This is a genomic window from Massilia agrisoli, assembly GCF_020831365.1.
Classification (GTDB): domain Bacteria; phylum Pseudomonadota; class Gammaproteobacteria; order Burkholderiales; family Burkholderiaceae_D; genus Telluria_A; species Telluria_A agrisoli.
Map to the genome: position 1 here is coordinate 172,517 of NZ_JAJHPV010000020.1, position 113,974 is coordinate 286,490.

A 113,974-nucleotide genomic window follows, 5' to 3' on the forward strand; every position below is an offset into this window, starting at 1 on the left:
CGTCGAATGCGATCATGTTGAACAGCGCGGCCGGCGAGTACCTCGCCAAAATGGGCCTGCCGGAAGAGGACTTCAATTCATATGCGACGCACCGCGGCGACCACCTGACGGCGCAGCGCGCAACCTTTGCCAATCCGACCCTGATTAACGAGATGGCGGTTGTGGACGGCAAGGTGAAAGCTGGTTCGCTGGCGCGCGTTGAGCCGGAAGGCAAGGTCACGCGCATGTGGGAAGCGATTGAAACCTACATGGAGCGCAAGCAGCCTTTGATCATCGTCGCTGGCGCCGACTACGGGCAGGGCTCGTCGCGCGACTGGGCGGCCAAGGGCGTACGCCTGGCTGGCGTCGAGGCGATTGTCGCTGAAGGGTTTGAGCGTATCCACCGCACCAACCTGGTGGGGATGGGCGTGCTGCCGCTGGAGTTCAAGGCTGGTGTCAATCGTTTGACGCTGGGGCTCGATGGCACCGAGACGTATGACGTGGTCGGTGACCGTACGCCGCGCGCGACGCTGACCCTGGTCGTCAACCGCAAGAATGGCGAACGCCTGGAAGTGCCGGTGACCTGCAGGCTCGATACCGCCGAAGAGGTGTCGATCTACGAAGCCGGTGGGGTGCTGCAGCGCTTCGCGCAGGACTTCCTCGCGTCTTCGGTGAAGGCTGCGTAACGCAAGCAAAAACGGCGGATGCGGGCCTTGCCCTTATCCGCCCTACGTGAAAGGTTTGCGTAGGGCGGATAAGGGCGAAGCCCGCATCCGCCGAACCCAGGAACCAAAATGACCCACGCACCACAAATCAAAATCCCCGCCACCTACATGCGTGGCGGTACCAGCAAGGGCGTATTCTTCCGCCTGCAAGACCTGCCGCAGATCGCCCAGCTGCCCGGCCCTGCGCGCGACGCGCTGCTGCTGCGCGTGATCGGCAGCCCCGACCCTTACGGCAAGCAGATCGACGGCATGGGCGGCGCAACGTCAAGCACCAGCAAGGCAGTGATCCTGTCGCGCAGCAGCAAGGAAGGCCACGACGTCGATTACCTGTTCGGCCAGGTCGCCATCGACAAGGCCTTCGTTGACTGGAGCGGCAACTGCGGCAACCTGTCTGCTGCCGTCGGTTCGTTCGCCATCAGCGGCGGCATGGTCGACCCGGCGCGCATCCCGGAGAACGGCATCGCCACCGTGCGCATTTGGCAGGCCAACATTGGCAAGACCATCATCGCCCACGTCCCGATCACCAACGGCGAAGTGCAGGAGACCGGTGAATTCGCCCTCGACGGCGTTACCTTCCCGGCAGCCGAAGTGCAGCTTGAATTCATGGACCCCGCGGCCGAAGAAGATGGCGAGGGCGGTTCCATGTTCCCGACCGGGAACCTGGTCGACGACCTCGAGGTGCCCGAGGTGGGCACCTTCAAGGCCACGATGATCAATGCCGGCATTCCGACCATCTTCCTGAATGCGGCGGACATCGGCTACACCGGCACCGAACTGCAGGATGCGATCAACAGCGACCCCGTAGCCCTTGCGAGGTTCGAGACGATCCGCGCGCACGGCGCGGTGCGCATGGGCCTCATCAAGCATGTGGCCGAAGCGGCCAAGCTGCAGCACACGCCGAAGGTCGCCTTCGTCGCACCGCCTGCCGCCTATGTGTCGTCGAGCGGTAAGGAGGTGTCGGCAATCGATGTCGACTTGCTGGTGCGCGCCATGTCGATGGGGAAGCTGCACCACGCGATGATGGGCACCGCAGCCGTTGCCATCGGTACCGCAGCGGCCATACCGGGTACCCTGGTGAACCTCGCCGCAGGCGGCGGCTCGCCAAGCGCGGTGCGCTTCGGCCATCCATCCGGCACCCTGCGCGTCGGTGCCCAGGCCACGTTCAGCAATGGCGAGTGGTCAGTTAGTAAAGCCATCATGAGCCGCAGCGCGCGGGTGCTGATGGAGGGCTGGGTGCGCGTACCGGGGGACGCTTTCTAAGCCCGGATGAGGGCCCGCAGCCTGGTCATTTTGGCCGGCTGCGCGGCTCTTTAGTGTTCAACCCTGACGTAATTCTTCCAATTTAGCGATTTTGCCGCCAAATGTGGTTTATGATCCCGACTGAAGCTGCCCGGTATAGAGGCAGTACTTATTACAGTGTGGGACATGGATCGAGTACTGGCAAATCCTGACTTTGTCGCGGAATCTCTACAGCTATTTGGACTGCCCGCTTGCGCCTGCAACGCGGCAGGCCAGGTGTTTGCGCTCAACGCCGAACTGGCAAGGCTGATCGGGCGCGACGCGCATGGCCTTGAGCTTCCCGAGCTGTTCACGGCGCGCACCGCGCCCGCAGCGGCTGCGCGCCTGCATAGCGCCACCGCAGTTGAGCAGGAGTGGGCCAGTGGGCTGGTGGCGTCCAACGGCAGCGAGATCGCCGTCCAGGTCCACGCCAAGCCCCTTTCCGCAAAGGCCAACGCGCCCGGCGCCATCTTCGTATTCACCGATCTTCGTCCGTTTGAGCGCGACCAGTCGGCCCTGCGCCAATCGCTGCTTGAGCAAAAGGCGATCCTCGATAACGCGTCTGTCGGCATCTTGTTCAGCAAGGCAGGCATCATGTCGTCATGTAATCCCCGTTTTGCCGAGATGTTCGGCTATACGCAGGAGGATATGATTGGGCGGCGCGCGATCGAGGTATTCCCGTCGCCCGACGTGTACGTCAAATTCGGCAAGGACGCGGGCCCTTTGCTAAGCCAGGGCCTGCCGTTTGAAGCACAGGAGGCGCAGTTCAAGCGCCGCGACGGCAGCCTGTTCTGGTGCCGCGTGCGCGCCAAGGCGGTGGATATCGACCGCAACGAAGAGGGCACGATCTGGATCCTTGAGGATGTCACCGATACCCGCCTGGCGATGACCGAAGGCCAGGCGATCATGACCAATGCCTCCTTCACGATCCTGTTCACTCGCAACCGCGTCGTCACGCGCTACAACCGCAGCTTCGGCGAGATGTTCGGCTACGAGGGCGACGAGGCGCTCGGCATTCCTGGCCGCGCGCTGTATCCGAGCGACGAAGTCTACGACCAGCTGGGCAGGGAAGCCACGCCGCTGCTGTCAGTCGGCCGCCCGTTCCAGACCGAAGTGGAGATGGTGCGCAAGGACGGCACCGAGATGTGGGTCCAGGTAATCGCATTCGTTGTCAACCCTGAAGACCCATCGCGCGGCACCATCTGGATCATCGAGGACAGAACCAGGCAAAAGCGCGCCGAGGAATCCCTGCGCAACGCGCTGCTGGAAAACCAGGCGATCCTCGATAGCGCGGTGCTGGGCATCGCCGTCGTCGAAAACGGTTACAACCTGCGTTGCAATACCAAGATGGAAGAGCTGTTCGGCTACGGTCCTGGCGAAATTGAAGGACTGTCCGTGCAGTCGCTTTACCCCGACAAGGCGGGCTGGGATGCGGCCCGCACCGAGACCTCGCGCAACTTCCATTCCGGCCGCATCAGCATGGGCGAATACCAGCTGGTGCGCAAGGACGGCAGCACTTTCTGGGCGCGTTTGTCGGGCCGCCCGTTCGACCTGTCGAAGGCCACCGGCCGCTCGGTATGGGTAGTCGACGACGTGACGGCGCGCCGCGAAGCGGCCGAGGCGATCCGCCGCGCGCGCGACGAACTGGAAGTGCGCGTGCTTGAACGCACGGCCGAACTGGCCGGCGCCAACACCTTGCTGCAGGCGGAGATTGTCGAGCGGCGGCAAGCGGAGGCGCGCGTCCACCACATGGCTTACCACGACAGCCTCACCGGGCTGCCCAACCGCGCGCTGCTCGCCGACCGCCTCGACCGCGCGATGCTGACGGCGCAGCGGACCGACCGCAAGCTGGCGGTGATGTTCCTAGACCTCGACCGCTTCAAGACCATCAACGACTCGCTCGGCCACCTGACGGGCGACTACCTGCTGAAGGAAGTCGCCAACCGGCTTTGCCGCGCCGTGCGCGCCAGCGATACCGTGGCGCGCCTTGGCGGCGATGAATTCGTGGTGCTGGTGCCCGGCATCCGCGAAGCGTCGGAGTGCAACCACGTGGCCGAAAAGATCATCGACGCGCTGGCCTCGCCAATTCCATTCGAAGGCCGGATGCTGCACATCACCCCGTCGATCGGCATCTGCATGTATCCGAGCGACGGCGGCGACGTCGAAACGCTGATGCGCCATGCCGACGCGGCCATGTACCACGCCAAGGCCAGCGGGCGTAACAACTACCAGTTCTTCACGCAGACGATGAACCAGGCCGCGTCGCAGCACTTCGAGCTCGAAAGCAGCTTGCGCGGCGCGATGGCGCGCAAGGAGTTCGAGCTGTTCTACCAGCCGATCATCGACACCGGCACGCGCCGCATCCACACGCTGGAAGTGCTGTTGCGCTGGCGCCGTGGCGGTACAGAGCTGGTGCAGCCGGACCAGTTCATTCCGATCATGGAAGAAAACGGGCTGATCGTACCGGTTGGTGAATGGGTGATGCGGCGCGCCTGCGAGCAAAGTGTCGAGTGGCTGCGCCAGGGCTTCGATCCGGTGCCGCTGGCGGTCAACCTGTCGCCGCGCCAGTTCATGAACCGCGGGCTGATCCAGTCGATCCGCAGCATCCTGGACGAGACGGGCATCGATCCTGCGCTGATCGAGTTCGAGATTACCGAGACCGCGCTGATGCAGCACGGCGAGCAGACGCTGGAAATTCTCGGGCAGATCAACCGCATGGGCATCCGTTTGTCGATCGACGATTTCGGAACGGGCTATTCAAGCCTGGCTTACCTGAAGCGCTTCCCGGTCAAGAAGGTGAAGATCGACCGCGCGTTCATCAAGGACCTCGAAAACAGTGCCGAAGACCGCGCCATCGTGGGGGCGATTATCGCGCTGTCGAACAGCCTGCAGCTGTCGGTGGTGGCGGAGGGCGTCGAGAGTGAAGGGCAGTACAAGCTGCTGCGCGAGAATGGGTGCCAGTATGCGCAGGGGTTCCTGTTCTCGCAGCCGGTCGAAGCGCATGAGGTGATGGCGCTGGTGAGGTAACCGGCGGATGCGCGCTTCGCGCTTATCCGCCCTACATGTAGTACGCGCCTGCACATCCTCTTCATGTAGGGCGGATAAGCGCTCGCGCGCATCCGCCGAATTCAGCCACTGTTATCCGAGCGTGGCAATCACCGGCGCATGGTCCGACGGCTGCGTCCATTTGCGCGGCACGCGGTCGATCGCACAGGCCACGCAGCGCTTCGCGAGCGACTCCGACAGCAAAATATGGTCGATGCGCAGGCCCTTGTTCTTCTGGTATCCCAGTTGCCGGTAATCCCACCAGCTGAACGACTTCTCCGGCTGCTCGAACAGGCGGAACGAATCCGTCAGCCCCAGCCCGATCAGGTGCGCCAGCGCCTCGCGCTCCTTCGGTGAGCACAGCACCTCGCCGCCCCATCCAACCGGGTCGTACACGTCGCGGTCTTCCGGAGCGATGTTGTAGTCGCCAAGGATGGCCAGCCCCTGGCCGCCGTGCGTGCGCAGTTCTTCGGCCAGCCACTCGCGCAGCGACGCCAGCCACGCCAGCTTGTACACGTATTTATCCGAATCGACCGACTGCCCGTTCGGTACATACGCGCTGATGAAGCGCATGCCCTCAATGGTGGCGGCCAGGATGCGCTGCTGCGGATCCTCGAAACGGGGATTGTTCCGCACCACGTCGGTAATCGGGTGCTTCGACAGGATCGCCACCCCGTTGTAGGTCTTCTGGCCGCTGAACGCCACCTGGTAGCCAGCCGCATTAATTTCGGCAAGCGGAAACTTGTCGTCTTCCAGTTTGGTCTCTTGGAGGCAGAGCACATCGACCGGATTGGTTTCCAGCCACTGCAGCAGGTGAGGCAGGCGAACTTTGAGGGAATTGACGTTCCAGGTTGCTATTTTCATTGGTGAGGTCAGGGAAGGGCAGCGAAGACGGAAGTATCAACGCTCATGGCGGGAAGCGCAAGGTTGAGCTATCGCAAATGTCCATGCTATTTGCATTGCCAAGAGGATATATTTTGCCTACAAATGTAGCAAAGTGTAACAACATTTACACACGAGCCCGTGAATAGCCTATTGTTACTCATGAGGAATTAAAAATTGCATTTTTATAACGGCTGGCGTACTATACTATATGCAGGTCGTGAGATTTTGCAGCTACGCCACAGTTCGGTAGGTGGCCTTGTAAAACAATGAAATTTTCGCAGTGTCGCCCCAATAGGTGGTACTATTTTGCAAAGTTGCATTTTCAACATTTGTCGAAATGCGGTAACAGCATTTGTAAAGGAAGATAATGCGTAGTGCATTTGAAGCGTGGGCGCAACGGGACGGTCACATTGTCCGCCGCCGTGAAGACAAGCCAGATGAATATCTGGTATTCGAAACGCAACGCCGCTGGGTAATCTGGCAAGCGGCCCTTGCACATGGGAAGTCCGCTGCCGCGACTGCCAAGTTCGCCGCAGCAAAGGCTCCAGCGCGAGAGCAGGGCGAGCCGGCTGAGAAAGCCGCGCCGATGGCGCCGGATGAGGCCACGGTACGCAACAAGGTGCTCAACGAAGTCCTCGACGCGTTCAGCGACCTGGATGAATCGGACGGCATCGAAGGCGTTCTGAAGGTGATCCAGGGCCTGAAGAAAAAGCAGAAAGTCCTCGCGGAAGATAAAGCGGGTTGATGCAGAAATTCCGGCATTACAAGGGCGGTCTGTACGAGCTGGTGTGCGTTGCCACGCTCGAATCGGACCTGTCCGAAATGATCGTATACCGGGCCGCGAACGGATCCATCTGGACGCGTCCCAAAGATGTTTTCTTCGAACTGGTTGACGTCGACGGCCAGCAAGTGCCGCGCTTCGCCCCAATCGACTAGTCCCGCCGCACAGGCACACTCCCAGGAATGAACATGTTGACCAAAGCTGCTATCGGCCTGGCTTTGTCAGGCGTTCTCGCATCCGCCACGGCCGAAACCGTGGGCTCGGTCGATACCGTATTCAAGCTGCTCGGGCCTGACCACAAGGTGGTGGTGGAAGTGTTCGACGATCCGCGCGTGCGCGGTGTCAGCTGCTATCTGTCGCGCGCAAAAACCGGCGGCATCAAAGGCGCGATCGGCATCGCCGAAGACAAGTCGAATGCCTCGGTGGCGTGCCGCCACGTCGGGCCGCTGGCCTTCAACGGCAAGCTGCCCCGGCAGGAGGAAGTATTCTCCGAACGCGCCTCGATCCTGTTCAAGCATGTGCGCGTGGTGCGCATGGTCGACCCCAAGCGCAACGCGCTGGTCTACCTGGTGTATTCCGACCGCCTGATCGAAGGCAGCCCGCAAAACAGCGTTACCGCGGTGCCGGTGCCGGCCAATTTGCCTATCCCCCTCAAATAAGTCTTCAGGAATCCCCGCAGCCTGCCGTAAACAGGCATATGACAACGGCGGTGGATAACATGGCAATCATCAAACGACTAGTCGCAGTCCTCACGCTCGCCGCGCTGGGCGGCTGCGCCACGATCAGCGAGCCTGACCAGCAGGTGGTGCTGGTGCAGACGATTCAGGACAACCGCGAAGTGGCCGGCATCGGCTGTGTGCTGACCAATGACGCAGGGCGGTGGTTTGTGACCACGCCTGGGCGCGTTTCGGTGCGCAAGAGCGCCGGGAAGCTGTGGGTTGACTGCAAGCGCAGCGGCCACGGGGTAGGGCAGGATGTGGTCGATTCGCGCGCCAATGCGGGCGCGCTGATGGGCAATGTGGTGTTGACCGCGGGGTTGGGATATCTGGTCGATAAGCGGACCGGGGTGGGGTTTGAGTATCCGGATACCTTGACGGTGCTGATGCGGCGGCCGGATGTGTATCACGAGGCGGTGGTAGATGAGGTGGCGTCGAATACGATTTACTAGATCTGCCAGGTACGTAGGGCGGACAAGCGTAAGCGCCTCCGCCGAGTTAAGCGCCACGTTGACGCTTAACTCGGCGGAGGCGCTTCGCTTGTCCGCCCTACGCTTTACCGTGTCGCTTAGGTGCGGTTGATCAGGAACGTCGACAGCAGCGGCACCGGACGGCCGGTGGCGCCTTTTGCAGCGCCGGTCTTCCACGCCGTACCCGCGATATCCAGGTGCGCCCAGGTGTACTTGCGGGTGAAGTTCTCAAGGAAGCAGGCCGCGGTCACGCTGGCGCCGCCCGGCGTGCCAATGTTGGCCAGGTCCGCGAAGTTCGACTTCAGCTGCTCGTTGTAGATCTCTTCGATCGGCAGGCGCCATGCGGTGTCGCTGGCTTGCTTGCCCGCTGCCAGCAGTTCCGCCGCCAGCGCTTCGTGCTTGTCGTCGCTGCGCGTGAACAGGCCGGTGTTGTGGTGCCCCAGCGCGACGATGCATGCACCCGTCAGGGTGGCGATGTCGACCACCACCGCAGGATTGAAACGCTCCGCATAGGTCAGCGCGTCGCACAGGATCAGGCGGCCTTCGGCGTCGGTGTTCAGCACTTCAATGGTCAGGCCGTTCATCGAGGTGACGATGTCGCCCGGCTTGGTCGCGCGGCCCGATGGCATGTTCTCGCATGCGGCCACGATGCCGATGACATTCAGCTTCAGGCCCATCTCGCCAATGGCGCGGAAGGTGCCGAGCACGGAGCCCGCGCCGCACATGTCGTACTTCATCTCGTCCATGCCAGGGCCGGCCTTGATCGAGATGCCGCCGGTGTCGAAGGTGATGCCTTTGCCCACCAGGACCACTGGCGCGTCCTTGGCCTTGCCGCCCATGTGCTTGAGGACGATGAACTTCGGCGGCTGCTCGCTGCCGTTGGTCACGGACAGGAAGCTGCCCATCTTCAGCGCTTCAAGCTGCTTGCGCTCGAGGACTTCGACGCCGAAGTTGAATTCCGCCGCCAGTTCCTTGGCGGTGTTGGCCAGGTAGGTCGGGGTGCAGACGTTTGGCGACAGGTTGCCCAGTTCCTTGGTCAGGTTCATGCCGTTGGCAATCGCGATCGCCTGCGCCAGCGAGGTCTTGACCTGCGCGCTGGCGTCGGTTGCCAGGGTGATCTTGCGCACCCCGGTTGGGGCAGGGTCCTTCTTGCTCTTTTGCGCGTCGGTGCGGAACTCGATCTCGTTGGCGGCGATAACCACGCAGCGCACAGCCCAGCTGGCGTCGCGGTCTTTCACATCAGTCATCGGTAATGCGATAATGGCGTCCGTGGCGCCAATCGATGCGAACGTCTTGAGGGTTGCGGTGACCGCAGACGTGAAGCTCTTTTCGCTGATAGTCTCATCATTGCCCATACCTACGAGCAGCACGCGCGCGGCAGCCGCACCCGATACGCCGCGCAGCATCAGGGTCGAACCTGGCTTGCCGGTGATGTCGCCGGACTTGAGCGCAGCAGTGATTTCACCACCCTGATCGAGGGCCTTAGCCGCCTGCGACATTTTTTTGTTTTCGAATACCGCAACCGCGACACAGCCTGTTTTTGCCGACGTGATGGTGTTCTTTGTATCGAATGCTTTTATGCTAAAGTCCATTTGAATCTCCATATCATGTTTGTGACGCGCACTGCTTAACCTGCGATTATAACTTTCTAATGATCTTTCAACGCGCCCTGCGACGTGAATTGGCGAGTGCCGCCGGCGCCACCTTTACGATCCTCTTTTCGGTCCTGGCTACCTGGACGCTGATCTCCATCCTCGGCAAGGCCGCGGGCGGCAAGGTCGACTCGGGCGACGTCATCGCTTTGATCGGTTTTGCAATCCTGAATTATCTGCCAACTATCCTGATTCTCACCAGTTTTATTTCAGTTTTGGTGGCAGTCACGCGCAGCTATCGCGACTCCGAGATGGTGGTGTGGTTCGCCTCAGGCATGTCGCTGCTGCGCTGGATCCCGCCCGTATTGACCTTCGGCTTGCCGCTGGTTGTATTGACGGGCGCCCTGAGCATGGTGGCCACGCCGTGGGCCAAGCTGAAAAGCGAGGAGTTCGTCCAGCGCTTCGAAAAGCGTGAAGACCTGAAAAAGGTCTCGCCCGGCCAGTTCAAGGAGTCCACCTCCAGCAACCGCGTGTTCTTCGTCGAAGGGGTGACTGGCGAGTCGACGGTGGTGCAGAACGTGTTCGTCAATACCGTCGAAAAGGACGGCAATACGGTGGTGGTGGCAAAGGAGGGCGTCATCGAGCGCCAGCCCGACGGCAGCCAGTTCCTGGTGCTGAAGAACGGGCGCCGCTACCACGGCGTGCCGGGGCAGGCCGATTTCCAGTCGATGGAGTTCGACCGCTACAGCATGCGCGTGGCGACCAAGGTACCCGCGCTTGGCGCCGACCTGCCGGTCGATACCTTGTCCACGCCGGCGCTGCTGGTCGCGCCCAACCGCTACACGATGGCCGAGCTGCTGAAGCGCGTGGCGGCCCCGGTCAGCTGCCTGGTCCTGATGCTGCTGGCGATACCGCTCGGCTTCGTCAACCCGCGCGCCGGCAGCGCGGCCAACCTGATCCTGGCGCTGCTGATTTTCTTCACCTATAAGAACCTCGAGAAGATGGCGGAAGCGTCGATCAGGCAGGGCAAGATGGAATTTGCCGCCGCATCGTGGCCGCTGCACGCCATCGCCATCCTGTGCGTGATCCTGCTGTTCGCGTGGCGCGTCAATCCGAATCACCGCTACCACCCGCTGGTACTGTGGGGCGCATTCAAGCGGTCCCGCAACGCGCGCAAAGGAGCGCTTGCCTGATGAAAGTCCTTCAACGCTATTTCGCGGTCTCGATCTTCCAGGCCGTCGCTTTCGTACTGGTCGCCTTCCTGGCGCTGATCTCCTTCATGGACCTGACCAGTGAACTGCCGGACATCGGCAAGGATGGCTACGAGATCCAGCACGCTTTCCTGTACGTGCTGATGCTGGTGCCGGGCCACGTGTATGAGGTCATGCCCGTCGCGGCGCTGATCGGCACCATCTACACGATGGCGCAGTTTGCCAATTCGTCCGAGTTTACGATCATGCGCGCGTCGAGCATGTCGACCCAGATGGCCGCCGCGATGCTCTTCAAGATCGGCGTCGTGCTGGTACTGATTACCTTCGTCTTTGGCGAACTGATCACCCCGCGCACCGCGCCGTGGGCGGAAAGAATCAGGCTGAGCGCGCAGGGCGCGTCGGTCTCGCAGCAGTTCAAGTCGGGCATGTGGACCAAAGACGTGGTGCGCAGCGACGGCGTCAAGGGCGAGGTCACCGGTTCGCGCTTCTTCAATGTCAGCCAGTTCCGCCCCGATGGGCGCCTGGTCGACGTCAAGCTCTACGAATTCGATAACGACTTCCGCATGCGCTCCCTGATCACCGCAAAGTCGGGCGTCTTTGAAGGTAACAGCAAGTGGCGGCTGGAAGACGTGACCGAAACGGTGTTCTCGAATACTGCCACGGCCGCCACCCAAACCCAGGCCACGTTCGGCCAGGAGACGAGCGCCGTCACCACCCGCAAGCACGAGAGCATGACCCTCACGTCCGAGATCACCCCGAAGATCCTGTCGGTATCATCAAGCGACCCTGAACGCATGTCGGCCAACGAGCTGGCCGTGTACACGCGCCACCTTGCCGAAAACCGCCAGGAGACCGACCGCTTCAAGATCGCGTTCTGGAAGAAGCTGATCGACCCGTTCGCCATCTTCGTGCTGATGGCGCTGGCCCTGCCTTTCGCCTACCTGCACACCCGCAGCGGCGGCGTGAGCCTGAAAATCTTCATCGGCATCATGATCGGGGTGAGCTTCATCCTGATAAACACGCTGTTCTCGCACCTTGGCTTGCTCAGCACCTGGCCAGCGTTCTTCACGGCGGTTGCGCCTAGTTTATTGTTCCTGCTGCTGGCGCTGGGCGCCTTGTGGTGGGTGGAGAGACATTGATGGAAAAACGCGCACTGATCTTGTTTGCCCACGGCGCCCGCGCCGATTCGTGGAAGGCGCCGTTCGAGCGGCTGCGCGACCTGACCCAGCGGCGCATGCCTGAAGTGCGGGTGACGCTTGCGTTCCTCGAACTGATGGAACCGCGCCTGCAACCGCAGGTGACCTCGCTGGTGGCCACTGGCGTCACCGACATCACGGTGGTCCCGGTCTTCCTGGGGCAGGGCGCCCACGTGCTGCGCGACCTGCCGCTGATGGTTGATGAGCTGCGCGTGATCCACCCCAAGGTGGCGATCAGGGTTGCTGGCGCGGTGGGCGAAGACCCTGGCGTGCTCAAGGCGATGACCGACTACTGCATCGCGGCATTAAATTCCTGAAGTCTCGCCTTTTTGTCGTTGTTGAATCCGTTTGCGCACTTGCTGCGTACACAGATAGCCGGGAGCTGCATCCGCTCCGTTAAGGCGATCCCATCAACAGCCGGTAAAAAGGAGAGTCACCGTGAACCCAAGTATTCGCTCAGCATTCGTCATCCTGGCGGCGGTTAGCGCCCTGTCCGTGTCGCACGCAGCAGACAGCAAGTCCCAGCGCGCTGGCAACGCCTGCGCCAGCGGCATGGAAGCGCACAAGGGCGACCGTCACAGGCCGCTCATGGCGGTTGGTTTGACTGCTGACCAGCGCCTGATCTGTTTCAGCGAAAACCGGCCGGGCGATGCGCGCTCGATCGGCACGATTACCGGCCTGATGTCCGGGGACATGCTCGTGGGCATCGACTTCCGCGTGCAGGACGGCATGCTGTACGGCGTCAGCAAGGCCGGCGGCGTCTACCGGATCGACACCGCGACTGCCGTGGCAACCAAGGTCAGCCAGCTGACCGTTGCGCTGGAGGGCACGCAGTTTGGCGTCGACTTCAACCCTGCGGCGGACCGCCTGCGCATCGTCAGCGACACCGGCCAGAACCTGCGCCACAACGTCGGCACGGGCGGCGTCACCATCGTTGACGGCCCGCTCAACTACACTGCCGGAACGGCCGCCACCGGCGTCACCGGCTCGGCCTACACCAACAACGACCTGAACCCCGCAACCGCAACGACGCTGTTTGCGCTCGACACCATGCTCGACCAGGTGGCGCTGCAATCGCCGCCGAACGCCGGCACGCTGGCGGCCACGGGCAAGCTGGGTATGGACGTGGCGGCCGTTGCCGGATTCGATATCTATAACCGCGTGCGCGACGGCGCCAGCGTGGGGGCGGAGGCGCTGGCCGTGCTCGGCACGGGTGGCGCGGACGGGGCGCTGTACTCGGTCGACCTGTTGACTGGCAAGGCCACCGCGCGCGGGACTTTCGCTCGCGGCGACCAGCTCAGCGATATTGCGATACCGCTGAATCAGGACTGAGCGCCCTGGCGCGCCGCGCCGAACACGCGGTCCAGCAAGGTCACGTTTGGCTTTGCCGGGATCGCCTGTTCCACCATGCCAGCCCATTGCTCGGACAATTGCTGGCAGGTGGCGCGCAGCACGGGCGCCAGGTCGCCGTGGCCGGCAAGCGCCTTCAGGTGCCGTTCGATCACCGACGCCAGCTTGAGGCAGGTGCCGGCGTCAGTCCCGCGCGTGCTGTAGTGCGACATCAGGTGCAGCGCCGCCGACACCAGCAGCTCTGGCTGGGTGGACAGGGTGCCAGGCTCTTCAATTGCCCTGGTCGAAAATTCGATAGCCATGCAATGCTCCTTAAGTAAATGAAGTGGCTGGCTACCGCGGCAGGCTGCGGATGGCTGGCTGATTGAACTCAGGCGGTCAGGATCAGCTTGCCCAGGCGCGTGACCCGTAGCTGGTAGACCTTGCCTTCGTGTTCGATGTGCACGGACTTGGCCTGACCGAACAAATTCCGGCTGTCGAAACGCGGAACATGCTGCGGTTCTCTGTCGGCATACGCAGGGTCGGGCAGGCCGGAGTCAGGAGGGATTTTTGTCGTCGGCATTTTAATAAATGAGAACTATTCTCATTTGGATTATGTCCGATTCGGGAAGCGATTGCAAGCTGTCCCGACGTCCGTGGTTCAGAAAGATCAAATCACGTAAGCTTGTTCTGCATCAGTTGCAAGTGGCCCCGCACGTTTGACGTGATTTTTAAAGCGGCACACACTCGACTGAACACCTGGGCGTTGTCCGGGTCTTGAGACGAGATGCGATGCTGACACTTGCCTGGAAAATCCTCGTTTGTGAAGTGTTGCTCGCCTTGAACCGAGCGAGAGGGCACTGGCACGAGCTGATGACGTTCATGCCGCCTGTTGTCAGGCGTATCCGATGCGCACGCCGCATGGAGTCGCTGGCTGGGCGGCTCGCATCAATGCGCCGCAAGATCGCGGCGTTTGAAGTAAGCCTGACTGCAGGGGCGTTCAAGGAAGCGGTCGACGCGGACTTCACGATCCGCGACATGCTCAAGGGGCTGAAGGAAGATATCCGCCACATTCGCTGTGAGATGGCGGCGGTGCCCATGTCCTCGCGCACAGGGTTTTGCGGGGAGCGGCTAGGCGCGGCGATTGCGCAACTGCATGCAGTGGCTGAGGAAACCTACGCGGCGGCTGACCGGCTGCTGTGGGAGATTGGGGAGCACGACCTCAAATACATTTCTTGACGTGGTCCCCTGGCGTATTTTTAGTTCAAGCTAGGCGATGTAACGCCGCTCGCACTCCGTATCGTCGGAGTCCGGTGCCTGGTGCGCGCGCTGGTGCATTGCGTCACCCAGCATCACAAGGACAGGTCCGTGCGCTTCGCCGAGACCGCGTGCCAGTGTTTCAATCGTAAGGCGGAAGATGCGCTGGTCAGGGCGGCTGCAGTTCTCGATGACGACGACCGGTGTATCCGGGCGGCGTCCCTGGGCCAGCAGGCGCTGCGCAGTGGCGATCGCCTCGCGGCCCCCCATGTACTGCACCAGCGTATCGGTGTCCGGGATCGCGGCGTGGCCATCGTGTTCGGGCGCCGTGCTGGACGTGAAGAAGGCGACGCTGCGCGAGACGCCACGTTTGGTCAGCGGCTGCTTGGTCGCTGATGCAGCAGCCAGCGCAGTGGTAATGCCCGGGACGACTTCGACTTCAATGCCAGCTTCCTCAAGCGCACGCAGTTCTTCATCCGCGCGGCCAAACAACATCGGGTCGCCGCCCTTCAAGCGAACCACCAGCCCGAACTTGTGCGCGTTATCGACCAGCTGCTTGTTGATGAACGCCTGCGCAGTCGATAGCTGACCGCAGCGTTTGCCGACCGGGATCTTGAGCGCTTGCGGGCACAGTTCCAGCATCTCGGAAGTCACCAGCGCGTCGTGCAGCACGACGTCGGCTTGCGCCAGCAGGCGCGCGCCGCGCAGGGTGATCAGGTCCTGGGCCCCTGGGCCCGCGCCGATCAGATAGACTTTTCCGAGTGCTGCCATGCTGCTCTCCTGTTATGCCGCCAGGCGGATCATGCCCGCGGCGACGGTCTGGTGCGTGACTTCATCGATCAGGATAAATGCGCCGGTGGCGCGGATATCGTCGTAAGCGTCGGCCGCCAAAGGCTGCTGAACGGTCAGCGCGATACGTGCGATGTCGTTCAGTTTAAGGCCTTCGGCGCTGTGGCGCTGCTGGGTGTTGATGTCTAACAGCGTGTCGATCGCCGTCACCTTGGCGGCGGTCTGCTTGGTGCCGTGCTTGATCCAGTACTTGCGGCGCAGGTCCAGCGGTTCATCCGACATCCAGCACACGTCCGCAGTCAGGTTCTTGAGCAGCGTCGCCGGCTGCTCGCTGCCTGCTAGCAGGTCGCCGCGCGAGATGTCGAGGTATTCGTTCAACAGCAGTGTAACCGACTGGCCGACGGCCGCGCTCTGGTGCGAGCCTTCGAAGGTCAGGATGTCCTTGACCGTCGCGCTCTGGCCCGATGGCTGCACCACCAGCTTGTCGCCGACGCTGACCTTGCCCGCTTCGATGCGGCCCATGTAGCCTCGGAAGTCGTTGGCTTCGTGGCCGTTGTGGCGCGCCACCAGCTGAACCGGGAAGCGGAAGGGTGCATCGTGCGATTCGTCGTACACCGACAGTGATTCGAGCAGCTCGATCAGCGGCGGGCCGTCGTACCAGGCCATCTTGTCGCTGCGCTCGACCACATTGTCGCCGGTGAGGGCGGACAGCGGAATCGGCGTGATGTCCTTCAGGCCCAGCGTCGCCGCGAACTCCTGGTAGGCCTTGACGATGCGGTCATACACGGTCTGGTCGTAGTTCACCAGGTCCATCTTGTTGACCGCGACGATCACGTGCTCGATCTGCAGCAGGTGGGCGATGGTCGAATGACGCTTGGTCTGGATCAGCAGGTCGACGCCGCCGTCTTCGCGCAGCTTCACCTTGGACACGTCGACCAGGATGATCACCGCGTCGGCAGTCGATGCGCCCGTCACCATGTTGCGGGTGTACTGCTCGTGGCCCGGCGTGTCGGCGATGATGAACTTGCGGCGCGGCGTGGCGAAGTAGCGGTAGGCCACGTCAATGGTGATGCCCTGTTCGCGCTCGGCTTCGAGGCCGTCGGTCAGCAGCGACAGGTCGACCGTGTCGCCCACGGTGCGCTTGTGCTTCGAGCGCGACATCGCGTCCAGCTGGTCGGCGAAGATGCCTTTGCTGTCGAACAGCAGGCGGCCGATCAGCGTGCTTTTGCCGTCATCGACGGAGCCGGCGGTGATGAAGCGCAGAAGACCACGCTCAGTCATTTTTTCGTTCATGGCGTTCATCAGAAGTATCCTGCTTTCTTACGTTTTTCCATCGAGGCTTCGGAGGTCTGGTCGTCCATCCGCGTGGCGCCGCGTTCGGTGATCTGGGTGACCGCGGTTTCGGCGATGATCGCTTCGACAGTCGATGCATCCGAGCTCACAGGGCAGGTGCACGAAATGTCGCCCACGGTACGGAAGCGCACCACTTGGGTTTCGACCGTTTCGCCTTCGCGTGCCGGAGTCAGTGGCGTCAGCGGCACCAAGAGGCCATTGCGCGGGATGACCTGGCGTTCGTGCGCGAAGTAGATCGGCGGCAGGGCCAGCTTTTCGCGCTGGATGTACAGCCAGACGTCGAGCTCAGTCCAGTTCGAGATCGGGAAGACGCGCATGTTCTCGCCCGGATGCACGCGGGTGTTGTACAGGTCCCAGAGTTCCGGGCGCTGGGCCTTCGGGTCCCACTGGCCGAATTCGTCGCGGAAGGAGAAGATGCGTTCCTTGGCGCGGGCTTTTTCTTCGTCGCGGCGGGCGCCGCCGATGCAGGCATCGAAGCCGTGTTCGGCGATGGTTTCGAGCAGCGTGACGGCTTGCGCGGCATTGCGCGAGTCGGTCTGCGGATTTCGCAGGCGTACGGTGCCGCGCTTGATCGAGTCTTCGACGCTGCCGACGATCAGGCGTTCGCCAAGTTCGGCCACGCGTGCGTCGCGGAAGGCGATTACTTCGTCGAAGTTATGGCCGGTGTCGATGTGCACCAGCGGGAAGGGGAATTTACCCGGGCGGAAGGCCTTCTCGGCCAGGCGCAGCAGCACCACCGAGTCTTTACCGCCGGAGAACAGCAGGGCAGGGTTGGCGCATTCGGCCGCTACCTCGCGCATGATGTGGATCGCTTCCGATTCCAGCGCGTCGAGGTGGCGCGCGTTGACGTCGGCGATCAGGTGCGTCTTGTCGGTGATTGTGTTCATGGTAGCTGTACCTGTTTTTTCTTGTGGCGCCTTACGCGGCCACTGGTTTAATGCGAATCAGTTTTCCGTCGACGATGTGCAGGCCGCATTCCTTCGACTCCGGGTTTTCCCACCACCAGCGGCCCGCGCGGACGTCCTCGCCCGGTTGGACGGCGCGCGTGCAGGGCGCGCAGCCGATCGATGGGAAGCCCTGGTCGTGCAGTGCGTTGTATGGTACATCGTTGGCCCGGATATAGTTCCAGACGTCGTCCTCCGACCAGTCGGCCAGCGGGTTGAACTTGACCATGCCGTGCGCCGGATCGTCTTCCTCGATCGCCAGGTCCGAGCGCGTTGCCGACTGTGCGCGGCGCTGGCCGGTCACCCAGGCCTTGTTGCCGGCCAGGGCGCGGCCCAGCGGCTCGACCTTGCGGATGCGGCAGCACTCGCGCCGCATCTCGATACTGTTGTAGAAGGCGTCCTTGCCGTTCTGGGCGACGTAGGCGTCCACCGCCTCCGTTTGCGGGCGGTACAGCTGCACGTCATAGCCGTATTTGGCATTGACCGCGTCGAGCACGGCCAGCGTTTCGGGATGCAGGCGGCCGGTCTCCAGCGAGAAGATCGCGATTGGCAGCTGTGCCTTCAAGATCAGGTCCGTCAGTACCATGTCTTCCGCCGCCAGGCTGGATGCGAAAACGGCAGGCGAGAACTCGCCGGCGATGCGTTCGAGCGTGGCGCGGGTGGATGCAATGAGGTCGGTGTCTGGCATGGCGTGCGCCTTCAGATGCCGTAACCTACGTCGCCGCCTTCGGTGCGAACTTCGCGGTGGTGGCGGCGGAACAGCGGTACATTCACGTCCACCGAGGCCTGGTACACCTCGGAGAACACGGTCAGTCCCTTGACTGCGTCGTGGATGCTGCGGTCCTGGCGCGTGGCGTAGGCATCGAAGCCGACGCGGTGCATCGCAAACAGCTGGTCGCGCAGCACGTCGCCGATGGCGCGCAGTTCACCCTTGTAGGCCAGGCGCATGCGCAGGTTGTAGGCGATCGAGTAGCCGCGGCCATCGGTAAACTTGGGGAAGTCGATTGCAACGACGGCGAACTTGTCGAGGTCGCCCTTGAGCAGTTCAGGTTGCTCGGCGGGGGCGATCCATACGCCGATCTCCGGGCGTGCCGACAGCGTCTCGCGCTGCGCCAGCCACACCGTCAGCGGCACGATGACCTTGCCTTCGCGGACAGTCACCGTTTCAGCTGCTTCGCCTTCTTCAAGGCGCAGCACGGCCCAGTCGTCCTGGACCACTTCGTGGCCCTTGATGATTTGTGGGTGGATAATTTCAAGCATATTCGTCTTCCCCTACCAGTGCCCCGGCCGCAATCGGCGTGGCATAAACATGTTCCTTGAACGGCGCAACGCCAAGGCGCTGCACGGTGTCGAAGAAGCGTTCCTCTTCGGTGCGTTCACGGACGTAGACCTGCAGCAGGCGGTCGATCACTTCGGGCATCTGGTGCGCTGAGAACGATGGCCCGATGATCTTGCCGATGGCCGAGTTGTTACCCTGAGCGCCGCCGATCGAGACCTGGTACCACTCGCTGCCGTCCTTGTCGACGCCGAGGATGCCGATGGTGCCGACGTGGTGGTGGCCGCAGGCGTTGATACAGCCGGACATATTCAGTTCGATCTCGCCGATGTCGTGCTGGAAGTCGATGTTCTCGAAGCGGTGCGCGATAGCGGCCGCAATCGGGATCGACTTGGCATTGGCCAGCGAGCAGAAGTCGCCGCCAGGGCAGCAGATCATGTCGGTCAACAGGCCAATGTTCGGTGTCGCCAGGCCCTGCGCCTTCACTTGCTGCCACAGGGCGAACAGGTCCGACTGCCTGACGTCGGCCAGCACCAGGTTCTGCTCGTGCGTCACGCGCAGTTCGCCGAAGCTGTAGCGGTCGGCCATGTCGGCGACAAAATCAATCTGCGATGCGGTAGCGTCGCCCGGCGGTACGCCAGGCTTTTTCAGCGACAGCACGACCGCACTGTAGCCCGGCACCTTGTGCGGCTTCACGTTACGCAGCAGCCAGTTGGCGAAGGCCTTGTTGTCCTCATGCCCGGTGCGCGGGTCGATCGCCGGCAGCGTTTCGTAGGCCGGCAGCGGGAAGTAGGCCGAGATGCGGCCCATCTCCTCTTCGGTCAGGGTGGACGGGCTGTCCTTCAGGTCCTGCCATTCTTGTTCGACCTGGCGGGTGAATTCTTCGAGGCCGACTGCCTTGACCAGGATCTTGATGCGCGCCTTGTACTTGTTGTCGCGGCGGCCGTGCAGGTTATACACGCGCATGATCGCTTCGATGAAGGTCAGCATGTGCTGCCACGGCAGGAACTCGCGCACGACGCTGCCCAGGATCGGGGTGCGGCCCATGCCGCCGCCGACCATTACCTTGAAGCCGATTTCGCCGGCTTCGTTGCGCAGCACCGTCAGGCCGATGTCATGCACGGCGATCGCGGCGCGGTCTTCGGCCGAACCGTTGATGGCGACCTTGAACTTGCGCGGCAGGGCGGCGAACTCGGGGTGGAAGGTGCTCCACTGGCGCAGTACTTCGCAGAACGGGCGCGGGTCGATATGCTCGTCGGCGGCGACGCCGGCGAATTCATCGGTGGTGATGTTGCGGATGCAGTTGCCGGAGGTCTGGATCGCGTGCATTTCGACCGAGGCCAGGTCGGCCAGGATGTCAGGCGTGTGCTCAAGTTCGATCCAGTTGAACTGGATGTTCTGGCGCGTGGTGAAGTGGCCGTAGCCGCGGTCGTACTTGCGCGCGATATGGCCGAACATGCGCATCTGCGCCGACGACAGCAGGCCGTAAGGCACCGCGATGCGCAGCATGTAGGCGTGGCGCTGCATGTACAGGCCGTTTTGCAGGCGCAGCGGCAGGAATTCTTCTTCTGTCAGCTCGTCATTGAGGCGGCGCGCCACCTGGTCGCGGTACTGCGCGATACGCTCACGGACGATCAGATGGTCATATTGGTCATAGCGATACATGTTCAGTTTCCTGGTTGTTGCTCTGTTTTCTGGGCGGAAGGTGTAAGACTTCCCCCAAACTAGACTCAATACTAAGGAATTCAGCTTTTATTCCAAACTACTGAGAATTTATTTGCTTATATGCGTATGGGGCATATAGCATTCTTATAAAATGCGCGTATCGCGAGTTTTACTGAGAAAAAGGGCAATGAACCTCCATCAATTACGCTTCGTGCGCGAAGCAGTGCGACAGAATTACAACCTGACTGACGCCGCCAAGGCCTTGTTCACTTCGCAACCCGGGGTGTCGAAGGCCATTATCGAACTCGAGGAAGAGCTGGGCGTCGACATCTTTACCCGTCATGGCAAGCGCATCCGCGGCCTGACCGAGCCTGGCCGCCTGGTGCTGGAGTCGGTAGAAGTTGTCATGCAAGAAATTGATAGCCTGAAGCGCATCGGCAAGGAATTTGCCGCCCAGGACAGCGGAAGCTTCACCATTGCCTGCACCCATACGCAGGCGCGCTACACCTTGCCGAGGGTGGTGCAGGCTTTTATGCAGAAATACCCGAAGGTCCGCCTTTCGCTGCTGCAAGGCAACCCGCGCCAGATCGCCGACATGGTCCAGCGCGACCAGGCCGACCTGGCCATTGCCACCGAGTCGATTGCCAGCGTGGACGGGCTGATTACCTTGCCGTGCTACCAGTGGGAGCACGTCGTCGTGGTGCCGCCCGACCATCCCTTGCTCAAGTCCAAGGCGGTATCGCTGGAAGAAATCGCCACCTATCCCTTGATTACCTACGATAGCGCGTTTGCCGGCCGCAGCAAGATCGACCACGCGTTTTCGCTGCGTGGCCTGAAGCCCGACGTGCTGCTGGAAGCCATCGACGCCGACGTCATCAAGACCTATGTCGAACTCGGCATGGGCATCGGCATCATCGCCGGCATGGCCTTCGACCCGGAACGCGACAAGAACCTGCGCGCCATCTCGGTCGGCCAGCTGTTTGGCATGAATACCTCGCGGGTTGCATTCAAGCAGGGTTCCTACCTGCGCAGCTATGTGTACACCTTCATCGAACTGCTGGCCCCCACCCTTAACCGCAAACTGGTCGAATCGGCCATGAGCGGCACCAAAGACACTTACGAGCTTTAAAGAAGAACATGATTACCGAACGATCCGCAGAATATTACGCAAAGAGCGCCTCCAGCCACGACCGCGTGTACGACAAACCCGAGCGCCAGGAAGACCTGGCCGAGATGCGCGAGCTGGTCGCCGACACGCTCAAGGGGCACAAGGTGCTGGAACTGGCTTGCGGCCCGGGCTACTGGACCCGTGTGATCGCCGAAACGGCCGACTCGGTGCTGGCCACCGACATCAATCCCGAAATGATCGAGATGGCGAAGCTGCGCGCGCTGCCGGCCGACAAGGTGCAGTTCCGCGTGGCCGATGCATTCGACCTGCCGGCCGACATCGGCAGCTTTACGGCAATCTTCATCGGCTTCTGGTGGTCGCATGTGCGGCGCGAAGAGCAGGAGCGCTTCCTCGCCCAGTTGAGCAAGAAAGTGGGCAAGAATGTGATGCTGGTGCTGCTCGACGACTGCTACGTGGAAGGCAGCAGCGAGACGGTCGCGCGTACCGACCTCGAAGGCAATACTTTCCAGATCCGCACGGCGGAGGATGGCGAGCGCTACGAGATTCCCAAGAGCTACCCGTCCGACAGCGCGCTGCGCAAGAAAATGGGGTCGTCAGTACGTGAGATCAAGATTACGCGGCTGGAGTATTACTGGCTGCTGACCTGCCGTTTGAAGTAAGCCACATCGTCGTTCCCGCGAAAGCGGGAACCCATGGCCGGGCGTTCAGCAGCTAGCGTCAGTTGTATCGTTAGCGCTTGCCCGGTATGGCTTCCCGCTTTCGCGGGAATGACGGGGTTGGCTGACGTAAAAAAGCCCGGACATGTCCGGGCTTTTGCGTTCCTGCTGGTGCTGCTTAGAATGCGTGGCGGATACCCAGTGCCAGTGCGGTTGGGTCAGCACCTGGCGCCGTTGCTGGCGGGGTCACATTGACGCCCGAAGCGTTGATGCCGAACACGCCGGTCGAGTTGTTGCGCATCGATGCCAGGGTGGTGTACACGTTGGTGCGCTTCGACAGCGAGTGGCTGTATGCCAGGGCCCAAAGATTGCCTTTTGCCGAAGCCTGCTCGTTGCGCTGCAGGTTGACGTAGACCTTGCCTGCGCCGCCGACGGCTACTGCCGCGCCGATGTTGGCCTGCTCGAACTTGTTGTTCGCGCCGGCACGGTCGGCCACCATGTAGTTACCCTTGACTTCAATCGCGCCAAACTTGTAGCCAGCGCCGAAGGTGTATTCCTTGTCGTCCTCAGTCGCCAGGCGCTCGACCTGGTGGTAGCCGGCGCCCAGGAACAGCGGGCCGTTTGCGTATTCCAGCGCGACGCCGGCGGTGTCCATCGACGGGCCGGTGGTGGTTTCACCCAGGCCGTAGGCAGCCAGGATCTTGAAGCCGCCCATCGAGCTGCTCTTGTAGTTAACCGAGTTGCTCAGGCGGCGGGTCAGGCGGCCGCTGTTGAACGCCGACAAGTTGGTGCCGTAGAAGCCCTGGCCGAGGATGTCGGACTGGCCGGCAACCGACGCGATCGGGGTGTATTCGCGGCCCAGGGTGACCAGGCCGAACGCGCCTTCCAGGCCGACCACTGCGCGGCGGCCGAACAGGGCCGAGTCGCTTGCGCCGGTGTCGAGTGCAACGCCTGCTTCCAGGTTGAACATGGCTTTCAGGCCGTTGCCCAGGTCTTCGGTACCGCGGAAGCCGATGCGGCTGCTCGACTGGTTGCCGGAGTTGACGACGGTCCGGCTGCCATTGACTGCGTCAGTGTCCTCGCGTGCGATGGAAGCGTCGGCGATACCGTAAATGCTGACGCTCGACTGCGCTGCGGCGACGAGGGGAAGGGACGCGAACAAGGCAGCTGCCAAGAGTTTTCGTTGCATGAAGATCTCCATTAAGTTTCAAGATTGTTACAGTGACTGCTAGGAATCGAAGGCCATGCTAACTGGCCGGTATTTCAACTTCATGACATGGGCAGTGGAGGTTGCTGATTAACAACAGCCGCTGTCAGTCGGGAAGCGGTAAAACAATTTCGATGCGGGTGCCGGGTGGTTCTTCGGCACTGATGGTAATTTCGCCGTTCATCGCCCAGACCCGCTCGCGCATGCCGATCAGGCCCAGCGATTCGGCCTTCTCCATGTCGTCGGGCGTGATGCCGCGGCCGTTGTCGCGTATCGTGACCAGCAGCTGGTGGTCGGTGCGGAACAGGTTCAGGGTGACGTGGCTGGCGTCGGCGTGGCGGGCGATGTTGGTCAGCGCCTCCTGCACGATGCGAAATACCGCGGTGCTGGCGGCGTCGTCCAGGCGCAGCTCGTTCTCGTCGGCGTACAGGTCGCAGGGGATGCCGTAGCGTTCGACCCAGTCGTCGCGCAAGCCTTGCAGCGCGAAGTACAGGCCGCCTTCGTCAAGCGCGCGCGGGCGCAGGTTGGTGGCAATCCGACGCAGCGAGCTAATGGCCGTCAACAGGTTTTCTTCCATGCCTGCCATCAGGCGGTGGGCATCGGGGCTGGCGCCTGGCTGCTGCTGGAGCAGGGTCAGGTCCATGCGCAGCGAAGCCAGCAGCTGGCCGAGGTCGTCGTGCAGTTCGCGCGCAATATGGGTGCGTTCTTCTTCGCGGATGGTCTGCAGCGCGGCCGATAGCTGGCGTAGCTGCGCATGCGAGCGCGACAGCTTTTCCTGCACCTGCTGGCGCGCGGTAACGTCGCGCAGGATGATGGTGTAGAGCGATTCGCCGCTTTCGGTGCTGCTCGACACCGATCCCTCCAGCGGGAAGCTTTCGCCGCTGGCGCGCACGCCGGTGACCGCGTAGTCGGTGGCCCGGCGGCCGCTGCGCCCGGCACTGAACCAGGCCGCGACGCTGGGCGCGGAACCGGCGCCGGCGCCGGCGAGCAGCACAGGGTCGGGGCTGATGAAACGCGATAGCGGGCTGCCCTGCATGTCGGCCACCGTGGTCGAAAACATCGCTGCGGCGGACGGGTTGGCCAGCACGATGTGCTGGTTTTCATCGGTCGAGATGATCGCATCGCTGGCGTTTTCGATGATGCCCGGACTGCGGTTGCGCAACAGGCGCGGCGCGCGGCCGTATTTGACCAGGCGCGCCGCGACCGCACCGCTGGCGATGCCGATCAAAAACACAACTGCCTGCAATCCTTTGGCGGATCGTCTCATCGAACACATATGCTTGCCTGCCGCAGATGGGCACGCGGATTCGAGCCCTCCGCGTACGATAAGGTTCTGGAAAAAATCGCGCCTTGATTTAGGGCAAGCTTTGCGATAGGAAAGATCGAGCCTGCGCGCGAACGACCTTACATCTGCTTGAACAGGTGCAGGAAGCTGCGGCTCACTTCCAGCTTGTCCGGTCGGCCTTTGATCAGCACCAGGTGGCGGCCGCGGATGTCGCGGGTCACGCCTTCGATGGCATTCACGTTGACCAGGGTGGCGCGGTGGATCTGCCAGAACAGCGACGGGTCGAGTTCCTCGGCCAGGTCGCGCACCGGCTTGCGGATCAGCGCTTCAAACTTTTCGGTCTGCACGCAGGTGTACTTTTCGTCGGAACGGAAGAACAAAATTTCTTCCACAGGGATCATGCGCAGGTCCTGGCCGATGCTGGCCTGGATCCATTGCAGGTACGACGGCTTCGGCTTGGACATCTTTTCGGCCAGCTCGGACAGCATCGCCGTCACGCTCTCGGTCACCGCCTCTTTCGGCTTGGCCAGGCGCGCCTTGAGGCGGTCCACGGTGATCTGCAGGCGTTCCTGCTCAGGCGGTTTGAGCACGTAGTCGACCGCGCCGCGCTCGAAGGCTTCGACCGCGTACTGGTCGTAGGCCGTCACGAACACCACATTGCTCTGGGCGCCGATGTCGCGCGCCGCTTCCATGCCGGTCTTGCCCGGCATGCGGATGTCGAGGAAGGTCAGGTCAGGCTTGAGCTCCCTGACCAGGTCGACCGCCTCTTCGCCATTTTTCGCCTCGCCGATGATGTCCAGCTCGGGCCAGGCCTGGCCCAGTCGCAGGCGCAGTTGGTCGCGCATCAGTCTTTCGTCGTCGGCAATGATCGCAGTAGGCATGGGTCGGTCTGATTTTAAGAGTGAGTGACAATTATTCAACGAAACCGGGTGTAAATCAATCGCTTACTTCGACACCTGGTAGGGAACTTCGATGGTAGCGATGACGCCGCTTGGCGAGTTGGCCGTGATGGTCAGCTTGCCCTGGTCGCCATGCAGCAGCTTGAGGCGTTCGCGGATCGTCGGCAGGCCCAGGCCCGTGCCGTCGCTCGGGTGCACGCCGAAGCCGACCCCGTCATCCGAGACGATCACGCGCAGCTTGTTGCCGGCCACTTCGGCGACGATCTTCAGGGTGCCGCCTTCCGGCTTGCATTCGAGGCCGTGCTTGATCGCGTTCTCGACCATCGACTGCAGCATCATCGGCGGGAAGGCCGCGCTGCGCAGTTCGTCGGGAATCTGCATGTCGACCGTCAGGCGTTCTTCCATGCGCATCTTGAGCAGGTTCAGGTAGGCCTTGACCATGTCCGCTTCGCGGCCGAGGTTGGTGACGACGGCGTTATCGCGCATCTGCGGCAGCACGGCGCGCAGGTACTGGATCAGGCTGCGCTGCATGGCCGAGGCGCGCGGCGGGTTGGTTTCGATCAGGTATTCGACCGAGGCCAGCGTGTTGAACAGGAAGTGCGGCTCGACCTGCGCCTGCATCATCTGCATGCGCGCCTCGGACAGCTGGCGCTGCATCGATTCGCGCTCGGCGGCCGCGTTGGCGTTTTGCGTTTCCGCTTCGGCGCGCTTCTTGCCGCCCATCAGCGCCTTGGTCGCAAACAGCGCCAGCAGCAGCAGCGACACGAAGCTCTTGAACCAGGTCGACGCCTGGTTGTGATAGCGCGTCACTTTCTGCTCGGCCATGTCGTCGACCGCTTCTTCGATTGCGTTCGACAATTCTTCGCCAATTTGCGGCGGCAGTTCGATGTGGACGGAACCGTCGTCCGGGTTCGCGCTGGCGCCCGCCGGCGGCGCCGGCGGTACCGGCAGCTCGCCCGCTTCCGGGGGCTCGGGCGGCTCCGGCGGCGCCGGCAACTTGCCTTTGCGCGGATTGAAACGAATGCCGGTGTCGTCGATGACGATGTGGGGTTCGGACGCGTCGCGCTTGCCGCGATGGTTGTCGCTGCGGACCACCATCGGGCCGCCGCTGCCGGAGAACAGTTCTTCCTGCACGATCGAGGCGGCGATCAGCGACAGCGCGGCGAACAGGAAGAACTTCCACCACGAGAGCTGGGTGACCCAGGTCGCCGTCGCGTCGAAACCCTTGTGCAACCAGGCGAGGCTGTTGGCGAATGACTGCTGGAGAGGAGGGCGAGCTTGCATGTGATTCGATTTCCGTGGGCGTGTTGTGCTTTTTTGTCACGCAGTGTAAGCCTGCGCCGCTGGAAAAGCCATTTTGCCCGGTTAAATACTGTTGGGATGGTGCAACTGTAGGCCGCGCCCGCTTGCGGGGCCATCCGTTTGCGACAGTCTGCACAATCCGGGTACTGGAATGCGCACCCGGCTTGTTGCGTAGCAAGGAAGCTGGCGATTGATGTGTACAGGAAACCCGGCAGCGTATGATATCCAATCGCCAGGGCCGAGTCGGCCTTTTGTCATTTTTGATGGAAGGGAATGCCAATGTCTGCTGAATCCAGAAAATTCCGCCTAGTTACACGCAGCGATTTCGACGGCCTGGTGTGCGCCGTGCTGCTCAAGCACCTTGGCATGATCGACGAGATCCTGTTCGTCCACCCGAAGGACATGCAAGACGGGAAGATTGCCGTCAGCGAGCGCGACATCACGACCAACCTGCCGTACGCCCCCGGCGTGCACCTGGCCTTCGACCACCACCTGTCCGAAACCCTGCGCAACAAGGGCGAGCGCGCCAACCATATCATCGATCCGTCGGCGCCGTCGGCGGCGCGCGTGGTCTACGATTACTATGGCGGCGCCAGCAAATTCCCGCTGGCCTGGACCGGCATGATGGCGGCCGTCGACAAGGGCGACTCGGCCAATTTCTCGCGCGAAGAGGTGTTGGATCCGGCCGGCTGGGACCTGCTCAATTTCCTGATGGACGCGCGCACCGGCCTCGGCCGCTTCCATAATTTCCGCATCTCCAATTACAACCTGATGATGGCGCTGATCGATGCGTGCAGGAACCTCCCCATCAAGGACATCATGGCCATGCCCGACGTGCAGGAACGCACCGCCCTGTACTTCGAGCACAGCCAGAAATGCAAGGACCAGATCCGCCGCTGCGCCACAGTCGACAAGAACCTGGTGGTGCTCGACCTGCGCAACGAGGAAGTCATTTTTGCCGGCAACCGCTTCATCATCTACGCGCTGTTCCCAGTGACGAACATCTCGATCCACGTGCTGTGGGGCCTGAAAAACCAGAACACGGTGTTCGCCACCGGCAAGTCGCTCCTGAACCGCAGTTCGCGGACCAACATCGGCGCCCTGATGCTCGAATACGGCGGCGGCGGCCACGAAAATGCCGGCACCTGCCAGGTGTCGAACGACATGGCCGAGGAGGTGCTGGGCGCGCTGAGGCGGCGCATCACCTCCGACGGCTAGGGTCAGGCGGGTGAGCTGGCCATCAGCAAGCCCTCGAGCGCCGATTCCGACAGCGGTTCCGAGAACAGGCGCCCCTGCATCTCGTCGCAGGCGTTCGCACGCAGGAACTCCATCTGCGTGCGCGTCTCGACTCCCTTGGCGATGACCTTGACGCCCAGGTCATGGCCGATGTCGATCAGCGCCTTGACCACCGCGCCGCTGCGCACGTCCTCGGTAATGCGGTTGATGGCCGCGCGGGCGACCTTGACGTGGGTCAGCGGCAGTCTCTGCACATAGTTCAGGTCGCACATACCCTCGCCGAACGCGTCCAGCGAGCGGCGCACGCCGAGGTCGCGCAGCTGCGACATGACTTCCATGCCCAGCTGGTGATTATTGTTGAGCCCATCCTCGCGCAATTCCAGTTCCAGCAGCTCCGGGGGCAAGTCATGACGGTCGAGCACGGCGGCGATGTTCGACACATAGCCCGGCTGGCTGAATTCGCGCGATGAGGAATTCAGGGCCACCGGCAACGGCGGCTGGCCGGCCCGCTGGCGCCGGCGGAGGAAGTCGCAGGCCTGTTCCAGCACCTCGCGGCCGATGTCGATGATCATGCCGTTTTCCTCCGCGTCGGAGAGGAAGGAGCCGGGCAGCAATATGCCGTGCTCCGGGTGGCGCCAGCGCACCAGGGCTTCCAGCGCGTTGATGTAGCCGGTCTCCAGGGTGACCCGCGGCTGGAACTGCAGGAACAGCTCGCGCCCTTCGATGGCGCGGCGCATCGTGTCTTCCAGCTTCTGCTTGGCTTCGGTGGTCGATTTCATGTCGGCCGAGAAGAAATAAGCCTGGTTTGTTTGCGATGCCTTGGCGTGGTACATCGCCACATCGGCTGAACGTACCAGCTCGACCGCGTTGCCGCCGTCGTGGGGATAGACGCTGACCCCGATGCTGGCGCCGCTGCCGATTTCGGTGCTGTCGAACACTACCGGGCGCGACAAGGCATCGCGCAGCCGCTCGACCATGCGCAGCGTGTAGCGCAGCGAAGGCTGGTTGACCAGCACCAGCACGAACTCGTCCCCCGACAGCCGCGCCACCGTGTCGCTTTCGCGCACCGACGCCTGCAGGCGCTTGGCGACCACCTTCAGCACTTCGTCGCCGGCCTCGTGTCCGTAGCTGTCGTTGATCTGCTTGAAGCCGTTCAGGTCGATCAGGGCGGTGGCCACCAGGGTCTTGTTGCGCTGGGCCATATGGATGGCCTGTTCCAGCCGGTCCCACAGGAGGGTGCGGTTGGCGAGGCCGGTCAGCGGATCATGGTTGACTTCGTGTTCCAGCAGGGCGGTGCGCTGCTTGAGGGCGGTGACATCATTGATGACGCCGATAAAATGCGTGACCTTGCCGGTGCCGTCGGCCACCGGGGTGATGGTCAGGTCGTTCCAGAACACCTCGCCGTTGCGGCGCAGGTTGCGGAACACCACATTGACCTGCTGGCGCGCGCGGATGGCCTTGCGCAGGCGTTTGCGCTCCTCTTCATCGAGCCCCGGTGCGGCCATGAAACGCGAATCACGGCCGATGACTTCGCTTGCGGAGTAGCCGGAGATGCGTTCGAAGGCGGGATTGACATACTCGATCGGGTTGTCGTGCTCGGTGCAGCGCGTGATGACCAGGCCGTTGCTGGACGCATGCAGGGCCCGCTCGCGCACGCGCAGCACTTCTTCCTGGGCGCGCCGTTCGGTCAGGTCGATGCCCATGCCGCACAGGTAGTTGCGGCCGCGGCATTCGATCCGCGCGCCGCACAGCAGGTAGGGCGTGGCGTTGCCGTATTTGTCGAGGTAGTTCGCTTCGACGAATGCCTGTGCATCGTTCTGGAATACTTCCTTGATCTTGGCGGACAGGATGCGCTTGTCGGCGAGGTCATACATGTCGAGCGCATGCGCCACCTTCAGCTCTTGCGGCGTCATGGCCGTGACACGCTCGAGGGTTTTGTTCCAGAGAGCAAAGGTGCCGTCCTCGCGAATGACATAAAACGTACCGGGAAGCATGTCGATGACGCTACAGAGCGGCATGCGGCCGACCAGCGACATTTCCTCGCCGCTGGGCGCGGCGACGAAAAAGCCGACAAAACCGGGCAGCTGGCCATTGTCGCCATGCTGTCGCAGTAGAGAGAGTTCAACCTCGCGGCGGCTGCCGTCGGGCATGGGAATGCCCAGTTCCAGCGCATCGCAGTGATTGCTGGTCTCGGCCCCATGTTCGAACAGCTCCGCGCCGCTTGGCACGTCGAGCAGGCTGCCTAGCGGCCGACCCAGCGCGGCGGCCGCGGGAACGCCAAACATCGCGGCGCATTTGTCGTTCCAGCTGATGACATTACCAGCCGCGTCAGTGAGCAGCGCAGCAATCTCGGTTTCTTCGCTGACGAGCATGGAGTCCCCTTGAACATACAGGTTAGACTCATCCTGGCTCATGAGGTTCGATTTTAATACGATGCTTGCAGAAAAAAGCCCGCGTCAGGCGCGGGCTTCGGGCGGGCAAGGGGCAGCTCAGGCGAGCGCGGCTTCCTGCTTTTCAGGCAGCGCAACCTGGTTGTCGACGCTGAACTGGTAATCCTTGAACACGTGCTCGGCCGACAGGATCTGGTAGCTGCCGTCGGCCAGCTTGTGGGTGGTGTCCTTCAGGCGGTAGGTGTAATGCCCGCAGGTCCAGCAGTTGAAGTTGCGCATGTGCGTGCACAGGCAGGTCTTGTCCATGACGACAACCTGGCGGGCATCCGGATTGGCCATCACTTCGCGGTTGTACGAATTGATGTACGAGCAATTGCCAGTGGCGTCGAGCAGGTAGCCGTAGGACTCGCAGCCAGGGCGGATGCCCGAGCCGATTGCCGGGGTGTTCTTGAGCATGCGCATCGGGTAGCCGGTCGGCGACACGCCGTTGACGATGATGTCTTCTTCCGACGCCTTGTAGTACTCCTGCTTGACGTTGTCGGGCAGGCCGCACTCGTGGGTGACGGTGAAGCGGGTCGCCACCTGGACGCCGCCGGCGCCTTTTTCGAGGAAGCTGACGGCGTCGCTGCCGGTAAAGATGCCGCCGGCCGCGATCAGCGGGATGTCGAGGTTTTCCGCGCGCATGAAGGCATGGATCTCGTCCATGATGGTGTGCAGGTCGTATTCGGCCCAGTCGAGCCCGAAGCCGAGGTGGCCGCCGGCCAGCGGGCCTTCGACGATGATGTAGTCAGGCAAGCGGTTCAGCTTGGACACCTTGCGCAGGAACAGCTGCAGCGCGCGCACCGACGACACGATGATGCCGAGATAAGCGTCGCGGAAGCGCGGGTGGTCTTCGATCAGCGCGAACGAGCCCAGGTGCAGGCCGGCCGACATGGTGATGCCGTCGATGCCGGCGTCCAGCGCGGCCGACAGGCGGGTGCGCAAGGTTTCCTTCGGCGAATTCATGGTCAGCTTTTCCATGCAGTTCACGAAGATCAGGCCATCGCCTTTTTTCGCCGCCATGGTGGCGCCCACGTGCAGGCGGGTTGCCTCGGCCAGGCGCTCGAGGTCGAACTGCACCACCGCCTTGTCCATGTTGTTGATATTGAACTTGTAGGTCTTGGTCTTGTCTTTGACAAAGGTGGTGTCGAACTTGCGGTCGGACACATCCTGCACCATCGCATCGGAGATATGGCCGATACCGCCCAGGCGCGCAGCCTCCAGCGCCAGTTCCGAGGTCGAGATATCGACACCCATTCCGCCAATCATGATGGGAACATATTCCTTGTTGCCCAGACGCAGGCGGAAATCATCAACACGTTTCATTGCTATCCTTAGACTACCGAGTTTCCAGGGCGCGTAACACGGCTATCGCGCGTTGCGCACCTTCCATTCTACTCCATGGGCAGGCATGCCCAAAAGCTTCGCTTCCGGGGTGGCTTGGGGAGCGTTGCTTAATCGCGGAAATTGTTAAATTCCAGCGGCATGTCCGGCACATCCTTGCGCAGCATCTGCATGGCGGCCTGCAGGTCGTCGCGCTTGGCGCCGGTGACGCGCACCGATTCGCCCTGGATGCTGGCCTGCACCTTCATCTTGCTGTCCTTGATCACCTTGACGATCTTCTTGGCGTCCTCGGTCTCGATGCCGTTCTTCACCTTGATGACCTGCTTGACCTTGTCGCCGCCGATCTTTTCGATCTTGCCTTCGTCGAGGAAGCGGACATCGACCTTGCGCTTGGACATTTTGTTGATCAAGACATCGCGTACCTGCGACAGCTGGAAATCGGAATCGGCAAAGGCGGTCAGTTCCGCTTCCTTCTGTTCGACCTTGGCCGAGCTGCCCTTGAAGTCGAAGCGGGTGGTGATTTCCTTGTTGGTCTGCTCGACCGCATTCTTCACTTCGATCATGTCTGCTTCGGAGACGACGTCAAACGATGGCATAGTAGGTTTCCTCTGTTGTTTTACTTGCTAATTGTAGAATGCCGATATTTTAACGGACAACCGGCTCCCGTCCCGGTCCGGATGCCGGAAAATGTGGCTTGTGTCCTATAATCGAGCAAAAAATACGGTATCCCATGCACACACGCCTCGCCATCGAACACGATTTCCCGCTCAAGTCCCTCAATACCTTCGGCATCGACGCCAAGGCGCGCCGCTACCTGCGCGTGGCCGGACCCGCCGACCTGGCCGCCGTGATGGCCGACCCGGCGCTGTCTGCGCTGCCGCGCCTGTTGTTGGGCGGCGGCAGCAACGTGCTGCTCACGCGCGACTTCGACGGCCTGGTGCTGCACATGGCCGGCGCCGGCAAGGACATCGTCGGCGACACCGGCACCCATGTGCTGGTGCGCGGCGCGGCGGGCGAAAACTGGCACGGCTTCGTCCAGTACACGCTGGCGCAGGGCCTGGGCGGGCTGGAGAACATGTCGCTCATCCCCGGCACCCTGGGCGCGGCGCCGATCCAGAATATCGGGGCGTATGGCGCGGAGATCAAGGACGTATTCCATTCGCTGACGGCGTTCGACATGGCCAGCGGCGCGCTGCGCACGATGACGGCCGCCGAGTGCCGCTTCGGCTACCGCGACAGCGTGTTCAAGCACGCCGAAGGGCAGGGCCTGGCGATCATCGACGTCACCTTTGCGCTGCCGCGCAACTGGCAGCCGAACCTGCGCTACGCCGAACTGGCGCAGGCGCTGCTCGATGCCGGCATCGAACAGCCTACCGCGCAGCAGGTCAGCGACACCGTGGTGGCGATCCGCCGCCGCAAGCTGCCCGACCCGGCGGTCATCGGCAACGCCGGCAGCTTCTTCAAGAACCCGGTGGTCAGCGGCGCCGAATGCGCGCGCTTGCTGGAGCGGTTTCCGGCGCTGGTGCATCACGCGCAGCCGGACGGCAGCGAGAAGCTGGCCGCGGGCTGGCTGATCGACCAGTGCGGATGGAAGGGCAAACACCTTGGCGCCGCCGGCGTCTATCCGAAGCAGGCGCTGGTACTGGTCAATAATGGCGGCGCCAGCGGCGCCGACGTGCTGGCGCTGGCGCGCGCCATCCAGGCCGACGTGCACGAACGCTACGGCGTCATGCTCGACCCGGAACCGGTGTTCGTCTAGCCGCGCTTAAACGGGCGCGAGGCAAACCCTGTTGCGTCCGTCCGACTTGGCAGCGTACAGGGCCTTGTCGGCGCGTGCCATCAATTCTTCCACCGAGCTCTCCGGGCCGGGCACCACCGTCGCCACGCCGATCGACATGGTCACCACGTCGCCCACCGCCGCGCCGGTGTTGTCGATCGCCAGCGCCTCGAGATGGCTGCGGCAGGCTTCGGCGATCAGCATCGCACCGGCCGAATCGGTATCGGGCAGCACGATCGCAAACTCCTCGCCGCCGTAGCGCACCGCCAGGTCGGCCGGGCGCTTCAGGTGTTCGGTCAGGATCGCGGCGGCTTTTTTCAGGCACATGTCGCCGGCCTGGTGGCCGAAGGTGTCATTATGGTGCTTGAAGCAGTCGATATCGCACATCAGCAGCGACAGCGGCTTGCGTTCGCGCTGGCCGCGCTGCCATTCGACCGGCAGCACCTCGTCGAATCGGCGGCGGTTGCCGATGCCGGTCAGGCCGTCGAGGGCGGCCAGCTTCTGCAGTTCGATATTTGCGTCGGCCAGCCGCTGCTGGCTCTCGCGCAGGAAGCGGAACGCCTCGTCGCGCTGCAGGCGGCTGATGTGGCCCGACGAGTGGTAGCGCACCCGCGCCAGCAGTTCGAGCCGGTCCGGCAGCTTCACCACGTAGTCGTTGGCGCCGACCGCGAAGCTGTGCGCCTTGAGCTTGGCGTCGTCCTTGGCCGACAAGACGATGACCGGCACCGGCGCCAGCGAGGGCTGCTGGCGGTAAGCCTGGATCAGGGCGAAGCCGTCGATGTCGGGCATCACCAGGTCCTGCAGGATCACGGTCGGCTGCATCATCACGGCGGTTTCCACCGCAACCGCGGCATTGCTCACGTAGTGGAATTCGATGTCAGGATGGCCGTCGAGCATGCGCCGCACCGCTTCGATGATGATCAGCTGGTCATCCACCAGCAGCACCCTTACCTTGAAATGCGTGACGTTCGAATCCTGCTGGGTGCTGCCCTGGTTATCTTCTGACATGCTCAACTTTGTGATGGCGCCGCCTGCGCGGGACCGTATTTATAATCTGACGCCAATTTTACTGCGGATGGCGCGTGCAATCCCATCGAGGGACAGAATATTCTGCGCCGCGCCCAGGTCGGCCGCCGCGCGCGGCATGCCGTAGACGGCGCTGGACGCTTCGTCCTGGCTGATGGTGGACTTGCCGGAGGCGCGCATGGCGAGCAGGCCGGCGGCGCCATCGCGCCCCATACCAGTCAGCAGCACCCCGGTCGCCGGGCCGGTCCAGTGCTGGGCCACGCAGCGGAAAAACACGTCGACCGACGGCCGGTAGGCGTAGTCGCGCGGGTTGGCGTCATAGTGCAGGCGCCCGCCCGGCCCGAGCAGCAAGTGGTCGTTGGTCATGGCCACCTGCACGGTGCCGGGCGCCAGCCTGTCGCCGTCGACCACCACCTGCACCGGCAACGCCAGCTGGTCGCCGAGCCAGCGTGCGAACTGCGGTGCGAAGTGGGCGTCGATATGCTGGACGATGACGATGGCAGTGCCAGCCGGCGGCTGCCAGCCAGCCAGGATGCTTGCGATGGCAGCCGGTCCCCCGGTCGAGGCGCCGATCGCCAGCAGGTGGCTGACGGCGCCGTTGTCGGCGGCCGCGGCGGGGGCGGCCCGCGCCGCCGCCGTGTCGGTGCGGCTCACGCGCAGCAGCTTGCCGATGGTTTTGATCTTCGCCAGCAGTTCGGCGTCGCCGCCGCTGCCGCGCAACACTGGCGTGGCCGTCACGTCGAGCGCCCCGGCGCCCATCGCGCGAAATACCGCGCTGACGCTGTCCTGCGGCTGGCCGGTGACGATCAGGATCGCGCACGGCGACTTTTCCATGATCTGGCGGGTCGCTTCGACGCCATCGAGCTCCGGCATGTTCAGGTCCATCAGCACCAGGTCGGGACGGTTGTCGGCGCACATGCGCACCGCCTCCAGGCCGGTGCGGGCGATCCACAGCACCTGGTGTTCGCTGGTGCTGGCGACAACGCGCCGCAGCGCTTCGGCCGCCATGGCGACGTCGTTGGCGATGCCGATCTTCATATCGTCGGGTCTCCGATCAGGTCGAACACCGCGTCGAGCAAGGTCTCGTCGTGGAAGCTGCCTTTGGTCAGGTAGTAGTCGGCGCCGGCCGCCATGCCGCGCGCGCGGTCTTCCGGCCGGTCCTTGTACGACACGATCATCACCGGCAGCTTGTGCAGGTCGATATCCTTGCGGATCAGCGCGACCAGTTCGACGCCATCCATGCGCGGCATGTCGACGTCGGTGATGACCAGGTCGTAGGCGCCGCTGCGCACCGCGTTCCAGCCGTCCATGCCGTCGATCGCCACATCGACCTGGTAGCCGCGCCCGAGCAGCAGCTTGCGCTCCATCTCGCGTACCGTCAGCGAGTCGTCCACCACCAGCACGCGGCGGCTGCGGCGCCGCTCGGTGCTGCCGGCGCCCGACAGCTTGTGCAGGCCACCGGCATGGAGCAGCTTGTCGATCGACAGCAGCAGGTCGGCCACGTCGAGGATCAGCACCGGAGAGCCGTCGTCGAGCAGGGCGGCGGCGCTGATGTCGCGCATCTTGCCGAAAATCGGATCGAGCGCCTGCACCGCCAGGCTGTGTTCGCCGCGGATGGCGTCGACCACCAGCGCGTAGCGCCGCTGGCCGCTGCCGATCACCAGTACCGCCAGTTCGTCGCCGCCGGGCTCCATCTGGCCCAGCTCCAGCACTTGCGCCGCCGGCACCAGGCCAAGATGCTCGCCGCCGCCGGCATCGAAGAACTGCTTGTTTTCCAGGGTGCTGATACCTGACTGGGGGACCTTCAGCACCCGTTCGACCTTGACGATCGGGATGGCGTAGGCTTCGCCCTGCACGTCGAACACCAGTGCGCGCACGATCGACTGGGTCAGCGGCAGCGTGATCGAGGTGCGGAAACCGACGCCCGGCTGCGACTCAAGGCGTACGCTGCCGTTCTGTTCGCGGATCACCTGCTGGACGATGTCGAGGCCGACGCCGCGCCCGGAGATCGCGCTGGCCGTTTCCTTCAGGCTGAACGCGGGCAGGAACAGGAACTCCAGCAGTTCCGCCGACGACATCGCCGCCGCCATGGCGTCGCTGGCCATGCCGCGCGCGACCACGTTGGCGCGGATGCGATCGAGGTCGACCCCGCGCCCGTCGTCGCTGATTTCGATGTTGAGCATGCCGGCGCGGTGGCGCGCTTCCAGCCGGATCGTGCCGGACGCCGGCTTGCCGGCGTCCATGCGTTCGACCGCCGTTTCCATGCCGTGGTCGACGGCATTGCGCAGCATGTGGTTCAGCGGGCTTTCGATCCGGGACAGGATGTCGCGGTCGACCAGCGTCTCCTCGCCTTCGATGATCAGCTGGGCGTCCTTGCCGAGGCTGCGCGCCAGGTCGCGCACCATGCGCGGGAAGGCGTGCACGCCGTCGCGGAAAGGCCTCATGCGCAATGCCAGCACCTCCTCGACCAGCGCCGCCGACACGCCCAGCACGCGCCGTTCGTAGCCCTCGATGTCGGCCATATGATCGATCACGAACTGCTTCAGCGGGGCGGTCTTGTGCAGCAGCTGCGACGAACGCTCGACCAGCGCCGCGTCGCCGCTGCGCATGACGGCCTCGTGCAGCTGTTCGATCGCCTGCAGCACAGCCGACTGGTGGCGCTTGTGGCGCTGCAGCGATTCCACCAGCGGCCGCATCTGGTGGGCGTTGATGCGCGATTCGCTGGCCAGTGCCAGCAGCTGGTCGTAGTTCTGGCTCGCGCGCGGCGCCTGCGGCTGCTGGGCCTGCGGAGCTGGCGCTGCTTCGGCAGGCGCGGGCGGAGCGGGCGGCGTGGGCGCCGCAGCCGGGGGCGGCAGCGAAGGCGCCGACTGCACGGACGCGATGCCGGCAATGGCCGCGATCGCGGTCGTGACGGCGTTTGCGTTCTGCGCCATCCAGCTGTCGATGCTGGCGTCGGTCAGCGCCGCGAACTGCATGATCAGGTCGACGCCCGACAGCAGCACGTCGATGCGCGCCGGAGTCAGTTCAAGCCGCCCCGCCTGGGCCGCGACGAAAGCGTCCTCCATCGCATGTGCAACCTGCACCGCGACGTCGAGGTTGACGATGGCGGCGGCGCCCTTGATCGAATGCGCGGCCCGCATCAGCACGTCGATCGCCTCAAGGCTTACGGCGCCGCGCTCCATCGCCAGCAGCCCGTCGGTGAGCGTGCGCGCCTGGCCCTCCGCCTCCATGCGGAACAGGTCGAGCATCGAGAACTGGCTCAGGTCGCCGTAGGGGGGCTGGCTCATCGCAATAGCCTCGTCATCTGGTGTCCGATCAATGAGGCGTCGAGCACGCCGATGTGCATGTCCTCGCGGCTGGCCACGCCCAGCAGGAAGCGCTCCAGACCGCGGTTGATGGTGGCCGCAGGCGGGGTCAGGCCTGCCGAGGCGTAGCGCACGATGCCGTACAGGTCAGCCACCGGCAGCGCAAAGGACTGGTTTTCCCAGTCCACCACCAGCAGGCGCGCGAAAGTGTGGCGGCCGGCCCGGGCTGGCGCGTCGCGTTCGTCGATGCCCAGCAGCGCCGCCAGCGAGATGGCGGGCACCAGCTTGCCGCCGACGTTCACGATGCCCGCCAGCCCGTTTCCGCCGCGGTGCGGCAGCCGGTGGGCCGGTGCCTGCGGCGCCACTTGCGACACCATCGCCGTTGGCAGCGCGAGCCACTCGCGGCCAATGCGAAACGCCAGTGCCGACGTGTCGCTGGCATCGCCCGCCGCCACCGGCTGGCGCAGCAGGGCGGCCCATTCGGCGCGGTAGTCGTCGCCGACAGGGCGCTGCAGGTTGCGCTGGGCGGCGCCGGCATAGACATCGCAGTTGCGGCAGTGGACGACCGGCGCGAGCTTGTCGCAGCTCTTGTCGCCCGCCACGCCGACCTGGTTCCAGCAGCTGGTCTCGTTCATGGCCTTCCTTTGCGCGCGCCGTCATTGGCGCGCTGGTAGACCCGCGCGGCGCGCTGGCGCAAGGCGTCGGACTGCGCCGCGTCGCCCCGTTCGCGCGCCAGCAACGCCAGGTGGCACAAGGCTTCGTAATGGTCGGGCTTCAGGTAGACGCAGCGGCGCCAGTAGCCCTCGGCCGCGGGCAGGTCGCCGCTGCACTCGCTGGTCAGCCCGAGGATGAAGTAGGCGTCGGCCGCATCCGGTGCGGTCTCCAGCACGCGTTTGCAGGCGGCGGCCGCAGCGGCATGGTCGCCCTGGTCGGCCTGCTTGCGCGCCTGCGCCAGGGCCGCGCCGGCATCGAGGGTGGCCGGGGCAGGGGCGGGCTGGCGCTGCGGCTGCGGCTTGCGCTGGGGCGCCGCGGCAACGGCGGCGCGGGGCGCTGGCGGGCGCGCCGGGCGTGCTGGCGCCGCCGGTGCGCGCGCCGCCGGCGCCGGCGCAGCAGGCGCCTCGACTGCCTTCTGCAACGCAAACGCATTGGCCACGCGCAGGGAGGAAAATCCATAGCGGCAGTAGGTCGGCACCTCCGCATAGCCGGCGAACAGCACGCCGCCGTCGGCCAGCAACGCATGCAGCCGCGCGATTGCCGCGGCGGCGGTCGGCTCGTCGAAATAGATCAGCAGGTTGCGGCAAAAGACCACGTCGTAGCGGCCGCCGGCGGCCAGGTCGCTGGCCAGCAGATTGCCCTGGCTGAAGCTGACTTGGGCGCGCACTTCCTCATTGATCTGGAACTCGTTGCCGACGGCGGTGAAGTAGCGTTCGCGAAACGCCAGGTTGGCGCCGCGGAAGGCATTGCGGGTGTAGCGCCCGCGCCGTGCGCGCTGCAGCGCCACTTCCGACAGGTCGATCGCATCGATGCGGAACAAGGCTGGCGCGACGCCGGCGTCGCGCAGCGCCATCGCCATCGAATAAGGTTCTTCGCCGCCGGCGCAGGGCACCGACAGGATGCGTACCGACCGTCCCGGCGACGCCGCCAGGCGGCGCTGGACAAACGCCACCGCGGCGCTGAATGCATCGGCGTCGCGGAACATCCACGACTCGGGCACGACCAGCAGTTCGATCAACGCGCGCATCTCGGCGGGCGTGATGTTGGCGGCGTAAGCGGAAGCGTCGGCCTCGCCGCATTCGGCCATGCGGCGGCCCACGGCGCGGTCGATCACCACCGCGCTCAGGTCGAGCCCGGTCTGCTGGCGCACCAGGTCGCGGATGCTCATGGCGGCGCCTCCTGCGGCTGGAACAGCAATGCGCGCACCGCGTCGGTCAGCAGGCCTTCAGGTTCGACCAGCTGCAGCATGCCTGCCGCGGAGCTGGCCACCCGGCCGAGGAAGGGCGCGCCCGAAACACCGCTGTCGGACAGGGAGGCCATGTCGATTGTTTCGATGCCCGCGACATGCTCGGCCAGCAGGCCGAGGGCGCGGCTGGACCCGTCCACGCGGTAGTCGAGCAGGATAATGCGCGTATCGAACCACAGCTGCAGCGCCGGGGCGCCCGCCAGCTGAGACAGGTCGATCACCGGCACCGGTTCGCCATGCAGGTCGAGCAGGCCGGCCACGAACGCGGGCGCCAGCGGCAGCAGTTTCAGGCCGGCGGCCGGCAGCACCCGCGCGATGGCGCCGAGCCGCAGCCCATAGCGGTCGCTGCCGATGTGGAAGACCAGTACCTTCATGCGCTGCTTAGTTGGTGACCGCGAAGGTGGCCACCGACGATTGCAGGTCGCTGGCGGCGTACTGCAGCTGGTGCACCGCTTCGCTGGTGGCTTTCAGCGACTCGACGGTCTGCTGGGTGGCGTCGTTCAACTGCATCATGGTCTCCGAAATCTGGCTGGCGCCGACGGCCTGCGACTGCATCCCCTGCAGCACCACGTCGAACTGCGGCGCCAGCTTCTGGACCTGGTCCATGACCGACGACAGCTGCTCGGCCACCTGGCTGACCTCGCCCACGCTGCGGCGGATCTCTTCGGAGAACTTGTCCATGCCCATGACGCTGGCCGATACCGCCGACTGCATCTCCTTGAGCATCTGCTCGATGTCCCAGGTCGACACCGAGGTCTGGTCGGCCAGGCGGCGGATCTCGGTGGCCACCACGGAGAACCCGCGTCCGGCGTCGCCCGCTTTTTCCGCCTCGATCGCGGCATTGAGCGACAGGATGTTGGTCTGGTCGGCGACCTTGGTGATGGTGGTCAGCACGCTGTTGATGTTGCTGGCCTTTTCGGACAGCGCGGCCAGCTTGGCGTTGATCGAATCGGTTGCCGCCACCATGTTCTGCATGGTCTGGTCCATGCGGCGCAGGTTGTTCTGGGCGTCGGCGGTGGCGCTGGTGGTGTAGTCGGCCACCGCGGTCGCGTCTTCCATCGTCTTGAGCAGCTGCGCGGTATTGGCCGACATCTCCTTGGTGGTCGACAGGATCTCGACGCTGGTTTGCGCCTGTTCGACGCCGGTTGCTTCCTGCTGCTTGGCCGAGGCGGCGATCTCGGTGGCCGAGGTGGTCACCTGGATGCCGGCCTTCTGGACGTTGTTGATCAGCTGGCGCAAGTTCTCGACCATGGTTTTCAGGCCATCGCCCATGCGGCCGATGGCGTCCTCGCCGCTGACGGTGACGCTGCCGGTCAGGTCGCCGCTGGCGGCCTTCGACACCACGTCGAGCAGCGCATCGACCTTGGCGCGCAGTTCGTTGGCAGCGGCCAGTTCCTTGGCCTGGCTGTCCTCGATGGCCTGGGCCATGCGGTTGAATTCCGTGGTGACTTCACCGAGTTCGTCGCGCGACAGCACGCGCGCGCGCGCCGACTGGTCGCCGGCGGCGATCTGGCCAACCACCTGGGTCAGGTTGTTCAGTGGCGTCAGCAGGGCCCGGCCCAGCATCACCGCGATCGTCGAGGCAAGCAGGATGCAGATCGTGCCGCCGGCAACCAGCACCATCGACATCGATCGCTGCAGTTCGGCCGATTCGGCAGAGCGTTGCGTCAGCAGGCGGTTCTCTTCAGCCGCTACCTCCGCCAGCATCCTGCGTAACTCCGCTACCGAGGTGAAACCGGCGTTCAGTTCCGGTGCGCGGGCGATCTGCTCGGTGGCGCCGGGCGCCTGGCCAAGCGCGCGGCGCTTTGCGGTCAATGGACGAATCACGTTTTTGAGCCATGAGTCGATGGTGGCGTCGACCTTGCGAATGCGTTCCTGCTGCACGGGGTTGTCGGCGGTCAGGCTGATCGCGTAGTTGACGTTTTTGTGCAGCAGGGCTTCCTCGTCGATTTCGGGCGTCAAAAAGCGTTCGTCGCCGGTCAGCAGGTAACCACGCACCTGGTTCTGGATATCCAGCACATTGGCGCCGATCTGGTCGGCTTCGAGCAGCACTTCCAGCGTGTGGCGGTCGAGGCGGGTGGCCTCAGATACTTTTGAGAAATTGTTGTAGGCGAGAACGAGCAAAACCAGCAAGATCGCGACAATGGCGCCGAAGCCGGCGTAGAGTTTTTGCTTGATGCTAAGGTCTTGCAGCATAGTTTCTCCAGATACCAAAATTTGTGCCCCGAATGTAACATTTTGACGGGCCGGGCGGGGCGTTTTCACAGGAGAAAATCGCTTGTGTTGCTTTGGCGTGAACGAAAAAGGCCGCCCAGGGGCGGCCTTCGAATGCGGCAAAGCTAGGTTACTGGCCCCGTTTTTCGCGTGCCTTGGCCGCAATGCGCATGCGCAGCGCGTTCAGCTTGATGAAGCCGCCCGCATCGGCCTGGTTGTAGGCGCCGCCGTCTTCGTCGAAGGTCGCGATGTTCATGTCGAACAGCGAATCGGTCTTCGAATCGCGCGAGACGACGATCACATTTCCCTTGTAGAGCTTGATCCGTACCCAGCCGTTGACGGTCTGCTGGGTGTGGTCGATCAGGGTCTGGATCGCGACGCGCTCAGGCGCCCACCAGTAGCCGTTGTAGATCATCGACGCGTAGCGCGGCATCAGGTCGTCCTTCAGGTGCGCCACTTCGCGGTCGAGGGTGATCGATTCGATCGCGCGGTGCGCGCGCAGCATGATGGTGCCGCCCGGGGTTTCGTAGCAGCCGCGCGACTTCATGCCGACGTAGCGGTTTTCGACCAGGTCGAGGCGGCCGATGCCATGCTTGCCGCCGAGGCGATTGAGTTCGGTCAGCACCGCGGCCGGCGACATGCGCACGCCGTTCAGGGCGACGATGTCGCCTTTTTCGTATTCGATGTCGAGGTATTCCGGGGTGTCCGGCGCCGCTTCAGGGCTGACCGTCCAGCGCCACATCGATTCCTCGGCTTCCGCGCTCGGGTTTTCCAGGTGGCGGCCTTCGAAGGAGATGTGCAGCAGGTTGGCGTCCATCGAGTAAGGCGCGCCGCCGTTCTTGTGCTTCATGTCGACCGCGATGCCAGCGTCTTCCGCGTACTTGAGCAGCTTCTCGCGCGACAGCAGGTCCCACTCGCGCCATGGCGCGATGATCTTGACATCAGGTTTCAGCGCGTAGGCGCCCAGTTCAAAGCGCACCTGGTCGTTGCCCTTGCCGGTGGCGCCGTGCGAGATCGCGTCGGCGCCGGTTTCGCGCGCGATCTCGATCAGGCGCTTGGCGATCAAGGGACGCGCGATCGAGGTGCCCAGCAGGTACTCGCCTTCGTAGACGGTGTTCGCGCGGAACATCGGGAACACGAAGTCGCGCACGAATTCTTCGCGTACGTCGTCGATATAGATGTTTTCAGGCTTGATGCCGAACTTGATCGCTTTGGCGCGCGCAGGCTCGAGCTCTTCGCCCTGGCCCAGGTCGGCCGTGAAGGTGACGATTTCGCAGCCGTAGTTATCCTGAAGCCATTTCAGGATGACGGAGGTATCGAGGCCGCCGGAGTAGGCGAGAACTACTTTTTTGATGTCGCTCATGGGAGTTCCAGTGTAAGACGTGGGGAGGGGTTAATGGTCAGCCGGCCCTTGGGAACGCCGCTCCTGCAAACAGGAGCGAAGGCCGACGATAGTACAGGGTTGGTGGTAAAGGTTATTTGTTATCGATACGTCCGAGCAGCAGGTATTCGATCAGGGCTTTCTGCACATGCAGGCGGTTTTCGGCCTCGTCCCAGACGACCGACTGCGGGCCGTCGATGACTTCGGCGGAGACTTCCTCGCCGCGGTGGGCAGGCAGGCAGTGCATGAACAGCGCTTCCTTGTCGGCCCGCGCCATCTTGGCCGAGTCGACGATGAAGCCGTCGAAGGCGGCCAGGCGTTCGGCGTTTTCCTTCTCGTAGCCCATGCTGGTCCACACGTCGGTGTTGACCAGGTGCGCGCCTTCGCAGGCGTCGGATGGGTTGGCGAAGAAGGTGTAGCGCTCGGTCGACACCAGCGAAGGGTCGATGTCGTAGCCCTTCGGGGTCGACACGTTCAGGTGGAAGCCGAACACTTCGGCCGCCTGCAGCCACGAATACAGCATGTTGTTGGCGTCGCCGATCCAGGCCACCGTCTTGCCGGTGATCGAGCCGCGGTGTTCGACGAAGGTGAAGATGTCGGCCAGGACCTGGCACGGGTGGTGTTCGTTGGTCAGGCCGTTAATCACCGGTACGCGCGAATTGGCGGCGAAACGCTCGATGATCTCCTGGCCGAAGGTGCGCACCATGATGATGTCGCACATGCGGCTCATGACCTGGCCCGCGTCTTCCACCGGTTCGCCGCGTCCCAGCTGGCTGTCGCGGGTGTTCAGGTAAATGGCGGCGCCGCCCAGCTGGTGCATGCCAGCCTCGAACGACAGGCGGGTGCGGGTCGAATTCTTCTCGAAGACCATCACCAGGGTACGGTCGATCAGCGGGTGGTAGATCTCATAGTTCTTGAACTTCTGCTTGATGACGCTGGCGCGTTCGATCACATACTCGAATTCGTCGCGGGTGAAGTCGGAGAACTGCAGGAAGTGCTTGATCGGATTCGTAGGCATGATGACAACTTGGATACGTGTATCCATACAATTATAAGGGTTTTGCCAAGGCGCCGCCGGGGACGCCCGCGGCGGGCCTTAATACAGCGTTTGCGCCGATTCGTGCAGCAGCTGTTTGTAGAGCGCGTGGCGGAATGGCGCGATCTTGCCGGCGGCGACAGCTTCCAGTACCGCGCACTGCGGCTCGATCAGGTGGCGGCAGTTGTAGAACTTGCAGCCGCCCAGGTAAGGCTTGAACTCGACGAAAGCGCGCTCGATCATCCCCTCGGTGAGGTGGTACAGCCCGAACTCCTGGAAGCCCGGCGAATCGATGATCTGCGACTCGCCCGGCATCTTGTACAGGCGGGTGAAGGTGGTGGTGTGCTTGCCGGTGTCGAGGGCTGCCGAGATTTCGCGCACCGCGATGTCGGCGTCCGGCACCAGGAGGTTGATCAGGGAAGACTTGCCCATGCCCGACTGGCCGATGAAGATCGACGACTGGCCTTCGAGCAGCGGCTTCAGCGTGGCCACCGCGTGCTCGGGATGGGCGCGCGCCGACACCTCATGCACCGGGTAGCCGAGCGACGCATACATCACCAGGCGCTCGCGCGCCTTGGGCAGCAGGTCGGCCACGTCGGTCTTGTTGAGGATGAGGTGGGCGTCGATGCCGGCCGCTTCGGCCGCCACCAGCGAGCGCGAAATCAGGTCGTCGGCAAAGCCAGGTTCGGTGGCGACGACGATGAAGAGGCGGGTCAGGTTTGCCGCCAGCAGCTTGGACTTGTACTGGTCGGAGCGGTACAGCAGCGTCTTGCGCTCGGTGATCGCTTCGATGACGGCCTGGTTGTCCGAGGTCTTGGCCAGCTTGACGATGTCGCCCACCGCCACATTGGTCTTTTTACCGCGCGTGACGCACTGGAGCATCTCGCCGTCGGCGTCGGCCAGGTAGTGGCGCCCGTGGGCGGCGATGATGGTGCCGAGCAGGGCGCTCATGCGCCGGCCCGCTGCGCGTACAGCGCGTCGGCCTTGGCAGCGCAGATGAAATCGTTGTTGGTCAGGCTGCCGCCGGCCGAATGGGTGCAATAGCTGACGGTGCAGCTGTTGTAGGTGACAAGCAGGTCGGGGTGGTGGTCCTGCTGGTGGGTCATCCACGCCAGCGCGTTCACGAAGGCGATGGTCTCGTGATAGTCGCGTAGCGCAAAGCGGCGCTCGAGGCGCGCGCCGCTGATGGCCCAGCCGTCGAGCTCCGCCAGCAGGCTGGCCACGTCCGGCGCGTCAAGCGCGGCGGGGGAGAACGTGCAGTTCATGTCGCGCAGGCTCATTGTGCCGCCGCCAGGTTAAGTTGGCGGATGCGCACCGATGCCGGCGGGTGCGAATCGTAGAAGGCCGAGTGCAGCGGATCGGGGGTCAGGGTCGAGGCGTTATCCTCGTACATCTTGACCAGCGCCGATACCAGGTCGCCCGCTTCGGTGTGCTTGGCGGCGAAGGCATCGGCCTCGAACTCGTGCTTGCGCGAGCTGATCGAGGTCAGCGGCGACAGCACGAAGGTAAATACCGGCAGCACCAGCATGAACAAAATCAGCGCCATGGCGTCGTTGCCGGCGCCAAGCAGCGGCTCGACGCCCAGGCCGGTGTAGAACCACGGCTGCTCTTTCAGGTAGCCGAGCAGGGCGAGGAAGCCGAGCGAGACGGCGAACATCACCGCGATGCGCTTGATGATGTGCTTGAGCTTGAAGTGGCCCAGTTCGTGCGCGAGCACGGCTTCGATCTCCTGCGGCGCGAGGCGCGACAGCAGGGTGTCGAAGAACACGATGCGCTTGTTGGCGCCGAAGCCCGAGAAGTAGGCGTTGCCGTGCGCGCTGCGCTTGGAGCCGTCCATCACGAACAGGCCCTTGGAAGCAAAGCCGACACGCTGCATCAGGCCTTCGATGCGCGCTTTCAGGCTGTCGTCGGCCAGCGGCGTGAACTTGTTGAACATCGGCGCGATCACGGTCGGGTACAGCACCATCATCAACAGCTGGAAACCGCTCCACACCAGCCAGGCGTAGAACCACCACAGCGGGCCGGTCTTGTCCATCAGGGTCAGCACCACCCACACCAGCGGCAGGCCGATGGCCGCGCCCAGCAGGACGCCCTTGACCATATCGGCGATCCACAGCTTGACCGTCATCTTGTTAAAGCCGAAGCGTTCTTCGAGCACGAACTGGCGGTAGTAGTCGACTGGCAGGTCGATCAGGCCCGAGACCAGCGCGAACGCGGCGATCAGTCCGAGCTGGAAGGCCATGCCCGGGCCGGTGGCGTCAAGGACGGCCAGCGACAGCGCCTGCAAGCCGCCCAGCAGGGTGAAGCCGATCAGGACAAAACCGCCGACCAGGGTGGCCAGCATGCCGAACCGGGTCTTGGCGACCGTGTAGTCGGCCGCCTTCTGGTGCGCGTCGAGCGGAATCCGGGACGCGAATTCGGCCGGCACCTGGGCGCGGTGGGCGAGCACGTGGCGCACCTGCCTGCCCGCCAGCCAGAACCGCAGCGACAGGGAGATAGCGAAGAAACTGACGAACAAAATCGAAAACACGAGTGAATACATTCTGTGCCTGTGAGAAAATGCAGGATTGTTTAGGCCAAGAGAGAATTATGTCACATGCCACCGATTTAGCAGCACCGGCCGCGCCGCAGCGCCCGAATGAGTTCAACCTGGTTTGGGTTGACATGGAAATGACGGGACTGGACCCGGACACCGACCGCATCATCGAAGTGGCCGTCGTGGTCACCGACATGCACCTGAACGTGCTGGCCGAAGGCCCGGTATTCGCCATCCACCAGTCGGACGAGACGCTGGACAAGATGGATGCGTGGAACAAGGGCACCCACGGCCGTTCGGGCCTGATCGATCGCGTCAAGGCCTCGACCGTGACCGAAGCCGACGCCGAAGCGGCGCTGATCACCTTCCTGAAGAATTTTGTGCCGGCGAACAAGTCGCCGATGTGCGGCAACACGATTTGCCAGGACCGCCGCTTCATGGCGCGCGGCATGCCGAAGCTGGAAGCGTTCTTCCACTATCGCAACCTGGATGTGTCGACGCTGAAGGAGCTGTGCCGCCGCTGGAAGCCTGAGATCGTGGGCGGTTTCAAGAAGCACCAGAAGCACACGGCGCTGGCCGATATTATCGAGTCGGTTGAAGAGCTGAAGTATTACCGCGAGCATTTCATCAAGCTGTAACGCGAATTCGGCGGATGCGGGCCTTGCCCTTGTCCGCCCTACGCACCCCGCATCGCCGGGTTCAGCTTACGACTGTACCGCCGGCAAACACTGGGCGCGCGGATCAAGCGCCGCCGCGCGCACCTTGCGGCTGGCCTGGCGCGACGCCGCATTCGTCTTGAACACCACGCAAGCCCCATCCTCGGCAATCCTGGTCACCGTGGTTAGCGCCCCGCGCCTGGAGCGGTCCGCCACCGTATCGACCGTATTGACGCGCACTACCAGTCCGACCGGCACCAGCTTGCCGTTGCGCTTGACCATGTGCCATTCGGCCTTGCGTCCCACCGTCGAATACCCGGAACTGACCACATCCCAGAAATTGAGCGGCAGGTTGCGGCGGGCTGGCGGCACCACGTCGATCGAGGTGCGCCCATCCTCGTCATGCACCAGCAGTTTGTAACCTGCCACCCCCTGGCACTGGCGCGTGGCCGCGCCGGTCTCGCGGTCGAAGGACAAGATCTTGCAGGCCTTGCCGTGCAGGTCGGTGGTGACGGTGGCAGGGTAGGCGGGCGTGCCGCTGCTGAAAGCGGTGAGCGCAACAAGCGCGGTGAGTGAGCGGATCATGGCGGTTCCTGGCTGGTGGACGCGGATGCCATTTCATTTTCATACGGCAAATGCGCGCCATATTGGGCCAGCGCAATCACTCAGCAGATGAGCCCGGCTGGGGGCACGCCCAACGGTAAAGCACGTTATATTTCAAGTATTGCAATACCACGCTGCGACAGGACCATGCTGACATTCGTGCGCGCAACCGGAGAGCGCCTCAGGGAAACCGGCTCGATCTTGTGGCGCTGCTTCTACAGCGTCACCCTGACCATCTTGTGCTCGATCGGCCTGGCATTCATCCCGCAAGGGATCGAGTCGCTGCGCCTGGTGAGCCAGCCGGGCTGGAATTTCACGGTCTTTGCGGTGTCTGTGGCGAGCTGGTCGCTGGCGGCCTGGTACAGCGCGCGCCTGACACTGGGCCGCATCTTCGCCGGCAACGCCATTGTCGACAGGTCGGACACGCCTTACGTGCGCTGGCTGCGCACCTGGTTGCCGCGCCTGCTAGGCGTGTTGCCGCCGACCCTGCTGACCGTGCGCTACCAGTTGCTGGGCGAACCGGTGCTGGCGCTGGCCTTCGCCGGCATCGCGCTGGCCATCGGCGCGTTCGTGCTGGCGCCGCACCGCTGGTTTGGCTCGCCGCTGAGCCGCATGCCGGGCAGCGAGGCGTCGCTGCGCTTCGTGGAGCTGCAGAAGCGCACGGTGGTCACGGTGGTGACGGTGATCCTGCTGTCGTTCGCCTTGCTGCTGGCAATCTGGTGGAAGCCCGTCGAGGTCGGCAACATCGTGACCGCGCCTTCCTTGATGTGTTTCGCGTTCGGCAGCTGGATCCTGTTCGGCGACCTGGTGCTGACGTATTACTTCCGCCATTTCAAGCTGCCGTCGATGGCGGCCATGCCCTTGCTGCTGTTTGTGCTGTTCAGCCCGTGGAACGACAATCACGAAGTGGCCCAGCTCGACGTCGCGCCGGGGCCGTCGGTGCGTCCTGCGGGCCCGGACCGCTTCCATGCATGGCTGGCGGCGCACCAGGCCAGCGGCGCGCTCAAGGCAGGCCAGCCGTTTCCGGTGTTCCTGGTGGCGGCCGAGGGCGGCGGGCTGCGCGGGGCTTACTGGACGGCCATGGTGCTGGCGAAACTGCAGGACGACAGCGGGCGGCGCTTCGCCGACCATGTCTTTGCGCTGAGCGGGGTATCCGGCGGCAGCCTGGGCGGGACCGTGTTTGCGGCACTGGTGGCCGACCAGCATAGCGGGGCGCTGGCCCATGCGCCCTGCGCCACGCATGGCCAGGTGGCGTTCCAGGCCTGCGCCACGGCCGTGCTGCGGCGCGACTTCCTCTCACCCATCCTGGGCTATTTGTTGTATCCGGACATGGTTCAGCGCTTCCTGCCCGTGCCAGTCGCGGCGGCCGACCGGGCGCGGGCCATGGAGCTGGCTTGGCAAACCGGCTGGACCGACTCGGTGGGCAGCGAGCGGCTATCGCAGCGTTTCGACACGCTGTGGGAAGGGCAGGCCGGGCTGCGGGTGCCGTCCTTGCTGCTGAACGCCACGGTGGTCGACGGCGGTAACCGCATCATTGCCAGCAACATCGCGATCGACGGCAGTTTTCCGGACGCCTTCGATGCCTACCACGAACTGATCGACCTGCGCCGCATGAGCCTGGCAACGGCCGTGCACAACAGCGCCCGCTTCAGCTACCTGAGTCCGGCAGGCACGGTGTATGCATGCCGCGACGCGGGGAAGCTGGTGCCCTGCGCGAGCGGCGGCAAGCGCGAGCCGTGGGGCAGGGTGATCGACGGCGGCTACTTCGAGAACTCCGGCGTGGAAACCCTGCGCGACCTGCTGTTTGCGATGCGGCCGGTGTTGCGCCAATGGCGCAAGCAGGGCTATGACATTGAGCCGGTGGTCATCGTCATCAGTAACTCGCCCGGTGCGATTGCGCCGTCGGGCAAGCTCGACCCGAATTCGGCACGGCTGGACCAGGCCTTCTTGTCGGAACTGCTGGCGCCGCCGATGGGCCTGTTCAACACGCGCGCCGCGCGCGCCACGTTTGCCGTCACCGCCGAGCGGCGCGACATGAGCGTGCTGCTGCCGCCCGACGCCGAGCGCTTCCTGTGGTTCGGCATTACCACCGCCAACGATACCCCGCTTGCATGGGCATTGTCGGACCGGACCTTCAACGGCATCGACCGGCTGACGAAAACACCACAAAGTGCTCGCTTGCCGTTCGACAAAGTGTTAAAACGTATCCCTACGGCACAAAATTTCGTGCGCGCGGTTCAAGCTGTGCCCTAACTCTGTAGAATGCCTCGTTTCCGCTATCAAAGTTAATCGACAACTCACCGTGCAAATAACAACTGACCGCGCAGCAGAAGAAGCAACCCTGACCATTGCGAGGGGAATCGCAACCGACCACCTGCACCGGCGCGCGGACCTGTGCGGCATCTTCATGGATGCGTTGACCTCCGTCCCCCCGACCATCTTCCACCACGACAATCCCGCGCACGGCGTATTCACCCGCAAGTCGGGCCACATCACGATCGACTGGAAGCGCGTGTTCGAGCGCGCCAGCATGGTGTCACTGAACCTGGTCTCGGACGACTCGCTGGCGCTGGCCGACACTGCGCTGACCCTGTGCGCGCGCCACCTCGCCGGGCCGCGGCTCGACGTGGGCGCCGACGAGGCCACCGTGCTCTGCGCAATCTGGAGCTACCGCAACGTCGACGGCCGCATCGACGTGCAATCGGCGCACCAGGTAGCGACGCAGAATTTCTCGCTGCGCGCGATGGGCGAGCTGGAAGAAGAGCGCTTCGAAGCCATTCTGTTTGCGCTGGGCCGGATGCGCATCCTTGGCTTCACCGACTCGATGATCACGATGCCCGACACGGTCGAGCTGTCGTATTCATAGGCTGCAATGTTGCCTGCCGCACGGTGAGGCTGCCGGGTCCGCCGTAAGGTAAGGGCTGACCATCACAGGAGGCAACCATGAGCAAGCACAAACAGGACAAGAGCGAACAACTGCAACGCGAAGAGCAGCAGGTCCAGCAGGAAGCCAACGAAAACCGCCAGGCGGCGGAAACGGAAGAAGTAGCCGGCCGCCACAAGAACGACGGCCAGAAAAGCCACGAAGGCGCCGACAAGGGCCCGCGCGGCCAATAAAACTTCGGGGTCAGACCACCGATTTTTTGGAATGTTTCCAAATAGCGATGGTCTGACCCCGATTTTTGTTGGCGCTTATTTTTTTGTAAAAAATTCGGGGTCAGACCACCGTTTTTTTGGAATGTTTCCAAATAGCGGTGGTCTGACCCCGATTTTGTTTTGCGAGTTTTGCTGGGTGGCGCTTATTCTTTTGCGCCGGCTTCAGCGCCGCAGCATTTCTTGTATTTCTTGCCGCTGCCGCATGGGCAGTCGTCGTTGCGGCCGACTTTCGGTTCTTCACGCTTGACCGTTTGTACCGCAGCCTTGCGCAGCGGTACCCAGAACTTGTGGATCGCCGGCAGGTTCGCTTCGATCTGCTGGGCCAGCTTGTGGGCCTTGGCTGGGTCGTCGACTTCCTTCAGCTCGGATTCTTCGATTTCGTCCGCGCCCAGCAGGTAGATCGGGCGCATCAGCGGCGCGAGGTCGGATTCCCAGATCGGCTGCCATGATCCCGGGCGCAGTTCCATGCCTTCCCAGAAGCCCCAGCACCAGGCTTCGGCGTCGAGCACGGCGTCGCCGTTGTGCTCGTACTCGCAGAACAGCGGCTCGAATTCCTTCGGCGCGACTTCGAAGGTGACCAGCACTTCGTTCATGAAGCGCATGATCAGGTTGACGATCTTTTCTTCTTCCTTGGCGTTCTTCCACTTCGGCGTGGCGCTGGCGTCTTCGCCCCAGACCTTGACCAGCCACTCGGCCGGCATGATGGTCTCCGGACCGATCGCAATCGCAGTCAGGTAGCCGTGCAGCGTGTCCATCGTCATGGCGTCGTCGGAGCTGCGGTCGGACAGGAGGAACTGGTCGAGTTCGTCGAATTCTTTTTCGGTGAGGGGCTGGTCGAGTTGCATGGTGTGCTTCATGGTGAGGTTGAAGGCGCTAGTTTAACCGCTTGGGGCCCGGCGGCGTGCGAAACTTGTACGCGCCCCTGCCCGCCACCTTACAATTGAGGCATGACGAACCAGCCACCACTTCATCCTTTCGCCGCCCTCGGCCCCGACCGCGTCCTCGATGCACTCGACAGCGTCGGCCTGCGCGGCGATGGCCGCCTTATCGCGCTGAACAGTTATGAGAACCGCGTGTACCAGGTCGGCATGGAGGAGGGGCCGCCGGTGGTGGTCAAGTTCTACCGCCCGCAGCGCTGGAGCGACGCCGCCATCCTCGAGGAGCATGCCTTTGTCGCGGAGCTGGCCGAACGCGAGATTCCGGCGGTGCCGGCGATGGTCATCAATGGCCGCAGCCTGCACGAGTTCGAGGGCTTTCGCCTGGCCGTATTCGAACGCAGGGGAGGGCGCGCACCCGAACTTGGCGACCCCGCCACGCTGGAGTGGATCGGCCGCTTCATCGGCCGCATCCACGCGGTGGGCGCGCTCAAGCCGTTCACCGAACGTCCCGCGCTGACCATCGACACCTTCGGCTACGAGCCGCGCAGCTTCCTGCTTGAAAACGGCTGGATCCCGCCCGAGCTGCTGGCCGCCTACACCAGCGTGGTCGACCAGGCCCTGGCAGGCGTGGCCCATTGCTATGACCGCGCCGGCCAGGCGCCGGTGCTGCGCCTGCACGGCGACTGCCACGCCGGTAACGTGCTGTGGACCGACGCCGGCCCCCATTTCGTCGATTTCGACGACAGCCGCATGGGACCCGCGGTGCAGGACTTGTGGATGCTGCTGTCGGGCGAGCGCGGCGACATGGTGCGCCAGCTTAGCGACGTGCTGGCCGGGTACGAGGACTTCTGCGAGTTCGATCCGCGCCAGCTTTACCTGGTCGAAGCGCTGCGCACCTTGCGCCTGCTGCACTACTCGGCGTGGATCGCGCGCCGCTGGGACGACCCGGCCTTCCCGGCCGCTTTCCCGTGGTTTAACACGCAGCGCTATTGGCAGGACCGCATCCTCGAACTGCGCGAGCAGGTGGCGCTGATGGATGAGCCGCCCCTGTGGCCCGTGTAATTTCGCTAACACCCCAGCTGTAAAGCGCCAATATGCGCCTCTTTTCCCTGCCTTCTCGGTCCTCGGCCGCAGCCCGTCCTGGCCGATAATCATCGCAAGGCCGCCTTTTCGGGTGGCAGTACCGAGCGAGAAGACCATGGATACCGCACCAGCACTGATTGACGACGCCAGCCTGACGATTGACCTGCCACAGGCCCAGGCCGTGCCGCAGGAGGAGTCGCCGACCCGCGCCAAATCGGAAATGCGCGCCATCCATGAAGCCATTGCCCGGGTCGAAGCCGAGGCGAAGGCCTCATGCGCCGCCGAGAGCCGCGCCCATGCCGAATCGCGCGCCCGCGCCCTGGCCGAAGAGCGCGCCGCGATGGACGCCGCCGCTGCCGCCGCCGCGCTGCAGAACGCCCAGGCCTCCGAACAAGCGATCGAAGCCCACCGCGACCGCCTTGAGACGCTGCGCGCCGCCGCCCAGGCCAGCACCGAGCGCCTTGAAGCCGTGCGCCAGGAAACCGCGGAGCTGCGCGCCCGCGTCGAAGCCGACACCCAGATCAAACTGGCCGCCGAAGCGCGCGCCAAAGCCGAAGACGAAGCGCGCCGCCGCGCCGCCGAACAGGTGGAGGCCGAAGCCCGGCTGGCCCAGCAAGCCGCCAAGGCCGCCGACCAGCTGATGGCCGAAACCGAACAAGCCCGCCTGCAGGCAGTCGAGCGCGTGGCAGCCGTGCACGCGGCGCGTGAAGAAGTGGCGTACATCGCCAGCGCCGACGCCCGCCTGGCGACGCTGGCGCGTGAACGCGAGCGCCACGCCAAGGGCGCGCGCCAGACCGCCGAGATGCTGGCCGAGGCCGAAGCCGAAGCGCTTGAGCTGACCGTACAGCGCGAGAAGGCCGACCAGGTGGCACTGGCTTCGGCGTTCGCGCGCGCCGTCGCTGAAGCGCGCGCCCTTGAGGAAGCCCGCGCGCTGGCCCACCTGGAGCAGGAGCGCGAAGCGATCGCCCTGGCGCAGGCCGAGTCCGAGCGCGTGGCCGCCGAGTCGATCCACCTGCGCCTGCAAACCGAAAAAGAACTGCGCGACGCCGCGATCCATCGCGAGCGCGTGGAGCAGATGGCAGCCGCCGGCGCCCAGGCGCGCCGCGAAGCCGAGGCGCGCATCCTGACGGCCACCGAGCAGCGCATCGCGGTCGACCGCCAGCTGCGCGAAGTGGCGCTGGCGCGCACCCGCGCCGAGGAAGAAGCAGCCGAGAAGGTCAGCGCGCGTGTCGAGGCCGAAGCCGAGGCGCTGGAGCACAGCCAGCTGCGTAGCGCGGCGGAAGAACTTGCGGCCGCCGCGGCGCTGCAGGAAGTCCAGGAACAGCAGCGTGCGCGCGCACTGGCAGAAGAACGCGCCGCGCTGGCGCAGGCCGCCAGCGATCTGGCGGCAGCCGAAAACGCAGCCGAACAGGCGGCTGTCGCATCGATCACGGAACAGGTCGAGCTGCAGCGCCAGGCTGCTGCCGCCGCCGCGCGCAAGGCCGAACAGGCAGCGCTGCTGGCGCAAGCGGAGCGCGAACGCGCGCTGGCCGAAGAAGCCGCGCTGCTGCGCCTGCAGGAAAAGCTGGAAGCGGAGAAGGAGGCGGCCAGCGCGGCCCAGGCGCGCGCCGACGCGGAACTGGTGCTGGCCGACCAGCTGCGCCAACAGGCCGACGCCGAGCGCCGCATCGAGCAGGCGCAGTTGGCCGAGATCGAAACCACCCGCGCGCTGGTCGAGCAGGTGGAAGCCGAAGCCGCGCAAAAGTGCGCAGCGGCCGAAGCCGCCGCGGCTCAACTGGAAGCGGCCGCTGAGCTGGCGCGCATCCAGCAGGAACGCGCCCAGGCCGAACTGGCAAAGCTGGCGCTCACCGAAGAACTGCTGGCAGCCGAGCGCGCAGCCGCTTGCGCCGAACGCGAAGCGGCGTCGATGCTGGAGCAGCAGCTGGTGGCGCAGCGCCACAAGGCGGCAGCGGAGGAACGCGCCAGCCAGGCGGCGGCTACCCGTCTCGAATCGGAACAGGCAGCTTGCCTGGCCGCCCAGGCCCGTGCCGACGCCGAGCAGGAAAAAGCGGACATCGCGCGCCAGCTCGAAGTGGCTGCGGAAATCGCGGCGCAAGCGGCGCTCGACAAGCGCAATGCGCAGCGCCAGCTGCTCGACAGCGCGCAGGCCCACGCCGACATGCAGCGCAAGGCCGCAATCACCACCCGCTCGATGGCGGAAGCGAAGCAGAAACTGGCCGAGCTGGAAGCGCGCAGGCTGGAATCGGACACCAAGGCACTGGCTGCAACGCTGGAAGCCATCGCCGTGGAGCAGGCGGAAGTGGCCGCTGGCGCAGCCCAGCGCACGGCGTCGGCGAGCATTACGCGCGAAGTGATCGGGCGCCTGACGCAGCCGGCAAAGCTGTAAGCGCGGCGCTAGACAGACGTATAGGCCGGCCGGTTCGGGTATGATCAAAGCCTGTCACTTATTCTTACTTCGTTTAATGCTCAGGACTTCTTCCTTCCTGTTCGTGCTTGCGCTCGGCGCGCTGCCCGCCCGGGCCGCCGACATGACCTTCCTGGTCGATACCGGCACCGAAATGCCGATGGCGCGGTTTACGGGCTGGGAGCTATCCGGAGGCATTCATTACGATGTCGGCCACGCGCTGGCCAAGGCCATGGGGCGCAACGCAAACTTCATGATCCGTCCGCGCCAACGCATCGTGAGCGCGCTCGAAAAGGGGAGCGCCGATGTTATTTGCGGCTACACGCCGCAGTGGCTTAGCGGGCGTTTCGACTGGAGCCAGCCATTTCTCCCGACCGTGGAAGTGCTGCTGACCAGCGCCGCGGTCGAGCGTCCGCGCAAGCTGTCGGACGTGTCGGGCCAGGTGATCGGCACGGTGCTGGGCTATAAGCATCCGGAGCTGGAACGGGTCCTGGGCGACGGCTTCCTGCGCGACGACGGGCCAACGGCCGAGGCGAGTTTGCGCAAGCTGGCGGTGGGGCGGATGCGCCATGCCGTGACCATCGAATACATCTACCACTACCGCATGAAGCAGCGCGACCTGCCGCTGGCCGTGCATGAGCCGCTGGTGGTCAAGCGTTATGTCACCCAGTGCGCCGTGTCGCCCAAGGGCAGCGTCACGGTTGGCGAGGTGAATGCGGGAATCGCGCAGATGGTGAGCAATGGCGCCGTGACGGCGATTGTCGCGAAATACCGCTAGGGCAGCTGGCTGGACCGATCGCCGTTGAGCTTCATCGCCAGCATCGCATCACTGGGTAACCTGCACCCTCTCTACAAAATACTCCGTCTCGCCGAAGCACGAACTCGGCACACCCCGGTGCTGCGAATAGCTCAGCAAGACGCGCTTGCCGGTGGCTGCGGCCAGCTGGCGCGCCACTTCGTCGTCACGCACGGAAAACGCGAAGCGTTCAGGGATTGCGCCAGGCATGCTCGAGAGCAGGATCTCGCCTTCCCAGGTCTTGCACAGCCATCCCTTGCGCGAGAATTTCTGCAGGTATCCGGCCCGTTCGCCGTCGGAATACGACCAGCTCAGGGTGATCCAGGTGTACAGCGAAAATGCCGCGGCGGCGGCGGCGAGCAGGGCCAGCAGGATGAGGCTCAGGCGTTTTTGTGTCGGCATAAGTGGTGGTTGTTGTTATTGACGGCCAGTGAAGGCTTGTCCATTGTGCCATGCCTCAGGCAGGGGCGACAGGTCAGGATGCCCGTTCACCCGCATGGCGGCGCCGGTGCCGCAGCGACGACCAGATCGACACGACGATAAACGCCACCCCCGACAGGCCGGTGAACCATTCGGGAATGTGATATTCCACGCTGGCGAACATGATGAGAGCGAGGATGCCGATCGCGTAGTGTGCGCCGTGCTCGAGGTAGACAAACTGCTGCAAAGTGCCCTTGTCGACCAGGTACACCGTCATCGAGCGCACGAACATGGCGCCGATGGCCAGCCCAAGCATGATGATGACGACGTCGTTGGTGATGGCGAACGCGCCGATCACGCCGTCAAAGCTGAAGGACGCGTCAAGCACCTCAAGGTACATGAAGCCGCCAAAACTGCCGCGCGAGATTATTTTGCCGATCGAGGGGTCTCGTTCCTCCTCTTCAAGCAAGCCGCTGATCCATTTGACCCCGACATAGATCGCAACGCCGAGCACGCCGGAGGCGAGTACGCTGAGTTTGCGCCCCTGCGGCACCAGCGCCATGGTGCCGAACGCCGCGAGCAGGGTAAGCAGGACCGCCAGCCCTTCCGTGCCGTGCTTGCCGACCTTTTTTTCGATCCAGCCCAGCCAGTGAAGTTGCTTGTCGTCGTCAAACAAGAAGTTGAGGAAGACCAGCAGCAGGAAAGCGCCGCCGAACGACGCAACTTCGGCATGGTGGTCGGTCAGGTGGCGCGAGTATTCGTCCGGGGTCCGGATGGCCATGGTCCAGACATCGCCCAGACCGAGCCCGGTGGCGATGGACACGATCAACAGGGGAAACACCAGCCGCATCCCAAATACCGCCACCAGGATGCCGACCGTGAGGAACAGTTTGCGCCAGAAATCATTCCAATGGCGCAACACCGACGCGTTGACCACGGCATTGTCGAATGACAGCGAGACTTCGAGCACGCCGAGTACGGCCGAGATCCACAGCGCGGCCAGCATTCCCGGGACGCCACCGCGCGTGTAGCCCCACCAGCCGGCCACGGCCATCAGCACCACAGTGACCGCAATGGAAAAGCGGAAGTGCTTCATTCATACCCCTTGGGCTGGTCATGTAAAAAATACCACAGATGCACAGTTTAACCGCTGCCGCGTGGCGGATGGCACAGGGAAGATGGCCGTTTCCCGGCTTGTTCTGCGATAATTCTGGATAGCATTTTTTTATGGAAGCTTTGATGGAATTTATTTACTTAATTACCCCGATCCTGACCTGGCTGGCGGTAGGTCCGATCAAATTCCTGATTAATAGCGCGCGCCACAGGCGCTGGGCGTTTGACCTGGTGGGTAATGGCGGTTTTCCGAGCAATCACAGCGCCGTTGTCACCAGCATGGCGACCCTGATTGCATTACGCGAAGGAATGGCGCATCCTGCGTTTGGCGTTGCCGTCACCCTGGCCTTCATCGTCATGATCGATGCCAACAGCCTGCGCCAGCACGTTGGCCGCCACGCCTCTGCCATCAACCTGCTGCGCACTGGCGCTGACGCAAAAATCCTGCGCGAACGGATGGGTCATACGCTGGTCGAAATTGCCGGGGGAATTGCGACCGGCATCGCCATTGCATTTGCAATCCATTCCCAGTTTTCGGCGCTGTAATTACAGACAGGGGCACTAATTTCCGCATTTCAAGTGCCCTTAAATGCATTTCAGTCGTCCAAAACCGCACTTCATGCATCGAAAACTGCAGTATGAAAGATCGTCAATTGACGGCGCATAGGCCCTCTAGGATACTTCGGCGTTAGCGGTTTTCATTCAAGTTTCGCAATATCAGTCATCATAATTCCCGGAGATATCACAATGCTGCGCAAAACCATTCTTGTCCTTGCCGTCGCAACGACGCTCGTCGCATGTAGCAAGGAATCCAAGGAACCTGCAAAGGCGGGCGCCGGCACCGCCCAGGCGGCCGCCAACAAGGACGCCAAGGCGCCGGTCAAGCTGCTGATTTCTCCGGAAGACCTGCTCACGGTGCAGAGCAACTCGGTCGCCTCGGGCCCGGTCATCACCGGCTCGGTCCAGCCTGAGCGCAAGGCCGACCTGCGCGCCGAAGTTTCGGCCGTGGTGCTGCAGGTGCTGAAAGAGAATGGCGACGTGGTCAAGCGTGGCGACGTGCTGGTCAAGCTTGATGAAACGGCGATCCGCGACAGCCTGAACTCGGCCGAAGCCGCTGCGCGCGCATCCAAGCAGGCACTCGACCAGGCCGAGCGCCAGGTCGAACGCATGAAAACCCTGCGCACCTCCGGCATGACCTCGGCCGCGGCCATGGATGACGCCGAAGTGCGCCGCAACAATGCACTGAGCGACCTGGCTGCCGCCCGCACCCGCGCGGTCCAGGCGCGCCAGCAGCTGCAGCGTACCCTGGTGCGCGCGCCATTTGACGGCGTGGTCAGCGAACGCAAGGTATCGGCCGGCGACACCGCTTCGATCGGCAAGGAACTGCTGAAAGTCATCGACCCGACCAGCATGCGCTTCGAAGGCCGCGTATCGGCCGACCGCATCGCCATGGTCAAGCCAGGCCAGGCGGTCAACTTCCGCATCAATGGCTACCCCGGCCAGGAGTTCCGTGGCGTGGTCAAGCGCGTCGACCCGGCGGCCAATGAAGTCACCCGCCAGGTTGAAGTGCTGGTCGGTTTCGCACCGGGCGCAGCCCAGCCGCGCGTTTCGGGCCTGTACGGCGAAGGCCGTATCGAGGCGGAGACGGCCGCGGCGCTGATGCTGCCTGAAGGTTCGCTGGTCAAGGCCGGCGACTCGGCCTTCGCGTGGCGCCTGAAAGACCGCACCCTGAACAAGGTCGGCATCAAGCTCGGCCCGCGCGATCCGCGCAGCGGCCAGTATGAAGTGCTGAGCGGGCTGGCAGCGGGCGACATCGTGATGCGCTCCGTGAGCTCGACCTTTACGGACGGCCAGAAGGTGGAAATGGCAGCGTCCGCCAAAGTCGCCAGCGCGAACGCTGGCCAGCCAGCCGCACAAGGAAAATAAGCCATGTTCTTATCCGATTTCAGCATCAAGCGGCCAATTGCAACGATTGTCCTGATCGTTGCAATGATGTGCCTGGGCCTGCTGGCCCTGAACAAGCTGCGGGTCAACCAGAACCCGGACGTCGAAATCCCGGCGCTGATGATCATGATCCCGTATCCGGGCGCATCGCCCGAGACGGTTGAGCGCGAGGTGGTCAACCGCATCGAGAAGTCGCTGCAAAGTATTTCCGGCGTTACCGAAGTGAACGTCGATGCACGCGAAGGCTCCGCCAACTTCTGGCTCGAGTTCGGCTTCGACAAGAACCTGATCGAGGCGTCCGACGAAGTACGCAACGCGATCGCCGCGGTGCGCTACAAGCTGCCGGTGGAGATGCGCGAGCCGATCCTGCAGCGCTTCGACCCGGCCAGCCAGCCGATCGTCAACATGTCGCTGTCCTCCAGCACCCAGAGCCACGCGGAAATCTCGCGCCTGGCCGAGGACGTGCTGGCCGACCGCTTCCGCGGCGTCGACGGGGTAGCGGCGGTCAACGTCAACGGCGCACTGCGGCGCGAGCTGTCGGTGCTGCTGCGTTCCGAAAAGCTGCGCGAATATAACGTCTCGGTCTCGGAAGTCGTGGCTGCCCTGCGCAACCAGAACACCAACGCACCGGTCGGCAAGATTCGCAGCGACCTGGATGAAAAGAGCATCCGCCTGATCGGCCGGATCGAGTCGCCGGAGGCGTTCCAGCAAATCGTGGTCAAGCGCCGCGGCGACGAACTGGTGCGCCTGGCGCAAGTGGCTGAAATCCAGGATGGCTTTGCTGAAGTCAACAACGTCAGCATCCGCAGCGGCAAGCCGAACGTTGGTATCTCGGTGATCCGTTCGCGCGAGGCAAGTACCGTCAGCGTGGCCAACAAGGCCAAGGAACTGATCAAGGAAATCGAAAAAGACCTGCCGGAAGGCACCAAACTCGAAGTCACGCGCGACGGCGGCGACGAAGCCCAGCGCAGCCTGAACAACGTGATCGAATCGCTGGTGTTCGGCGCAGTACTCACCATTTTCGTGGTGTACGCTTTCCTCAACTCGTGGCGCTCGACCCTGATTACCGCGCTGTCGCTGCCAACCTCGGTGCTGGCCTCGTTCATCGCAGTCTGGCTGTCGGGGTTCACGCTGAACTTCATGACCCTGCTGGGCCTGTCGCTGGCGATCGGCGTACTGATCGATGATGCGATCGTGGTGCGGGAAAACATCGTGCGCCACATGCAAATGGGCTCGGACCGCCGCAAGGCCGCGATGGAAGGCACCGCGGAGATCGGCATGGCCGTGGCCGCGACGACCTTCTCGATCATCGCCGTGTTCATTCCGGTGGCATTCATGCCGGGCATTTCCGGCGAGTGGTTCCGTCCATTCGCACTGACCGTGACCTGCTCGGTACTGGTCTCGCTGGTCATCTCGTTCACGCTTGACCCGATGTTGTCGGCCTACTGGGGCGACCCGGTCGACCACCACACGGCGCCGAAGAAGGGCCTGTCGAAAGTACTGCAGCGCTTCAACGAGTGGTTCGACCACCAGGCCGACCGCTACGGCAACGTCATCGGCTGGGCCTTGCATCACCGTATCTGGATGACCCTCATTGCTGTCTCCACCTTCGCTGGTGCGATCGCCCTGCACGTGATGTTCGGCGGCTCGAGCTTCCTGCCTGCGGCCGATAGCGGCAACCTGCGGATCGAAATCCGCACGCCGGCATCGTCGTCGGTCGGCTACTCCCAGGCCAAGGTCGAGAAAGCGGCAGAACTGGCGCGCTCGATTCCCGAGACCAAGGACACGAACAGCTTCATCAACCTGAGCGGCGGCCAGGTGTATGTCGACATCGGCAAGCGCACCACCCGCGAGCGCAGCGCCAAGGAAATCGCGGTGGAACTGCGTGCCAAAGTTGCCCAGCTGGTCGGCGCCGAATACACGGTGATCGATGACCTGAACGGCGGCGGCAAGCCGATCCGCATGGAGTTTACCGGCCCGGATTCGCGCAAACTGCTGGAAATCACCACCCAGTACATGGACAAGCTGCGCCAGGTTCCCGGTGTCGTCGACGTCGGCCTGTCGGAACAGGATCCGAAGAATGAACTGCAGATCGAGCTCAACCGCGGCCTGGCGAACTCGATGGGCATCTCCGTCAATGATGCTGCCCAATCGCTGCGTGTAGCGTTCGCTGGCGTGGAAGTCGGCGACTGGGTCGACCCGACCGGCGAAACCCGTGACGTCGCCGTGCGCCTGCACCCTGCCGACCGCGTCAGCGCCGAGAACATCGAGCGCCTGCCGATCGCGGTGACCGGCACCAACCAGATGGTGCCGCTCGACCAGATCGCCACGATTACGATGGGCAAGGGCCCGTCGACCATCTCGCACAAGGATGGCAAGCGCGTTATTGCTGTGTCCGCCAACGTACAGGGCCGTTCGCCTGGCGAGGCGACCCAGGATGCAGTCAAGCTGGCCGAAACGATGGACTATCCGCCAGGCTACGGCCGCAAGCTGGGTGGCGCCGGCGAAGACCAGAAGGATCTGTTTACCAACATGACCATCGCGTTGTTGTCCGGTATCGGCCTGATGTACCTGATCCTGGTCATGCAGTTCGGTTCGTTCACCGCACCGGTCGCCGTCATGCTGTCGCTGCCACTGTCGCTGATTGGCGTGGTGCTGGCGCTGATGCTGACTGGTAATACGCTGAACCTGATGAGCTTCATTGGCATCATCATGCTGATGGGCCTGGTGGCAAAGAACGCGATCCTGCTGCTGGACGCGGCGCGCAAGCGTGAAGCGGAAGGGTATGGCCGCGAGGATTCGCTGATGTACGCCGGCCGCATGCGCCTGCGTCCGATCCTGATGACCACGTTCGCGCTGATCGCGGGTATGTTCCCGGTCGCGCTGGGACTGGGCGAGGGGGGGGAGTTCTACCGTCCGCTGGCGATTGCGATTATCGGCGGCACGATCACCTCGACCATCCTGACCTTGCTGGTGGTACCGACGTTCTACGACAGTATCGAGATCAAGCGCGACAACATGGCTGCCAAGTTCCACCGCCGCGCTGAGCGTTACCACGCGCTGCCTGCGTTCGTGATGACCTTCGTGGAAGTGATCCTGTTCCTGACCTTCATCCGGCTGATCTACCGCCTGGTCATGAAGGCGGTTGGCAAGGCGACCGGCCGCCGCCCGGTGGTGGCGCCCGGGCTGGCGCGGTAAGCAAGGTAGGTTTTAGCAAGAGAGGGGGGCCGCTGATGCGGCCCTTTTTTTTCGTGTCGACGAAAAATGAGGATGAGGGGCGCAGGAGCGGCTTTAACTCGGCGAGTCGTTGCCACGCGAGGGGGCCTCTCATGCGGTGACTCTCGCTGGACACTTGCGACGCACATATCCTCGACGTGCAAGGCACTTGCGACGCACATTTCCTCGACGTGCAAGGCACTTGCGACGCACATCCTCGACGTGCAAGGGCAGTCGACCCCGGACGCCGACGTTTCTTCGCACCGATTCCCCCGCAGTGCATGGGCCGACTTAACAGCCCATGCTGGGCCGGCCTTACTTGGTGTCAGGCGGTGGCGTTGTGGTTGTCGTGGTTGTGCTTTCGGTGGTGGTGGGCGGCGTCGTGGCGTCGGCAGGCGTGGTGGTGGTCGTGGTCGTGCTCTCGGTTGTGGCCGGCGGCGTTTCCATGGTGGTACCTGTTGCCGTGTCACCCGTTGTACCGCTTGTGCCCGACGTGGTGCTTGGCGTCGTGGTCGTCGTGGTGGTGGTGTCCGTGGTGCCGGTCGCAGTTTCATCACGCTTGCAGGCGCTGAGCGACACGGTGACCAGCGCCGCCGCCAGCAGGATTTTCGTTACATTCGAAAGTGATTTCATTGTTTAACTCCTCGTTCACGTCAATTGAGTGTCGCCTGCGCTTCAATAAGTTGCCGAAACGTAGGAAACGCCATTCAGTCCCTCAGTTGAGCCTGATATCGACCCGCGAAAGGGACCATCAGGGAACCGACGCAGCGAGACACGTGGCCCCGTTCAGTGCACGAATTCGACTGTAAAAATTAGACTTGGAAGCTTCTCGCCAGTTCGTCGAATTGTTCAAAACCGCCTCAATTTGACATTCGTGCGCCTTTGGTTTGATACGGCGCAAACTCGTATCACACCGGTTTGCATGCGGACCGGAAATATCCGCAGCACTTCCCCTTCATCCGCGCGCAATGCTCTCCATTAGCGCGGGAATCTCGTGGGGAATTTCGCGCGCCAGGTAGCCCAGCGTGCCAAAACGTTCGGCCAGCTTGTCGCCGGCCCGCGCGTGCAGGGCAACGCCCCAGCACGCGGCTTGTTCGAGTGTTGCGCCGCGCGCGGCCAGCCCGGCGACAATGCCGGCGAGCGTGTCGCCCGAGCCAGAGATCGCCAGCCCGACATTGCCGCCTTCGTGCGACCACATGGCCTGGGCGGGCGCGGCAATGACGGTGCGCGCGCCTTTCAGCGCGACGACAGCGTTCCACTGCCTGGCTGCGCGCGCCGCGTGCAGGTCCGGCTCGGCAAGCACGTCGTCTTTCGGGGCGCCGGTCAGGTGCGCCATCTCGCCCGCGTGGGGCGTAACGATCACCGGAAGGTCGAAACGGAAGGGCGGCTGCTGGGGCGCGAGGTCGGGATTCAGGATGATGCCCATGGCGCAGGCGTCCAGCACCACGCTGGTGCCGTCCAGGCGCGGCAGCAATGCGCGCACCAGTGCGGCAGTCGCCGCCTCGTCCTGCATGCCAGGCCCGATCAGGATCGCGTTGACACGGTCGGCCAGCGGGTTGAGCTCTGCGGTTGCGTCGCGGGTGAAGCCGCCTTCCTTGTTTTCGCGCAGGCTAATCACCCGCGCTTCCGGAATCGCCAGCGCCACCAGCTGGGCGACGCTTGCGCCGGTCGCAATCGTCAGCTTGCCTGCGCCGGCGCGTAGCGCGGCGGTGGCGGCGAGGATCACCGCGCCCGGCATCTCGGCCGAACCGCCGAGGATCAGGACGTGGCCACGCACTTCCTTATCGCCGTCCGACGGCGTCACCGGCAGCGGCCAGGCGCGCAAAAAGGCGTTGTCGACAGCCGTCGGTAGTGCAGGAGGTTCGTGTTTCATCGCGCGCCTTGCTACGCTTTTGGCGCCGCTGGAATGTCTTTTTGCACCGTGATCGGCGTGCCGGTCTCAAGCAGGGGCGCAACGAAGTTCGCCGTTTGCAGCACCAGCTTGCCGCGCTTTCCGAGCGTACGGTCAAAGGAGTACGAGGTAGCCGAACAGTTGGGCACGTCGCCGGCGCGGTCGATGTCGAGGATACGCGCTTCGTCGAGCCGCTCGAACAGGTAGCGGAAGCAATTGACCGTCACCTGGTGGCCCACGATGAGGACGCGCTCCTTGCAGTATTCGCGCGTGATGGTATCGAGCACGCTGCGCAGCCGCAGGATGACGTCGCACCAGCTTTCGCCGCCAGGAGGCCGGAAATAGAACTTGCCGACGTGCTGGCGCTGCTCGTACAGCTCAGGGTATTTGTGCGAAATGCCGTGCGTGGTCAGGCGGTCGAGGATGCCGAACTCTTTCTCGCGCAGCCGTTCGTCAACCTGGACGGTCATCAGATTGTCGCGGCCGATGGCTTTGATGATAATGCGCGCAGTTTCTGCGGCGCGAACGTAGGGCGAGTGAAGGACAACATTGGGCCGCTTGTGATCCGGCAACGAAGCGAACCAGTCGCCCAGCGCATGCGACTGCTGGACGCCCAGGTCCGACAGGGGGACGTCGACGTCCCGCTCCGCAATGTCGATGAGGTGCCCGGCCGCGGCCTCGGCAGCGTCGCGCGCGACGTTGCCCGAGCTCTGGCCATGCCTTACCAGCCAAATATCCTGTGGCCACTTTTGTTCCATTCCTGCCGCCTTGCCAATGTTGACACGGCGTCAATGATAGACGGATTCGGCGGTCCGTCAGCGCACGATAGGCAGGGTCAGGCGACCTGCTCGTCGCTGTCCAGATTGAGTTCGGCGTCGCTGTTGAACACCGCAACATCGGTCTGGCCGAGCACGCGGCTGGTGACCGTGCCCGCGGTAATCGAGCCGCTGACGTTGAGGGCGGTGCGGCCCATATCGATTAATGGCTCAATGGAAATCAGCAGGCCGGCCAGGGCGACTGGAAGGTCCAGCGACGACAGCACGATCAGTGCGGCAAAGGTGGCGCCGCCGCCGACACCGGCCACGCCAACCGAGCCCACTGCGATGATGGCCAGCAGCGGCACGATGAAGGACATCGTCCATGGATCGATGCCGACGGTCGGCGCGATCATCACGGCCAGCATGGCCGGATAGATGCCGGCGCAGCCGTTCTGGCCAATCGTCGAGCCGAACGAGGCCGCGAAATTGGCGATGCCTTCCGGTGTGCCGAGGCGCGCGGTTTGCGTCTGCACGCTCATGGGAATGGAACCGGCGCTGGTGCGCGAGCTGAAAGCGAACGCGAGCACCGGGAAGATTTTCTTTACGAAACGCACCGGGTTCAGTCCCACCGCCGAGATCAGCAGCAGGTGGACGCAGAACATCAGGATCAGGGCGCTGTAGGATGCGGCCACGAAGCTGATGAGCTTGGCGATGTCGTCGGGCTTGGAGCCGGCCACCACCATCGTCATCAGCGCGAAGACGCCGAACGGGGTCAGGCGCAGCACCAGCGTCACCATCCGCATCACGATGACGTGGGCGACCTTGATGAAGTGGCTGAACGATTCGAAGATCTCCGGCATCTTCCTGGCGATGCCGGTTGCCGAGATGCCGATGAAGATCGAGAAGATCACTACGGCAATGGTCGAGGTCTTGCGCGCCCCCGTCATATCCAGGAAAGGGTTAGCCGGGATAAACGACAGGATCATGCTCGGCAGCGAAATGCCCTGGGCAGTCGCGAGGTTGCCCTGCATGTACTCGCCGCGCGCGACTTCCGCTGCGGTGGCGGTCAGGCCGACGGCGGTCAAGCCGAACAGCTTGGCCATGGCGATGCCGATGCCGGCAGCAACAATGGTCGTGGCGATCAGGATGCCGATGGTCAGCGCGCTGATCTTGCCGAGCGAGGAAGCATCCCTGAGCTTGAGGATGGCTGAGATGATCGACACCATGATCAGCGGCATGATGATCATTTTCAACAGGCTGACATAACCGGTACCGATGATGTCGAGGTAGGCGCTGGTTTCGGTGATGACGGGAGAGGCGGCCCCATACAAGAGCTGGAACGCGGCGCCGAGCAGCACGCCCAGGCCAAGGCCCGTGAATACCCGCTTGGTGAACGAAGCGTGGGCGGCTTGCATGCGGTACAGCAGGAAGCAAATGGCAAGCGCGGCGGTGAGGTTCAGGATTAGCAGGGGGCTCATGTGTTCCTTTGGTAAGGCAGGCACGAGACGGGTCGGCCTGCTGCTGGGGCTGCAGGCATTTTAAAGCTAATCTTGCAATGGTGCACTTGAGCCGGTGGACGAAGGAGTCTTGCGGCGATGCCGTGTTCACGGGCGCCGGGCCTGGCGCGGCTGCCGGCGTGAACGCGTCAGGAAAGCGATTACTTGTAGAACGCCTCGACCTTGCCCTTCAATTTGATCAGCATCGGCTTGCCTTTGCGATCCAAGGTCTTGCCGGCGGCGACTTTGATCCAGCCTTCGCTAATGCAATACTCTTCGACGTCGGTACGTTCCTTGTCGTTGATCTTGATGCCAATGTCGCGCTGGAACACGTCACGGTTGTGGAAAGGACTGCTTGGGTCGATCGACAGGCGGTCCGGGAGAGGGGGCAGGGTAGTGGTATCAGTCATGGGCAAGGATTATCCACCAGAAGCGCGCTGGTGACAATCAGCGCGCAAAGCAAAGATTCGCTGGATCCGGCTCGGGCATTCTCAGATCGGGGCGCCGGGTGGTATCGCAGGCAATGGCCGCAGCTTGACCTTGGACGGATCATGGAGGTATCGGCGGATTAATTCAGCCGCCTGCGAGCGCGTGCCGCCCGACGACCCCGATGCGGCATTCTTGCCGAGCCACTGGGCAAACGACGCAAGCTGTGTGCGCAGTTCGGCATTCTGCGCCGGATGCAGCTGCCCGCCATCGACCACCCGCAACAGCGCATCAAGCACGACCCAGTTGGCGCTGGCCTGGACGGCGTCGCCGCCGACGACGCTCGCCGCTACCGGCGTGCGCTTCCAGGTCTGGCCCAGGACCGTATCCACCGTTTCCTTGATGCCTGGCTGGCGCGGATCGCGCGCGTGCTGCCATGCCATTCGATTGAGGCGGGCCGGATCGAACAGGAACTGGCAGGTCTGCGCCGCTGCCGCTTCCGCCGCCGACATCGGGTCGAACACGCCGCTCATGCGTGTGGCGAAGTACTCGCGTCCGCGTTCGTACCCGGTCGCTGCAGGCGTTACCAGGTCCAGCACCTTCGCCGGCAGGGCAAGCGTCTCGGCGCGCAGGCTCGACGCCAGCCTGTCGAGCGCCTGGCGTTGTGTCGACGCCGGTACCATGCGCACGCCGGCGCGCGCCGACCCGGCACGGACGTCTGTGCTGGTCGCATAGTCGAAGTCGCCGCCGCCGAGCAGGCGCGCGATGCCCTCCGCCTGGTAGCGATGCATCAGGTACACCGGCACCAGGCGCGCTTCGACTTCGCCCATCTGCCGGTCGTCGGGCAGCGCATCGACGCTGAAGTTTTGCAGTGCGCGCTGGCGTACCGCCATCAGCTGGTCCCACGCTTGCAACGGGTCGCCTCCGAAGTCCCACAGCACGCCGTTGGGATGCATCGATCCGGCGCTGCGGGCTTCGTTATCGCTCACGTGGGCCAAGCCCGCGGCCTTCGCTTGTGCACGCAGCTGCGCAAGGGCGGCGGCTTCGGCCGATGGTTCAAATTGCGCATACGCGTGTTTGACGACGTAATCGTCCCATGCGCCAACGCCGACGCCATACGCGCCGGCGATGCTGATCCCGCCGTTTGCGTCGAGCTTGACGATCGGGTGTGGATAGTCGAGCACCGAGCCATTGCCGTTCGGGCTCGCGGCAAAGTTATGGGCAAAGCCAAGGGTATGCCCCACCTCGTGCGCAGACAACTGGCGCAGGCGGGCCAGCGCCATCTGCTCGGCCAGCCCCTGTCGCGCACTGCCTTTTCCGTAGGGCGCGAGCAGTGCTTCGGCGATCAGGATGTCCTGCCGCACCCGTTGCGAGCCAAGCGACACCACGCCTTTGATGATCTCGCCGGTGCGCGGATCGGTCACTGCGTTACCGTACGACCAGCCGCGCGTGGCCCGGTGCACCCACTGGATCACGTTGTAGCGGATGTCCATCGGATCGACGCCTTCGGGCAGTACTTCGACGCGATAGGCGTCCTTGAACCCGGCCTTTTCGAACGCGGTGGACCACCATCGCGCGCCTTCAAGCAGGGCGCTGCGCACCGGCTCCGGTGCGCCACGGTCCACGTAGAACACGATCGGTTTCTTCACAGTGCTGACGGCGGCGGAGGGATCGGTTTTTTCGAGGCGGAAGCGGGGCTGCACGCGCACTGCAATGCTCGATGCGAGCGGGGTGCCGAAATCCATATAGCTTATTTCGAACGCGCCCGAGAACGGGTGGTAGGTGCGCGGACGGTAGTGATTGTCCGGCAGCCGCACCATGCTCACGTGCTGGCGCATCGTGATGCTGGTTGCGTCGGCAGCCACCTGGCGCACGAACTCGGCTTCGCCAGGTCCCTGGAATGTCAGGATCGCTTCCAGTTCGGTGTTGTCGGGGAAGCTCTTGGCCTGGTCGGCGAGTACCGCGCTGCGTTTTTCGTCGACCTTGTAGGCGCCTTGCTTGGTGCTGGCCAGGCTGCCCGCTACGTTAAGCCGGTCGGAGACCAGGAAGCTGGAGAAGTCGACCACGTGCTTGCCGCCTTCGCTGGCGATGATATCGCCCGACCAGAGAACGGCGCCGGCAAACGCTTCTGCCACGCTGGCCCGCTCGCTAGCGTTGTCCGATGTGGCCCGGTAGCCGGTGTTGTGCTCGATAAGGAAGATGCGTTTGCCGCGCCGTTCGAACTGCACCAGTTTAGGCCCGCGCGTCATGCCGCGATCGAGGCCGACATCGTTCGATCCGAGGCCGTGGGGCAGGGAGAAAACCATCAGGAACTGCTCGCCTTGCTCCGGTATCGACAACAGGATCCGGCCTTGTTCGGTGTCGCGCCACACGTCCATGAACCCGGGTTGCCGCGCCATGTTGGCGGTGGCTTCAGCAATCGTCTTGCCCTTGGCCGGCTCTGCGGCGAGGACGGGCAGGGGGCTCAACAGCATCGCGCCAGAGAACAGGAGGTGGAGTGTCAATACGGACGATTTCATGGGCGCTCCAGGCAAAAAGATTTCCCATGATGAGGTTTGCTTTTTTGCAAGTCAAGCCTTGCGTCCCGTGCTATCGGGGTCAGACCCCTAACGGAAAAATCGGGGTCTGACCCCTCGTGCGTTCTAACGGAAAAATCGGGGTCAGACCCCTCGTCGTAGTCCGCCGGGTCCAAAACAAAAAAGCAGTTACGATTTCTCGTAACTGCTTCATTGCTTACTGCGCATTCGTGGTAGGCCGTGCGGGATTCGAACCTGCGACCAACGGATTAAAAGTCCGCTGCTCTACCAGCTGAGCTAACGACCCGAAAGAAGCAAGATTATAGGGGGCTCTGGCGATCCTGTCAAATGCCGAGAACCACAAAATCCCCGTTTTTTCTTACTTCAGTGCAGCTAAACGGCTCTTCGCGGTCTGCGCGGCAGGGGAGCCCGGATACTTCGATACCAGTGCCTGCAAGGACTTTTTGGCGTTCTTGGTATCGTTCAGCTCGATGTAGTTGCTGGCGATGTTGAGCATCGCGTCCGGCGCCTTGGCGCTGTCCTTGTAGCTTGCTGCAACCACCTGTTGCGCTGCAATCGCCTTCTTGTAGTCGCGCAGCGCGTAGTAGGCGGTGCCGAGCGAGTACTGGGCGTTGGCAGCGTAAGCCGAGTCCGGATGACGGCGCACGAACTCCGACAGCGCGGCGGCGGCGCCTTTGTAATCGCCGCCCTGGAGCAGCGCCAGCGCGGCCTCGTAATCCTGCTGTTCGGTCGGCGCGACCGCGGCTTCCTGGCCGTCGATGGTGACCTGGCGCGGTTCGAGCTTCTTGATGCGCGCGTCGATGTCGGTGTACAGGTCTTTCTGGTTCTTCTGGATGCTGGCCAGCTCGTTGGCCAGCACTTCAATCTGTCCGCGCAGGCGGGCGATTTCCTGCAGCGTTTGTTCGTGGCGGTTCAGGCCTTCCAGCGCGGCGGTCTTGTCGGACTTGGTCTCAAGGCGCGCGTTGAAGTCGCGGGCCAGGTTGTCGACCTTGGTGCGCAGTTCGAGGATGGCGCGGCGCGCTTCATCGTCGTCGAGCAGGCCGGCCGATGCTTGCAAAGGCAGCAGGGCTGCGAACACGAGGCCGGCGGCGGCCAGGCGGGATTTGGAGAATGTGATCATGGTCGTGACTCTTTCAAAACCGGGTGTCGAATCTGTACTGCTTGCTTGGCAAAGGCAGCGGATCTGCCCCTTGCGTCGGGCCCTACAATAACACGGGGCGCAAGCGCCCCGTTGTCTATCTCTGCATTACAGCCGGCAGAAATTAATAGACGATGTCTGCACGACGGTTTTCTGCCCAAGCCGCTTCGGTCGAACCGGTTGCTTTTGGCTTTTCTTCGCCCAGCGAGACGGCTTCCATCTGCGACTCGGCTACGCCCAGTGCTGCCATCGACTTGCGAACCGCTTCAGCGCGCTTCTGGCCCAGCGCCAGGTTGTACTCGGTGCCGCCGCGCTCGTCGGTGTTACCCTGGATCAGGATCTTGCGTTCCTTGTTCTTGTTCAGGTAGCCGGAGTGGTTTTCAACAACCGCTTTGCCGTCGTCACGCACAACGTAGCTGTCGTAGTCGAAGTAGACGCTGCGGTTAGCCAGAACGCCTTTTGGGTCGTTCAGTGGGTCTACCGAGCCGGTTTCGACTGGACGAACGTCACGGGTGTCGGCCACTGGCGCGGCTTCTGGTGCGCGCTCGACGACTGGAGCGTCGTTCAGTTTGACTGGCGAGCTGCAAGCTGCGAGCAGGGCGGCGCTCGTGATGATGAAGGCTACGCTTTTAATATTGCGCATGGTTTTTCTCCTGATCGGGGTTAAAAATTACTTCATGAAGGGACCCCAGTTGGGCTCCCTGATGTTTCCTGCTTGGGTTGTTAAGCGCTGCTTGACGCGTCCATCGACCGAGACCACGGCGAGCGACGTACGTCCCCCTCCTTTGGTCGCATACATGATGTACTTGCCGTTAGGCGAAAAACTCGGTTCAGTGGCCGAATCGGCCAGGCGGATTTCCTGGCGGCTGGCCAGGTCCATTGCATACAGTGAGAAGCCGTCGCGCTGCGAGATCCAGGCCAGCGTCTTGCCGTCCGAGGATACGCGCGGGCTGATGTTGTAGCTGCCGGTGAAGGTGACGCGCGTGGCTGCGCCGCCGCTGGCGCTCATGCGGTAGATCTGTGGGCCGCCACTGCGGTCGCTGGTGAAGTAGATGTGCTGGCCGTCAGCCGACCATTGTGGTTCGGTATCGATGCCGTTGCTGTTCGACAGGCGGCGCAGTCCGCTACCATCGGCGTTGACGCTGTAGACCTGGGTGTGGCCGTCCTTCGACAGCGAGACCGCCAGCTTGGAACCGTCCGGCGACCATGATGGCGCCGAATTGCTGCCTTTTTCGTTGACGACGATCTTGCGGCCGCCCGTCACGAGGTTTTGCACGTAGATGACCGGCTTGCGCTTTTCGAACGAGACGTAGGCGACCTTGGTGCCGTCCGGCGACCACGATGGCGAAATGATCGGTTCGTTGGAACGCACGGCGACCTGCACGCCTTCGCCGTCGGCGTCGGCGATTTCAAGGCGGTAGTCCTTGGCGCCGCGGTTTTCATTGACGTAGGCGATGCGGGTTGCAAAGGCGCCGCGGGTGCCGGTCAGTTTTTCGTAGATGTCATCGGCGATCTTGTGGGCCGCCAGGCGCGCGTAGCGCGGGGTAGGGGTCTGGCCCAGCGCCGACAGCTCGGCCGACTTGATGGTGTCATGCAGCTCGTAGCGCACGTTGAAGTTGCCGTTGGCCAGCTTTTGCACGCTGCCGACCACCACGGCGTCGGCGCCGCGCGACTTCCACTGGTTGTAGTCGATCGGGGACGTCTCGGACAGCACGGTGCCGGCGTCGATGACCTTGAACACGCCGCTGCGCTCCAGGTCGGCCTTGATGATGGCCGACATCTGCGCAGGTGCGACGCCTTCGTCGGCAAACGTGGCGACGGCGATAGGAATCTGGCCGCTGCTAACACCGGCGATTTCAACTTTTAGCTGGGCATTCGCGTTGGCGCCGACAACGACGGCAGCGCTGAAAAACAGGTAACTGAGTTTTTTCATGGTTCCGATCTATCCAGGTTCGTGGTTCCGACAAAGCCTCAGTCGAGGTCCTTCATCGAGAATCCGATTTCAAGTGTTCGCTCTACCGTACCATCTTTCTTCTTAGGCAGTGGTGACGATTTGATAATGCCTTTCTCAACGGCATCGTCAAACGAGGCCACGCCACTGCTCTTGATCTTGCGTGCCGAGATGATCTCGCCGGTCGGCAGTTGCTCGACCTTGAAGACCGCCCGCGGGTTGCCGGGCACATCGGTACTGCCCAGGAAAGTCGTGTTGCTCTTGACCTTCGCGGTGATACTGGCGGTGTAGCCGCTGTCGATGCGCGGGGCGGTCGACCTGGCGGCGGTGCCGCTGGTGCCGATGGCGCCGGTGATGCGCTGCATCTCCGCGGCGCGCAAGTCGGCCAGCTTCTTCTTCTCGGCCGCTTCGGCTTTCGCCTTGGCCAGCTTGTCCGCTTTCTCCTGCTTTTTCTTCTCAGCCAGTTCCTGCTTCTTCTTTTCTTCTTCTTCCAGCTTCTTGGCTTTTGCCTCGGCCAGCTTTTTCTCTTCGGCTTCTTTTTCCTTGCGCTCTTTCAGTTCCTTGGCGCGCAGGCGCGCCTGCTCCAGCGCGATATCAGGCGGCTTCGGCGTCGGTTCGACTTCCGGCGGACGCTCGACCGGCTTGGGCGGCGGAGGCGGCGGCTCCGGCTCGACCTTCGGCTCCGGCGCAGGCTCGGGCGGCGGCGCGGCCGACTGCACCTTCATGTCCCACACTTCCGCTTCGACCGCGACCGGCGGCGTGCTCTGCCAGCTGACGCCCGCCCACAGGAAGAACAGCAAGCCGGCGTGCACCACCACCGCGAGGGTGAGGGCGCGCCAGCGGCTCGGTTCCGGTGGCACCCGGTACGGCGTGCCGTCGAGGGCTGCAGGATTCATCGTGGACATTGTTGCTTCATCACTTAGTCGCGAGTCCGACCCGGTTAATGCCCATCTTCTTGGCTTCGGAAATCAACTGGATCACGTCGTCGTATTTGCTCTCGCGGTCGCCGGAAATCATCACCGGGTAATCCGGGTTTTCTTCGTGCAGCGCGCGCAGGCGGCGCAGCAGGGCGGTGCGGTCGGGCGCGTCTTCGGCCGCGATCGGGTTCTTGCCGTTGACGCCGATGCTCAGGCTGGCGTCGGGCTTGAGCACGATCTGGATGTAGTCGTCCGGCGGCGCGGCCGATCGCTCGGCGCTCGGCAGGTTGATCACGTTCGGGTCATTGGTCTGCGGCACTGCCATGAAGATGATCAGCAACACCAGCATGACGTCGATGTAAGGAACGACGTTGATTTCCGACTTGAACTTTCGTCCCCGTCCGCCGCGCAGGCTGCTGGAAAATGAAGCCATGTCTGCCTCTTCGCTTAACGGGACTGGCGTTGCAAGATGTTCGAGAATTCTTCGACGAAGCTCTCGAAACGGATCGCAAGGCGGTCGATGTCGTGGGTGAAGCGGTTGTAGGCAACGACCGCAGGGATCGCGGCGAACAGGCCGATGGCGGTGGCGATCAGCGCTTCGGCGATGCCGGGCGCAACGGTGGCCAGGGTTGCCTGCTGTACGCTGGCCAGGCCGCGGAACGCATTCATGATGCCCCACACGGTGCCAAGCAGGCCGATGTAAGGGGAGACCGAGCCAACCGAGGCCAGGAAGTTCAGGTGCGAGTCGAGGCCGTCGATTTCGCGCTGGAACGCGGCGCGCATGGCGCGGCGGGCGCCGTCGAGCACCGCGCCGACGTCGAGCGCCTCGCGTGCGGCCGCCTTGCCTTTGACGAATTCGCCCATGCCGGCTTCGAAGATGCGCGACAGTGCGCCGCCCTGGTCGCGGTTGCTGCTGGCGCTCTGGTGCAGCGCATGCAGGTTGCCGCCGGCCCAGAAGCTGCGTTCGAACTGTTCGGTCTGGCGGCGGGCCGCGCGGATCGCGAACATCTTGCGGAAGATATAGGTCCAGCTAACGAGCGAGAGGCCCAGCAGCAACGCCATGATCAGCTGCACAATCAGGTGCGCATTGCTGATCAGCGCGAGGAAGGAAAGGTCTTGGGCTACATTCATTGGATTGGATTAGTGTCTTGTAATGTGTATGGGTCAGGCGGCACGCATTTTAGCAGCGGTTGCGTCTGGCAGGGAGCGCGGACGCAAGGTGGCGGCGTCGACGCAGCCCACTTTGACGTTGGCCGAAGTCAGCAGCGTATCGCCGCACCAGGCCTGCTGGACGAAACCGACCGACGCGCGGCCCAGTCGTTCGATGCTCAGCGTTAATTTTAGTACATCATCGAGGCGGGCTGGCGCGTGATAGTCGACGCTGGTGCTTTTGACCACGAAGATCGCCCCATCTTCATTGAGCAAAGCCTGCTGCGACACGCCGGCGGCGCGCAGCCACTCAGTGCGCGCGCGCTCGAAAAACTTCAGGTAGTTGGCGTAGAAAACGATGCCGCCGGCGTCCGTGTCTTCGTAGTACACCCGGACCGTCCAGGTAAATGCTGAGGGCATTTCAGTTGTCATAAGTGAATTTGGGCAACATTTTAGCCTAATTAGGTCCCGCTATGTACTAAAGCGTACACATGGACTGGGTATGGCCCGGGAAATTGCCCAAATCGGGGTCTGACCCCGATTTTGGAAATTTTTATGGATGGCACTTAGCTGCGCTTGATGTTGAAAGGCGAGAATCCCTGGCAGGTCGGCATCAGTTCGATGCTGTTGACGTTGACATGGGGCGGCAGGGTGGCGATCCAGTAGGCGGTCTCGGCGATGTCCTTGGCGGTCAGCGGCGTCGTGCCTTCGTAGACCTTGGCCGCGGCCGCGTCGTCGCCCTTGAAGCGGACGTTTGAGAACTCGGTGCCGCCGCAGAGTCCCGGCGCAAGATTCGTGGCGCGAACGCCCGTGCCGACCAGGTCGGCGCGCAGGTTCAGGGTGAATTGTTCGACGAATGCTTTGGTCGCGCCGTAGACGTTGCCGCCCGGGTAGGGGTAGTGGCCGGCGACCGAGCCCAGGTTGATGACCAGCCCGCTGCCGCGCTCGACCATCGCCGGGAGCAGGGCCCGCGTCAGCCGTACCAGGCCGGTGCAGTTGGTGCCGATCATGGTTTCCCAGTCTTCCAGCGGCGCTTCGTGCGCTGGCTTGGTGCCGAGCGCAAGGCCGGCGTTATTGATCAGTACGTCGATCTGGCGCCAGGACTGCGGCAGCATCGCCAGCGCATTGGCGATCGACGCCGGGTCGGTGACATCGAGCTCGATCGGCAGGGCGGCGTCGCCCAGCTCGGCGGCCAAGGCTTCGAGCCGGTCCGTCCGGCGCGCGCAGATGACTACCTGATGTCCGTTTTTAACGAAGGTTCTGGCCATTTCGGCGCCAAAACCGGCCGAGGCACCGGTGATAAATACGATCATGTTGATTGTCCTGGAGGGGGATAGGCTCTTGGGATTGTAGCCGAATTGGATATATATGCTTGAAACCCCCTTGTTTGCCTTGCCATTCCTTGCCCTAATCATTGACTTAACTTACAATTTGGCCTCCATTTCGTCTCACATGACTGGCGAAAAGCCGCGGCATCCCGTGCCTGTCGGCGAAAGGTGGGCATCCACCGGGGAATGTGAGATTTCATAAGCCGTTCGCCTGGGCAGCCCGCGATGGAAGCGCACGACGAGGCTGTCCGCCGTCTTTTCCGGCCCCTCATTCGATCCAAAATCAGCCAGGTGCCACGCACCGTTATCGATTGGAGTTTTTTTCATGTTTGCTAAAGATCACACGCTCGCCAATGTCGACCCGGATTTGTGGGACGCTATCCAGAAGGAAAACACCCGCCAGCAGGATCACATCGAGCTGATCGCTTCGGAGAACTACACCTCGCCAGCCGTCATGCAGGCGCAGGGTTCGCAGCTGACCAACAAGTATGCTGAAGGTTATCCAGGCAAGCGCTACTACGGCGGTTGCGAGTACGTCGACGTCGTCGAGCAACTGGCGATCGACCGCGTCAAGCAGCTGTTCGGCGCCGACGCTGCCAACGTGCAGCCGAACTCCGGTTCGCAGGCGAACCAGGGCGTGTTCTTCGCCATGCTCAAGCCGGGCGACACCATCATGGGCATGTCGCTGGCTGAAGGCGGCCACCTGACCCACGGCATGGCGCTGAACATGTCGGGCAAGTGGTTCAACGTGGTGTCCTACGGCCTGACCGAAAAAGAAGACATCGATTACGAGGCAATGGAGCGCCTGGCGCACGAGCACAAGCCGAAGATGATCATCGCGGGCGCATCGGCGTTCTCGCTGAAGATCGACTTCGAGCGCTTCGCCAAAGTGGCCAAGGCTGTCGGCGCGTACTTCATGGTCGACATGGCGCACTACGCCGGCCTGATCGCAGCTGGCCTGTACCCGAACCCTGTTCCGCATGCCGACTTCGTGACGTCGACCACGCACAAGTCGCTGCGCGGCCCGCGCGGCGGCATCATCCTGATGAAGGCCGAGCACGAGAAGGCCATCAACTCGGCGATCTTCCCAGGCATCCAGGGCGGCCCGCTGATGCACGTCATCGCCGGCAAGGCAGTGGCGTTCAAAGAGGCGCTGAGTCCTGAGTTCGTCGAGTACCAGAAGCAGGTAGTGAAGAATGCCGATGCACTGGCCAAGGCGCTGATCGCACGCGGCCTGCGCATCGTATCGGGCGGCACCGAGTCGCACGTGATGCTGGTCGACCTGCGCGCCAAGGGCCTGACCGGCAAGGAAGCCGAAGCACTGCTGGGCGCCGCACACATGACCTGCAATAAGAACGGCATCCCGAACGACCCGCAGAAGCCATTCGTCACTTCGGGCATCCGCCTGGGCAGCCCTGCGTTCACCACGCGCGGCTTCAAGGAAGAAGATGCGACCACCGTTGGCAACCTGATCGCGGACATCCTCGACAACCCGAACAACGCTGAAGTGACTGAACGCGTGAAGAAGGAAGTCAAGAAGCTGACCGATAAGTACCCGGTCTACGCATCGTAATCGTTGTATCCGCCGGGCCCTCCGATAACGAGGGCCCGGTCCCATTGAGTAGTCCACGGCGGCCCACATGAAATGTCCGTTCTGTCAGCATGAAGACACCCAGGTCCTCGATACGCGCGTATCCGAGGAGGGCGACGCCATCCGCCGGCGCCGGAAATGCGGAAAATGCGATAAACGATTTACCACGTATGAGCGGATCGAGCTGTCGATGCCGATCATCGTCAAGAAGAACGGCAGCCGTACCGAGTTTTCGTCGGCCAAGCTGCGCGGCAGCCTGATGCTCGCGCTGCGCAAGCGGCCTGTGTCGGCTGAGGCGATCGACACCGCCGTCGCCACCATTGAGGAAAAGCTCCTGACCAGCGGCCGCCGTGAAGTGGACAGCGTCCATGTCGGCGAACTGGTAATGCAGGAGCTCAAGCGGCTCGACAAGATTGCCTACATCCGTTTCGCATCGGTCTACAAAAACTTCGAAGACCTGGCCGAGTTCCAGGAAGCTATCGCTGAAGTTGGACACGAACGCAAACCCCGCAAGTAGTTCCCCCGCATCGCCTCTGCACAGTTGAGGTAACTCAGGCGTGGGATAGCCCCGCCTGATAACTTGGGCCTTCATCGATATGGAGGCGCAGGTGCATTCACGTTTCGTCGGCGGCTTTACGCTCATTGAAGTGCTGATGGCCGTGTTTGTGCTGGCTGTGGGCGTCATGGGCGCTGTAGCTGCGCAGACGGTCGCGCTGCGCACGCGCCAGGAGTCCGCACTCATGTCGCACGGCGTACAGCTCGCGTCGTCCTTCGCCGATCGCATGCGCGCGAACACGGTGCAAATGCGCGTGCCCGACGGCGCGAATCCCTATCTCCAGATTGACTACGATGCCGCGAGCGATGGTGCGCCTGCCGTTCCCTCGCTGCCCTGCCACGGGGGAGCCGACTGCGACACCGCGGCAATGGCGGCCTTCGACATCTACGAACTCCGGCGCGAATTGCATGCCGCGTTCCCGGCGCCACGCGTAACAGTGTGCCGCGACGCGGTGATGTGGAGCGAGGCAAGCGATAGCCTGGCGTGGGACTGTACCGGCGCTGCATCGGATCCGGTTGTCATCAAGCTTGGCTGGCGTCTTCGACCAGCCGGCGACGGCGAGCGAGCCGCCAGTGTGCCGATTGTCGCCATCGTCGTATCGGGAGATCCTGCATGACGTCGCTCCGCCAACGCGGCCTCACTTTGGTTGAACTGATGGTGGCAATCACCATCGGCTTGCTGGTACTGCTTTTCGCCGCGGCCATGCTGATCTCCGCCAACCGCGGCCACGCCGCGCAGGAGGAGGCGGCGCGGCTCGATGACAGCGGCCGCTTCGCACTTGAGGTTATTGCGCGCGCCGTCCGGCAAACGGCCTACGTCAACTGGGACCGCGCCGATGCCGGCATCGCCGATGATCCCACTGCGCCGCCCCGGGTTGTGGGCATGGACAACCGATCGCTGGTCAAGACGGCCGACTTCATTTCAGATCCCCGGCCGGACGTCGCCAATGGCAGCGATGTGCTGGCGCTGCGCTTTGCAGGCGCCGGGGCCGGCCCCGACGGCGATGGCAGCATGACCAGCTGCGCTGGATTCGGCGTCAGCGAGCTGGAAGAGGGCTGGAGCATTTTCTACGTCGGGCGCAGTGCCGTCGGCGATACCGAACTGCGGTGCAAATACCGCGGCTCAACCAGCTGGGGCGCCGACGCCATTGTCGGGGGAGTCGATTCGTTCCAGGTGCTGTACGGGCTCGATACGGATGTTCCGGCCGATGGTCTCGCCAATCTGTTCGTCAATGCCAGCGTCGTCTCTGCCCTCGACGATGGACTGACCATCGACGGGGCAAACGAGACGGAACGCGAACTGGACTTGCGGCGCAAGACCTACTGGAAGCGTGTTGCCAGCATCAAGGTCGGCCTGATCCTGCACGGCGAAAAGCGGGTGCGGATGAATGCGCAGCCGATCGTGTTCGATGTCTTCGGCCCGGCATACGCCGATGCGCTCGGCAGTTCCGATCCCGGCACGCGCATCAGCGAGAGCGATATGCCAGGCAGCCTGCGTGAGCGTGAACGGCGGCTGTTCTCTTCCACGATCATGCTGCGCAATCCGCCAAGGTGAGGGCGCCATGGCCTTTTCACCTTCCAGGCGGGCGGGCGGTGCAGCGCTGGTTACCGTGCTGTTTGTCCTCATCGCCGTGCTGATCGTGGCAGTGTCCGCAGCTACGGCTGCGCTGAACGCCGAGAAGTCAGCACGCAATGAACGCGACCGCCACATTGCGCTGCAAGCCGCCGAGGCGGCCCTCGCCGACGCTGAGCGCGACATACGGACACTCGATCCTGCATCGCCGCGTGCAGCCATGTTCGCGCCGGGCAGCGCCTTGGGTTTCGGTGATGGCTGCGGCAAGGGCGCAAATGATCCCGGCCTGGGATTGTGCGGTCGGGCAGAAGCGCCACGCATTCCGGCATGGATTAGTGCCGCGCTGACGGAGGACGATGCTGGCGCACATGGCGCAGTCGCATACGGAACCTTCACCGGCGCGGTCATGCCCACTGGGCTGGGCACGCTGCCATCGCGGCCACCTCGCTACATTATCGAGCTGATGCCGTTTCCACGTGCCGGAGAAGATGCGGGCCAGCCAGCAGCCAATTTCTATCGGGTCACCGCCATTGGATTTGGATCGCGCCCGGCGACGAAGGTCGTGCTGCAGTCGTTTTATCGCAAGAGCGTGCCAGCCGAAGGAGCGGCGCGATGAAGCTTGCGGTATTCACCGCCGCAGCGGTGCTGTGCGCCCTGGCGGCTCGCGCAGCGCCTCCACTGCTTGATATCCCTGACGGACAGCTTGGGCTGCCCGGAAGCCGCGTCGCGCCAAATCTCCTGCTCCACCTTTCACTAACTGGGGCTGACGCTGGTTCTGCCTACCGTGACGACTACAGTGCGGCGACCGAGTATGGTGGTTACTTCAATCCACGCATGTGCTACTCCTATCCTTACAAAACGAAGGCAGGCGTAAAGGAGCCCGATCTTGGTGAGCAAAGCGGGTACTTTTCGATAATGAAGATGGCCGACACGAATCGGCTATGCGGAGGGGACTCCTTTAGCGGGAGCCTGCTGAACTGGGCAAGCATGTCGCGGCTTGATCTGCTCCGCCTCGCGCTGACTGGTGGCGACCGGGTCGTTGACACCAAAGACCTGACGGTGCTGCAACGCGCGTTGATTCCTTCGTTTGGCGCGGATTTCCCGGCCAAGCCAATCAAGCAGGCGAACGCCGTGACGCCATTTGGCGCGGCCACGATTTATGTGCTTTCGTGTCGCAACCGAATGCTGTTCAGCGAAACGGCGACTGGATTGAAGTGCGACAAGCCGCCTGACAAGCACCTTGGAGAATTCAATGCGCGCGTGAAGGTTTGCGATAAGGCCGATAGCGAATCCCGCCCGCTGCTTTGTGCAGCCTACAAGGGTGGCTTCAAGCCCGAGGGCGCGATCCATGCGAACGCTGACCTGATGCGAATGGGCGCGATGGGCTATCTGGCTGAACTGGCCGGCGACGACGCAAACTTTTACGGCGGTGCGCTGCGAGCGCCGCTCAAGTTTGTTGGACATCCCAAGACCGGGGCCCTACGTCCTGAATGGAATCCGGTTACGGGCGTGCTCGAAGCGGACCCGGACAAGGCCGGCGGCGCAACCAGCGGCCTGATTAACTTCGTCAACCTGTCAGGCAGGAGCGGCACATATAAAACCGCGGACCCCGGCGCTGAACTGTTCTATGAAGGCTTGCGCTACTTGCAGGGGCGAGCACCCACCCCTGGAACTGGAGATGCAGTTGAAGACGATAGCCTCGCGGTGTGGAACACGCGCGTGGACCCGGTGACGGCAAGTTGTCAGCGTTCCATGGCCGCAGTCATCGGCCACTCCAGCTTTGTCCGCGACCGCTATGTTCCTGGTAACGCGAGTGCCTACCTTGGCGATGCGGCGCGGGCGCCGGATGTGTTCAGCGGCAGCTTGGATGTGACACAGGCAACGCGGCGGGTAGGGCAGCTTGAGTCGAGGGACCTCGCTCATGATGGGCCAGACGGTGCCGGGAGCTTCTATCTCACGGGCGCGGCATATTGGGCCCATACAAATCCATTCAGGCCCGACTCCGACGTGCTGCTTGACACCTTGTCGCTCGAACTGGACGCGCCAGTGGAACCGGGGAAAAGCCCCTTGTACCTCGCCGCTAAGTATGGCTCCTTCCTTGACCGGAACCGCGATAAGAATCCCATGGTGACGACGGAGGGGCAACCGGCGGACAGCGAGTGGAATATTGACGGGAGCGCGACTGGATATTTTTCCGGGGGTGATCCGCATGCCATTGATTTGGCGGTGCGGGAGCTGTTCGCCGCGGCGCGCCATCCACGCGGCGCAGTAAGCGGTAAGGCTGTGAGCAACGGGCGTTACGTCATACAGGCCAGCTACGACCGCCAGCAATCGAGTGGCACACTGCGGCGTTATGACATGAGCCTGGCCTCGGACGGGAAGGTCAACGCGGGAGCTGTACCGCTGTGGGACGCCGCACAGGAGATGCCTGCGGCGGATTCGCGAAAAATCTATACGTCGGTGCGCGACGCCCAGGGAGGAACCAAGACCATCGAGTTCACCTGGACCCTGCTGCCCACAGCGCAGCGCGCGCTGTTCGAGCAGGCTGGCGATGGATTGGGCGAAGCACGGGTGGACTTCTTGCGTGGGGATCGCACGCGCGAGTCGGGGCAGGCCGGAGGACTTTTCCGCCGTCGCGCCACTGTGCTCGGCGATATCGTCCACAGCGCACCCGCGCTGGTAGGTGGGCCTTCCGTTTCCGTCCAGGGTACCGGCTATGTCCAGTTCCACGCGAGCGCCAGCAAGCGCCGCAGCGCTGTGTATGCCGGCGCGAACGACGGCATGCTTCACGCATTCGACGCCAACACCGGCGCTGAACTGTTCGCGTACGTGCCGGCCGCGCTTCATCCGGAGCTGCATAGATTGAGCCAGCCGGGCTATATGCACCGGCCGTATGTCGATGCCAGTCCTGGCTTCGGCGAGGCCCGGGTCGGCGGCAGTTGGCGCACTATTCTCGCCTCGGGCATGGGTATGGGCGCACGTGGCGTGTTCGCGCTGGATGTCACCAATCCCGCCAGCTTTGATACCGGCCTTGGCGCGTTATGGGAATTCACCGAAAAAGACGATGCCGCGATGGGCCATGTCCGCAGCGCACCAGCCATCGCCAAACTCAGGGTCGGCATGAAGGACCTCGCGCCTCAATACCGGTATTTCGTAGTAGTCGCCAGTGGGCTTAACAACTACGAAGCAGACGATGGCGCCAACGCGGCCCGCGGCGCCCTGTTCCTGCTGGCGCTCGACAAGCCTGTTTCGGAACCTTGGGCCCAGGGCGTCAACTACTACAAGCTGATGACGCCAAAGTCCGAATCGGAGGTGCCGCGCGCCCTTGCGGCGCCTGCCTTCGCCCTTGCTGCAGACGGCAGCATTCGTTATGCGTATGCCGGTGATTTGCAGGGCAACGTGTGGCGTTTCGACTTTACGGGGAAGCCGCCATGGCCGAAGGCTGTCGGCCCGGGAAAGGACGGGGAGCCTCTGTTCGTCGCGCGCGACGGATCGGGCAACCGCCAGCCGATCGTCCATGCGCCACGCGTCGTGTTCGCGCCGGGCGGCGGCTATCTGGTGCTTGTCGCCACCGGCAGGCTTCTGGAGGCCGCCGACCTCGATCCAGCCGGGTATGCGGTTCAGTCGTTTTATGCGCTTCGCGACAGCGCGCAGAAGTCGCCCGTAGTAATCAGTGGCCGCAGCGAACTGGCGGCCCGGTCGGCTTCGGGGAATGGACCGTATGTCATCAATGGCGACGCATTGCGCTTCGAAGGGAGCGGCGCGCGCAAGGGCTGGTATCTCGATTTCCCGAACGGGCGCACCGAAGGGGAGCGCAGTAGCGGTACGGCCCTGCTGGTCTCCGGCGCGCTGATCTTCGACACACTCGCTCCGGGCGCGAGCATATGCGCGCCGATGGTCACACGGACCTACGTGGTGGACGCCCTGACGGGGCTTGCATATGCCAGTAGCGGCGCATCGGAAATCGGACAGGTCACCGGGGACGTGGTGGAGCAGGGCGCCTGGCTGTCGCCGCCGCTGCTGGTTGATATGGGCATGGTTGCCGGACAGCGCAGTGCAACCGGCGCCGCGGTCGCGAACCATACCGTCAACATCGTGCGCATGCGCGGTGACGGCAAGCCGCCGCTATCGCTTCCGATCACGGTCAAGGCACCATCCGGACGGCTCAGCTGGCGCGAGGTCGCCAATTGGCAGGAGCTGCACGAAGCGGCAAAAAAATAGAGGAATTCCGATGAAACGCACCGCAGGCTTTTCGCTGATCGAGATCATGATCGTGCTCGCCATCGTCGGCACTCTCGCCTCGATCGCCTATCCCGGCTATAACAATTACATCACCCGCTCGCGCCGCATCGAGGGCCAGATGGCGCTGCTCGACATCCTTCAACAACAGGAGCGCTTCTACTCGCTGCACAACACCTACGTCGCCTTTTCGGCCGGGTCCACCGACGGGCCGGCGCGCCGCTTCAAATGGTGGTCAGGCGGCGATGCATCCGGCAGCGCCTACGAACTGCGTGGCGAAGCGTGCCCCGATCGGGACATCAGCGAGTGCATTGTGGTGACAGCGGTCCCGGGCACCGCAAACGTCGATGGCAGGTTCCGGGACGCCGAATGCGGAAGCCTGACGTTGAACAGTATCGGCCAGCGCGGCCCTTCCGGCTTGGCGAAGCGATGCTGGCCATAAGGCGCGCGCACGGCTTTTCGCTGGTGGAGCTGCTGGTGGTTATTGCGGTGGCCGCGGTGCTGCTGGGGATTGCGACCAGCGATTTGCGGTCCCTGGTCCGCCATCAGCAGCTGAAGGCGGCGCTGTCCGACCTGTTCGGGGCGATCGACCTGACGCGCTCGCAGGCCATCACACGTGGCATGCGCGTGTACCTGGCGCCATCGGGTGGCGGCTGGAGCAGCGGGTGGACTGTTTTTGTCGACAAGGACGGCGACGGTATCCCGGGCGAGGCCGATGAACTGATCGCGGTGCACGGTCCGATTGCCGAGGGCATCGTCATCACCAGTGGCTTTACGAGTCCTTGGGTCCCCGATTACATTGCCTATAATGGCGGTGGGCGCAGCTGTAGCCATGCCAGCAGCATGGCGGCGCGCTGGGGCACGCTGTCGCTGACGCTCGATGGGCAGACGCGGCGTATTAAAATCAACATGCTTGGCCGCGCGCGCGCCTGCGATCCGGCGCGCGATGGCGAAAGCTGTTCAGGCCCCGAGACACCCTAACCATACTGAAAACTGTGCAGATACTGAACGATAACGACGGCATGGCGCTTGCGCTGGAACTAGCCGCCAAAGGCATGTACACCACCACGCCGAATCCGCGCGTGGGATGCGTGATTGTGCGCGACGGCGAAGTAATCGGCACCGGTTATACCCAGCCGGCCGGCCAGGCGCATGCGGAGATCATGGCGATGCGCGATGCGCAGCAGCGTGGCCACGACGTACGCGGCGCCACCGCGTACGTGACGCTCGAGCCATGCAATCATCACGGCCGCACGCCGCCATGCTCCGATGCGCTGGTCCGTGCGGGGCTCGGCCGCGTGGTCGCCGCCATCACCGATCCGAACCCGCTGGTGGCGGGGCAGGGCATGGCCAAACTGGCCGCGGCGGGGATCGCGGTCAGCTCTGGCGTGCTGGAAGACCAGGCCTACGAGCTGAACATCGGGTTCTTTTCGCGCATGCAGCGCAAGCGGCCATGGGTGCGCATGAAGGCTGCGGCCAGCCTCGATGGCATGACCGCCCTGCACAGCGGCGAAAGCCAGTGGATCACCGGGCCAGCCGCGCGCGATGACGGCCATGCCTGGCGCGCGCGGGCCTGCGCCATCCTTACCGGGATCGGCACCGTCAAGGCGGACGATCCGCAATTGAACGTGCGGGCGGTGGATACGCCACGCCAGCCCCGCCGGATCGTCATCGATAGCAAGCTGGAAATCAGCCTCGATGCGCGCGTGCTTGCCGGCGGCGGAACATGGATCGTCGCCGCGGCCGCAAACCCCGGGAAGGAAGCGGCGTTGACGGCGGCGGGGAACGAAGTGATCATGCTGCCTAATGCGGACGGCAAGGTCGACCTGGCGGCGCTGATGCTGGAACTTGGCCGGCGCGAGATCAACGAGCTGCACATCGAAGCGGGATCGAAACTCAATGGCTCGTTGATACGCGAAGGCTGCGTTGACGAGTTACTGCTGTACCTTGCGCCGTGCCTGATCGGCGATGCGCAAGGCATGTTCGCGCTGGCGCCGCTCGACCGGCTCGATGCGAAGATTGCCCTCAAATTTTACGAGGTTCGGCAGGTTGGCGCAGACTTGCGTATCCTTGCAAGATTCACCCCACAACAGGAATAGAAGCAGCATGTTTACTGGAATCGTCGCCGCTGTCGGCAAAATCACCTCCGTGACCCCGCTTGAAGGCGGACAGGATGCGGGCGTCCGCCTTGATATCTCCTCCGGCGGATTGCCGTTGCAGGACGTGGCGCTGGGCGACTCTATCGCTATCAACGGCGCCTGCATGACCGTGGTGTCGAAGACCGACGACGCGTTCAGCGTCGATGTCTCGCGCGAGAGCCTCAACTGCACTGCGGGGCTGGATGCGACCGGAGAAGTGAACCTTGAAAAAGCGCTGACCCTGGCCGAGCGCCTCGGTGGGCACCTGGTGTCTGGCCACGTTGACGGGCTGGGTCGTGTTCACCGGTTTGAGCCGGTCGGCGAGTCGTGGGAGCTGGTGATCGACGCCCCGCAGAACCTGGCGCGCTTCCTGGCGTTCAAGGGATCGGTGGTGGTGAACGGCGTTTCGCTGACAGTGAACCGGGTTGAGGATGTCGACACCGACGCGGGCAAGGTCTGCCGGTTCTCGATCAACCTGATTCCGCATACGATTTCGGTTACGACGCTCAAGCACCTGCGCGCCGGCAGCAAGGTGAACCTGGAGATTGACCTGATTGCGCGGTATGTCGAGCGGATGCTGTCGCTAAAGGCGTAGGGCCTTACGTTTTCTTGGTTACTCCAGATTCGGCGGATGCGCTTTGCTTATCCGCCCTACGCGAAATTGATGGACGTAGGGCGGATAAGCAAAGCGCATCCGCCGTTTTTTCATATGTACCACTAAATCAGCGTTACTTTTCCGGATACAGCACAACCTGCACGTAGTTGTTCAGGTTGAAGTAGCGCCTGGCCGCATCCCGCACCTGTGCGGGCGTGATCGCCGCAACCTGCTTCTCGTAAGTGAGGATCAACGACGGGTCGGTCTGGTGCAGCAATGACGTTTGCAGGTGATTGATCCAGTACCCGTTCTCGCGCAGCGATTTCTGGTGGCTCTGGATCCAGTTCTGCTTCACCTTGTTCAGGTCCGCGACATCCGGGCCTTTCTCCTTGATCTGCTCGATCTCCGCAAACGTCGCGGCCAGCACTTTGTCCACGTTCGCCGGCCCGGTCGGCAGCGATACGGCAATCGCGTAGTTCTCGTACGGGATCTTGCTGAGGCTTCCGTTCATGCCGCCGCCATAGATTAACGCGAGCTTCTCGCGCAGGATGTCGGTGATCCTGATGTTCATCACTTCGAGCAGCGCGTGGAAGCGCATCTGCTCTTCTTCCGAAAACTGTGCCTTGCCGGTGAAGTTGATCGATACGTTGCTCTTGGCTTCAGACCCGCTGCGCACTTCCTTCTTGACCACCCCGCCCACCGGACGCACGCCCGTGTCCTTGGCTTCGACCGGAATGTCCGGTGTCGGCAGGCTGGCGAGGTAGGTGGCCAGCAGCGGCTTGATGCGCGCAGTGTCGAAGCTGCCGACCAAAATGAAGGTCAGGCCCTTGGCGCTGCCGAAGCGCGCCTTGTAGATGTCGATGGCGCGGTCCAGGCTGACCTTGGAGAAGTCTTCCGGGCGCGGCGTGCGCGCCACCCGCGGGTGGTTGTCGTACAGCGTGGTGATGATCGCGTCGCGGAATACCAGCTCCGGCTGCGTCATCGCGTTGCGGGCCGCGTCGACCTGGCGCGCGATGAACGACTTGTACAGGTCGGAGTCGCGCCGCACGCCGTTGAACTGCAGGTGCACCAGCTGCAGCATGGTTTCAATGTCGCTGCTGCCCGCGCTGCCGCTGACGATGTCGGTATTGCTGCCCAGCCCCGCGCGCACGGTGGCGGACTTACCGGCCAGTACCTTTTGCAGGTCGAGCGGCGAGTAGTCCTTCAGGCCCATGCTGGCGATGATCGAGCTGGCGTAACGCGAGTTGTAGGCGTCGGCTTCGTCGAACAGCATCTGGCCGCCGAAGCGCACCGCACTCATGAGCACCTGGTCGTTGCGGAAGTCGGTCGGCTTGAGGATCACCTTCACGCCGTTCGACAGCGTCAGGCGCGTCAGCCCCAGCGCCGCGTCGTGGGTTTCGCTGGCGATGCTGCCGGGTTTCGGCGGCTGGTCCATCAGGTTCGCGGCCACCGCCTTGTCGTCGCGCGCGGTGACAGCCGTTTTCTCGGCGGCCGACACGGATGCGAGCAATTGCGCGCTGGTCGGCACCGGGGTGTCGCTGTTGGTATTCCCCATGTAGACCACCAGCTTGGCGGAGCTGTCGGGGATCGTCTCGCGGGTGTATTTGTTGATCTCGTCGAGCGTTATGCCAGGCACCATCTCCTGGACGTAGCGGTATTCGCGCTCGATTCCCGGAATGCTTTCCTGCTCGAGGAAGTTGCGCACGTATTCGCCGACATAGCTGGCCGAGTCGGTTTTGTCTCGCTCGTTGTAGGCGCGCTCGTAGAAGCGCATCAGGTTCTTTTTGGCCCGTTCCAGCGCGCCCGCGCTGAAGCCGAACTGGCGCGCGCGTTCGTTTTCCTGCACCAGCGCGTCGATGGCTGGCATGGCGCCGCCTTTGCCAAGCGCGGCAAACGCCGTGTACGACTTGTAGCGCGCGGTCAGGCGGCTGATATTGCTGCTGCCGCCGATGAAAGGCGGGGCGGCCTGCTGCGACAGTTCCTGCATGCGCTGACTTAGCATGCCGGTGAACAGGCTTTCGATCAGCTTTTCACGGTAGGCGCCAAAAGTCGGCTTTTCGATCGATTCCTGCACCGGATAGCGGATCAGCAGGGAATCGCTGCTTGCTTCCTTGTCGGTGATGACCAGGGCCTCGGTCTCAGGGCGGGCCGGGATCGTCGCGTAGGTGCGCGGGCGCGGGTTGGCCGGGTTTTTCAGCGGACCGAAATGGAGCTTGACCAGCCGTTCGGCTTCCTTTGGGTCGATGTCGCCGACCGCGACGACGGCCATCAAGTCGGGCCGGTACCAGTCGCGGTAGAAGCGTTTGAGGGCGTCGTATTTGAAGTTCTTCAGCACCGCTTCGGTGCCGATCGGCAGCCGGTCTGCATAGCGCGAGCCGTTGAACATCTTCGGCAGCAGGACCTTGTTCATGCGGTCATTGGCGCCCTTGCCGAGCCGGAGTTCTTCCTGCACGATGCCGCGTTCCTTGTCGATGTCAGCGTGGTTGAAGGTCAGGCCGCTGGCCCAGTCCTTCAGCACCAGGAAGCCTTTGTGGACGTTGGCCTTGCGGTTGGTCGGAATCGGCAGGATGTAGACGGTTTCGTCGAAGCTGGTGTAGGCGTTAAGATCAGCGCCAAACTTCACGCCGATCGACTGCAGGTAGGACACCAGTTCGTGCTTGCGGAAATTGGCCGAGCCGTTGAAGGCCATGTGCTCGGTGAAGTGCGCGAGCCCGAGCTGGTCTTCGTCCTCCAGGATGGAACCGGCCTTCACCACCAGCCGCAGTTCGAGCTTCTTTTCGGGCTTGTTGTTCTTCTGGATATAGTAGGTCAGGCCATTGGCCAGTTTGCCGACCTTGACCTGGGGGCCGACAGGAATGGTGTCGGCGAGGTTGATCGCGGCGTGGGCCGCGATCGAATACACGAACAGGAAAGCGCTAACGCATACTGTCTTGACGAAGTTGGTGGTCATCGGCACATCATCCTGGCATCGGTCTTGGTGCCGGAATTCTACCCCTTATGCCAGTTCGCAAGCTGTGCCGTGTCGTGTGCCCCTCCGGCATGGTTTGTTGTTGTTTTGTAACAGGCGCGGCGCGGGGGAGGCGCGGGCCTGCGCGGATCGGGTTATTGCTGGGCCTAATGCCGGTGGGAAGCTGGTAAATCCTTTAAAATAGCGGATTACGCTTTACATGCCCGTCTTAGAGGAATCCTTAATGTCTATCTCCAGCACCCAGGAAATCGTTGCCGAGTTGCGCGCAGGCCGCATGGTCATCCTGGTCGACGAGGAAGATCGCGAAAACGAAGGCGACCTGGTGCTCGCGGCCGATTTCGTGACTCCTGAAGCCATCAATTTCATGGTCAAGCATGCGCGCGGCCTGGTTTGCCTGACCCTGACCGAGGACCGCTGCAACCAGCTCGACCTGTCGATGATGACGAGTCGCAACGGTACTTCGTTCGGCACCAACTTCACCGTGTCGATCGAGGCGGCCGAGGGCGTGACGACGGGTATTTCCGCTGCTGACCGCGCCAAGACCATCCAGGTGGCCGTTGCCAAGGGCGCCAAGCCGGACGACATCGTCCAGCCGGGGCACATTTTCCCGCTGAAGGCCCAGAAGGGCGGCGTGCTGATGCGTGCCGGCCATACCGAGGCAGGCTGCGACCTGACCGAAATGGCGGGCCTGACCCCGGCATCGGTGATCTGCGAGATCATGAAGGACGACGGCACCATGGCGCGCCTGCCGGACCTGCTGGAGTTTGCCAAAGAACATAACCTGAAGATCGGCACGATTGCCGACCTGATCCACTACCGCAGCGAGAACGAATGCCTGGTCGAGCGCGTGGCCGAGCGGTCGATGAGCACGATCTACGGCGACTTCCGCCTGATCGCCTTCCGCGACAAGCCAAGCGGCAGCGCCCACCTGGCGATGGTGCACGGTGACCTGGCGCCGAACCTGGAGTGCCTGGTGCGCGTGCACCAGCCGGTATCGATCCTCGACCTGCTGGAAAACAAGGCCACCACCCACTCGTGGACAATGGCGTCGGCAATGCAGGCGATCAAACAGTCAGAACGCGGCGTGATGGTGCTGCTCAACTGCGGCGAGACGGCAGAACAGCTGTTTGCCCAGTTCGCGGCGCTCGACACGACCGACACCCGCCCGCAGGCGCGCGCGGCGTCGATGGACCTGCGCACCTACGGTATCGGCGCGCAGATCCTGAAAGACTTGGGCGTGGGCAAGATGCAATTGCTGGCCAGCCCGCGCAAGATGCCGTCGATGACAGGTTTCGACCTGGAAGTTACCGGTTATCTCGCCAAACCGGCCGCCTGACGCGGTACTATTCACCACCAACCACAAGATAAAAGGGGCCGACCATGACCGTAGGAACTTATGAAAGCAATCTGACTGGCGCCGGCCTGCGCATTGGCATCGTCCAGGCACGCTTTAACGCCGACGTGGGCCACGGCCTGCTGTCGTCCTGCCTGGCAGAACTGAAGCACCTCGGCATCGCCGACGAAGATGTCCTGCACGTTACCGTGCCGGGCGCACTGGAAATTCCGCTGGCGCTGCAAAAGATGGCAGAAACCCAGCAGTTCGACTCGCTGATCGCGCTGGGCGCGGTGATCCGTGGCGAAACGTATCACTTCGAACTGGTGTCGAACGAATCGGGCGCTGGCATTACCCGCATTTCGCTGGACTACGGCATGCCGATCGCGAATGCCGTGCTGACCACCGAGAACGACGAGCAGGCTGAAGCACGCATGGCAGAGAAGGGCGCTGAGGCAGCACGTGTGGCCGTTGAAATGGCCAACCTGTTGCTGGCGCTGGAAGACCTGCAAGCCGACGAAGACTAAGAAGAACAGTAATAAAGAACGGGTAAGAAACCATGACTGACAAATCGATTCACGCCAATCCCAGCAAGAACCGCACGCCGCGTCACCGGGCGCGCGAGTTCGCCTTGCAGGGCCTGTACCAGTGGCTGCTGAACAATGAACCGGCGACCACGGTCGTCAATAACATCCGTGCCGCGCACGGCTTCGAGAAGGCCGACGCGGACTATTTCGCGGCCCTGCTGTACGGCGCGATCCAGGATTCCGTCTCGCTGCGCGACACCTTTGCCCCGCTGATCGACCGTGGCGTGGCCGAGCTGTCGCCGATCGAGCACGGTGTGCTGCTGATCGGCGCGTACGAACTGAAGAACAACCTGGACATTCCTTACCGCGTCGTGATTAACGAAGCGGTCGAGCTGACCAAGTCGTTCGGCGGGATCGATGGCCACAAGTATGTAAATGGCGTGCTGGACAAGCTGGCGCCGGTGCTGCGCGCGGATGAAGTGGCGGCCGCACGCCGTTAAGCCGCGTTTGCGCCAAGAGGATAGCCACCGTGCGTTGCACTGGTGGCTTTTTTTTGGCTTGGGGGAAACGACGGAGCAAACAAAAAGGCTATGTCACCGTTAGGTATGGAATTGAGCACGTCGTGCCCGCCACTGGCGGACCCGACTTCCCGCGAAAGCGGGAACCCATACTATGTATGCGCTGGAGCTCGAATCGCTTTATTACTGGTCGTCTTCAGTATGGGTTCCCGCGTGCGCGGGAACGACGAGGGTGTAGCGCTTCCACACTTTTAACGGTGACATAGCCAACAAAAAGGCCACCGCAACCGCCGGTGGCCTTCTGTCTGGATCAGGACTGCTTACAGGCCGGCGATCGCCTCGCTGCTTACGTCAGTCACGACCGGTGCCTCTACCTTCGGCGCTGGCGCAGCCGGGGCAGGAGCGGCTGCTGGCGCTGCCTTGTCGGCCACCATGGTCGCTGGCGCTGGGCGAGTGAAGATCGGCACGTTCTTGCCGCGTGCAACCTGCTTCAGGCGCTGGTATTCAGCCAGGACTTTCGAGCCGTAGCCGGAATCGGTCTCGAAGGCCGCTGCGCCGACGTAGCTTTTCAGGCCGGCTTCCACCGAGCCGCCGCGCTGGACGTACTCTTTGAGGATCTGCGAACCGACACGGATGTTAGCAACCGGGTTCAGTGCAGCCTGGGTGCCGCCCATTTCCTGGAACTTTTCCTTGTGAACCTTCGACATCACCTGCATCAGGCCCTGCGCGCCTACCGGGCTTTCGGCAAACGGGTTAAAGCGCGATTCGATCGCCATCACGGCGAGGATCAGCAGGGGGTCGAGCTTCATTTCGCTGGCCGTCAGGTAGGCGGTCGATACCAGCATGTTGGCGGCGTCGCCAGCCACGCGATAACGCTTGGACAGCCACGAGGTCACGAATTCCTGCTGCTTTTTAGTGCCGGCCAGCGCCTTGTCATGCGCGGTTGGCTCGACTTCTTCCGCTTCGACAGCCGCGGCTGGCGATGCCATCAGCGCCGTCATCGCAGGCGCTTCGATTTTTGCCACCGGCATTGGTTCCGGTGCGACGAACTGGTAGAACTGCTTGGCCAGGTCTGGGTTGCCATAGAGCAGAGCGATTACCGCTACCGCTGAGAGACCGAATACGGTCAGGGTGTGTTGTGCGGTGGTCAGCACGCCACGGGCCGCCTTGGTCACGGAAACCCACGTGATTGGCTGGATGGCCATGGTTTGGGCGAGCTTTGCTGTCGCCCCGTTGAAACGATTTGTCATCGAATTCCCCTTTGTCGCGGAAAAAGTGATCCCGTCGCTGCCATCTAGGGCAACGGTCTGACTAATGCCGTGCATCAGAAATATCGTCTATCGTCCCGTTCGCGGGTGCCGCGATCCGGTCGATTTACGCCGTCATTGCTTGCTTCAGCTGGTGGTTCCCTTTGGTATTTGACCAGTGGCTAAACAACTTTTTTCGGGGAGGTAGGCAGACGCCTGTAGAAAACACTCCATTAAATGTCATTGGGGCCCCGACCCCGTGAAAGTATGAGAACAGGCTAAAATCATGTCTTTCGACGTGCGATCTCATCAATTTAGAGCAAATTGTATGGGCTGCCTTATATCAAGTCAATACTAACACGATTCATCGTTATTACTTTTGGGTATGACATTTTGTGCTGCGACGCAACAATACCCTGTTAAATCAACCACTTGCCGTGGCTATTTCAACAACTCCGTTGGCCTCAAAAAAAGAACAAACCGATGAAATATTCTGATCTGCGCGACTTTGTTTCCCAACTGCAACAAATGGGCGAGCTCAAGCGGGTGACGGCGCCCGTCTCGCCGTACCTGGAGATGACCGAGATCTGCGACCGTACCCTGCGCGCCGAAGGGCCGGCGCTGCTGTTTGAAAACCCGGCCGGGCACCAGATCCCGGTGCTGGGCAACCTGTTCGGCACGCCGCGCCGGGTGGCGCTGGGCATGGGCGCGGACGACATCTCCGAGCTGCGCAAGATCGGCCACGTGCTGGCGCGCCTGAAAGAGCCGGAGCCGCCGAAAGGGTTCAAGGACCTGGTGGGCATGAGCTCACTGGTCAAGGCGGTGTGGGACATGTCGCCCAAGGAGATGCGCGGCGCGCCGTGCCAGGAGATCGTATGGGAGGGGGCCGACGTCGACCTGGCGCGCCTGCCGATCCAGCACTGCTGGCCTGGCGATATCGCGCCGCTGATTACCTGGGGCCTGGTGATTACCAAGGGCCCGCACAAGAAGCGCCAGAATCTGGGCATCTACCGCCAGCAGGTGATCGGCCCGAACAAGGTGATCATGCGCTGGCTGGCGCACCGCGGCGGCGCGCTCGACTTCCGCGAGCACGCCATTGCGACCAAGGGCCAGCCGTATCCGGTCGCCGTCGCGCTGGGCGCCGACCCGGCCACCATCCTCGGCGCCGTGACGCCGGTGCCGGACAGTTTGTCCGAGTACCAGTTCGCCGGCCTCTTGCGCGGCAGCCGCACCGAGCTGGCCAAGGCAATCGGCAGCGAGCTGCGGGTGCCGGCCTATGCCGAGATCGTGCTGGAAGGGCATATCTACCCGGACGAGAACCACCCGAGCGGCTACGAGCATGCGCTCGAAGGCCCGTTCGGCGACCACACCGGCTATTACAATGAGCAGGACAGCTTCCCGGTCTTCACGATCGACCGCATCACGATGCGGCGCAACCCGATTTATCACTCTACGTATACAGGTAAGCCGCCAGACGAGCCGGCGGTGCTTGGCGTCGCCCTCAACGAAGTGTTCATCCCGCTGCTGCAGAAGCAGTTCAGCGAGATCACCGACTTCTACCTGCCGCCCGAAGGATGCAGCTACCGCATGGCGGTGGTGCAGATGAAGAAGCAGTACGCTGGCCACGCCAAGCGGGTGATGTTCGGCGTGTGGAGCTTCCTGCGCCAGTTCATGTATACGAAGTTCATCGTGGTGGTCGACGAGGACGTGAACATCCGCGACTGGAAGGAAGTGATCTGGGCGATCACCACGCGCGTCGATCCGACCCGCGATACGGTCCTGGTCGATAACACGCCGATCGATTACCTCGACTTCGCCTCGCCGGTCAGTGGCCTGGGCAGCAAGATGGGCATCGACGCGACCAACAAGTGGCCGGGCGAGACCAGCCGGGAGTGGGGCACCACCATTGAGATGACCGACGCGGTGAAGAAGCGGGTCGACGCCATCTGGCAGGAACTGGGTATTTAACGGGTTGCGGCGCGCGGGTTTCCATAAATCCTGCGCGTCGGTTATAATTGAAGCTGGCGGGCCCCTGCGCATTGTGGCACGGCTAACCTGGTCAGGTCCGGAAGGAAGCAGCCACGGCTGTTCACCATAAGTGCCGCAGATCAGGCTCGCCTCTTTCGTTTTTCTCACGCTCCGGTTCCGGACGCGCAGTTCCCAACTCCAGTCATGCGTCGTTCCCGCAAAAGCGGGAATCCATGCCACGCCTTTGGCAGGCGCACAGCATGGGTTCCCGTTTGCGCGGGAACGACGAGGCAGCGGCCAAAATGCCCAATTATCGGTCTGATACAATACCGCTTTACGCGACCCTTTGCTACGACCCGGCAAGCCACATACGGTAAAATCCAGCATGTCCTATCAAGTCCTCGCCCGCAAGTACCGTCCCAAGAACTTCGAAACGCTCGTCGGCCAGGAGCACGTGGTGCGCGCGCTGACGCACGCGCTGCAAACGGGCCGCCTGCACCATGCCTACCTGTTCACCGGGACACGCGGCGTCGGCAAGACGACGCTGTCGCGCATCCTCGCCAAATCGCTCAACTGCATCGGCCCTGACGGCAACGGCGGCGTTACCGCCCAGCCTTGCGGCGCCTGCGAAGCGTGCGTGGCGATCGACAGCGGCCGCTTCGTCGATTACATCGAAATGGACGCGGCCTCGAACCGCGGCGTCGACGAGATGGCGCAGCTGCTCGAGCAGGCTGTGTACGCGCCATCGAACGCGCGCTACAAGGTCTACATGATCGACGAGGTGCACATGCTGACCAACCACGCCTTCAACTCGATGTTGAAGACGCTGGAAGAGCCGCCTGCGCACGTCAAGTTCATCCTTGCGACGACCGACCCGCAAAAAATCCCCGTCACCGTGCTGTCGCGCTGCCTCCAGTTCAACCTGAAGCAGATGCCGCCGGGGCACATCATCGGCCACCTTGAAAACATCCTTGGCCAGGAAGGCATCACTTTCGAACAGCCGGCGCTGCGCCTGCTGGCGCAAGGCGCGCACGGTTCGATGCGCGACGCGCTGTCGCTGACCGACCAGGCCATCGCGTACGCGGCCGGCCAGGTGACGCTCGAAGCGGTGCAGGGCATGCTCGGCGCGCTCGACCAGTCCTACCTGATCCGCCTGCTCGACGCGCTGCTGAAACAAGACGGCGCCGACCTGATGGCGGTGGCCGACGAAATGGCCAGCCGCAGCCTGTCGTACAACGGCGCGCTGCAGGACCTCGGCACCTTGCTGCACCGGATCGCACTGGCCCAGAGCGTGCCGTCGGCCGTGCCGTCGGACCTGCCGGAGCTGGCCGACATCCAGCGCCTGGCCAAAGAGTTCGATGCGCAGGAAGTGCAGCTGTATTACCAGATCGCTGTCCACGGCCGCAACGAGATCGGCCTCGCGCCGGATGAATACGCGGGCTTCACCATGACCTTGCTGCGCATGCTGGCTTTCCGTCCGGGTAACGGCGGCGCGGAAGGCGTTGCGCCAACAGCGCCCGCAGCGGCGCGTCCTGTACAGCCAGCGCCGCGTGCGCCGGCGCCGCCAGCCCGTGCCGAATCGGCAGCGGTGGCAAGCCACGCGGCAGTAGCCCCCGCGCCGGCGGCCGCACCGGCAGCGCCAGTCCAGCAAGCTGCGCCTGCACCTGCTGCTGCGCCATCTGGTCCTGCGCCCGCAATGAGTTCAGCGCGCGCCGCCATCAATGCGGCGCTGGAAGCTGCCCGTTCCGCCAGCCGCGGGCAGGGCGGTGGCCAGAAGCGCCCGACCGCGATGTCGATCCAGGCCGACCAGAATGCCGCGCAGGCCGCCGCGCCAGCACCCGCGCCTGCGCCAGCGGCCCCGCCGCCGGCGATGCAAGCCGCACCAGGCGCGCCGCCACCGGTTGCCAAAGCGCCGCCGCCGTGGGAACAGCCATCGGCGCCGCCAGCGGCGCCGGTCCAGCAGCAGCCGCAGGCCGTCCAGCAAAGCTACGACGAGCCGGAAGCCGACGATGGCCCGCCGTCGTGGGTGATGGAGTTTTCCGATGACACCGCAGTAGCCCAGGAGGCGCCAGCTGCCGTCGCGCCCGCGCCGGTCCGCGCGCCCGCCGCGCCGCGCCACGCCTACGTCATTACGCCAGTGCCCGAAATCGACTGGGACGGCAACTGGCCGGGCCTTGCCGCCGGGCTGCCGCTGCGCGGCGTCGCCCAGCAGCTGGCGTTCCAGACCGAGCTGGTCAATTGCACGGTCGATGGCAACGTCACCACCTTCAAGCTGCGCGTGCCGATCGACACGCTGCGCGCCAGCGGCAACAGCGAAAAGCTGGCAGCGGCGCTGCAGGAACGTTTTACCAATACCAAGGTCGCGGTCGACATCGAGATCGGCCACGTCTGGTACACCGCCAGCGCCGAAGCCCAGGCATTCCGCGAGGAGTGCCAGCGCAAGGCCGAGGAAACCGTGGCGAGCGATCCTTTCGTCAAGGACCTGATGCGCGAATTCGGCGCGTTCGTGGTCCAGGGATCGATCCGCCCGCCGCCGGCCACGGCGGCATAAAGCGCGGAATTTTTTCTACAATATTTGTCCTACTCTTAGATTTCGGAGAACAGCACCATGATGAAGAACCAGCTCGCAGGCTTGATGAAACAGGCGCAAGCCATGCAGGACAACATGAAAAAAGCCCAGGAACAGCTGGCGCTGATCGAAGTGGAAGGCCAGTCGGGCGCCGGCCTGGTCAAGGTCGTGATGACCTGCAAGAACGACGTCAAGCGCGTCTCGATCGACCCGTCGCTGCTGGCTGACGACAAGGACATGCTGGAAGACCTGGTCGCCGCCGCGTTCAACGACGCCGTGCGCAAGGCCGAAACCACTTCCGCCGAAAAAATGAGCGGCATGACCGCCGGCATGAACCTGCCAGCCGGCTTCAAGATGCCGTTCTAAGCTGCTTTAATGTCCAGCTCGCTAGATTTCCTGACCGAGGCCTTGCGCCGCCTGCCCGGCGTCGGTCCCAAGTCGGCGCAGCGGATGGCATTCCACCTGCTGCAGCACGACCGCGAAGGCGCGTCGATGCTGTCGCGCGCACTGTACCAGGCGGTGGACAACGTGCATCACTGCGCGCTGTGCAATACCTTCGCCGAAACGGAAATCTGCGATACCTGTCTGGATGAAAGGCGCGACAAGGCCTTGCTGTGCGTGGTCGAAACGCCGGCCGACCAGTTGATGATCGAGCAAACCCTGACCTACAAGGGCCTGTACTTCGTGCTGATGGGCCGGCTCTCGCCGCTGGACGGCATCGGCCCCAAGGACATTCACCTGGAGAAGCTGGTGGGCAGGGCAGCCGACGGCGTGGTCAGCGAAGTGGTGCTCGCCACCAACTTCACCAACGAAGGCGAGGCCACCGCGCATTACATCAGTGAAATGCTGAAGGCGCGCGGACTCAAGGTCAGCCGCCTGGCGCGCGGCGTGCCGGTCGGAGGTGAGCTAGAATATGTCGACGCCGGTACGATCGCTCGGGCCATGCTGGACCGCCGCAGCACCTGATTGCGCAAGCGGGCTCATCTACACCAAAGCAACACCGGCACTTTGCGCCAGCGCTATCCTTGAACGAAATGACGGCACCCATTTGCGTGTGCTCAAATCCGTGAAGGACGGCGCTGCTATCTTGGCTTTTCATTTTGTGAAGCCAACGTATGCATATCGCCGACATCACGATGTTCTACGCCGCCCGGGGTGGTGGCGTCAGTACCTATCTCAACGCCAAGGCGCGCTGGCTGGTCCAGCGGACGCGGATCCGGCATACCATTCTCAGCCCCAACGTGCCGACCACGGATGGCAAGATGCGTTCCCTTGTCGCCATCCCATCGATGCCGTTTCCTGGAATCCATGGCTACCGCTTGCCCTTGTCGGTGACGGGCACGGCACGCATCTTGCGCGCGCTTGAACCGGACCTGGTCGAGGCGGGCGACGCCGGCCATTGCGCGTGGGCGGCGCTGCGGGTCAAGCGCAAGCTGAACATCCCCGCGGTCGCCTTCTACCATTCCGACCTGCCACGGATCATCGGCGACCGCATGGGCAATGCGTCGACACGGATGGCCAGCGCTTATCTCGCCCACCTGTACCGCCAGTTTGACCTCGTCATGGCGCCAAGCAAACTCATGGTGCGCCAGCTGGACAACATCGGCGTGCGCGGCGTGTTCCATCAGCCGCTAGGCATCGACATCGATACCTTCTCGCCCCGTCGGCGTGCCAATTCACTGCGCCAACATTTGAACCTGGCGCCGGATACGCGCCTGCTGGTGTACGCCGGCAGGTTTACGGCTGAAAAGAAGTTGCCGATCCTCGTAGAAGCGGTACGGCGCCTCGGCCATCCCTACCATTTGCTGATGATCGGTGGCGGCACCAGGCTGCCGCAGCTCGACCGCATGACCTGTATTCCTTTCAAGCGCAACCAGCAAGACCTGGCGCGGCTGATCGCCAGCAGCGACGTGCTGGTGCACCCGGGCGACCGCGAGACCTTCGGCCTGATCGTGCTTGAAGCCATGGCCTGCGGCATTCCGGTTGTCGGGACGACGGGGGGCGGCGTAGCGGAGCTAGTTGAACCTGGGACCGGAATTTTGGTCGAACCGAATAGCGTTGCGCAGCTGTGCGAGGGCATCGACGCCATCTACCGCTGCGACATGGCTGAACTGGGCAAGAACGCGCTGCATCACGCGCGCGAGCAGTACGACTGGAACCGCATCATGCCGCAACTGCTCCAGCGCTACGCAGGGCTGCTCGCCTCGCGTCAACGGGCGGAACTGGAAGCGGAGCGGATCTTTGTTGCTGAATGACCTGAGTGAACCAAGCGACCCGGGCAGCTTATGCGTTTCCATCCACGACGTGGCGCCCGATACCTGGGCCGAGTGCGAACTGCTGTTGCACGCGGTGCGCGCTGTTGCGGATATTCCGCTCACATGGCTGGTGATTCCCCATTACCGGGGCAGCGGCGCCCGCTCGCACCAGCTTGAATCCACCCTTGGGCGCATGCTGGACCACGGGCACGAACTGGCGCTGCACGGCTATACCCATACTGACGACGGGCCCGCGCGCGGCGGGCCATTCGGCGCCTTGGTCCGCACCGTGTACACGCAGGGCGAGGGCGAGTTTGCCGCGATCAGTGAGCAGGAGGCGCGACGGCGCATTGAACTGGGACTGGAATGGTTTCGTGACCGTGGATGGCCGGTGTCCGGATTTGTCGCGCCCGCCTGGCTGATCGGCCCCAAGGCCTGGCAGGCGGTACATGCTTTTCCCTTCCTCTACACCACGACCTTCACGCATTTTCACTTGTTGGCGCAGCGGCGCCGGGTGTTTTCGCCCAGCCTTGTGTACGCGGCACGCAACAAAGGGGGCAGGGCGCTATCGCCGGTTGCGGCATCCACCGTGGCCTGCCTGTTGGAGCATTCGCCGCTGGTGCGCTTTTCACTGCATCCGCGCGACGCGCATTATCCTGCGCTGGTCCTCCATGCCCAGCGCCTGATCGCACAATTGCTCGATTCGCGCATGCCGCTCACCAAGGCGGCCTTCGCCCAAGCCTACCAGTAAGGCCCCCAGCCGGCGCCGACGCTCCAGTGAGGGCGCCCGAACCCGGCGTAATAATACGGATGGTAGCCATAGCGGTCGATATCGTCCTTCGCGCTCAGTTGAAGCACGCAGCTGCGCCATTGGTCGGAATTGGCGGAAAAGCCCAGTCGGGCGCATGCCGGGCCATACACGCGCATCATGTGATCCATCTCGGCCTGCATCCTGGCGGCGCGCTGTTCAGGCGTGGCGCAGGCAGTGGCAAGGACGGCGGTGAGTAGCAAGATCAGGTAGCGAAGCATGGTGATCTCCTTCAGATTGCAGCAACACTGAGGGTGTCGCATTTAAGCTAGCTTAGAAGCCCTAGATCACCGACCTCTGATGCACGTCAAATTGAACGGCGGAACCCTCGCGCAGTTCAACTCTAAACTTCCCGTTTTGCGCTCCCGGTTTTTCTGGCAATATCGCTCCGGGACACATTAAAGGATATCCATGAGAAAGCGTGGCGTTAAAACCTGGACCTTGCGTGCGGTGCTCACCCTGTTCGTACTGCTTGTGCTCGGCATGGTGGGAATCTGGCTGTTCCTGCGCGGAAGCCTGGCCCAGCTCGACGGGCGGCGCGCCGTGCCGGGCCTGACTGCCGAGGTGAGCATCGTGCGCGACGCCCAGGGCATCCCCACCATCAGCGGAACCAGCCGCGACGACGTGGCCTACGCCACCGGCTTCGTCCACGGCCAGGAGCGCTTCTTCCAGATGGACCTGCTGCGCCGGGTCGGCGCGGGCGAACTGGCCGAGCTGTTTGGTGCGCGCGCGGTACCGGTCGACAAATCGCACCGCCTGCACCGCTTCCGCGCCCGCGCCAACGCCGCGCTGGCGGCGATGACGCCGGCCGAGCGCCGCTTCCTTGAACGCTACGCCGCCGGCGTCAATGATGGTCTGTCCGCACTCGCGTCCAAGCCATTCGAATACGCGCTGGTCAGCGCCGCCCCGCGGCCATGGACGGCGGCCGACTCGCTGCTGGTGGTGTGGGCGATGTACTTCGACCTGCAAGGCATGCTGGAGCCGCGTGAACTGGCGCGCGGCTGGCTGCGTGACAATACCGACGCGGCGCAGCTGGCCTTCCTGCTGCCGGAAGCGACCGCGTGGGACGCGCCGATCGATGCGGACAGCGTGCCGGCGCCGCTGGCGCCATTGCCGCCGGCCGCCCCCGCCTGGTGGGGCAAGCCGCCTGCCGATAAGCCGACCCGGATCGCGGCGGCCGATTTCGTCGATTCGGTCGGCAGCAACAACTGGGCTCTGGCGGGCAGCCGCAGCAGGCACGGCGCGGCCATCGTCGCGGACGACATGCACCTCGGGATCCAGCTCCCCAACACCTGGTACCGGCTGGCGCTGCGCTTCCCGGCGGCCGACGGCGCGATGCGGCGCGTGGTGGGCGTCAGCCTGCCGGGAGCGCCGCCCGTGGTGGTCGTCGGCAGCAATGGCAAGGTCGCGTGGGGATTCACGAACAGCTATGGCGATTATCTCGACCTCGTCGAAGTCAGCACCGACGCTTCGCGGCCAGGGCAGGTGCAAACGCCGGCCGGCTGGGAGACCCCGGCGCGGACTGAGGAAACCATCCTTGTCAAAGGCGAGCCCGCCGAGAAGATTGAAGTGCGCACCACCTCGTTCGGGCCACTGCGCGAAACGGGCGGCAAGCAGTATGCGATCCACTGGATCGCGCATTCGGCGCAGGCCATCAACCTGAACCCGATGAAGTTTGAATCGGCCGACACGCTCGATGCGGCCTTGTCGGCCGCAGCGACAGTCGGCATCCCGGCGCAGAACTTCGTCGCAGGCGACGACCAGGGGAACATCGGCTGGACCATCGTGGGAGCCATGGCCGGTCGCGCGCAGCCGGGCATCGCGTCGACGTTCCCGCTATCGCCTGATAACGCCGGGGCAGGATGGCAAGCACCGCTGGCGCCAGGGGCCTACCCGGTGCTGCGCAATCCGGCGGGCGGCCAGCTATCGACGGCCAACAGCCGCCAGTTGAACGGAGCGGGCGCGCAGGTGATCGGCGATGGCGGCTTCGATATCGGCGCGCGTAACCGCCAGGTGCGCGACCAGCTGGCAGCGCTGGGAACGGGCGCGGACGTCGCCGGGGTGTATGGCATTGCGATGGATGACCGCGCCGTGTTCATTGCGCCCTGGCGCGAACGCGCGCTGCAGGTGCTCGATGCCAGCGCCGTGGAAGGCAAGCCGCAGCGCGCCGAGTTCCGTCGACTGTTAGTTGAAAGCTGGAGCGGGAGGGCCAGCATCGACTCGGTTGGCTACCGGCTGGCGCGCCACTTCATGTGGTCGCTGCACGAGGTGCTGTACGGGGGCGCGAACGCGGAAATGGCGACGCTGGATGACAAGGCCACGGCTGCCATGGCCAGTTCACGCTGGCCGGCAGTGGTGGCGCGCCTGCTCGACGAGCAGCCGGCCGGGTGGCTGCCTTCTGCCCATCGCAGCTGGCGGGACGTGCAACTGGCGGCAGTCGATGCCGTGATCGCGGACCTGACGAAGGATGGCAGGCAGCTGTCGGCGGCCACATGGGGCGAACGCAATACCGCCACCATCGTGCATCCGATCGGGAACGCGGTGCCGTTTTTAAAGCGATGGCTGTCGGCGCCGGCAGACATGCTGCCGGGTGACGCCAACATGCCGCGCGTGGCAGGGGCGAAGTTCGGGCAGTCGCAGCGCATGACGGTGTCGCCGGGGCGCGAGGAGGAGGGGGTATTCAATATGCCGGGTGGGCAGAGCGGACATCCCCTGTCGCCGTTCTTCCTGAACGGCCATCAGGATTGGGTGGCGGGGAAGCCGACGCCGTTTTTGCCAGGAGCGGCGAAGTACACCCTGGTGCTGGCGCCGTGAAGACGGCGTGCGCGGCGGCTCAAACGTAGGGCGGATAAGCGCAATGCGCGCATCCGCCGCTTACTTGGCCGGCGCCGCGATCGCGCACACTTTCTGCAGCATCAGCGCAATCGACTCATGCGGCGACGGGTGCCCAAGGTAGAAGCCCTGCACCATGTCGCAGCCCAGCTGCTCCAGAAGCACCAGCTGCTCGTCGGTCTCCACCCCTTCGGCCACCACCGCCATCTTCAGCCCATGCGCCATCGCGATGATTGCGCGCGTGATGGCGGCGTTTTCCGAATCCTGCGGCAGCCCGCAGATAAAGCTCTTGTCGATCTTCAGCGCGCGCACATCGAAGCGCTTCAGGTAGTTCATCGACGAGTACCCGGTGCCGAAGTCGTCGATGGACAGGTAGACGCCGATCGCGCGCAGCTGCTCCAGCGTGGCCATGGTGGCGCGGGCGTCATCCATCAGCGTGCCTTCGGTCAGCTCCAGCTCCAGCAGCTTGGGATCAAGCCCGGTGTCGTGCAGGGCCGACATCACGATCTGCGTCAGGTTTTCGTCCTTGAACTGCTTGGCCGATAGATTGACCGCCATGCGCACCAGGCGCTGGGTCTGGCGCTGCCATAGCTTGGCCTGGTTGCAGGCCGTTCTCAGTACCCATTCGCCAATCGGGACGATCAGGCCTGTCTCTTCCGCAAGCGGGATAAATTCGTTGGGCGAGATGATGCCGCGCTCCGGGTGGCGCCAGCGCACCAGCGCTTCAACGCCGACGATCTCGGTGGAGCGCACGTCGATCTGTGGCTGGTACAGCAAATAGAGCTCATCGTTCTTGAGCGCCTTGCGCAGGCCCACTTCAAGCTTCACGTGGCTCATGATCTGCATCGTCAGCGACGAGCTGTAAAGCTTGGCGTTGTTCTTGCCGCAGTTTTTGGCGTGGTACATGGCGGTGTCCGCGTACTTCAGCAGCGAATCGCAGTCGTCGCCGTCCTCGGGGAACAGCGAGATGCCAATACTGGCGGTGACGAAGATCTCGTTGCCTTCGATGAGGAAGGGCCTGCGCATCGCTTCCTTGACGCGGTGGGCGACGTTGAGCGCGTTCTCGACCCGTTCAAGGTCGGGAATCAGGATCGTGAATTCGTCGCCGCCAAGGCGCGCGAGGTTGGTGGCCTGGTCCCCGCGCGACACCAGGTCGCTCGGGCGGATGGTTTCGCGCAGGCGCTCCGAGACGATCTTGAGCAGGTGGTCGCCGACGTTGTGCCCCAGTGTGTCGTTGATGCGCTTGAAGGCGTCAAGGTCCATGAACAGCACCGCGAACTTCTTGTTGCCGACCTTGGAGCGGTGCAGCTCGCGCTCCAGCGTTTCAAGGAAGGCCTGGCGGTTGGGGATGCCGGTCAGGCTGTCGCAGTAGGCGAGGCGGCGTATCTGTTCTTCGGTGCGTTTGCGTTCGCTGATGTCGCGCACGAGGCCCAGCACTTCTTCCGGGCCGGTGGCCACCAGCCGCGCTTCGAAGTGCTGCACGGCGCCGAAGCGGATCAGCTCATAGTCAACCGAGCGGATATGCTGGGTCTCGAGCACGGCGCGCATCTGTTCGAGCAAGCGCTCGGCGATCTCGCGCGGGAACACGTCGGTAATGTGCTTGCCGACGCAGTTCTCGGTCGGGAAGGCGGCGGAGGCGTCATGGCCCTGCTCGTAGTCGAGGTAGAAGCCGTCCTTGTTCAGCCTGAAGAAGGTGTCGGGAATCGCCGCGAGCACTGCGCGGTTGTGGGCGTCGGCGATGCGCAGGCGGACAATGGCGTCGCTGGCGCGCAGCACATACAGCACGCGGTGGCCAAGGATCGGCCAGTTGATCGGCTTGGATACAAAATCGGTGGCGCCCACTTCGTAGGCGTTGGTGACGGCCTCGATGTCGTCGCCGCCGGTGACCATGATGATGGGGACAGCGGAGCCGGTTTCGATGCGGCGGATTTCGCGGCAAGCCGCGAAGCCGTCCATGTTGGGCATATCGACATCCATCAGGATCAGGTCGGGCGACATGCTCTGGAACAGGTCTACTGCCTGGCGGCCGTCTTCTGCTTCGACTGCATCGAGCCCGACCTGGCCGAGCATTTCGAGCATCAGCAGCCGCATGACCGGATCGTCGTCGGCGACGAGCACCACGCCGCGCTTGGGAGGTTTGGATACGGGCATGTCAATGTTCCTTCTCAAGGATGGCACTGAGCGAATTGCGCACTGCCTGGAATTCGAGCTCCATGTCGGTGAGGATGCTCGAAGCGCCTTCGGTCGTTTCGGTGCGTCCCAGGGTTTCCATCTCTTTGCACAGGTGGGCGAGGGTCTCGGCGCCGACGTTGGCGCTGCTTGACTTCAGGCTGTGCGCGGTCTTGCGCAGGTTGCCGGCGTCGAAAGCGGCGATGGCGCGGCGCAGCGCCTGCAGCTGCTGCGGGGTGTCGTCGACAAAGGCTTCGACCACCTTCTGTACCAGCGCGCCACCGCGGTCGCTCGACAGCGCACGGATGTTCTCCAGTGCGTGGCGGTTGATGACATCGCGGTCGGCCACCGGCGCGGACGCAGCCTGCGATGGCGCAGGCGCAGTGGGTGGAACCGTCGGCGCCGGCGCCGCATACGTGGGGTCGTCGTCGTGGTGGACGGTCGCAGGCATCGGCAGCACGACCCAGCGGCCGATCACGGCGCCCAGCTGCTGCTGGGTGAATGGCTTGCTCAGGTAGTCGTCCATGCCGGCGGCGAGGCAGGCTTCGCGGTCGCCCTGCAGCGCATTGGCGGTGATGGCGATGATCGGCAGCGAACGCGAACGGCTGTTCTGGTGCTCCTGGCGGCGGATTTCCGCGGTGGCCGCGAAGCCGTCCATCACCGGCATCTGGCAGTCCATCAGCACAATGTCGTATTCGCCGCTGCGCGCGGCCTTGACGGCTTCCTCGCCGTTCGACACGCAGTGCACATCGAGCCCGAGGCTATCGAGCATGGCGGTGGCCACTTCGACGTTGACCGGATTGTCCTCGGCCAGCAGCACCTTGCGCAGGCGCGGGCGCTGGCTTGGCTGCGGGGCCGAAGGGGGCGGCGCGATGATGCCGCCGGGTGCGGAGAGCGGCGCGCGCTGGCGCGTGGCCAGGCACTCGAACAGGTCGCCGGCGCGCACCGGGCGAATCATCTGGTAGGCCACGCCGGCCTCGCGCCGCTGGACCGGATCGGCGGCCAACCGGTCGCTGCTCAAAAGGAGTATGCGGGTGGCGCGGGTGGCCGGGTCGGCCTTGATGCCGGCGGCCAGCGCAAGGCCGCTGGTGCGCTGAAGGTGCATGTCGATGATCGCCACTTCGTACGGCGTGCCGGCGCGGGCTGCGGCCAGCAGGCGGTCGACCGCGTCCATCGCGCTGGCGACGCTGTGGGTGCGCACCCGCCATGCGGCAAGCTGCTGTTCCATTTCCTCGCGGCTGCTCTGTTCTTCGTCGACGATCAACACGCGCAATCCTTCGATGGTGTGCAAGGCCGCACCGGGCTCGTCGGGGTCAACCCGACGCTTGTCGAACGGTACCGTGAACCAGAAAATGGAGCCTTGTGATAAAGCATTGTCGACCCCGATTTTGCCGCCCATGAGCTCGACCAGCTGCTTCGAGATCGCCAGGCCAAGCCCGGTTCCGCCGTACTGGCGGGTGGTCGAACTGTCCGCCTGCGAGAACGCTTCAAAGATGCGGGTGCGCGCCTCGCGCGACACGCCGATGCCGGTGTCGTGCACCTCGAAACGCAAGGTCACCGACTGCGGGTCCTCTGACACGACCTGGACCTTGGCCAGGATGTTGCCGTGGTCGGTGAACTTGATCGCGTTGCCGAGCAGGTTGGCCATGACCTGGCGCAGGCGGTTGGGGTCGCCGCAAATGGCGATCGGAATGTCGTTGGCGATCGCGAAGTCGAGCGCGATGCCTTTGGCCTGGGCCTGCGGCGTGTAGACGGTGTTGATATCGTCGAGCATGTCCCACAGGTTGAAGTTGATGTACTCAACGCTCAGCTTGCCGGCTTCGATCTTGGAGAAGTCGAGGATGTCGTTAATGATCACCAGCAGATGCTCGCCGGAGCGCTTGACCAGCTTGGTGAAGTTGCGCTGGGCTTCGTTCAATGGCGTGCCGAGCAGCATCTCGGTCATGCCGAGCACACCGTTCATCGGGGTGCGGATCTCGTGGCTCATGGTGGCGAGGAATGCGCTCTTCGCGCGGCTGGCGGCCTCGGCCGCGTTCTTGGCCTTTTCCAGCTGCTCGGTCCGTACGCTGACCTGGCGTTCGAGCTCGTCGCGGTGGTTGGTCAGGGCGGTGCCGCGGCCTTCGATCTGGGCCAGCATGTCGTTGAAGCTGTCAATCAAAGTACCAAGCTCATCCGTGCGTTCATGCTGGATGCGCAGGCTGTAGTTCTGGCTGGCCGACACGCGCTGAGCGGCGTTGATCAGCTTGGTGACGGGATCGGCGATGCTGCCCTTGAAGCGGCTGGCCAGCAACAGCGCCACCGCGAGCGAACAGCACATCGCCACCGCGATGACGGACATGCTCTTGAGCACATCGAGCCACATATTGGTCAGGTTCGCCTCGATCATCACGACGCCGACCTGCTGGTTCGCCGCCGGGATCGAGCGGTACAGGCGCATGCGCGTCGACCAGAAGGTGCTGTTCTTGGCGTTGAGGGCGGACAGGGACTCTTCGTCGATATCGAGCGAGGACACCTCTTCGTCTTCCTGCTCCAGGTCGCCGGGCGGCAGGTAGCGTGCGAAGGGTCTGCCATTGCGGTCGTAGAGAATCGCGTCGGAAATTTCCTCCTTCGCTTTCAACGCCGACAGGGTGGCCTGCGCCTGCTTGCGGTTCTTGAACAACAAGGCATCGACACTGTTCGCGCCAATCACTCCGGCAAACGACGACAGCTGCATACCCTCGTCCTTGCGGTGGTTCAGCACCGACGTGACAGCGAACGCGATGAACACGAAAAGCAAAGCCGTGCCAGTCGACAACAGCGAAATGATCGTCAACTTCTTGTTCAGGCTCGAGCGCTCAAAATTCAGCATGTGTTTTCCTGCGGAAGGACAACGGAGTGGGCAGGCGGATGAGCTATTTCACTGCGTAAAGTATTGCAATTCCATCAGGAAAAATATACGGGTAAAGATTCCTACAAGCCTTGAGCAGGCGCAAGAGACGCAGGCGGCTGCGTCAGGAAACAAAAAATCGGGGTCAGACCACCGTTGTTTTGGAATATTCCAAAATAACGGTGGTCTGACCCCGATTCGGGAAACACGGCAGTTTCATCACCGAGTTTTATTGGCTAACAGCAGCCCCCACTTCTGGCACTGCCGTAGCGCGCTTCCTGCCGTTCGCGGAAGAATTCCTCGTACGTCATCATGGGCTGGCCCGGATGGGTCGTTTCCATGTGAGACACGTAGGTGTCGTATTCGGGCAGGCCCACCATCAGGCGCATGCTCTGCCCCAGATAGCGACCCGCCTGTGCCAGCTTGTCGAACATGGCTGCCTTAAACAGCCGAGGCCGCGAACGGTGTTTCTTTGGTGCTTGGCAGCGCATTGGCGCGCGCCGCCAGCGCGGACCGGATACCGAAGAAGAGTATCGACACCACCACGACCATGAAGAACATCGACAGCCCCGCGTCCAGGTAATCGTTGAACACGATGCGTTCCATCTGCGCCATCGACTTCGCTGGCGCGAGCACGATGCCCTGGTCGATCGCGGTCTGGAACTTCTCGGCATGCGCCAGGAAACCAACCTTGACGTTCTCGCTGAATACCTTCTGCCAGCCCGCGGTCAACGTGCACAGCAGCAGGAACACGGTCGGCGCCATTGTGACCCATGCGTACTTCGCGCGCTTCATCTTGAAGAGAACCACGGTCGCCAGGATCAGCGCGATACCAGCCAGCATCTGGTTGGCGATGCCGAACAGCGGCCACAGCGTATTGATGCCGCCCAGCGGATCGACCACGCCCTGGTACAGGAAGTAACCCCAGGCTGCAACGCACAGGCCGGTTGCGGTCAGGTTGGCCACCAGCGAATCGGTGCGCTTGAACGAAGGAGCGAACGCGCCCATCAGGTCTTGCAGCATGAAGCGGCCCGCGCGGGTGCCCGCGTCGACAGCGGTCAGGATGAACAGCGCCTCGAACAGGATGGCGAAGTGGTACCAGAAGGCCATCATTGCCTTGCCGCCGATAACTTCCGACAGGATGTTCGCCATGCCGACCGCGAGGGTAGGGGCGCCGCCTGCACGCGAGATGATGCTGGTTTCGCCCACGTCTTTCGCGGTCTGGGTCAGCATTTCAGGGGTGACGTAGAAACCCCACTGCGAGATTGCCGCCGCCGCCGATTCCGCCGTCGTGCCGAGCACCGCAGCCGGGCTGTTCATCGCGAAGTAGATGCCTGGCTCGATGGTCGATGCCGCCACCAGGGCCATGATTGCAACAAACGATTCCGTCAGCATCGCGCCGTAGCCGATGAAGCGGGCGTGCTGCTCGTTTTCAATCATCTTTGGCGTGGTGCCGGAAGCGATCAGCGCGTGGAAGCCGGAAACGGCACCGCAAGCAATGGTGATGAACAGGAAGGGGAACATATTGCCCGACCAGACAGGGCCGGAGCCATCAATGAACTGTGTCACCGAAGGCATCTTCATGTGCGGCGCGACAATGACAATACCGATTGCCAGGCCAACGATGGTGCCGATTTTTAGAAAGGTCGACAGGTAATCGCGTGGCGCCAGCAGCAGCCAGACCGGGATCACGGAAGCAACGAAGCCGTAACCGATCAGCATCCAGGTCAGCTGGGTGCCGGTGTAGTCGAACATCGGGCCCAGCACTGGCGATTCCTGCACGTACTGGCCGCCGATGATTGCGAGCATCAGCAGCACAAAGCCGATCGCCGATACTTCGCCCACGCGGCCGACGCGCCAGTAGCGCGAATACAAGCCCATGAACAGCGCGATAGGAATGGTCGCCATCACGGTAAAGCTGCCCCACGGCGAGTGGGTCAGCGCCTTCACGACGATCAGCGCGAGCACGGCCAAGATAATGACCATGATCATGAATGTGCCGGTAAGGGCGATCAGGCCCGGAATTTCGCCGAGTTCCGATTTGATCAGGTCGCCCAGCGAGCGGCCGTCGCGACGCATCGACAGGAACAGGACGATGAAGTCCTGCACCGCGCCAGCGAACACAACGCCGGAGAGAATCCAGAGCATGCCCGGCAGGTAGCCCATCTGGGCGGCGAGTACAGGACCAACCAGCGGACCGGCGCCGGCAATTGCCGCGAAGTGGTGGCCGAACAGGACGTTTTTATTGGTAGGTACGAAGTCGAGGCCGTCGTTGTTGCGGTAGGCCGGGGTCTGGCGTTTCTCGTCGAGCGACAAGACTTTGGTAGCGATAAACAGGCTGTAGAAGCGGTATGCGATCAGGTAGACGCAGACCGCCGCAGCGACAATCCACACTGCATTAATCGACTCGCCGCGCTTTAGCGCAATGAAAGCAAGCGAGCAAGCGCCCGCAACGGACAGCGCAGCCCAACCGAGCTGGCTTGTAAAACGTTTCATGTAGGATCCTCCAAGGATGTGCGGGCGCTGCAGGGATGAGACCGGTCCGGTGCCGGTTCTTGGTGCGCAGCATGCACTGAAGTATTGAAGAACGCACCACTTCGGACAAGCGCACCACTACCTAGATGCCGTACGTAGTAACACGTACACGCGAATGACGGAAGGCACGTAAAATCTTGTGGATCGGTTACACAGAAAGACGGGCGGCATGAAGTTAAGGCAAAAAGTGATATTCCTCGCGATCACGCCGCTGATTGTTGCCTTGTGCGCGATCGCCCTGTTCGTGCGCCAGGAGGCCGTCGCGCTTGCTCAGCAGCAACGCGCCACTATTCAGCAAGCCTACCTGGCTGGCAAGGAAGCGGAACTGAAGCATTACGTGGCGCTGGCTTCCCGTTCCATCGCGCATATTTACGAATCGGGCCGCACCGACCAAGCCGCATTGGAAGAGGCCAAGCGCATCCTCGGCAGCCTGAGCTATGGCGACGACGGCTACTTCTTCGTCTACGACATGCAAGGCAATAACCTGATGCACCCACGCCAGCCCGAGCTGGTCGGCCGCAACCTGTGGGAACTGCGCGATGCCGCCGGCGTGCCGACGATCCAGCGGTTGACTGCGCGTGCGAAGGCAGGCGGCGGTCTCGCACGCTACACCTGGGCCAAGCCTTCGTCGAACAAGGAAGCCCCCAAGCTCGGCTATGTGATCCCGATGGAAAACTGGGGCTGGATGATCGGCACCGGCATCTACCTGGACGACGTGGAGGCCGCGCTCGCGAAGATCGACGCCCAGCAATCCGAGCACATTCGCGGCACCATGATGTGGATTGCGGGACTGGCGATTGTGAGCGCCGTGGTGGTGGCGGTTGGCGGACTGGTATTGAACATCAGCGAACTGCGGGTGGCCGATGCCAAACTGAAGGTGCTGGCCCAGCGGGTTGTGGAATCCCAGGAACTGGAGCGGGCGCGGCTGTCGCGCGACCTGCACGATGGCATCAGCCAGTGGCTGGTGTCGATCAAGTTGCAGATTGAGGCGGGCATTATCCGGCTGTCGGGCAATGCCGAGCAGCAGCAGAAGGCACGGGGGAGTTTTGAGCACACCGCTGAGCAACTGAACGACGTGCTGGGCGAGGTGCGGCGCATCTCGCACAACCTGCGGCCGGCGATCCTCGATGATCTTGGCCTGGCCGCGGCGCTTGACCACCTGGCACACGAATTTACTGAGCACAGTGCCACGCCCGTGCACTTTTCCGCGGAAGGCAATACCGAGGGCCTGCCGCACGTGGCCAATACCGTGCTGTTCCGCATTGCGCAGGAGGCGCTGACCAACGTGGAGCGGCACGCGCACGCGCACCGCATCGATATGGCGCTCTTCCGGAAGGGCAAGACAATGACACTCACCGTTCGCGACGACGGCGGCGGCTTCGATCCGCAACGGGTGGCCCTCCATCCGAAACGCGGGATTGGGCTGCGCAACATGATGGAACGAATGGACGCGATCGGAGGCCGCCTCGACATTGCGTCTTCAACTGCTGGGACAACTGTGAAGGCCTCGGTGGAAATCGACGGATTGGAATCATGACGACAGAAATCATCAGGATCATGCTGGTTGACGACCACCCTTTGGTGCGCGACGGCTTGCGTGCGCGGCTTGAAGCAG

The 113,974-nt window shown here is 63.3% G+C and carries 102 protein-coding genes, 1 tRNA gene, 1 other RNA gene and 1 riboswitch (2 of these 105 cut by a window edge); of the genes, 50 read left to right on the top strand and 54 right to left on the bottom strand.

Annotated features, from left to right (window positions below; translation table 11 throughout):
- The 3 genes from acnD to LMJ30_RS17365 all read left to right on the top strand — a co-directional run.
- Positions 1–665 carry the final stretch of a Fe/S-dependent 2-methylisocitrate dehydratase AcnD gene (gene acnD, locus LMJ30_RS17355; RefSeq protein WP_229433684.1) on the top strand. It extends 1,933 nt beyond the left edge of the window, so only the last 665 of its 2,598 coding nucleotides appear in the window; its start codon lies off the left edge, out of view; the stop codon is at positions 663–665.
- Between the two features lie 108 nt (positions 666–773).
- Complete coding sequence (gene prpF, locus LMJ30_RS17360; RefSeq protein ID WP_229433685.1) at positions 774–1,964, top strand: 2-methylaconitate cis-trans isomerase PrpF; 1,191 nt, start codon at positions 774–776, stop codon at positions 1,962–1,964.
- 165 nt (positions 1,965–2,129) lie between these two features.
- The gene (locus LMJ30_RS17365; RefSeq protein ID WP_229433686.1) at positions 2,130–5,009 is read left to right on the top strand and encodes a sensor domain-containing protein; all 2,880 of its coding nucleotides are present in this window, start codon (positions 2,130–2,132) and stop codon (positions 5,007–5,009) included.
- A 111-nt stretch (positions 5,010–5,120) separates the two neighbouring features.
- On the opposite strand, the gene xth is transcribed toward LMJ30_RS17365, so the two are convergent.
- The gene (gene xth / locus LMJ30_RS17370; protein WP_229433687.1) at positions 5,121–5,891 is read right to left on the bottom strand and encodes an exodeoxyribonuclease III; all 771 of its coding nucleotides are present in this window, start codon (positions 5,889–5,891) and stop codon (positions 5,121–5,123) included.
- A 388-nt stretch (positions 5,892–6,279) separates the two neighbouring features.
- Here xth and LMJ30_RS17375 point away from each other — a divergent pair, with 388 nt between their 5' ends.
- Genes LMJ30_RS17375 through LMJ30_RS17390 form a run of 4 tightly spaced genes read left to right on the top strand, consistent with a single transcriptional unit; the run spans position 6,280 to position 7,861 of the window.
- Complete coding sequence (locus LMJ30_RS17375; RefSeq protein WP_229433688.1) at positions 6,280–6,657, top strand: phiTE_015 family protein; 378 nt, start codon at positions 6,280–6,282, stop codon at positions 6,655–6,657.
- Entirely contained in the window at positions 6,657–6,848 is a 192-nt protein-coding gene (locus LMJ30_RS17380; protein ID WP_229433689.1) for a DUF1653 domain-containing protein, read from the top strand. The genes LMJ30_RS17375 and LMJ30_RS17380 overlap by 1 nt, the downstream gene beginning before the upstream one ends.
- Positions 6,849–6,881: 33 nt before the next feature.
- The gene (locus LMJ30_RS17385) at positions 6,882–7,352 is read left to right on the top strand and encodes a CreA family protein (protein WP_229433690.1); all 471 of its coding nucleotides are present in this window, start codon (positions 6,882–6,884) and stop codon (positions 7,350–7,352) included.
- 59 nt (positions 7,353–7,411) lie between these two features.
- Entirely contained in the window at positions 7,412–7,861 is a 450-nt protein-coding gene (locus LMJ30_RS17390) for a hypothetical protein (RefSeq protein ID WP_229433691.1), read from the top strand.
- A gap of 116 nt (positions 7,862–7,977) precedes the next feature.
- Here the strand turns inward: LMJ30_RS17390 and LMJ30_RS17395 are convergent, their stop codons facing one another.
- Positions 7,978–9,471 (bottom strand): leucyl aminopeptidase, encoded by a 1,494-nt coding sequence (locus LMJ30_RS17395; protein WP_229433692.1) that lies wholly within the window; start codon positions 9,469–9,471, stop codon positions 7,978–7,980.
- A gap of 59 nt (positions 9,472–9,530) precedes the next feature.
- Between LMJ30_RS17395 and lptF the strand changes: the two genes are divergently transcribed.
- The 4 genes from lptF to LMJ30_RS17415 all read left to right on the top strand — a co-directional run bounded on the left by lptF (position 9,531) and on the right by LMJ30_RS17415 (position 13,210).
- A complete protein-coding gene (gene lptF / locus LMJ30_RS17400; protein ID WP_229433693.1) occupies positions 9,531–10,664 on the top strand; it encodes an LPS export ABC transporter permease LptF in 1,134 nt (377 codons plus the stop codon).
- Complete coding sequence (lptG, locus tag LMJ30_RS17405) at positions 10,664–11,821, top strand: LPS export ABC transporter permease LptG (protein WP_229433694.1); 1,158 nt, start codon at positions 10,664–10,666, stop codon at positions 11,819–11,821. The genes lptF and lptG overlap by 1 nt, the downstream gene beginning before the upstream one ends.
- On the top strand, positions 11,821–12,195 hold the full coding sequence (locus LMJ30_RS17410) for a sirohydrochlorin chelatase (protein WP_229433695.1): 375 nt from the start codon (positions 11,821–11,823) through the stop codon (positions 12,193–12,195). Before lptG ends, LMJ30_RS17410 begins: the two co-directional genes overlap by 1 nt.
- 121 nt (positions 12,196–12,316) lie before the next feature.
- A complete protein-coding gene (locus LMJ30_RS17415; protein ID WP_229433696.1) occupies positions 12,317–13,210 on the top strand; it encodes a DUF4394 domain-containing protein in 894 nt (297 codons plus the stop codon).
- Here the strand turns inward: LMJ30_RS17415 and LMJ30_RS17420 are convergent.
- Positions 13,201–13,530, bottom strand: coding sequence for a hypothetical protein (locus tag LMJ30_RS17420; RefSeq protein WP_229433697.1), 330 nt, complete (start codon positions 13,528–13,530; stop codon positions 13,201–13,203). The genes LMJ30_RS17415 and LMJ30_RS17420 overlap by 10 nt on opposite strands.
- Positions 13,531–13,598: 68 nt before the next feature.
- Positions 13,599–13,790, bottom strand: coding sequence for a hemin uptake protein HemP (gene hemP / locus LMJ30_RS17425; RefSeq protein WP_229433698.1), 192 nt, complete (start codon positions 13,788–13,790; stop codon positions 13,599–13,601).
- 209 nt (positions 13,791–13,999) lie between these two features.
- Between hemP and LMJ30_RS17430 the strand changes: the two genes are divergently transcribed.
- Entirely contained in the window at positions 14,000–14,446 is a 447-nt protein-coding gene (locus LMJ30_RS17430; protein ID WP_229433699.1) for a hypothetical protein, read from the top strand.
- Between the two features lie 30 nt (positions 14,447–14,476).
- Here the strand turns inward: LMJ30_RS17430 and cobA are convergent, their stop codons facing one another.
- Genes cobA through LMJ30_RS17460 form a run of 6 tightly spaced genes read right to left on the bottom strand, consistent with a single transcriptional unit; the run spans position 14,477 to position 20,491 of the window.
- Positions 14,477–15,235, bottom strand: a complete 759-nt coding sequence (gene cobA / locus LMJ30_RS17435; protein ID WP_229433700.1) for a uroporphyrinogen-III C-methyltransferase — start codon at positions 15,233–15,235, stop codon at positions 14,477–14,479.
- Positions 15,236–15,247: 12 nt separating this feature from the next.
- Positions 15,248–16,555, bottom strand: a complete 1,308-nt coding sequence (locus LMJ30_RS17440; RefSeq protein WP_229433701.1) for a sulfate adenylyltransferase subunit 1 — start codon at positions 16,553–16,555, stop codon at positions 15,248–15,250.
- Entirely contained in the window at positions 16,555–17,493 is a 939-nt protein-coding gene (cysD, locus tag LMJ30_RS17445) for a sulfate adenylyltransferase subunit CysD (protein ID WP_229433702.1), read from the bottom strand. The genes LMJ30_RS17440 and cysD overlap by 1 nt, the downstream gene beginning before the upstream one ends.
- Before the next feature lie 31 nt (positions 17,494–17,524).
- A complete protein-coding gene (locus LMJ30_RS17450) occupies positions 17,525–18,238 on the bottom strand; it encodes a phosphoadenylyl-sulfate reductase (RefSeq protein ID WP_229433703.1) in 714 nt (237 codons plus the stop codon).
- Between the two features lie 11 nt (positions 18,239–18,249).
- Positions 18,250–18,810 carry a DUF934 domain-containing protein gene (locus tag LMJ30_RS17455; RefSeq protein ID WP_229433704.1) on the bottom strand — a complete coding sequence of 187 codons (561 nt, stop codon included), beginning with the start codon at positions 18,808–18,810 and terminating at the stop codon, positions 18,250–18,252.
- Positions 18,803–20,491 carry a nitrite/sulfite reductase gene (locus LMJ30_RS17460; protein WP_229433705.1) on the bottom strand — a complete coding sequence of 563 codons (1,689 nt, stop codon included), beginning with the start codon at positions 20,489–20,491 and terminating at the stop codon, positions 18,803–18,805. Before LMJ30_RS17460 ends, LMJ30_RS17455 begins: the two co-directional genes overlap by 8 nt.
- Positions 20,492–20,678: 187 nt before the next feature.
- On the opposite strand from LMJ30_RS17460, the gene LMJ30_RS17465 reads away from it, so the two are divergent.
- Together LMJ30_RS17465 and LMJ30_RS17470 are read left to right on the top strand one after the other, a co-directional pair.
- On the top strand, positions 20,679–21,620 hold the full coding sequence (locus LMJ30_RS17465) for a CysB family HTH-type transcriptional regulator (RefSeq protein ID WP_229433706.1): 942 nt from the start codon (positions 20,679–20,681) through the stop codon (positions 21,618–21,620).
- A gap of 8 nt (positions 21,621–21,628) precedes the next feature.
- On the top strand, positions 21,629–22,279 hold the full coding sequence (locus LMJ30_RS17470; protein ID WP_229433707.1) for a class I SAM-dependent methyltransferase: 651 nt from the start codon (positions 21,629–21,631) through the stop codon (positions 22,277–22,279).
- Positions 22,280–22,454: 175 nt separating this feature from the next.
- On the opposite strand, the gene LMJ30_RS17475 is transcribed toward LMJ30_RS17470, so the two are convergent.
- The 4 genes from LMJ30_RS17475 to LMJ30_RS17490 form a co-directional block, all read right to left on the bottom strand.
- The gene (locus LMJ30_RS17475; protein ID WP_229433708.1) at positions 22,455–23,465 is read right to left on the bottom strand and encodes a porin; all 1,011 of its coding nucleotides are present in this window, start codon (positions 23,463–23,465) and stop codon (positions 22,455–22,457) included.
- Positions 23,466–23,589: 124 nt separating this feature from the next.
- Entirely contained in the window at positions 23,590–24,750 is a 1,161-nt protein-coding gene (locus LMJ30_RS17480; RefSeq protein WP_229433709.1) for a PAS domain-containing sensor histidine kinase, read from the bottom strand.
- Between the two features lie 137 nt (positions 24,751–24,887).
- A complete protein-coding gene (locus LMJ30_RS17485; protein ID WP_229433710.1) occupies positions 24,888–25,649 on the bottom strand; it encodes a LytR/AlgR family response regulator transcription factor in 762 nt (253 codons plus the stop codon).
- Positions 25,650–25,712: 63 nt separating this feature from the next.
- The gene (locus LMJ30_RS17490) at positions 25,713–26,951 is read right to left on the bottom strand and encodes a sensor histidine kinase (protein WP_229433711.1); all 1,239 of its coding nucleotides are present in this window, start codon (positions 26,949–26,951) and stop codon (positions 25,713–25,715) included.
- Positions 26,952–27,248: 297 nt separating this feature from the next.
- On the opposite strand from LMJ30_RS17490, the gene LMJ30_RS17495 reads away from it, so the two are divergent.
- The gene (locus tag LMJ30_RS17495; RefSeq protein ID WP_229433712.1) at positions 27,249–28,187 is read left to right on the top strand and encodes an exopolyphosphatase; all 939 of its coding nucleotides are present in this window, start codon (positions 27,249–27,251) and stop codon (positions 28,185–28,187) included.
- Between the two features lie 2 nt (positions 28,188–28,189).
- On the opposite strand, the gene LMJ30_RS17500 is transcribed toward LMJ30_RS17495, so the two are convergent.
- From LMJ30_RS17500 to LMJ30_RS17510, 3 genes are all read right to left on the bottom strand, one after another.
- Positions 28,190–30,577: a sensor domain-containing protein gene (locus tag LMJ30_RS17500; protein ID WP_229433713.1), complete on the bottom strand. Its 2,388-nt coding sequence runs from the start codon at positions 30,575–30,577 to the stop codon at positions 28,190–28,192.
- 117 nt (positions 30,578–30,694) lie between these two features.
- Positions 30,695–31,960 carry a nitronate monooxygenase gene (locus LMJ30_RS17505; RefSeq protein ID WP_229433714.1) on the bottom strand — a complete coding sequence of 422 codons (1,266 nt, stop codon included), beginning with the start codon at positions 31,958–31,960 and terminating at the stop codon, positions 30,695–30,697.
- A gap of 128 nt (positions 31,961–32,088) precedes the next feature.
- The gene (locus tag LMJ30_RS17510) at positions 32,089–32,574 is read right to left on the bottom strand and encodes a YajQ family cyclic di-GMP-binding protein (protein WP_229433715.1); all 486 of its coding nucleotides are present in this window, start codon (positions 32,572–32,574) and stop codon (positions 32,089–32,091) included.
- Between the two features lie 134 nt (positions 32,575–32,708).
- On the opposite strand from LMJ30_RS17510, the gene murB reads away from it, so the two are divergent.
- On the top strand, positions 32,709–33,737 hold the full coding sequence (gene murB, locus LMJ30_RS17515; protein WP_229433716.1) for a UDP-N-acetylmuramate dehydrogenase: 1,029 nt from the start codon (positions 32,709–32,711) through the stop codon (positions 33,735–33,737).
- A 6-nt stretch (positions 33,738–33,743) separates the two neighbouring features.
- Here the strand turns inward: murB and LMJ30_RS17520 are convergent, their stop codons facing one another.
- The 12 genes from LMJ30_RS17520 to LMJ30_RS17575 form a co-directional block, all read right to left on the bottom strand.
- Positions 33,744–34,763, bottom strand: coding sequence for a diguanylate cyclase (locus LMJ30_RS17520; RefSeq protein WP_267869704.1), 1,020 nt, complete (start codon positions 34,761–34,763; stop codon positions 33,744–33,746).
- 39 nt (positions 34,764–34,802) lie between these two features.
- Positions 34,803–35,819, bottom strand: coding sequence for a chemotaxis-specific protein-glutamate methyltransferase CheB (gene cheB / locus LMJ30_RS17525; protein ID WP_229433717.1), 1,017 nt, complete (start codon positions 35,817–35,819; stop codon positions 34,803–34,805).
- Positions 35,816–38,068, bottom strand: a complete 2,253-nt coding sequence (locus tag LMJ30_RS17530; protein WP_229433718.1) for a hybrid sensor histidine kinase/response regulator — start codon at positions 38,066–38,068, stop codon at positions 35,816–35,818. The genes cheB and LMJ30_RS17530 overlap by 4 nt, the downstream gene beginning before the upstream one ends.
- On the bottom strand, positions 38,065–38,721 hold the full coding sequence (locus LMJ30_RS17535; RefSeq protein WP_229433719.1) for a chemotaxis protein CheW: 657 nt from the start codon (positions 38,719–38,721) through the stop codon (positions 38,065–38,067). The genes LMJ30_RS17530 and LMJ30_RS17535 overlap by 4 nt, the downstream gene beginning before the upstream one ends.
- On the bottom strand, positions 38,718–39,968 hold the full coding sequence (locus tag LMJ30_RS17540) for a CheR family methyltransferase (protein WP_229433720.1): 1,251 nt from the start codon (positions 39,966–39,968) through the stop codon (positions 38,718–38,720). The genes LMJ30_RS17535 and LMJ30_RS17540 overlap by 4 nt, the downstream gene beginning before the upstream one ends.
- Complete coding sequence (locus LMJ30_RS17545) at positions 39,965–40,420, bottom strand: chemotaxis protein CheW (RefSeq protein ID WP_229433721.1); 456 nt, start codon at positions 40,418–40,420, stop codon at positions 39,965–39,967. Before LMJ30_RS17545 ends, LMJ30_RS17540 begins: the two co-directional genes overlap by 4 nt.
- Before the next feature lie 7 nt (positions 40,421–40,427).
- A complete protein-coding gene (locus LMJ30_RS17550) occupies positions 40,428–42,242 on the bottom strand; it encodes a methyl-accepting chemotaxis protein (protein WP_229433722.1) in 1,815 nt (604 codons plus the stop codon).
- Between the two features lie 148 nt (positions 42,243–42,390).
- Positions 42,391–43,623, bottom strand: coding sequence for an argininosuccinate synthase (locus tag LMJ30_RS17555; RefSeq protein WP_229433723.1), 1,233 nt, complete (start codon positions 43,621–43,623; stop codon positions 42,391–42,393).
- 112 nt (positions 43,624–43,735) lie between these two features.
- Positions 43,736–44,659, bottom strand: coding sequence for an ornithine carbamoyltransferase (gene argF / locus LMJ30_RS17560; RefSeq protein ID WP_229433724.1), 924 nt, complete (start codon positions 44,657–44,659; stop codon positions 43,736–43,738).
- Between the two features lie 78 nt (positions 44,660–44,737).
- Complete coding sequence (gene rsgA, locus LMJ30_RS17565; protein WP_229433725.1) at positions 44,738–45,628, bottom strand: ribosome small subunit-dependent GTPase A; 891 nt, start codon at positions 45,626–45,628, stop codon at positions 44,738–44,740.
- Positions 45,625–45,957 carry a 4a-hydroxytetrahydrobiopterin dehydratase gene (locus LMJ30_RS17570; RefSeq protein ID WP_229433726.1) on the bottom strand — a complete coding sequence of 111 codons (333 nt, stop codon included), beginning with the start codon at positions 45,955–45,957 and terminating at the stop codon, positions 45,625–45,627. Before LMJ30_RS17570 ends, rsgA begins: the two co-directional genes overlap by 4 nt.
- Positions 45,954–47,219 (bottom strand): M48 family metallopeptidase, encoded by a 1,266-nt coding sequence (locus LMJ30_RS17575; RefSeq protein ID WP_229433727.1) that lies wholly within the window; start codon positions 47,217–47,219, stop codon positions 45,954–45,956. Before LMJ30_RS17575 ends, LMJ30_RS17570 begins: the two co-directional genes overlap by 4 nt.
- Before the next feature lie 47 nt (positions 47,220–47,266).
- Here LMJ30_RS17575 and orn point away from each other — a divergent pair, with 47 nt between their 5' ends.
- Complete coding sequence (orn, locus tag LMJ30_RS17580; protein ID WP_229433728.1) at positions 47,267–47,851, top strand: oligoribonuclease; 585 nt, start codon at positions 47,267–47,269, stop codon at positions 47,849–47,851.
- Between the two features lie 66 nt (positions 47,852–47,917).
- Here the strand turns inward: orn and LMJ30_RS17585 are convergent, their stop codons facing one another.
- Positions 47,918–48,454 (bottom strand): hypothetical protein, encoded by a 537-nt coding sequence (locus LMJ30_RS17585; RefSeq protein WP_229433729.1) that lies wholly within the window; start codon positions 48,452–48,454, stop codon positions 47,918–47,920.
- Between the two features lie 165 nt (positions 48,455–48,619).
- On the opposite strand from LMJ30_RS17585, the gene LMJ30_RS17590 reads away from it, so the two are divergent.
- The 3 genes from LMJ30_RS17590 to LMJ30_RS17600 all read left to right on the top strand — a co-directional run bounded on the left by LMJ30_RS17590 (position 48,620) and on the right by LMJ30_RS17600 (position 51,589).
- Entirely contained in the window at positions 48,620–50,725 is a 2,106-nt protein-coding gene (locus tag LMJ30_RS17590) for a hypothetical protein (protein ID WP_229433730.1), read from the top strand.
- 49 nt (positions 50,726–50,774) lie between these two features.
- Positions 50,775–51,338 carry a hypothetical protein gene (locus LMJ30_RS17595; protein ID WP_229433731.1) on the top strand — a complete coding sequence of 188 codons (564 nt, stop codon included), beginning with the start codon at positions 50,775–50,777 and terminating at the stop codon, positions 51,336–51,338.
- Positions 51,339–51,415: 77 nt separating this feature from the next.
- A complete protein-coding gene (locus LMJ30_RS17600; RefSeq protein ID WP_229433732.1) occupies positions 51,416–51,589 on the top strand; it encodes a hypothetical protein in 174 nt (57 codons plus the stop codon).
- Between the two features lie 182 nt (positions 51,590–51,771).
- On the opposite strand, the gene LMJ30_RS17605 is transcribed toward LMJ30_RS17600, so the two are convergent.
- A complete protein-coding gene (locus tag LMJ30_RS17605; protein ID WP_229433733.1) occupies positions 51,772–52,473 on the bottom strand; it encodes a UPF0149 family protein in 702 nt (233 codons plus the stop codon).
- 102 nt (positions 52,474–52,575) lie between these two features.
- Between LMJ30_RS17605 and LMJ30_RS17610 the strand changes: the two genes are divergently transcribed.
- The 3 genes from LMJ30_RS17610 (at position 52,576) to LMJ30_RS17620 (ending at position 56,771) form a co-directional block, all read left to right on the top strand.
- Positions 52,576–53,568: a serine/threonine protein kinase gene (locus tag LMJ30_RS17610; protein ID WP_229433734.1), complete on the top strand. Its 993-nt coding sequence runs from the start codon at positions 52,576–52,578 to the stop codon at positions 53,566–53,568.
- 136 nt (positions 53,569–53,704) lie between these two features.
- Positions 53,705–55,975 (top strand): coiled-coil domain-containing protein, encoded by a 2,271-nt coding sequence (locus tag LMJ30_RS17615; protein ID WP_229433735.1) that lies wholly within the window; start codon positions 53,705–53,707, stop codon positions 55,973–55,975.
- A 76-nt stretch (positions 55,976–56,051) separates the two neighbouring features.
- Complete coding sequence (locus tag LMJ30_RS17620) at positions 56,052–56,771, top strand: substrate-binding periplasmic protein (RefSeq protein WP_229433736.1); 720 nt, start codon at positions 56,052–56,054, stop codon at positions 56,769–56,771.
- A 48-nt stretch (positions 56,772–56,819) separates the two neighbouring features.
- Here LMJ30_RS17620 and LMJ30_RS17625 read toward each other — a convergent pair whose 3' ends face one another.
- Together LMJ30_RS17625 and LMJ30_RS17630 are read right to left on the bottom strand one after the other, a co-directional pair.
- Positions 56,820–57,191 (bottom strand): DUF8785 domain-containing protein, encoded by a 372-nt coding sequence (locus LMJ30_RS17625; RefSeq protein ID WP_229433737.1) that lies wholly within the window; start codon positions 57,189–57,191, stop codon positions 56,820–56,822.
- A 73-nt stretch (positions 57,192–57,264) separates the two neighbouring features.
- Positions 57,265–58,305, bottom strand: coding sequence for a DUF475 domain-containing protein (locus LMJ30_RS17630; protein WP_229433738.1), 1,041 nt, complete (start codon positions 58,303–58,305; stop codon positions 57,265–57,267).
- A gap of 143 nt (positions 58,306–58,448) precedes the next feature.
- Here LMJ30_RS17630 and LMJ30_RS17635 point away from each other — a divergent pair, with 143 nt between their 5' ends.
- From LMJ30_RS17635 to LMJ30_RS17650, 4 genes are all read left to right on the top strand, one after another.
- Positions 58,449–58,868 (top strand): divergent PAP2 family protein, encoded by a 420-nt coding sequence (locus tag LMJ30_RS17635; RefSeq protein WP_229433739.1) that lies wholly within the window; start codon positions 58,449–58,451, stop codon positions 58,866–58,868.
- Positions 58,869–59,069: 201 nt separating this feature from the next.
- Positions 59,070–60,248 carry an efflux RND transporter periplasmic adaptor subunit gene (locus LMJ30_RS17640; protein WP_229433740.1) on the top strand — a complete coding sequence of 393 codons (1,179 nt, stop codon included), beginning with the start codon at positions 59,070–59,072 and terminating at the stop codon, positions 60,246–60,248.
- A gap of 3 nt (positions 60,249–60,251) precedes the next feature.
- A complete protein-coding gene (locus LMJ30_RS17645) occupies positions 60,252–63,464 on the top strand; it encodes an efflux RND transporter permease subunit (protein ID WP_229433741.1) in 3,213 nt (1,070 codons plus the stop codon).
- Between the two features lie 358 nt (positions 63,465–63,822).
- Positions 63,823–64,122, top strand: coding sequence for a hypothetical protein (locus LMJ30_RS17650; RefSeq protein ID WP_229433742.1), 300 nt, complete (start codon positions 63,823–63,825; stop codon positions 64,120–64,122).
- 315 nt (positions 64,123–64,437) lie between these two features.
- Here LMJ30_RS17650 and LMJ30_RS17655 read toward each other — a convergent pair whose 3' ends face one another.
- From LMJ30_RS17655 to LMJ30_RS17720, 14 genes are all read right to left on the bottom strand, one after another.
- Positions 64,438–65,355 (bottom strand): NAD(P)H-hydrate dehydratase, encoded by a 918-nt coding sequence (locus LMJ30_RS17655; protein WP_229433743.1) that lies wholly within the window; start codon positions 65,353–65,355, stop codon positions 64,438–64,440.
- Between the two features lie 11 nt (positions 65,356–65,366).
- A complete protein-coding gene (locus LMJ30_RS17660; protein WP_229433744.1) occupies positions 65,367–66,131 on the bottom strand; it encodes a histidine phosphatase family protein in 765 nt (254 codons plus the stop codon).
- 77 nt (positions 66,132–66,208) lie between these two features.
- Complete coding sequence (locus LMJ30_RS17665; RefSeq protein WP_229433745.1) at positions 66,209–67,609, bottom strand: L-cystine transporter; 1,401 nt, start codon at positions 67,607–67,609, stop codon at positions 66,209–66,211.
- A gap of 179 nt (positions 67,610–67,788) precedes the next feature.
- Complete coding sequence (locus LMJ30_RS17670; RefSeq protein WP_229433746.1) at positions 67,789–68,037, bottom strand: DUF3297 family protein; 249 nt, start codon at positions 68,035–68,037, stop codon at positions 67,789–67,791.
- 81 nt (positions 68,038–68,118) lie between these two features.
- Positions 68,119–70,572: a zinc-dependent metalloprotease gene (locus tag LMJ30_RS17675; RefSeq protein WP_229433747.1), complete on the bottom strand. Its 2,454-nt coding sequence runs from the start codon at positions 70,570–70,572 to the stop codon at positions 68,119–68,121.
- Between the two features lie 228 nt (positions 70,573–70,800).
- Positions 70,801–70,876: transfer RNA gene (locus tag LMJ30_RS17680), tRNA-Lys, on the bottom strand.
- Between the two features lie 72 nt (positions 70,877–70,948).
- Positions 70,949–71,710 carry a tol-pal system protein YbgF gene (ybgF, locus tag LMJ30_RS17685; protein WP_229433748.1) on the bottom strand — a complete coding sequence of 254 codons (762 nt, stop codon included), beginning with the start codon at positions 71,708–71,710 and terminating at the stop codon, positions 70,949–70,951.
- A 142-nt stretch (positions 71,711–71,852) separates the two neighbouring features.
- Positions 71,853–72,371: a peptidoglycan-associated lipoprotein Pal gene (gene pal, locus LMJ30_RS17690; RefSeq protein ID WP_229433749.1), complete on the bottom strand. Its 519-nt coding sequence runs from the start codon at positions 72,369–72,371 to the stop codon at positions 71,853–71,855.
- 27 nt (positions 72,372–72,398) lie between these two features.
- Positions 72,399–73,661, bottom strand: a complete 1,263-nt coding sequence (tolB, locus tag LMJ30_RS17695) for a Tol-Pal system beta propeller repeat protein TolB (protein ID WP_229433750.1) — start codon at positions 73,659–73,661, stop codon at positions 72,399–72,401.
- A gap of 38 nt (positions 73,662–73,699) precedes the next feature.
- A complete protein-coding gene (gene tolA / locus LMJ30_RS17700; protein ID WP_307729357.1) occupies positions 73,700–74,584 on the bottom strand; it encodes a cell envelope integrity protein TolA in 885 nt (294 codons plus the stop codon).
- A 10-nt stretch (positions 74,585–74,594) separates the two neighbouring features.
- Positions 74,595–75,029: a biopolymer transporter ExbD gene (locus tag LMJ30_RS17705; protein ID WP_229433751.1), complete on the bottom strand. Its 435-nt coding sequence runs from the start codon at positions 75,027–75,029 to the stop codon at positions 74,595–74,597.
- 14 nt (positions 75,030–75,043) lie between these two features.
- Positions 75,044–75,727 (bottom strand): protein TolQ, encoded by a 684-nt coding sequence (tolQ, locus tag LMJ30_RS17710; RefSeq protein ID WP_229433752.1) that lies wholly within the window; start codon positions 75,725–75,727, stop codon positions 75,044–75,046.
- 33 nt (positions 75,728–75,760) lie between these two features.
- Entirely contained in the window at positions 75,761–76,165 is a 405-nt protein-coding gene (ybgC, locus tag LMJ30_RS17715) for a tol-pal system-associated acyl-CoA thioesterase (protein WP_229433753.1), read from the bottom strand.
- 146 nt (positions 76,166–76,311) lie between these two features.
- Positions 76,312–77,058, bottom strand: coding sequence for an SDR family oxidoreductase (locus LMJ30_RS17720; RefSeq protein WP_229433754.1), 747 nt, complete (start codon positions 77,056–77,058; stop codon positions 76,312–76,314).
- A gap of 129 nt (positions 77,059–77,187) precedes the next feature.
- A riboswitch (ZMP/ZTP riboswitch) is annotated at positions 77,188–77,297 on the top strand.
- A gap of 101 nt (positions 77,298–77,398) precedes the next feature.
- Here LMJ30_RS17720 and glyA point away from each other — a divergent pair.
- From glyA to LMJ30_RS17775, 10 genes are all read left to right on the top strand, one after another.
- Positions 77,399–78,646 carry a serine hydroxymethyltransferase gene (glyA, locus tag LMJ30_RS17725; protein WP_229433755.1) on the top strand — a complete coding sequence of 416 codons (1,248 nt, stop codon included), beginning with the start codon at positions 77,399–77,401 and terminating at the stop codon, positions 78,644–78,646.
- A 67-nt stretch (positions 78,647–78,713) separates the two neighbouring features.
- A complete protein-coding gene (nrdR, locus tag LMJ30_RS17730) occupies positions 78,714–79,181 on the top strand; it encodes a transcriptional regulator NrdR (protein WP_229433756.1) in 468 nt (155 codons plus the stop codon).
- A 91-nt stretch (positions 79,182–79,272) separates the two neighbouring features.
- On the top strand, positions 79,273–79,836 hold the full coding sequence (gene pilV, locus LMJ30_RS17735; protein ID WP_229433757.1) for a type IV pilus modification protein PilV: 564 nt from the start codon (positions 79,273–79,275) through the stop codon (positions 79,834–79,836).
- The gene (locus LMJ30_RS17740) at positions 79,833–80,774 is read left to right on the top strand and encodes a PilW family protein (RefSeq protein ID WP_229433758.1); all 942 of its coding nucleotides are present in this window, start codon (positions 79,833–79,835) and stop codon (positions 80,772–80,774) included. Before pilV ends, LMJ30_RS17740 begins: the two co-directional genes overlap by 4 nt.
- 7 nt (positions 80,775–80,781) lie before the next feature.
- Positions 80,782–81,408, top strand: a complete 627-nt coding sequence (locus LMJ30_RS17745; protein WP_229433759.1) for a pilus assembly PilX family protein — start codon at positions 80,782–80,784, stop codon at positions 81,406–81,408.
- Positions 81,405–85,013, top strand: coding sequence for a pilus assembly protein (locus tag LMJ30_RS17750; RefSeq protein ID WP_229433760.1), 3,609 nt, complete (start codon positions 81,405–81,407; stop codon positions 85,011–85,013). The genes LMJ30_RS17745 and LMJ30_RS17750 overlap by 4 nt, the downstream gene beginning before the upstream one ends.
- A gap of 10 nt (positions 85,014–85,023) precedes the next feature.
- The gene (locus LMJ30_RS17760; protein WP_307729358.1) at positions 85,024–85,473 is read left to right on the top strand and encodes a type IV pilin protein; all 450 of its coding nucleotides are present in this window, start codon (positions 85,024–85,026) and stop codon (positions 85,471–85,473) included.
- Positions 85,461–86,012 (top strand): GspH/FimT family pseudopilin, encoded by a 552-nt coding sequence (locus LMJ30_RS17765; protein WP_229433761.1) that lies wholly within the window; start codon positions 85,461–85,463, stop codon positions 86,010–86,012. Before LMJ30_RS17760 ends, LMJ30_RS17765 begins: the two co-directional genes overlap by 13 nt.
- Positions 86,013–86,053: 41 nt before the next feature.
- A complete protein-coding gene (gene ribD / locus LMJ30_RS17770; RefSeq protein WP_267869718.1) occupies positions 86,054–87,130 on the top strand; it encodes a bifunctional diaminohydroxyphosphoribosylaminopyrimidine deaminase/5-amino-6-(5-phosphoribosylamino)uracil reductase RibD in 1,077 nt (358 codons plus the stop codon).
- Positions 87,131–87,137: 7 nt separating this feature from the next.
- Complete coding sequence (locus LMJ30_RS17775) at positions 87,138–87,764, top strand: riboflavin synthase (protein ID WP_229433763.1); 627 nt, start codon at positions 87,138–87,140, stop codon at positions 87,762–87,764.
- Between the two features lie 133 nt (positions 87,765–87,897).
- On the opposite strand, the gene LMJ30_RS17780 is transcribed toward LMJ30_RS17775, so the two are convergent.
- A complete protein-coding gene (locus LMJ30_RS17780) occupies positions 87,898–90,714 on the bottom strand; it encodes a M16 family metallopeptidase (RefSeq protein WP_229433764.1) in 2,817 nt (938 codons plus the stop codon).
- A gap of 241 nt (positions 90,715–90,955) precedes the next feature.
- On the opposite strand from LMJ30_RS17780, the gene ribBA reads away from it, so the two are divergent.
- From ribBA to nusB, 3 genes are read left to right on the top strand one after another with little or no spacing between them, the layout of a single operon-like run.
- Positions 90,956–92,068: a bifunctional 3,4-dihydroxy-2-butanone-4-phosphate synthase/GTP cyclohydrolase II gene (gene ribBA / locus LMJ30_RS17785; RefSeq protein ID WP_229433765.1), complete on the top strand. Its 1,113-nt coding sequence runs from the start codon at positions 90,956–90,958 to the stop codon at positions 92,066–92,068.
- A 44-nt stretch (positions 92,069–92,112) separates the two neighbouring features.
- Positions 92,113–92,592, top strand: a complete 480-nt coding sequence (ribH, locus tag LMJ30_RS17790; RefSeq protein ID WP_229433766.1) for a 6,7-dimethyl-8-ribityllumazine synthase — start codon at positions 92,113–92,115, stop codon at positions 92,590–92,592.
- 32 nt (positions 92,593–92,624) lie between these two features.
- The gene (gene nusB, locus LMJ30_RS17795) at positions 92,625–93,092 is read left to right on the top strand and encodes a transcription antitermination factor NusB (protein ID WP_229433767.1); all 468 of its coding nucleotides are present in this window, start codon (positions 92,625–92,627) and stop codon (positions 93,090–93,092) included.
- Between the two features lie 338 nt (positions 93,093–93,430).
- Here the strand turns inward: nusB and LMJ30_RS17800 are convergent, their stop codons facing one another.
- Positions 93,431–94,360, bottom strand: a complete 930-nt coding sequence (locus LMJ30_RS17800; protein WP_371873042.1) for a transglycosylase SLT domain-containing protein — start codon at positions 94,358–94,360, stop codon at positions 93,431–93,433.
- 480 nt (positions 94,361–94,840) lie between these two features.
- Here LMJ30_RS17800 and ubiD point away from each other — a divergent pair, with 480 nt between their 5' ends.
- From ubiD to LMJ30_RS17835, 7 genes are all read left to right on the top strand, one after another.
- Positions 94,841–96,325, top strand: coding sequence for a 4-hydroxy-3-polyprenylbenzoate decarboxylase (gene ubiD / locus LMJ30_RS17805; RefSeq protein WP_229433768.1), 1,485 nt, complete (start codon positions 94,841–94,843; stop codon positions 96,323–96,325).
- 55 nt (positions 96,326–96,380) lie between these two features.
- Positions 96,381–96,479: signal recognition particle sRNA small type (gene ffs / locus LMJ30_RS17810), an RNA gene on the top strand.
- Positions 96,480–96,710: 231 nt separating this feature from the next.
- On the top strand, positions 96,711–98,876 hold the full coding sequence (locus tag LMJ30_RS17815; RefSeq protein WP_229433769.1) for a DNA polymerase III subunit gamma/tau: 2,166 nt from the start codon (positions 96,711–96,713) through the stop codon (positions 98,874–98,876).
- Between the two features lie 57 nt (positions 98,877–98,933).
- Positions 98,934–99,260, top strand: a complete 327-nt coding sequence (locus tag LMJ30_RS17820) for a YbaB/EbfC family nucleoid-associated protein (protein WP_223467420.1) — start codon at positions 98,934–98,936, stop codon at positions 99,258–99,260.
- A 9-nt stretch (positions 99,261–99,269) separates the two neighbouring features.
- The gene (gene recR, locus LMJ30_RS17825; protein ID WP_229433770.1) at positions 99,270–99,860 is read left to right on the top strand and encodes a recombination mediator RecR; all 591 of its coding nucleotides are present in this window, start codon (positions 99,270–99,272) and stop codon (positions 99,858–99,860) included.
- Positions 99,861–100,009: 149 nt separating this feature from the next.
- Positions 100,010–101,149 carry a glycosyltransferase gene (locus tag LMJ30_RS17830; protein WP_229433771.1) on the top strand — a complete coding sequence of 380 codons (1,140 nt, stop codon included), beginning with the start codon at positions 100,010–100,012 and terminating at the stop codon, positions 101,147–101,149.
- A complete protein-coding gene (locus tag LMJ30_RS17835) occupies positions 101,139–101,900 on the top strand; it encodes a DUF2334 domain-containing protein (protein ID WP_229433772.1) in 762 nt (253 codons plus the stop codon). The genes LMJ30_RS17830 and LMJ30_RS17835 overlap by 11 nt, the downstream gene beginning before the upstream one ends.
- Here the strand turns inward: LMJ30_RS17835 and LMJ30_RS17840 are convergent.
- Positions 101,891–102,178: a hypothetical protein gene (locus tag LMJ30_RS17840; protein ID WP_229433773.1), complete on the bottom strand. Its 288-nt coding sequence runs from the start codon at positions 102,176–102,178 to the stop codon at positions 101,891–101,893. The genes LMJ30_RS17835 and LMJ30_RS17840 overlap by 10 nt on opposite strands.
- A 190-nt stretch (positions 102,179–102,368) precedes the next feature.
- On the opposite strand from LMJ30_RS17840, the gene LMJ30_RS17845 reads away from it, so the two are divergent.
- Positions 102,369–104,771: a penicillin acylase family protein gene (locus tag LMJ30_RS17845; RefSeq protein ID WP_229433774.1), complete on the top strand. Its 2,403-nt coding sequence runs from the start codon at positions 102,369–102,371 to the stop codon at positions 104,769–104,771.
- A gap of 60 nt (positions 104,772–104,831) precedes the next feature.
- On the opposite strand, the gene LMJ30_RS17850 is transcribed toward LMJ30_RS17845, so the two are convergent.
- The 4 genes from LMJ30_RS17850 to LMJ30_RS17865 form a co-directional block, all read right to left on the bottom strand.
- Positions 104,832–106,940, bottom strand: coding sequence for a putative bifunctional diguanylate cyclase/phosphodiesterase (locus LMJ30_RS17850; RefSeq protein ID WP_229433775.1), 2,109 nt, complete (start codon positions 106,938–106,940; stop codon positions 104,832–104,834).
- Between the two features lies 1 nt (position 106,941).
- Complete coding sequence (locus LMJ30_RS17855; protein WP_229433776.1) at positions 106,942–109,806, bottom strand: hybrid sensor histidine kinase/response regulator; 2,865 nt, start codon at positions 109,804–109,806, stop codon at positions 106,942–106,944.
- Between the two features lie 254 nt (positions 109,807–110,060).
- A complete protein-coding gene (locus tag LMJ30_RS17860; RefSeq protein WP_169466982.1) occupies positions 110,061–110,258 on the bottom strand; it encodes a YbdD/YjiX family protein in 198 nt (65 codons plus the stop codon).
- 7 nt (positions 110,259–110,265) lie between these two features.
- Positions 110,266–112,320, bottom strand: coding sequence for a carbon starvation CstA family protein (locus tag LMJ30_RS17865; RefSeq protein WP_229433777.1), 2,055 nt, complete (start codon positions 112,318–112,320; stop codon positions 110,266–110,268).
- A 208-nt stretch (positions 112,321–112,528) separates the two neighbouring features.
- Between LMJ30_RS17865 and LMJ30_RS17870 the strand changes: the two genes are divergently transcribed.
- Both LMJ30_RS17870 and LMJ30_RS17875 read left to right on the top strand, forming a co-directional pair.
- On the top strand, positions 112,529–113,896 hold the full coding sequence (locus LMJ30_RS17870; protein ID WP_229433778.1) for a cache domain-containing protein: 1,368 nt from the start codon (positions 112,529–112,531) through the stop codon (positions 113,894–113,896).
- A protein-coding gene (locus LMJ30_RS17875) for a response regulator transcription factor (RefSeq protein ID WP_229433779.1) crosses the window boundary here: on the top strand, positions 113,893–113,974 show its start. The gene runs 554 nt beyond the window's last position; only the first 82 of its 636 coding nucleotides appear in the window; the start codon lies at positions 113,893–113,895; its stop codon lies beyond the right edge, outside the window. Before LMJ30_RS17870 ends, LMJ30_RS17875 begins: the two co-directional genes overlap by 4 nt.

Coding starts and splice junctions, on each gene's coding strand:
- prpF (WP_229433685.1), top strand. CDS start 774: ATGACCCACGCACCACAAATCAAAATCCCCGCCACCTACATGCGTGGC.
- LMJ30_RS17365 (WP_229433686.1), top strand. CDS start 2,130: ATGGATCGAGTACTGGCAAATCCTGACTTTGTCGCGGAATCTCTACAG.
- xth (WP_229433687.1), bottom strand. CDS start 5,891: ATGAAAATAGCAACCTGGAACGTCAATTCCCTCAAAGTTCGCCTGCCT.
- LMJ30_RS17375 (WP_229433688.1), top strand. CDS start 6,280: ATGCGTAGTGCATTTGAAGCGTGGGCGCAACGGGACGGTCACATTGTC.
- LMJ30_RS17380 (WP_229433689.1), top strand. CDS start 6,657: ATGCAGAAATTCCGGCATTACAAGGGCGGTCTGTACGAGCTGGTGTGC.
- LMJ30_RS17385 (WP_229433690.1), top strand. CDS start 6,882: ATGTTGACCAAAGCTGCTATCGGCCTGGCTTTGTCAGGCGTTCTCGCA.
- LMJ30_RS17390 (WP_229433691.1), top strand. CDS start 7,412: ATGGCAATCATCAAACGACTAGTCGCAGTCCTCACGCTCGCCGCGCTG.
- LMJ30_RS17395 (WP_229433692.1), bottom strand. CDS start 9,471: ATGGACTTTAGCATAAAAGCATTCGATACAAAGAACACCATCACGTCG.
- lptF (WP_229433693.1), top strand. CDS start 9,531: ATGATCTTTCAACGCGCCCTGCGACGTGAATTGGCGAGTGCCGCCGGC.
- lptG (WP_229433694.1), top strand. CDS start 10,664: ATGAAAGTCCTTCAACGCTATTTCGCGGTCTCGATCTTCCAGGCCGTC.
- LMJ30_RS17410 (WP_229433695.1), top strand. CDS start 11,821: ATGGAAAAACGCGCACTGATCTTGTTTGCCCACGGCGCCCGCGCCGAT.
- LMJ30_RS17420 (WP_229433697.1), bottom strand. CDS start 13,530: ATGGCTATCGAATTTTCGACCAGGGCAATTGAAGAGCCTGGCACCCTG.
- hemP (WP_229433698.1), bottom strand. CDS start 13,790: ATGCCGACGACAAAAATCCCTCCTGACTCCGGCCTGCCCGACCCTGCG.
- LMJ30_RS17430 (WP_229433699.1), top strand. CDS start 14,000: ATGCTGACACTTGCCTGGAAAATCCTCGTTTGTGAAGTGTTGCTCGCC.
- cobA (WP_229433700.1), bottom strand. CDS start 15,235: ATGGCAGCACTCGGAAAAGTCTATCTGATCGGCGCGGGCCCAGGGGCC.
- LMJ30_RS17440 (WP_229433701.1), bottom strand. CDS start 16,555: ATGAACGCCATGAACGAAAAAATGACTGAGCGTGGTCTTCTGCGCTTC.
- cysD (WP_229433702.1), bottom strand. CDS start 17,493: ATGAACACAATCACCGACAAGACGCACCTGATCGCCGACGTCAACGCG.
- LMJ30_RS17450 (WP_229433703.1), bottom strand. CDS start 18,238: ATGCCAGACACCGACCTCATTGCATCCACCCGCGCCACGCTCGAACGC.
- LMJ30_RS17455 (WP_229433704.1), bottom strand. CDS start 18,810: ATGCTTGAAATTATCCACCCACAAATCATCAAGGGCCACGAAGTGGTC.
- LMJ30_RS17460 (WP_229433705.1), bottom strand. CDS start 20,491: ATGTATCGCTATGACCAATATGACCATCTGATCGTCCGTGAGCGTATC.
- LMJ30_RS17465 (WP_229433706.1), top strand. CDS start 20,679: ATGAACCTCCATCAATTACGCTTCGTGCGCGAAGCAGTGCGACAGAAT.
- LMJ30_RS17470 (WP_229433707.1), top strand. CDS start 21,629: ATGATTACCGAACGATCCGCAGAATATTACGCAAAGAGCGCCTCCAGC.
- LMJ30_RS17475 (WP_229433708.1), bottom strand. CDS start 23,465: ATGCAACGAAAACTCTTGGCAGCTGCCTTGTTCGCGTCCCTTCCCCTC.
- LMJ30_RS17480 (WP_229433709.1), bottom strand. CDS start 24,750: ATGAGACGATCCGCCAAAGGATTGCAGGCAGTTGTGTTTTTGATCGGC.
- LMJ30_RS17485 (WP_229433710.1), bottom strand. CDS start 25,649: ATGCCTACTGCGATCATTGCCGACGACGAAAGACTGATGCGCGACCAA.
- LMJ30_RS17490 (WP_229433711.1), bottom strand. CDS start 26,951: ATGCAAGCTCGCCCTCCTCTCCAGCAGTCATTCGCCAACAGCCTCGCC.
- LMJ30_RS17495 (WP_229433712.1), top strand. CDS start 27,249: ATGTCTGCTGAATCCAGAAAATTCCGCCTAGTTACACGCAGCGATTTC.
- LMJ30_RS17500 (WP_229433713.1), bottom strand. CDS start 30,577: ATGCTCGTCAGCGAAGAAACCGAGATTGCTGCGCTGCTCACTGACGCG.
- LMJ30_RS17505 (WP_229433714.1), bottom strand. CDS start 31,960: ATGAAACGTGTTGATGATTTCCGCCTGCGTCTGGGCAACAAGGAATAT.
- LMJ30_RS17510 (WP_229433715.1), bottom strand. CDS start 32,574: ATGCCATCGTTTGACGTCGTCTCCGAAGCAGACATGATCGAAGTGAAG.
- murB (WP_229433716.1), top strand. CDS start 32,709: ATGCACACACGCCTCGCCATCGAACACGATTTCCCGCTCAAGTCCCTC.
- LMJ30_RS17520 (WP_267869704.1), bottom strand. CDS start 34,763: ATGTCAGAAGATAACCAGGGCAGCACCCAGCAGGATTCGAACGTCACG.
- cheB (WP_229433717.1), bottom strand. CDS start 35,819: ATGAAGATCGGCATCGCCAACGACGTCGCCATGGCGGCCGAAGCGCTG.
- LMJ30_RS17530 (WP_229433718.1), bottom strand. CDS start 38,068: ATGAGCCAGCCCCCCTACGGCGACCTGAGCCAGTTCTCGATGCTCGAC.
- LMJ30_RS17535 (WP_229433719.1), bottom strand. CDS start 38,721: ATGAACGAGACCAGCTGCTGGAACCAGGTCGGCGTGGCGGGCGACAAG.
- LMJ30_RS17540 (WP_229433720.1), bottom strand. CDS start 39,968: ATGAGCATCCGCGACCTGGTGCGCCAGCAGACCGGGCTCGACCTGAGC.
- LMJ30_RS17545 (WP_229433721.1), bottom strand. CDS start 40,420: ATGAAGGTACTGGTCTTCCACATCGGCAGCGACCGCTATGGGCTGCGG.
- LMJ30_RS17550 (WP_229433722.1), bottom strand. CDS start 42,242: ATGCTGCAAGACCTTAGCATCAAGCAAAAACTCTACGCCGGCTTCGGC.
- LMJ30_RS17555 (WP_229433723.1), bottom strand. CDS start 43,623: ATGAGCGACATCAAAAAAGTAGTTCTCGCCTACTCCGGCGGCCTCGAT.
- argF (WP_229433724.1), bottom strand. CDS start 44,659: ATGCCTACGAATCCGATCAAGCACTTCCTGCAGTTCTCCGACTTCACC.
- rsgA (WP_229433725.1), bottom strand. CDS start 45,628: ATGAGCGCCCTGCTCGGCACCATCATCGCCGCCCACGGGCGCCACTAC.
- LMJ30_RS17570 (WP_229433726.1), bottom strand. CDS start 45,957: ATGAGCCTGCGCGACATGAACTGCACGTTCTCCCCCGCCGCGCTTGAC.
- LMJ30_RS17575 (WP_229433727.1), bottom strand. CDS start 47,219: ATGTATTCACTCGTGTTTTCGATTTTGTTCGTCAGTTTCTTCGCTATC.
- orn (WP_229433728.1), top strand. CDS start 47,267: ATGTCACATGCCACCGATTTAGCAGCACCGGCCGCGCCGCAGCGCCCG.
- LMJ30_RS17585 (WP_229433729.1), bottom strand. CDS start 48,454: ATGATCCGCTCACTCACCGCGCTTGTTGCGCTCACCGCTTTCAGCAGC.
- LMJ30_RS17590 (WP_229433730.1), top strand. CDS start 48,620: ATGCTGACATTCGTGCGCGCAACCGGAGAGCGCCTCAGGGAAACCGGC.
- LMJ30_RS17600 (WP_229433732.1), top strand. CDS start 51,416: ATGAGCAAGCACAAACAGGACAAGAGCGAACAACTGCAACGCGAAGAG.
- LMJ30_RS17605 (WP_229433733.1), bottom strand. CDS start 52,473: ATGCAACTCGACCAGCCCCTCACCGAAAAAGAATTCGACGAACTCGAC.
- LMJ30_RS17610 (WP_229433734.1), top strand. CDS start 52,576: ATGACGAACCAGCCACCACTTCATCCTTTCGCCGCCCTCGGCCCCGAC.
- LMJ30_RS17615 (WP_229433735.1), top strand. CDS start 53,705: ATGGATACCGCACCAGCACTGATTGACGACGCCAGCCTGACGATTGAC.
- LMJ30_RS17620 (WP_229433736.1), top strand. CDS start 56,052: ATGCTCAGGACTTCTTCCTTCCTGTTCGTGCTTGCGCTCGGCGCGCTG.
- LMJ30_RS17625 (WP_229433737.1), bottom strand. CDS start 57,191: ATGCCGACACAAAAACGCCTGAGCCTCATCCTGCTGGCCCTGCTCGCC.
- LMJ30_RS17630 (WP_229433738.1), bottom strand. CDS start 58,305: ATGAAGCACTTCCGCTTTTCCATTGCGGTCACTGTGGTGCTGATGGCC.
- LMJ30_RS17635 (WP_229433739.1), top strand. CDS start 58,449: ATGGAATTTATTTACTTAATTACCCCGATCCTGACCTGGCTGGCGGTA.
- LMJ30_RS17640 (WP_229433740.1), top strand. CDS start 59,070: ATGCTGCGCAAAACCATTCTTGTCCTTGCCGTCGCAACGACGCTCGTC.
- LMJ30_RS17645 (WP_229433741.1), top strand. CDS start 60,252: ATGTTCTTATCCGATTTCAGCATCAAGCGGCCAATTGCAACGATTGTC.
- LMJ30_RS17655 (WP_229433743.1), bottom strand. CDS start 65,355: ATGAAACACGAACCTCCTGCACTACCGACGGCTGTCGACAACGCCTTT.
- LMJ30_RS17660 (WP_229433744.1), bottom strand. CDS start 66,131: ATGGAACAAAAGTGGCCACAGGATATTTGGCTGGTAAGGCATGGCCAG.
- LMJ30_RS17665 (WP_229433745.1), bottom strand. CDS start 67,609: ATGAGCCCCCTGCTAATCCTGAACCTCACCGCCGCGCTTGCCATTTGC.
- LMJ30_RS17670 (WP_229433746.1), bottom strand. CDS start 68,037: ATGACTGATACCACTACCCTGCCCCCTCTCCCGGACCGCCTGTCGATC.
- LMJ30_RS17675 (WP_229433747.1), bottom strand. CDS start 70,572: ATGAAATCGTCCGTATTGACACTCCACCTCCTGTTCTCTGGCGCGATG.
- ybgF (WP_229433748.1), bottom strand. CDS start 71,710: ATGATCACATTCTCCAAATCCCGCCTGGCCGCCGCCGGCCTCGTGTTC.
- pal (WP_229433749.1), bottom strand. CDS start 72,371: ATGCGCAATATTAAAAGCGTAGCCTTCATCATCACGAGCGCCGCCCTG.
- tolB (WP_229433750.1), bottom strand. CDS start 73,661: ATGAAAAAACTCAGTTACCTGTTTTTCAGCGCTGCCGTCGTTGTCGGC.
- tolA (WP_307729357.1), bottom strand. CDS start 74,584: ATGTCCACGATGAATCCTGCAGCCCTCGACGGCACGCCGTACCGGGTG.
- LMJ30_RS17705 (WP_229433751.1), bottom strand. CDS start 75,029: ATGGCTTCATTTTCCAGCAGCCTGCGCGGCGGACGGGGACGAAAGTTC.
- tolQ (WP_229433752.1), bottom strand. CDS start 75,727: ATGAATGTAGCCCAAGACCTTTCCTTCCTCGCGCTGATCAGCAATGCG.
- ybgC (WP_229433753.1), bottom strand. CDS start 76,165: ATGCCCTCAGCATTTACCTGGACGGTCCGGGTGTACTACGAAGACACG.
- LMJ30_RS17720 (WP_229433754.1), bottom strand. CDS start 77,058: ATGATCGTATTTATCACCGGTGCCTCGGCCGGTTTTGGCGCCGAAATG.
- glyA (WP_229433755.1), top strand. CDS start 77,399: ATGTTTGCTAAAGATCACACGCTCGCCAATGTCGACCCGGATTTGTGG.
- nrdR (WP_229433756.1), top strand. CDS start 78,714: ATGAAATGTCCGTTCTGTCAGCATGAAGACACCCAGGTCCTCGATACG.
- LMJ30_RS17740 (WP_229433758.1), top strand. CDS start 79,833: ATGACGTCGCTCCGCCAACGCGGCCTCACTTTGGTTGAACTGATGGTG.
- LMJ30_RS17745 (WP_229433759.1), top strand. CDS start 80,782: ATGGCCTTTTCACCTTCCAGGCGGGCGGGCGGTGCAGCGCTGGTTACC.
- LMJ30_RS17750 (WP_229433760.1), top strand. CDS start 81,405: ATGAAGCTTGCGGTATTCACCGCCGCAGCGGTGCTGTGCGCCCTGGCG.
- LMJ30_RS17760 (WP_307729358.1), top strand. CDS start 85,024: ATGAAACGCACCGCAGGCTTTTCGCTGATCGAGATCATGATCGTGCTC.
- LMJ30_RS17765 (WP_229433761.1), top strand. CDS start 85,461: ATGCTGGCCATAAGGCGCGCGCACGGCTTTTCGCTGGTGGAGCTGCTG.
- ribD (WP_267869718.1), top strand. CDS start 86,054: ATGGCGCTTGCGCTGGAACTAGCCGCCAAAGGCATGTACACCACCACG.
- LMJ30_RS17775 (WP_229433763.1), top strand. CDS start 87,138: ATGTTTACTGGAATCGTCGCCGCTGTCGGCAAAATCACCTCCGTGACC.
- LMJ30_RS17780 (WP_229433764.1), bottom strand. CDS start 90,714: ATGACCACCAACTTCGTCAAGACAGTATGCGTTAGCGCTTTCCTGTTC.
- ribBA (WP_229433765.1), top strand. CDS start 90,956: ATGTCTATCTCCAGCACCCAGGAAATCGTTGCCGAGTTGCGCGCAGGC.
- ribH (WP_229433766.1), top strand. CDS start 92,113: ATGACCGTAGGAACTTATGAAAGCAATCTGACTGGCGCCGGCCTGCGC.
- nusB (WP_229433767.1), top strand. CDS start 92,625: ATGACTGACAAATCGATTCACGCCAATCCCAGCAAGAACCGCACGCCG.
- LMJ30_RS17800 (WP_371873042.1), bottom strand. CDS start 94,360: ATGACAAATCGTTTCAACGGGGCGACAGCAAAGCTCGCCCAAACCATG.
- ubiD (WP_229433768.1), top strand. CDS start 94,841: ATGAAATATTCTGATCTGCGCGACTTTGTTTCCCAACTGCAACAAATG.
- LMJ30_RS17815 (WP_229433769.1), top strand. CDS start 96,711: ATGTCCTATCAAGTCCTCGCCCGCAAGTACCGTCCCAAGAACTTCGAA.
- LMJ30_RS17820 (WP_223467420.1), top strand. CDS start 98,934: ATGATGAAGAACCAGCTCGCAGGCTTGATGAAACAGGCGCAAGCCATG.
- recR (WP_229433770.1), top strand. CDS start 99,270: ATGTCCAGCTCGCTAGATTTCCTGACCGAGGCCTTGCGCCGCCTGCCC.
- LMJ30_RS17830 (WP_229433771.1), top strand. CDS start 100,010: ATGCATATCGCCGACATCACGATGTTCTACGCCGCCCGGGGTGGTGGC.
- LMJ30_RS17840 (WP_229433773.1), bottom strand. CDS start 102,178: ATGCTTCGCTACCTGATCTTGCTACTCACCGCCGTCCTTGCCACTGCC.
- LMJ30_RS17845 (WP_229433774.1), top strand. CDS start 102,369: ATGAGAAAGCGTGGCGTTAAAACCTGGACCTTGCGTGCGGTGCTCACC.
- LMJ30_RS17850 (WP_229433775.1), bottom strand. CDS start 106,940: ATGCCCGTATCCAAACCTCCCAAGCGCGGCGTGGTGCTCGTCGCCGAC.
- LMJ30_RS17855 (WP_229433776.1), bottom strand. CDS start 109,806: ATGCTGAATTTTGAGCGCTCGAGCCTGAACAAGAAGTTGACGATCATT.
- LMJ30_RS17860 (WP_169466982.1), bottom strand. CDS start 110,258: ATGTTCGACAAGCTGGCACAGGCGGGTCGCTATCTGGGGCAGAGCATG.
- LMJ30_RS17865 (WP_229433777.1), bottom strand. CDS start 112,320: ATGAAACGTTTTACAAGCCAGCTCGGTTGGGCTGCGCTGTCCGTTGCG.
- LMJ30_RS17870 (WP_229433778.1), top strand. CDS start 112,529: ATGAAGTTAAGGCAAAAAGTGATATTCCTCGCGATCACGCCGCTGATT.